Origin of the sequence: Hymenobacter aquaticus (genome assembly GCF_004765605.1) — a bacterium.
Classification (GTDB): domain Bacteria; phylum Bacteroidota; class Bacteroidia; order Cytophagales; family Hymenobacteraceae; genus Hymenobacter; species Hymenobacter aquaticus.
The window spans coordinates 456,510-571,852 of record NZ_SRLC01000001.1; the positions used below are offsets into that span (position 1 = coordinate 456,510).

Below are 115,343 nucleotides of genomic sequence, written 5' to 3' on the forward strand. Positions count from 1 at the left end.
TTGCGCGTAGGTCGCCAGGAAGGCGCGGCGCTTTTGGCGAAAGGCGTCGGCGTAAGCCCGCATTTGCGCGGCCGTTGTTTGGGGCGTGCGCTGCTCCATTGGCCGGGCCACCGAACCCGCTGGCCCATACTCGAATTGCCACAGCGCCTGCGCCAGATAATTATTGGCGGCGGCCCCGCGGCCAGTAAACCGCAGCGTTTCATCAAAGCGCGGAAAGTCGAGGCGCAGGTGCAGGCTGTCGCCGGGCGTTAGGTAGAGGCTGGCGTGCTGCCGGGCATAGTACAGGGATGCCGGCGTCGCTTGGGCCATATTCGCGGGCAGCGTCAGGGTAAAGGTCCCGTCGGCCCGCAGGGGTGTTTTAAGCTTGGTCTTGCCAAATTCCAGGCGCACGGTATCCCCGGCCGGCGCATGTTCCAGCTGGCCGGAAACGATGGTCTTGGCGGCTGCGGCAGTAGCAGCGGGAGAGGACGAGGAAGAGCCAGGAAACAGGCAACTGTAGCCAGCGTGCAGAACCGCCAGCAGCAACGATAAGAATAGCATCAAGTAAAAATTACAGCCTAAAAAAGCACTGAAATAATAGCAACGATAAAGTAATTGTTGAGCCAAATATAAGGGAGTCTCCAGAATTTAAAAGAAGCGGCCAAAAAATATCTGCCGGTCCTGCTGCCCCGCGTGGCGCTCAGTAATAAGCTTAGCCCACGCGGCCTTACTATGGGTCGAGCACCGAGGCGAGCGGCGGGCCCGGCTCTGGGACCCGGAAGGAGCGCCGCGAAAAAAAGCGGGGCCGGTACCTTGCGCTGGTTGGCCGACTTCTGTGTATACTTGTGCGTTATTACCTATGTTTTTAGAGCGTGTTTTTATTCTTATCATACCGTCATAGTTCTTTATGAGTGATTTTCCATTCTACAAACAACTGGACCAGAAAGACTGTGGCCCGGCCTGTTTGCGCATGGTGGCCAAGCATTATGGTCGCACGTTTTCGGCGCAGACCCTGCGGGAGAAAGCCCGCATCAGCAAGGAAGGAGTCTCGCTGCTGGGGTTGGCAGATGCCGCCGAAGCCATTGGCTTTCGGGCGCTGGGCGCCCAGATTTCATTTGAGCAGCTGGTAGAAGATGCGCCGCTGCCGTGTATCGTGCATTGGCGGCAGCAGCACTTCGTGGTCGTATATGAGGCGAAAAAAGCGCGCCGGCCCTGGGCTTCCCGCCTGCCGTTTCGCACGGCCGAGGCCGAGGCCGGAGAAGCAGCCGGGCAGTATAGGTCCGTGCGAATCGCGGATCCGAACATCGGGCTGATCACCTGTCCGGTAGACGACTTTAGGCAGCACTGGCTGACTCCGCAGCCTGGTTCCGAGGATACGGGCGTGGTGCTGATGCTGGAGCCGACCGAGGCCCTGCACGAGCAGGAGGCAGAGCGCAACACGGCCTACAGCGCGGAGAAAATCCTGGCTTACCTATGGACCTACAAGCGGCTGCTGCTCCAGCTGCTGATCAGCATCCTCGTGGGCAGCGGGCTGCAACTGCTCATGCCTTTTCTGACCCAGTCGGTGGTCGATGTGGGAATTAACACGCAGAACGTTCCTTTCCTCTACCTGATATTGGCGGGGCAGTTTTTGCTGATGGTCGGCCGGCTCGTGAATGACTTTATTAAAGGCTGGATCCTGCTCTACATAAGTGTTCGGGTGAACATCAGTATTCTCTCGGACTTCTTCATCAAGCTCATGCGCCTGCCGGTGGCGTTCTTCGATACCAAGCATTTCGGCGACTTGCTGCAGCGCGTAAACGACCACCACCGCATCGAGGCCTTTCTGACCGGGCAGACGGTGAACGTTGTGTTTTCCTGTATCAGTCTGGTTATATTCTCCGGGGCCCTGGCTATCTACAGCCTGCCGATATTTACCGTGTTTATCCTGGGCAGCCTGCTGTATTTCGGCTGGATCATGCTGTTTTTGGCCAAGCGTAAAAGTCTGGACTACAAACGATTCGACGTTTCGGCCCGCGACCAGAGCATGATGGTGCAGCTGCTACAGGGCATGCAGGAAATAAAGCTGGCCGGTGCCGAGCGCCCCATGCGCTGGGCCTGGGAGCGAATTCAGGCCCGGCTCTACAAGCTGCAAATGAGTAGTCTTGCCCTGAATCAGTACCAGCAAACGGGCGCTGTGCTGCTGAACGACGGTAAAAACATCATTATCCTGTTTATGGCGGCTCAGGCCGTCGTAAACGGGCAGCTTACCCTGGGCCAGATGCTGGCGCTCCAGTATATCGTGGGGCAGCTAAGCAGCCCCATCGAGCAGCTCATCGGGTTTGTGCAGGGCTTTCAGGACGCGCGCATCAGCCTGGAGCGCCTCAACGAAATCCATGCCGTGGCCGATGAGGAATCCGCCGATGTGCTGCCGGCCCCGCTAACCCCGGGCAGCACCTGGCGCGAGGCCCACGCAAACAGCCTGCAATTCAACCACGTCAGCTTTCAGTACCTGGTGGGGGAGCCCATTCTGAACCAGATTAACCTCTTGATTCCCGGCGGCAAAACGACGGCCATCGTGGGGATGAGCGGAAGCGGCAAAACCACGCTGCTCAAAATGCTGCTGCGTTTTCATGACCCCAGCAGCGGGGAAATTCGCCTGGGCAATGGGGCTTTGCGCTCCGTGAGCCACTCGCAGTGGCGCAGCCAGTGCGGCGTGGTAATGCAGGACGGCTTTTTGTTTTCCGATACCATTGCCCGCAACATTGCCGTGGGCGTAGACCACATTGAAATAGAGCGCCTGGAGCACGCCGTGCACGTGGCTAACCTGCGCGACTTTATTCAGACCCTGCCGCTGGGCTACCACACCACCATCGGGGCGGAGGGCAACGGTATCAGTCAGGGACAGCGCCAGCGCATTCTCATTGCCCGGGCCGTGTACAAAGATCCGCAATTCATTTTCCTGGATGAGGCCACCAATGCCCTCGACGCCAACAACGAGGCGGTGATTGTGGAACGGCTGAACGAATTTTTCCGGGGGCGCACCGTCGTCGTTATTGCCCACCGCCTGAGCACCGTGATGCACGCCGACCAGATTGTGGTCCTCGACAAGGGCAGTATCGTGGAAGCAGGCACGCACGCCCAGTTGGTAGCTACCCGGGGCAGCTACTGGGAGTTAGTGAAAAACCAGCTGGAACTAAGCGCCTGATATGCCGACCGACAATCCGACTTATTTAATCGAGCTGCGGGCGGAGGAAGTGCAGGAAGTGCTTTCCCGCCGGCCGCCGTGGCTGCTACGCTGGGGCGGGGCGTTTGGGCTGGCCGCTACGGGGCTGATTTTCCTGTGTACCTGGCTGATTCATTACCCCGATGTGGTGACGGCCGGCTTCACGCTCACCTCCGTGAATGCCCCCAAAGTAGCCGTGGCGCGCACGGAAGGGCGCATCGTGAAGCTGCTGGCCCACGACACCGCGCCCGTGCTGGCCGGCGCCCCCCTGGCGTACCTGGAAAGCACCGCCGACCACGCCGAAGTGCTGGCCCTGGCCCGTACCCTGCAAGCGGCGTGGCAGCTGGCCCGGCAAAACCAGTATGCCGACCTGCAAAAGCTGCCCCTGCACGGGTTTCACCGGCTGGGCGAGCTGCAAAACGACTACCAGAGCTTTCTGCAGAAATACACGCAGATAAAATTTAATACTCTGACCCAGTATTACCGGCAGCAAAAGGATATCCTCGACGGCCAACTGCTGGATTTAAAGAAGCTGGAAACCAATTTGCGGCATCAGGAAGCCCTGCAAAAGGCGGAGCTGGACATAGCCCGGCAGCAGTTTCAGGCCCAGAAGCAACTGGCTCAGCAAAAGGTGATTCCCTGGCTGGAGCTCGAACGGGAGAAAAGCAAGCTGCTGGAGCGGCAGCTGCTGTATACGCAAGTGGCCTCGGGGGTTATTCTTAACACGAGTGCGCAGCGCCTGAAGCAAAAAGAAAGCCTGGAGCTGGCCAAAGCCCTGGCCGAGCAGCTCGACAACTTTCAGCAGGCTATCAATACCCTGCAAAGCGCAACGGATACCTGGATGGCCCGCTACATTGTGCGGGCTCCCACGGCCGGCACGCTGTATCTGCCGCGTCCGCTGCAGGAAAACCAGCAGGTTAGCCTGAATCAGGAGCTGTTTTACATTGCTCCGGCCAATACGCGTTACACGGGCGAAATAAACATTGCCCAGCAGAACGCCGGCAAAGTGCAGCCCGGCCAAACCGTTCTGATAAAGTTCAGCGGGTACCCGTACCAGGAATATGGCTTGGTGAAAGGCCGCATTACATCCGTGGCGGAGGTGTTGCTCAAAAACAACGTGTTCCTGGCCCGGGTAGAGCTGCCGGCGCACCTGGTCACGACCCAGGGCCGCACGCTCAAGTACAAGAATGGCATGACGGCCACGGCCGAAATTATTACCACCGACAACCGGTTGCTTTACAAAATTCTGCCGCCCCTGAAGTTTCTCTTCGACCCGGCCGGCGTGTAGTACTGGGAAACTCCAGCCTTGCCCCGCAAGGCCGAGCGACTATAAAAACCCTTTGTCACCTGTTGGTGAAGGGTTTTTGCCAATTTTTAAGCAACGAAACGGCCCCGGCTGCAAAGCGCAACCGGGGCCGTTTGCACGTATGCAGGGCCGGGAGGCGCGTCCGCCCGGCCTCAGGCGGCCGTCGGCTTCGGGGCCTTCACCTCCTTGCCGGCGGGCTGGTGCTGGTTGAAGTACTTTTTATCGAAGTAAGACGCCGCTTCGCCGGGCTGCTCATCAAAGGCTAGGCCCAGGGTGCGGGCGTTGCGGGAGAGCTGCAACGTCAGCCGGTCGCGCTCGGCATTGCTGCCCAGGCTGGCGTCGGCCTGCTGCTTTTTCTGCCCGCTCTGAGTTTTGAGGGCCGAGAGCAGCGCGTCGCGGTGGACCGCATACGCAGCCTTCACGTCGGTATCGAGCAGGCCGCCCAGGTCTTTAAATGCCGTATCGAGGCGCTCCAGCAGGCCGGGCCATTCGCTGTGGTCGGCGCGGTGGTACTCGGAGCTGCCGCTAGGGTAGAAGCGCAGCCGGTCGGCCTCTTTCTTGATCTTGTAATTGATGGCCTCCCGGCCCTCACCCACGAGCCACTGCACCAGAGCAGTTTCGGCTTCGCCCAGCGTGAGGGTGCGGCCCTTGCCCGTGCTGCGGGCCGTTGCCGAGTCGGAGCGTTGCCCGAAATACGCCGTGTAGCGGTCCTCCGTGGCCTTAATCAGGTCGGCGAAACGGTCCTTGTCGTTGCCCTTGCGCAGCCGCTCCAGGTGGTCGCGGGTGCCGGCTTCGAGGTCGGCATGGCTCAGGGCCACGTCATCAAACCAGTTGCTAAAAATCTTTTCAAACGAAAGCATAATAGAAAGTAAATAAAGGATTAAACATGCTTCTAGGTACTGAGAATAGTCGAGTTTACCTAGCTGGAAAAGAGCGGACTACCCGGGAAATGTTTCGCGGGCACCCCGGAGTTTTCCGGAGCCCTCAGGAAAGGTTTCGCGGGCACCCCGGAGTTTTCCGGAGCCCTCAGGAAAGGTTTCGCGGGCACCCCGAAGTTTTCCGGAGTGCCCGCGAAAGGTTTCCTGGGCGGCCCAAAGTTTTCCGGAGTGCCCAGGAAACGTTTCGTCAAGGGGCCGGAGTTTTCCGGAGGGCTCAGGAAAGGTTTCTCGGGTGGGTCGGAGTTTTCCGGAGGGCTCAGGAAAGGTTTCGTGGGTGGGGCGGAGTTTTCCGGAGGGGTGGGGAAGGGTTGGTGGGGTAATGTGTATTTACGTATAGTTACAAAAAAACGTCTTTGTAAATAAGGGTCATCTCTTTAAGAAATGGTAACTTGTTGCACTTAGCATGTAAAAGAAACCAGATGAGTATATCTTTAAAAACACATAAAATGATCTGGGGGCGTTCAGGCAATATGTGCGCATTTCCTGAATGTAAGAAGGTGTTAGTTGTTGATGAAACATCAACTGATGATCCATCAGTAATTGGAGAGGAAGCTCATATTGTGGCTCAGAAGATAGATGGGCCGAGAGGTAAAAGCTCTTTGTCTCTTGATCAACGTGATAAGTATGATAATTTGATATTACTATGTAGCGTTCATCATAAAATAGTAGATGACCAGGAGAATGAATATACAGTTCAGAAACTACATGAGTTTAAGTCTACTCATGAGGCATGGGTGAAAAATAATTTAGTAGCAGACCCTAAAAGAATAAAAGACGAAGAAGTATATGCTGCGTATATTGAGCAATTTATTAAATTATCGGATCTAAACAACTGGAATATATGGACTTCCTATATGTTTGGTCCAAGTGAAATATTGCCAAAATTACAATTTGAATCGTTAAAAAGTTTGCCTGACTACATAGTGTCTCGTATTTGGCCACATAGATACAAGGAGCTTGAATCTGCTCTTATTAATTTTAAGAACGTAGTTAATGATTTGATGAAAGTATATTATGAATATCCTAAAGAGAGACCTGATGGCTACGCCGTTGAAAAGTTTTACAAACTTTATTATCGTGAAAAATATCGAGGCGACGAAGAATATAGTTTTGAGAATGAACGACGAGCTTTAGATAAGTATAATTTCCATGTGGCTTTAATCGAAGACTTATTGCTCGAATTAACAAGAGCTGGAAACTTTGTGTGTGACCAAGTAAGATCTTATATTTTTGAAGGATTTAGAATTGAAGAGGGAGCTCTATTGATCACACGGGGCGATTTTATGGGCTTTAAAACATACAGAACTGAATACAGAGGAGAAGAACGGGTAGAGTTTCCATATCCTGGATTAAGAAAGTTTATGGAGTTAAGAGAACAGAGAGACTTAGTTATAGGTACAGGAATAGATGAGGATTACTTTAGAAAGATGCCATGGGAAAGCTAAGGTAATACCATGAGGCGGCGAAGTTGATATTTAGCTTTCTAATTAAGAATGATTCTCCTATAACAAGAACGGCCCCGGCTGCATCGTGCAACCGGGGCCGTTTCAATATAACTATGACCGTCATGTCGACCAGCGGGAGACATCTCGCGTGCAACGGTAATCAGATTACTCTGGCAACGTCAGCACGCGAGATGCTTCGACAAGCTCAGCATGACGTTCTGGGGGAGCAAGAACCTTACTTCGCCTTGCGGGCCAGCACTTTCTCCACGGCTTTCACGATGTCGTTTTCCATCAGGCCGTATTTCTCCATGAGCTGGTCGGGGGTGCCGCTCTCGCCGAAGGAGTCGTTGACGGCCACCATTTCCAGGGGCAGGGGCTCCTCGCGGCTCAGCAGCTGGGCGATGCTGTCGCCGAGGCCGCCGTTCATCTGGTGCTCTTCGGCCGACACGGCGCAGCCGGTCTTGCGCACCGAGGCCAGGATGGCTTGGGCGTCGAGGGGCTTGATGGTGTGGATGTTGATGATTTCGGCGTCGATGCCTTTCTCGGCCAGGATGTGGCCGGCCAGGATGGCCTTCCATACCAGGTGGCCGGTGGCGAAGATGCTCACGTCGGCGCCTTCGTTCAGCAGTACGGCCTTGCCAATTTCGAACTTCTGGTCGGCGGGGGTGAAGTTGGGCACTACGGGGCGGCCGAAGCGCAGGTACACCGGGCCTTCGTGCTCGGCAATGGCAATGGTCGCGGCCTTGGTCTGGTTGAAGTCGCAGGGGTTGATGACCGTCATGTGGGGCAGCATCTTCATCATGCCCAGGTCTTCCAGAATCTGGTGGGTGGCCCCGTCCTCGCCCAGCGTTACGCCGGCGTGGCTGGCGCAGATCTTCACGTTCTTATCCGAGTAGGCAATGCTCTGGCGGATCTGGTCGTAGACGCGGCCGGTGCTGAAGTTGGCAAACGTGCCGGTGAAGGGAATCTTGCCGCCGATGGTGAGGCCGGCCGCAATGCCCATCATGTTGGCTTCGGCAATGCCCACCTGGAAAAACCGCTCGGGGAAGTCTTTCTTAAAGGCATCCATCTTGAGCGAGCCGGTCAGGTCGGCGGTGAGGGCCACTACGTTCGGGTTGCTTTTGCCCAGCTCGTGCAAGCCCACGCCAAAGCCGGAGCGGGTGTCTTTTGATTCGGTGTAGGGGAAATCTTTCATTCGGTATGGAAAGGGAAGTTTTGAGTTTCTTTTTGTGTCGTTGTTTCGTCCGGCAACGTTGTTTGTTCTGTCATCCTGAGCAAAGCGAAGGACCTTCCTCACCTCAGTGACCAGGCCCATTCACTGCGAAGAAGCTCACAGCTCCGCGTAATTCAAGGTCAGCCACTGCGGGTTGGCCATTTCAATCAGCGCGTCTTTTTTCGCCCGCGTCCAGCCCTTTATCTCCTTCTCGCGGGCAATAGCGCCCTCGATGTGCTCGAAAGGCTCGACGTACACCCGGTTGTAGCAAAAATAGCGGCCGGCGAAGGTGCTACGGTTGCCCCGGTTATCGAAATGCTCCTGAATACGCCGCGCTACGTCATTCGTCACGCCGGTGTAGACCGAAGTCTTGGCCGGGTTGGTGACGATGTAGACGTAGTAGCAGTGGGCAAACATTGGGGGTTAGGGCGTTGGTATCAGGCTTGGTGGAATGACAGGTTTAGGACATTGGTATCAGGCTTGGTGGGGTAGGTGAGGAAGGTCCTTCACTCCACTTCGTTTCGTTCAGGATGACAGACGAAGAAAAAGCTCATTTGTTAAACATGCTCACCGAGCTGGTCTGCCCGCTGCGAATCGTGAAGTTGCGCACGTCGGTGAACTTGCTGCCGGTGGCCGTGGCGGTGCGGAACACCAGGCGGTAGGCGCCCGGCTGCATGGGCAGGTTGATCTTGCTGCTGCCTTCGGGCAGGGTATACACCCAGGTTTGCGACTCGTCGTTGTTCAGGCGGTAGATGCTGCCGTAGCCTTTCAGGTCCGTCACGATGTTGAGCGTGCCGGGCGCGTCGTAGGTAACGGCCGTTTCCTGGCCCTGCCGGATGCTGACGCGGCGCACGATGCGGGGCAGGGTGAGCAGCTCCACTTCATAGTTGCCGGCCAGCAGCTTCTGCTTGGTGCCGAAGTTCAGGCTGACCACCGTGGCCGGGTTGCCCGCCGCCCGCACCACCGCCTGCACCTTGCCGTATGGGTTCGGCGCTATGTTCGGCGACTGTAGGACCAGCACGCCCTGGGGCGTTTTGTATGTCAGCACGTTGGCCTTGCCGGGCCGGATGGCCAGGTTCGGCTGCCGGATGGGCGGCACCGTGTTGATGACCAGGTCGTAGCTCTGCAGCGCGTCGATGTCGAGCACGTCGGGCTTGCCCTGCGCGTCGCGGTAGTGCACGTAGTTGTACTCCGGCGTTTCCGTCACGTTGTTGACGAAGGTCAGGTTCACGTTGCTTTCCACCGGCTTGCCCGCCTCGTCGGTCAGGTTCACGCTGACCGTGGTTTTGGTCAGCGTCTGGGCAATAACGTTGTCGAGCACCTGGCGGAAGGTCTTCACGTCGGCCGCGTTGTAGTACTGGCCCAGGCATTCGAGCTGCTTGCCAAACTCCTTTTCCGCCCCGATGCCGATAACGAACGGCTTGAGGAAAATCCGCTTCCGTTGCAGGGCAATGGAGGTGGCGCACGGGTCGCCTTTGCAGGATTCCAGGCCGTCGGTAATCAGAATCAGCACGTTGCGGGCGGTTTTGTCGGTCGGAAAGTCGTTAGCGGCCTGCTGCAGCGAGTAGGTAATCGGCGTGTTGCCGCGGGGCTCGATCTGCTTGAGCTTGTCCTTGATGGCCTTGGCGTTTTTGGCGGCAAAAGGCACTTCCAGGCGCGAGTCCTCGCAGTTGTTTTCCTCCTTGCCATACAGGTGGCCGTAGGGCCGCAGGGCCAGCTCCAGGTTGGGGTAGGCGTTGAGCGAGTCGGCCATCTTCGAGAGCAGACTCTTGGCTACGTCCATCCGGGCCCGGCCTTCCCAGGGCGCCATCATCGAGCCCGAGGCATCGAGCAGGAACAGGATGCGCGTCACGCGCGGCTTTTCCGGCGGCACGTTCTGGGCATGAGCTTCCGAAGCCGGCCACGCGGCCCGCAACAGCACCCAGCACAGAACGATGGTTAAGCGGCGCATACGAAACCTCACCCCCGGCCCCTCTCCACAGGAGAGGGGAGCCTGACGACTTTTGTTGAAACGACCTCCTGTAGACCTTATTGCTACCTACCGCGCCGACTGCAAGCAGCGGAATCGGTGATTTAGTAGTCCGATGCCTGCTCGACCAGCAGCTGCTGCAGCGCTTTTTCCAGCTGCTCGTCGTTCGGGGCGGTGCCGTGCCACTTGTGGGTGCCCATCATGTAGTCGACGCCGAAGCCCATCTGGGTGTCCATCAGGATCATCGTGGGCTGGCCCTGGCCGCTGAGCTTACCGGCTTCTTCCAGGGTCGGAATCAGCTGGTCGAAGTCGTTGCCGTCGGTTTCGAGCACGCGCCAGCCGAAAGCTTCGAACTTGGCGCGCAGGTTGCCCAGGTCCATGATTTCCTCGGTCGAGCCGTCGATCTGCTGGCCGTTGCGGTCCACGATGCCAATCAGGTTATCTACTTTGTGGTGGGGGGCATACATGGCCGCTTCCCACACCTGGCCTTCCTCCAGCTCGCCGTCGCCCATGAGCACGTACACGAGGCCGTTGTCGCCGTTGAGTTTCTTGGCCTGGGCCGCGCCGATGGCCACGCTCATGCCCTGGCCCAATGAGCCCGAGGCAATGCGGATACCGGGCAGGTGCTCGTGGGTGGCGGGGTGGCCCTGGAGGCGGGAGTTGAGCTTGCGGAAGGTAGCCAGCTCACTCACCGGGAAGTAGCCCGAGCGGGCCAGCACCGAGTAGAACACGGGCGAAATGTGGCCATTCGACAGGAAAAACAGGTCTTCGCCTTCGCCTTGCATGCTGAAGCTGGGGTTGTGCTTCATGATGCGGAAGTACAGGGCGACCAGCAGATCGGTGCAGCCGAGCGAGCCGCCGGGGTGGCCCGAGTTGACGGCGTGCACCATGCGCACGATGTCGCGGCGCACCTGGGCCGCAGTTTGCTTCAGCTCCGCCACGCTCTTGGGCGCGGTGGCGGTAAGGGTATTTTCCTGGGACATGGAGAAATAAGGAAGAGGGTTTAGGCTGGCAAAGGTAACGGTCTTGGCGAAGCCGCCCAGCCTAAGCGCCAAGGCTTCTTACCGCAACCGTTCACGATAGGCGGGTTTTTAAGGTGCTCAGGTGCTAATGTGGGGTAATGGGCTAGTTCTTAATGTGGGGAATGTGGGGAGAATGTGAGAAATGTGGCTGAATGCGGGGAATGTGAGAAATGAAGTTCTGTCATTCTGAGCGTGCGAAGGACCTTCCTCTTTTGGGTTACAAGCCTTGGTAAACGCACAAAGCCCTTTACCATCAGCGTGGTAAAGGGCTTTGTCACGTTGGCAAAAGCTATAGTGGGGTAGGCGAGGAAGGTCCTTCGCAAGCTCAGGATGACAGAATAAACGACACTGCCGACACCTAAATCAGCTGTGCCGCGTGGTTCTTGGTGTCTACTTTCTCGATGACCTTCTCGATGATGCCCTGCTCGTCGATCAGGAAGGTGTGGCGCATGGTACCCATGTACTTGCGGCCGTACATGGATTTTTCCTGCCACACGCCGTAGGCTTCCACGATTTTCTTGTCGGTATCGACCAGCAGGGGGAAGGGCAGCTCGTACTTCAGGGCAAACTTCTGGTGCGACTTGCCGCTGTCGATGCTCACGCCGATAACCTGCACGTTTTTGGCCGTCAGCTCTTCCTGATGGTCGCGCAGGTTGCAGGCCTGGGCCGTGCAGCCGGGCGTATCGTCTTTGGGGTAGAAGTAGAGGGCGACTTTCTTGCCGCGCAAATCTTGCAGACGGATCAGGTTGCCGTCCTGGTCGGGGGCTTCGAAGTCGGGGGCGGGGGTGCCGGGGGTGAGGGCCATGCGGAGCAGTTACGGTTTGTCGGTGATGGGTTGGGGCGTAAAAATCAGGTTTTCCGTCGGAAAACCCAGCGAATGGGCCAGCCCCACGAGCCGGTCGCGGATGGGGCGCTCCAGGTGGGGCGTGCGGCACAGCAGCCACAGGTTCTGGCGGCTGGGCTCCCCCACCAGGGCGTAGCGGTACTCCGGGTCGTGGTCCAGAATCCAGTAGTCGCCCTCGAAGGGCCAGAAAAAGCTCACCCGCAGCTTGGCGTTGGTTTTGGTGTCGACGATGCGGGCCGTGCCCTGCACCGATTCTACCGGGCCGTTCACGTCTTCCTGGTGGCAGGTATTCAGCACCGACACCTTGCCGTTGGGCAACAGCTTGTAGCGGGCCGTGACATGCTCGCAGCCTTTCTCGAAGCGCGTGGGCAGGCGGGCTATTTCGTACCAGAGCCCCATGTAGCGGTGTACGTCGACGTGGGGCGCCACGGGCAGCGGGGCGTAGAGCTTGCGGCGGATGTAGGTGTAAGCGGCAATGCCGGTGGCAAGGGTAGCCGCGGCGGCCCCGAGAATAACCGGTTGGCGGCGTTTGAGCAGATTGTTGGCCATTGGAGTCAGGTGTAAGAGCAGTAGCGCGAACGGTGTAGTCCGCGTGGCAGAACGAAAATCGTTGTGAAGGCGCGGGGTACGCGAACTACACAGTTCGCGCTACCGGTTTACGGGCAGACCTGTTGAGAAGATACCGAACAAAAAAGGCGGACCCTGCGGCCCGCCTTTCCCGGCAATTTCTACAGATTAAAGCTCAGCACCTTTTCATTGCCGGCCTGGTCGGTGATGCGTAGCGTGGCCGGGCCGCGCAGGGGCGGGCCCACCGTGTCGCGGGGCTCGGTGAAGAGCGTGGAGTTCTTGTACTCGTAGCGCAGCAGCCGGAACCGCCCACCCACCAGCAGCGTGTAGCTGTTCAGGCCCGAGAGGTTGTCGCCGACCTGGAAGGTAAGCCCGCCGGGGCCGCGCTTCACCAGCCGGGCCGAGGGCGGAATCGTGTCGGAGAAAATGCGGAACTGCCCGAACACCTTGGCCGGAAACGTCACCTGGTTGCCTTCCCACTTGCCGCCCACGTAGCTGCGGCCCCCGCGGGCATTCACCAGATACACGGCCGAATGCTCCTTGTCGGCCACTTCCGCCGGGGGCTTGAGCGTGACGCGCAGGGGCAGATACAACGACTGGCGCGGGCTGTGCACCGTCCAGGCGCCGTCCTTGTAGCTGGTTTGCAGGTACAGGGTGTCGAACAGCGTCTGGGGCGCGAAGCTCAGGTTCAGGAAGTTGTCGGCGTAGCCCTGCTCGGTGCCGGCCGGAATCAGGGCCTGCCGGTCGAAGCGCTTGGTGACGGTGCCGAACCGGATGGAGTCGGGCAGGCCGGCGCGCAGGTCGTAGAGGTACACGTTCTGGCTCTGGGTCGTGTAGCTGGGCTTGAGCTCCAGGCGGCGGGAGCCGCGCAGCAGCACGGCGTTGCCGCTTTGCCGGGCCGTGTCGGGGTCGGCGGCAATGACCTTGAGGATGTTGCGGGTTATTTCCCAGCGCAGGGCCGGCTTTTTCACCGCCGCGCTCCGGGTTTTGGTGTACTCCGGCTTCCGGCCGCGCAGCACGAACGAGAGGGGCGTGGTGTTGCCGTAGGAGTCGCTCATCAGCACTTCCACGGCATAAATCTGGCCGTCTTCCACCCGCAGCTTGCCCTTGCCGGGGCCGGTGGTGTACATGGTCAGGTCGTTGCCGTCGTCCACGAACAGCTTTTGCAGGGTGCGGCCCTGGGTCATCATCCACTCGTAGTCCACGTGCTGGTTCACGGTGCGCGTGCCGGTGGGGAAGGGCACGTTGTCGACCACGTGCGAATACAGCGGCTGCCCGTTCACCTTGACTTCCACCTTCTGCAGGCCGTTCTTGTTCCAGGCGTTATCGTACCGGTCGAAGGCTTGCAGCAGCACGCCCACGGTGCCGTAGGCATTGATGGTGTCGGGCCAGGTGGTGGCCACGCCGGCCGCCGGAGCCACTTTGGGCACGAACACGGCCTTGTCGAAGCGGCCCTGCACCCGGGCCTCGATGGTCAGCGGCTCCACGGCAAAGGCCTGCAATGTGGGGGCCACGTGGTCCTGAATTTCGCTGAAGCCGCCCCACTGCAAGGGGTTGAGCTGGTTGTCCTGGGCGTCGCGCACTTCCCAGTGCACGTGCGGGCCGGCCGAGCCGCCGGTGTTGCCCGAAAGGGCCACCACTTCGCCGCGCTTCACCGGAAACTGGTCCTTGTTGAAGAACAGCTCCAACTCGTAGGTTTGCTTTTCGTACTGCTTTTCCCGCAGAAAAGCCGCCGCCGGCCCCTGAAACTGGTTCAGGTGCCCGTACACGGTGGTCAGCCCGTTGGGGTGGGTGATGTAGAGCACGTTGCCGTAGCCGAAGGCCGACTGCTTCAGGCGCGAAATGTAGCCGTCGGCCGAGGCGTAGACCGGCAGATCCGTGCGGCCGTCGGTTTTGATGTCGAGGCCGCCGTGGAAGTGGTTGGGGCGCAGCTCGCCCATGCTGGCGGCCAGAAAGTTGGGCTGCCCGGGCTTGATGGGAAACAGAAAGTAGCCCGGGGCCACCGCCGGCCGGGGCGCGCCGCCAGCCGGCTTGGGCTTCCGCAGCGAATCGGCCTCCTGGCCGGCCATGGGGGCGGGGCGCAAGCTCATGGTGGTGAGCAGCGTGAGCAATAAAACGGAGGTTTTTCCCCGCAAAGATGGATGCAGCACTCGACTTTACTTTACCGCCAGTTCCAACACCTTCTCGTCCTCCAGGTAGCCCGTAAGCTGGTCGCCAATCTGCACGGGCCCCACGCCGCTGGGCGTGCCAGTAAAGATTAAGTCCCCCATTTTCAGGGTGATAAAGCGCGAAATGTAGGCAATCTGGGCCGCGAAGTTGTGCAGCATCATGCCCGAGTTGCCGCGCTGCTTCACTTCGCCGTTCACTTCCAGGTGGAAGTTGATGTTGGCCAGATCGGCAAACTCGGCTACCGGCTTAAACGTGGGCGACAAAGGCGCCGAGCCGTCGAAGCCTTTGGCCAGGTCCCAAGGCAGGCCCTTGGTCTTGGCCTTGCTTTGCAGGTCGCGGGCCGTGAAGTCGATGCCCAGGCCGATGGCGTCGAAGTAGGTGTGGGCAAACTTGGGGTCGATGTTCTTGCCATTTTTGCTCACGCGCAGCACCAGCTCGATTTCGTGGTGAATGTCGGTCGAGAAATCGGGGTAGAAGAAGGGCATGCCGCGCTGCAGCAGGGCGGTTTCGGGCTTGGTGAAGATGACGGGCTCGTCGGGCGTTTCGTTGTTTAGTTCGGCAATATGTTCGGCGTAGTTGCGGCCGATGCAGAGTATTTTCATGGAGGAGAAGTCGAGAGGAAAAAGGTATTTGGCCAAAAATAGCGGTTATTCGCGGCCCAGAAAATCAAAATGCCGCCTACGTAACGTCGGCCGCCGCCGTTGGAATGCCCGGGCCTAAACATTTTACCCGCCGCTCGTCGTATAGCAGCCCAATAGGCCGCGGCAGCCACCGTTGGGTTTTGCCGCGCCGCGCTTCCGTCCTCTCTAACTTCGACGCCACATGATCAAGAAGCTCCTGCTGGCCGGCTGCCTGTTCGCCGCCGCCGCCTGCTCTACCGTCCCGATTACCGGCCGCCGCCAGCTCAGCCTGGTTTCCGACGCCGAAATCAACGCCCTGGCCACGCAGCAGTACCAGGAAGTGCTCAAAACCAGCAAGCTTTCCTCCGATGCCAACTCGGTAGCCATGGTGCGCCGCGTGGGCCAGCGCATCCAGCAGGCCGTCGAAACCTATTTCCGCAGCCAAAATCAGCAGGACCAGTTGGCCGGCTACGCCTGGGAGTTCAACGTTATTGACGACAAGCAGGAAAACGCCTGGTGCATGCCCGGCGGCAAAGTGGCCGTCTACACCGGCATTCTGCCCATTACCCAGGATGAAAACGGCCTGGCCGTAGTTATGGCCCACGAAATTGCCCACGCCGTGGCCAAGCACGGCTCGGAGCGCATGAGCCAGGGCCTGCTCCAGCAGGCCGGCGGCCAGGCGCTGTCGGCGGCCCTTTCCACCCGGCCCGAAGCCACGCAGCAGCTGGCTTTGCAAGCGTTTGGCGTCGGTAGCTCGGTGGGGCTGCTCAAGTACGGCCGCAACCAGGAGTCGGAAGCCGACCACCTGGGCCTGATCTTCATGGCGATGGCCGGCTACAACCCCGACGGCGCCATTACGTTCTGGCAGCGCATGGACGCCCGCGAAAACCAGGCCTCGCCGCCCGAGTTCCTCTCGACTCACCCCTCCAACGGCACCCGGATTGCGGATATTCAGCGCGAATTGCCCGAAGCCCGTAAGTATTACAAAGCCCGCTAACTCCTCCTGGGCTGCTGCCCACCGCTGATGAAGTTCTCCCCCCGTTCTGTTTTCTATATTGCCCTGCTGGCCCTGCCCGTCCTGGGAACTTTGTCGTCCTGCGAAACAACCAAAAGGGGGTTTCCGGAGATGAGCTCCCCGTCTACCAACGCCGAGGAAGACGCGGCCCGCCGTAAGCGGGAAGGCACCAGCACCCAGCTGGCCCGCCTCAACGAAGGCAAGGTAGAGTACATCATGCCCCGGGCCCAGCTGGCTACGGCCTTTATCCGGGAGTTCAACGACGGTACCGTGGTCGACAAAACCATGATCCGCAAGGTGCAGGAAAGTGCCAAGGATAAGCCCATTTACTACCTGGTAGGCATGGGCCTGCGCGACGGAATGTTCCGCTCGATGGCCATTCCGCTCATCACTTCTTCCGACCAAAGCCTATACCTGAGCTCCAACGCCGAGCGGTATACCATTACCAGCGTGGGCTGCTCGTTCTGCTACTTTTCCTTCGAGAAAAACCAGATTACCGGCACCACCTGCGGCGACAACAGCGGCGGCAGCCGCTGCGACCTGGTGGTGGAAAACAGCAACAATCTGTTTCGCAAACGATGAACCGCAAGTGGCTTCTGCGCCTGGGCCTTACCGCCCTGGCCCTGCTCGTAACCACCGACCGGCGCCGGCCCAAGCCGCCGCCCGCCGCGCCGCCGAAGCCGAAGGACCCGCACGAAAAAGACCCGCTACGCACGTAGCGGGTCTTTTTTGCGTAGTTTAGCCTTGTAGCGGTTGAGGCTACGCAGAAAATAATGCGCTATACCTGGGTAGTAATCAGTGCGGTTTGCGGAGCAGGTATGAACACGCTGCTCTTATTCACCACCCCGTTTCTCGTGACCTGGGGAGCCCCCAAGATTCCCGGCCACGCCCGGCTGGTTACCCTGTTTCTCTCCCACCCGATTGACCCGGAGCGGGGAAACAGCGGCGCGGCGTGGTTCGGGCTGAGCGTGCTGAACGGGGCCGCGTGGGGCATCGGGCTCTACGGCGGCTACTGCCTGCTGCGCGCGGGCTGGCGGCGTGTCAGGCCGCGCCTTGGATAAGCCGGCGGATGCGGAGTGCCAGCTCGTCGGGATTCACGCGCTCCAGCGGGTGGGGCGTGTTCATCAGGATTTCGAAAGTAGCCTGGGGCAAGTAGGAGGCGAAGAGCGAGGACGCATCCACGCCGGCCGTTTTGTCGAGCTCCCCCACCAGAATCTGCACCGGAATGCTGATTTTGGTGAGCCGGGCCGGCGTCAGGGGCGGCTGCTCGCTCAGGCTGGTCAGCAGCTGGCGGGTGGCCTGCACCACGGCCTGCCAGTCGGTAGGGGCGTGGGTCTGGGCGAGCTGCTCGGCAAACTGAGGCACTTTCTCCTGCATCACGGCCACGTCCAGCATCCGGGTTTCGGCTCCCAGGGTTTCCGGCGACCAGTCGAACTTGGTGCCCAGCGTCGTTACGGTTTTAATCAGGCCGGGGGCTTCAGCGGCGGCCAGCAGGGCCACGTAGCCGCCCATGCTGAAGCCGAAAACGTGGACGGCCCCCAAATTATGCTCTTGGATGTAGCCGATTACCTCCCGGGCAAAGGCCGGCACGCTGAACTGCGCCGGCTCAATTTCCCGGCCCCCGTGCCCGCTAAACGAAAACGTGTGCACCTGGAAGTACTGCGACGAGTCGCGGGCCAGGCCGCGTAGCTGCTTGTCCGAGCCCAGCGCGCCGTGCAGGAGCAGGAGGTGTTCTTTCATAGTTTGGGGGAGGAGGAGAGGAGAATAAAAAGAACGTCATTCCGAGCGAAGCCGAGGAATCTCGCGTGGCTTCGTTTGATTACTAATCATACGTCAGCACGCGAGATTCCTCGACTTCGCTCGGAATGACGACCAAATTAGAAATTCTATCTACTTCGTGACTTCCGCCGCCAGCTGGGCCAGGTCCAGGCCGTCGAAGGTGCCGGAAGACATCATCAGCAGGTTGGCGTCCTGCCAGCGTTGCTGGTGCAGAAACTCGGCCAGGGCCTTGCTGTCGGTGAATACTTTCAGGTCGGGGCGCTGGAAGGCTTGCTGCACGGCCTCGGCGGGCAGGGCGGGCAGGCGCTTGTGCTCCAGCACGTGGGGGTTGAAGTAGACCACGGCCACGTCGGGCGCGTCGAAGGTGTGGGCGTACTGGGGCAGAAAAGCCGGGTTCAGCGAGCTGAAGGTGTGCAGCTCCAGGCAGGCTACCAGGCGGCGCTTCGGGAATTGCTGCTTAAAGGCCGTAGCCGTGGCCTTGAGCTTGGACGGGGCGTGGGCAAAGTCCTTGTACACCACCGACGACTGGCCTTCGCGCACCAGCTCCAGGCGGCGGGCCGCGCCTTTGAAGGTCGCCAGCGCCTCGTAGAAGTCCTTGCCCTTGATGCCCAGCTGCTTGCAGACTTCCTTGGCGGCCGAGATGTTGCGCAAATTATGCTCGCCAAACACCTGAATCGGCACTTCCTCGTCCTTCTTGGTGATGAGCACCGTTTTGCCGTGGCGCACTTTGTTTTCGTGCGGGCCGTAGCCGATGTACTGCACGTCGGAGCTGGTGGGCACGGTCACGAGCTGCACCTGCTCGTCGTCGCGGTCATAAATGAGCACGCCGGCTTTGGGCGTCATCTCGGCGAAGATGCGGAACTGCTCCCGGTAGTCTTCCTCGGTCGGAAATACGTTGATATGGTCCCAGCTGATGCCCGAAATAACCCCGATGTGGTGCTGGTAGAGGTGGAACTTGGGCCGCCGGTCGATGGGCGACGACAGGTACTCGTCGCCCTCGATGATGATGATGGGCGCGTCTTCGGAAAGCTGTACCATCAAGTCGAAGCCTTCGAGCTGGGCGCCCACGGCATAGTCGAACTTGCGGTTGTGGTGGCGCAATACGTGCAGAATCAGCGAGGTAATGCTGGTTTTGCCGTGCGAGCCGCCGATGACCACGCGCTGCTTGTCCTTGGAGGCCTCGTAGATAAACTCGGGGAAGGAGTAGATGCGCAGCCCCAGCTCCTGGGCCCGCAGCAGCTCGGGGTTGTCGGCCCGGGCGTGCATGCCCACGATGACGGCGTCGAGCTCGGGCGTTACTTTCTCCGGAAACCAGCCTTCCTGGGCGGGCAGCAGGCCGGCGGCGGCCAAGCGGCTTTTGGCGGGCTCAAAGATTTCGTCGTCGGAGCCAGTAACCTGAGCACCACGGCGGTGCAGGGCCAGGGCCAGGTTGTGCATGATGCTGCCACCGGTGGCAATCAGGTGCAGACGCTGGAGAGAAGTGGGCGTTGGAGCCATTCAAATTAAACTAAAACGGGGCGGATGGGCTTTAAGGGCCGGGCGGCAAAGGTAATAAACCGGGGCCGTTGTACCGGGGCCGGAGGGCGAAGCGTAGCGAGTGAAGGCCGGGGAAGATACCGAAAAGAAAGGATGGGGCGCATCGGATAATGTGCGGTAGAGCCCGTAGCTTTGTGCCCCTTTTGCGTTAGATTTGCTGAGTACCGATGAATGACCGGATGGATGACCGCCTAAAACAATCTGCCTCGCGGGCCAAAGCCGCCTGGAACAGCCGCCCCCCGCAGCTGTCCATGGGCACGCCTTCGGGTAAGCTCCCGCCCCAGGCGCGCGAGCTGGAAGCCGCTGTTTTGGGTGCCCTCATGCTGGAGAAGGATGCCCTGACCACTGTTATTGACATCCTCAAGCCCGAGAGCTTCTACGACGAGAAGCACCGGCGCATCTTCAAGGCTATCCTGAATCTGTTCGACAAGTCGGAGCCAATTGACATCCTGACCGTAACCCACGAGCTGCGGGAAATGGGCGAGCTGGAAGCCGGCGGCGGGGCCCATTTCGTGGCCAACCTCACCTTCAAGGTGAACTCGGCGGCCAACATCGAGTACCACGCCCGCATCATCACCGAAAACGCCATTAAGCGGGAGCTGATCAACATTGCCAGCACCATTCACCGCGACGCTTTCGAGGACACGACCGACGTATTTAACCTGCTCGACAGCACCGAGCAAGCCCTGTTTGAGGTTTCGGAATCCAACATCCGCAAGAACTTCGACGACATGCGCAGCCTGATGGGCAAGGCCATCAAGGAGCTCGAAGAAAAGAAAAACCAGAAGGACGGCCTCACCGGTGTGCCCTCCGGCTTCTCGGCCCTCGACCGGGTTACCTCCGGCTGGCAACCGTCTGACCTGGTGATTATTGCGGCTCGCCCGGGCATGGGTAAGTGCTTAGGAAAAGGCACCAAAGTGCTGATGTATGACGGCACGCTGCGCAACGTGGAAGACGTGCGCGAAGGTGAGCTGCTGATGGGCGACGACTCGACGCCGCGCCGGGTGCTGAATATTGCCCGGGGTCGGGAACGGATGTACTGGGTGCGCCAGAACAAGGCCGAGGCCTACCGCGTCAACGAAAGCCACATTCTCTCGCTCAAGCGCAGCCGCACTGAGGGCCCGCACCGCCACGGCGACGTGCTCAACATCACCGTGAAGGACTGGCTGAGCAAGTCGGCCAAGTTCCGCTCGAACTACAAGGGCTATAAAGTGCCGGTAGAGTTTGCCGCGCAGGACGTTTCGGTTGATCCGTATTTCCTGGGCGTGTGGCTCGGGGATGGGGCTTCCGACAACTGCCGCATCACCGGCCAGGACCCGGAAATCATCGACTACCTGCACGAGTACGCCGAGGCGCTGGACATGCAGGTAACGGTGGGCGTGGTGGCTAACCGCTGCAACAGCTACGGCATCACCCGGGGCCGGCAGGGTGGCAGCATCGCGCAGTATTCGCTGCAGGATGAGCTGCGGCAGCTGGGCGTGCTGGGCAATAAGCATATTCCCCAGCAGTACCTGAGCAACTCGACCGAGAGTCGCCTGCGGTTGCTGGCCGGCCTGATTGACTCCGACGGCCACCTCGACCCGGTGAGCAATGGCTACGAAATCACCCAGAAAAACCACCGCCTGGCCCGGCAGATTAAGTTTCTGGCCGACTCGCTGGGCTTCCGCACCTCGCTGAAGAAGAAGCGGGCTGCCATCAGCAGCATCGGCTACGAAAGTGAGGTATTCCGGGTGCGGATCTACGGCGACATCAACCGGGTGCCGGTGCGGGTGCAGCGGAAGAAGGCTCAGCCCTGGGCCAGCAAGGTCGATTGGCGCATGACCGGTATTTCGGTGGAATTCGATCAGGAAGACGACTACTACGGCTTCGCCATCGACGGCAACCGCCTGTTCCTGCTCCAGGACATGACGGTGACCCACAACACTGCCTTCGTAGTCTCGGCGATGCGCAACGCGGCCGTGGACCACAAAAAGGCGGTGGCGATTTTCTCGCTGGAAATGTCCTCGATTCAGCTCGTGAATCGTCTGATTTCGGCCGAGGCGGAGCTGGACTCGGAGAAAATCAAGAAGGGCAACCTGGCCGACTACGAGTGGGCCCAGCTCAACCACAAGATTGCCGGCCTGTCGTCGGCCCCGATTTACATCGACGACACGCCGGGCCTGAGCATCCGGGAATTGCGCACCAAGTGTCGCCGCCTCAAGGCCCACCACGACATCCAGATGATCATCATCGACTACCTGCAGCTGATGACGGGTAACTCGGATGGGGGTAAGGGCGCCGGCAACCGCGAACAGGAAATTGCCTCGATTTCGCGGGCTCTGAAGGGTATTGCCAAGGAATTGAACGTGCCGGTGCTGGCGCTGTCGCAGCTTTCCCGCTCGGTGGAAACCCGGGGCGGCGACAAGAAGCCCCAGCTTAGTGACCTTCGCGAATCGGGCTCCATCGAGCAGGACGCCGACATGGTGGTGTTTCTGTACCGCCCGGAGTACTACAAGATTACGGAGGACGAGATGGGCAACCCGACCCAGGGCACCGGTGAGGTGATTATTGCCAAGCACCGGAACGGCTCCCTGGAAACGGTTCAGCTCAAGTTTATCGGCAAGTTCACCAAGTTTGCCGACCTCGACGGCGGCGGTTTCGGCATGGACGCCGAGTACAACACCGGCGCCTTCCCGGCCAGCACCTTCGACGACGAGCCCGGCTTCGCGCCCAACACCATTCGGCTGGGCAGCAAGATCAACGAGGGCGGCCCCGGGCCGGTACCCTTCCCGAAAAGCAACTTCGGCAACGACGACCCGCCGTTTTAAGCGGTGGTCTAGCCAACAGAAAAGCCTCCTGCATTACACGGGAGGCTTTTTGTTTGGCTGGAAGGAGCGTTTCGAACCCCTAAAGTATGGCTTCGGACGCCCTCGAAACCCTATCGGACGGTCCTGAAACCACATCGGACAGTCCCGAAACCATATCGGACGGTCCCGAAACCCTATCGGACAGTCCTGAAGCCATATCGGACGGCCCCGAAACCCTATCGGACGGTCCTGAAACCACATCGGACAGTCCCGAAACCCTATCGGACGGCCCCGAAACCCTATCGGACAGTCTCGAAACCCTATCGGACGGTCCTGAAACCCTATCGGACACCCCAAAAAGGCTTCGGACACTCTTGAAAGCGCTTCGGACGACCTTTAGGCATTGGCGATGATGCGCTTGATGGCCTCGGCCCGGAAGTCGGGGGCGAAGTGCAGGATGTTGGGTAAGTGGGTAAACTCCTGCTGCTCGTGCGTCGTGGTCAGGATGACGGCTTTCATGCCGGCGTTGAGGGCGGCTTCGGCGCCTTTGGGCACGTCTTCGAAGACGAGGCAGTCGGCTGGGGCAACGCCGAGCTGGTCGGCGGCTTTGAGGAAGGTTTCGGGGTGGGGCTTGCTGCGCGTCACGTCGTCGGCGCTGACGATGGCCCGGAAGTAGTGCCGGATGCCGAGGGTATCGAGGACGAAGTTGATGTTGAAGGGAATGGCGGCCGAGCCGATGGCCATCGGAATGCCGTGCTGGTGAGCCCGCTCCAGAAACTCGGCCAGGCCGGGCAGCAGGGCCAGGTGGGGGCGGAAGTCCTCCTGGTAGCGCTGCTCTTTGCGCAGGGCCAGCTCGTCCATTTCGGCCTCGGTGAACCGGTCGGGGCCGAACACGCGCACCAGCACTTCCTGGTTTTTGCCGTACATCTGGGGCTTGACTTCCTCGCGGGTGAAGTGGCCGCCCAGCTCGTGGTTGAAGATGTGGTGCCAGGCATTGGTATGATAGTCCATGTCGTGAATCATGGTACCGTTCAAGTCAAACAGGAATGCTTGCATCGGGGAGGGGTACAAAAAGTTGGGGCAAACCTTGCGGCCTGCCCCAGCTTTTATTTGGTAAGTAGGAGTGTAGAGACGCGTATTCGCGTCTCAATCGTCCGCGCCGTTGTTAACCCGAACGATTATCGTTCAACGACGAGACGCAACTATGCGTCTCTACAGCAGGGTTATTTCAACACATCCAGGGCCTCTTTCAGGCGGGGCAGGGCGGCTTCCATGCTTTCCAGGGAAGCGCCGCCCACCGACATGCGGAACCAGGTCGAGGTTTCGTCGGTGCCGAAGGCACCGAAGGGCACCACGGCCAGGCGGGCCCGGGAAATGAGGTAGAAGGTAATGTCCTTGTTGGTCGCCAGCAGCTTGCCCTCGGGCGTGGTTTTGCCGATGGCGTTGATCTGGGCCGTGAGGTAGATGGCGCCCTGGGGCACGACGGCATCGACGGGGTAGCCCTGCTTTTTCAGGTCCTGCAAGCCGTTGTACAAGGCATCGAGGCTGCGCTGTACTTTCTGCTTGAAGCCGGCCAGAAACTCGTCGACGGCGGCCCCTTGTTTCAGGTACTTGGCGGTGGCCACCTGCTCGGCCTTGGGCGCCCAGGCCCCCACGTGGCCCAGAATAGACTTCATCTTGTCGATGACGGTGCTGGGGCCGAAGGCGTAGCCCACGCGCACGCCGGTGGCGGCAAAGCACTTGGAAATACCGTCGATGTAGATGACGTAGTCGCGCAGCTCGGGCCGCAGGTTGACCGGGTCGTAGTGCTGGGTTTCCCCGAAGGTCAGCATCCAGTAGATCTGGTCGTACATGATGTACAGGGGCTTTTCGCCGGCGGTGCGGGTCTTGTTTTCGGCAATGACCAGGTCGCAGATGGCCTCCAGGTCTTCGCGCGAAAATACGGTGCCGGTGGGGTTCAGCGGGGAGCACAGGGCCAGTAGAGTGGCACCCTTCAGGTGGGGTGCTACCTCAGCGGCGGTGGGCATGAAGTTGTTTTCCACCGTGGTTTCGACCATCACCGGCTCGGCGCCGGAGAGGTGGCAGTAGTGGTTGTTGTTCCAACTGGGCACGGGGAACACCACTTTGTCGCCGGGGTCAATCAGGGCCAAATACGTGGCGTAGATCAGGGGCCGGGAGCCGCCGGCCACCAGGATGTCGTTGACGGAGTAGGTGAGGCCCAGCCGCTCGGTGGTGAATTCGGCTACGGCCGTGCGCAGGTCGGCCATGCCGTTGGCAGGCGGGTAGTTGGTGTTGCCGGCCGCGTAAGCCGCCGCAATTTCAGCTTGCAGCTCGTCGGGAATAGGATAGATTTTCGGATCGAAGTCGCCGATGGTGAGGTTGCAGATTTCCTCGCCCTTGCGGATCATGTCATTTACCTCATTGCCAATCTTGATAATTTCGGAGCCAATCAGGCTGCCGGCCATTTTAGAAACCATAATAATGTCTGTTGTTAGGGTTGTCCTGTTGTTGGGTTTTGCGCCAAATATAGGGGCGCGGCGTTATGCACGCCGGAATTAATTCGCGCGGCGCTACAATTTCTAACGGCCGCCGCCGCTGCCGGCCCGCCGCCCACCCGCAAAACCGCCTCAGCTGCCGAAAGCATAGGGGCCCGAACAACGGCGGTTGCTCGGGCCCCGGGGAAGATATTCGCGCTAAAGGGCTTAGACGGCCACGGCGGCGGGCTTCAGCTGCTTTTTCTTGCTCTTGCGCAGGCGGCTGAGCCACATAATCACGCCCGTAACCGGGAAGGTGACGCCCAGCAGGCACACCACTACCGCTACGATTTTCGAGGGCGTACCAAAGATGGCGCCCGTGTGCATGGGCTTGAAGGTGCGCCGCACCCGCTGGCCCAGGTTGCGGTCCTCGAAGTTGAGCCGGCCCAGGGGGCGGCCGGTGTACTGGTCGAGGTAGAGCTCATCGGTGGCCCCTTCGTAGGCCGCGTTGGCCGAGGTGGTGTTCACGCGCACGGCCTCGGTCGAGTCTTTGGGCCAGGCAATGGCGTAAGACAGGGCCCCGGGCACCTGCCGCCGGGCCACGATGTAGGCCTGGTCGAACGTGAGCTGGCCGCCGCTGAGCACCAGCGTCGACTTGGGGGCCTCGGGGCCTTTGGGGTCGGAATTGGTGACGGCGAAGATGCCGTTGTTGAACCACTCAAACGACCAGGCCAGGCCGGTGAAGGCAAACACGAACAGGAACAGGGCGCTGTAGAAACCCAGCACGACGTGCAAGTCGTGGTTGAGGCGCTTAAAGCTGGCGTCCCACTTCATGGTCATGCGCTGCCGCACGGCTTTGCGCGTCGCGGGCCACCACAGCACGAGGCCGGTGCCGATAATGAACAGGAACAGCAGCGTGCTGACGCCCACCACGAGCTTGCCCACGGGCCCGCCCACCATGCCGCGGTGCAGGGCCATCATGGTGAAGAAAAACGTGTCCCGGTAGTTCAATTTGTCGAGTACGGCGCCGGTGTAGGGGTTCAGGTAGAACACCGGGCCGCGGCCCCCTTCGCCCCCGCCTTTACCCTTGTCGGTCTTGCCTTTTTCGCCCTGCGGACCGTGGCCGGCCCCGCCTTGCTCAGCGCGGCTTTTGCCGCCCGCCGCTTTGCCTTCCCGGCCGCCCTCGGGCTTACCGCCGGGGCTGCCCGGCCCGCCCGCCAGGCTGATTTCCACGGTGCGGGTGGGATCGGCGTACACTTTCACGCCCCCGATTTTGGCCTTGGGGTCGGTGGCTTGCACGGCTTGCACCAGCTGGGCCAGGGGCAGGCGCTGCTGGGTGGCGGGCGGCGTCACGAAGAACCGCGCGGGGTGCCAGGCCTGGTCCAGCTCTTTTTCAAACACCAGCACGCCGCCGGTAAAGCAGACAATGGCAATGACCAGGCCCGAGGCCAGGCTGAGGTAGAGGTGAAGGTTGCGAAACAGAATTTTCATAGAGACAAACGGAGTCGGAAAGACAGAGAATGGGGCCGGAACCGGCGGGTTGACCTCAGCCCGGAGGGTAACAGTTGCAGCTGAAACCTCCCGGACCTGGGTCACTCACCAATTCACTCATTCACTCATTCACAGTTATAACCGGTAGCTGGCCGTGGCCGAGAAGTTGCGGGGGGCAATGGGGTTCACGCTGTTGTCGTCGTGCAGGTTGTAGCTCAGCTCGTTGAGAATATTGGCCAGCTTCACCCGCACCGACAGCCGGTCGTAGGTATAGCCCAGGGAGGCGTCGAATTGGGTGTAGTCGGGGATGCGGATCAGCTTGAAGGCGTCGGCGGTGGCCCAGGCTTTGCCCGTGCTGGGGTCCACGAGGCGGGTATTGCGGCCGGCCAGCTTGTCGCCCACGTAGTAGGTGGTGATGCCCGCATTCAGGCCGCGCAGGAAGCTGTGGCCCCCGAAGGCGCTGCTGAAGGCGTAGTACAGGCTCAAGTTGGCGGTGTGGGCCGGGTTGTAGCGCAGGCGGCTGCCGTTTTCGTAGATATTGCTGTTGGTGTAGGCCGTGTGGTTGTAGCTGTAGCCCGTAATAACCGACCAGCCCATCATCGGCTTGCTCTGCACGTCAATTTCCACGCCCTTGCTGGTTACCTCGCCGGCCATTTCCTGGGCCGTGGGACGGTTCTGGTTATAGTTGGCCGCGCCCGGCAGGATGGTCTGGGTCTGGTTGCTGTTCACGATGCGGTAGGCCGTCACGTTGGCCGACAACGCGCCTTTGAACAGGTCATTCTTGAGGCCCACCTCGTACTGGTCGATGACGGAAGGCGCCAGGGGCTTGCCGTCGGCATCGAAGGAGCTGGCCGAGGTGTTGGGCACGAACGAGTTGGAGTAGGAGGCAAACAGCGACATCGTCTTAAGGGGCTGGAACACCAGGCCGAGGCGGGGCGAAAAGGCGTTGTCGTAGCGGGTTTTCGCCTCGGTGGCCGTAATCTTCTGCACGCCGTTCACCGGGGCGTCGTAGGCGTAGGTCGTCACGGGCGTTTCGAGGTAGCTCCAGCGCACCCCGGCCAGCAGCTTCACCTGCTCCGAAATAGCCAGCAAATCCTGGGCGTAGAAGCCGGCCCGGCGGGTGCTGCCCAGCGTCCGGGAGCTGAACACGAGCTGGTCGTAGCCGCTGACGCGCTTGGCCGGCGCCGGCACCGCCCTGCTGCGGTCCAGCACGTTGATGGAGTCAAAGGCCTGGGCCCCGTAAGTCAGCGCGTTGGTTTGGTACTGGTCGGCATCGGCGCCCACCAGCAGGGTGTGGCCCAGCCAGCCGGTGCGGAACTTGCCGGTCAGGTCCAGCTGGGCCAGGTAGTAGTTCTCGGCCGTTTGGGTGCGCGAGAGGCTACGCTGCCAGTTGCCGTAGAGCTGGGGCCGCGCATACACCGTGCTGACCTTCGTAGTCGAATTGGTCTTGGTAATCGTGCCGTTGTTGATACCCGTGGGGCGGTTGCCGGTCCGCTGCTCGTTGTCGTAGCGCTGGAAGCCGCCGGTGGCCCGCAGCTGCCAGGCGTCGGTCAGGCGGCTGGTGAGCGTGGCGGTGGTGCTCGTTTGATTAGTGGTATTCTTCGCGCCGGGCACGTTCAGGAAGCGGCTGCGCGAGTCCAGGATGTTGTAGTCGATGGCGCCGACGCCGAAGTCGGGCGTGCGGTTGTCGCGCAGGTAGTCGCCTTCCAGCACCAGGGTCGTTTTCGGGCTCAGCTCAAAGAGCAGCGAGGGGTTCACGTACACGCGCTGCGAGGTTACCTCGTCGCGGAAGCTGTTGGCTTTTTCGAACGAGCCGTTCAGACGAAACGCTACTTTGTCGCTCTGACCCACGGCCCCGTACACGTCGACCATCGGTTTCCAGAAGCCAAAGGAGCCCCCGCGCAGCCCCACCGAGCCGCCCCGCTCAAACTGCGGCTTCTTGGTTACCAGGTTCAGCACGCCCCCGGCGGCCACGTTGCCGTAGAGAATGGCGGCGCTGCCCTTCAATACTTCCAGGCGCTCCAGGGCGCTGGCTTCGGGCATCACGCCGTTGTTGAAGCGCACCCCGTTCTTAAAGGTGTTGTTCGAGCCGTAGGCAAAGCCCCGGCTGCCCAGCTCTTCCTGGGTGCCGCCGGTGGTGCTGGTCACGTACAGGCCGCTCACGTTCACCAGCGCGTCGCTCAGCCGCAGTACCTGCTGCTGCTCCAGCACCTGCCGGTCGATGGTAACGGCCGCCTGGGGCAAATCGAGCGGGGCAACGGGCATTTTGCCAATGGTCGTCGGGCGCTGGTTCAGGCCGCGCTGCCCGGTGATTTGTACTTCAGCCAACTCGTGCTTGTTGACGGCCAGGGTGATGGTAGGCAGTGTGGTCGTCTGGCCCGCTACCACCGTCACCGCCGTTTCCTGGGTTACGTAGCCCAGGCCGCTGATGTGCAGCAGCTGGGAGCCCGCTTCGGCTTTAAGTTTAAAGCTACCATCGGCCGCGGTATTCACGCCGGTACCGGCCTTTTTTAGGCTCACCGAAATGTTTTCCAGAGGCGCGCCGTCGGTGCCCACCAGCTTTCCCGCAATCAAGCCGCTTAGCGTCTGGGCCCAGCTGGTAGCCGGTAAAAAGAAGGTCAGCAGCAAAAGCGAAAGCAGGATGGAGCGGTGCATAGTTATTTAGAATGATTCAATTTAAGGCAAAGGTGGGGCTAGTTTAGAATTGTTCCAAATAAAAATATCGGTTTTTTAGAATGAATCCAGATTACCCGGCTGACTGCTGCGCCCGGGCGGAGAGCGGCGGCCAGGAATTTCGCCCGCCGCGCGCTGATTCTGAGAAAGTAACGCGGGGGCTGCGGTGCTTTCCGGCGGCCGGCGTAAACTTGTGGCTACCCTGGCTGCTTTTTTCGTTTCGATGCTGGCTCACCTTAAATCGTACCTGCAAGCCAAGCTGCCGCTGACCGACGAGCAGTTTGCCACCCTGGCCCGCACCCTGCTGCCCCGGGAGCTGAAGCGGCAGCAGACGCTGGTGCGGCAGGGCGAGGTGGGGCGCTACGGCGCCTTCGTCACGCAGGGCTGCCTGCGCAGCTTCGTGGTCGACCGCAAAGGCAAGGAACACGTGCTACAGTTTGCGCCCGAAAACTGGTGGATAGCCGACCAGCACGGCCTGATCCACCACGAGCCGGCGCTGTTCTCCATCGACGCGCTGGAAGATTCGCGGGTGCTGCTCTTCGGCCCCGACTTCTACCAGCAACTGCCCCAACTCGGCCCGCCGTTCCAGAGCTTTTTCTACGAGTTGCAGCAAAACAGCCTGCAAGCCATGCAGAAGCGCCTGATTGCCACGCTCAGCGCCCCGGCCGAGGAGCGCTACCTGGAGTTTATCCGCACCTACCCGTCGTTGGCCCAGCGCCTGCCCCAGCGCCTGATTGCCGCGTACCTGGGCATCACGCCCGAGTCGCTGAGCCGCATCCGCAAGGAGCTGAGCCGCGGAGAGGGGTAATGTGCTCAGGTGCTACTGTGTTTTGAATGTGCTAAATGTGAGGAATGTGGAGGAATGTGCTGAATGTGAGAAATATGAAAAATGTGGGGAATGTGTCCTTGCGAGCTTGCGAAGCAATCCGCCCTCTGAAATGTGCTCAGCCTTCTGAATGTGAAAAGGCCTTTCTGGGTAAAGGTCATTGGTCACCAGCAGAGGACGGATTGACGCCGCTTGATGCGCGGAATGTCCTGCCTCCTCGCAAAGACACATTTCCCACATTCCTCACATTCCTCCACATCTAGCACATTTCTCACATTCCTCCACATTCAAAACACATTCCCCCACATTAGCCCTGAGCACATTCCCTTTCTTACCATACATCAAGGCGGCGGGGCTGGGGGAGGGGTAATTTTGGAGGTACTTTTATATAAAAGAGAGCCGGATGAACCGCCAGTCCTTTCTGAAAACGCTGGCCATTCTGCCTTTCGCCTCCGCCATGAACCTACACGACCTTCATAAAACCACTACTTCCTTCGCCAAAACCGAGCGGATGCCCGTGCTCTTCGTGGGCCACGGCTCCCCGATGAATGCGCTGGAAGACAACGCCTTTACCCGCCGCATGCAGCAGCTGGGCCAGGAAATCCGGCGGCGCCAGCTGCCCCAGGCCATTCTGGTGGTGTCGGCCCACTGGCTTACCCGGGGCACCTTTGCCGGCCTAAACGAGCAGCCCGAAACTATCCACGACTTTGGGGGCTTCCCGCAGGAGCTGTTTGCCATGCAGTATCCCGCGCCCGGCGCGCCCACATTTGCCCAGTCCATCATCGAGCACGTGCAGGGTGTGCACGGCTCCCACGACTGGGGCCTCGACCACGGCACCTGGACCATCCTGCACCACCTGTTTCCGGCAGCCGACATTCCGGTGTTTCAGCTCAGCCTGGACGCCACCAAATCCATGCAGCAGCACTACGACCTGGCCCGGCAGCTGCGGTTTCTGCGCGACCGGGGCGTGCTGATTATCGGCAGCGGCAACGTGGTGCACAACCTGCGCCAGAGCATGCCCAAGCTCATGCTGGGCGACGCGACGCCCTACGACTGGGCCATTGAGTTTGACGAGTGGGTGAAAGCCAGGCTCAACCAGCGCGACTTCGCCAGCCTGGTCAACTACCAGCAGCTCAGCGGCGCCAGCGGGCAGCTCGCCGTGCCCACCACCGACCATTATCTGCCGCTGCTCTACAGCCTGGGCCTGGCCGATAAGGACGAGGACATCACCCACACGTTTGAGGAAGTGAGCTACGGCGGGCTGAGCATGCGCACGTTTGTGGCCGGCTAAGCCGCCCCGCCTTTCCGAATGCTACCGCCCGGCTCCGTTGCAAACGAAGCCGGGCTGTTTGGTTTGTAAACGGGCCCGCGCTTTACGGAACGCCAGCCAGGGCTTCGGGGAAAAGATGCAGCCGGAACAAAGCGCCCGGACCGGGCCGCAGCTCCATTTCGCCGCCGAGCTGCTCGCTCAGGGAGGTAATAAGGCGCTGCCCGAAGCTGCCCGCGCCGGACTGGCACTGCCCGGCCGCAATGCCGGGGCCGTTGTCCTGCACTTCCAGCAGCAGGCCCGGGCCGGGTTGCTGCGGGTCGGGGCCCAGGTACACGCGCAAGGCCGGCCGGGCTACGGTGGCGTAGGCGTGCTTGAAGGCATTGGTCAGCAGCTCGTTGAGCAACAGGCCCAGCGGCACGGCCACGTCCACGGGGAGCAGGGGCTGGGTTACTTCCACTTGCAGGTCGAAGGTTTCGGGCTGGTGCCCGTAGGCCGTGAGCAGGCTGGTGGCCAGGTCGCGCACGTAGTGCTGCATGTTCACGGTGGTCACCTCACTGGTTTGGTATAGGCGCTGGTGAATCAGGGACATGGCCTCTACCCGCTGCTGACTTTCGCGCACGGCCTGCACGGCGCCGGCCTCGGTGAGGCGGTTGGCCTGCAGGCGCAGCAGCCCGGAAATGATGGCCAGGTTGTTTTTGACCCGGTGGTGCAGTTCCTGCATCAGGGTGGTGAGGCGGCCGGCCTGCTCGGTTATCTGCCGGTGGTTGGCCTGCAGCTGCACCTGCGCCCGGCGGCTCAGCCGGTACTGCCACACGGTCAGCGTCAGTAGCCCGCCGGCCCCGATGAGTACCGCGCCCAGGGCCCAGAGCTGCTGCCGCCGCCGGGTGTTTTCCTGGTTCAGGGTCGCAATCCGGGCCTGCAGCTGCTCGGCCTTGTAGCGGGCCGCCACCGTGGCCACGGCCCGGGTCAGGTCGACGCTGGCAATGGCTTGCTCCACTTTCTTTTCTTCTTCCAGCAGGCGCAGGGCGGTATGCAGCTGGCCCGCGTCGCGGTAAGCCAGGTAAGCGGCCTGCAGGGAGTTGCCCAGCCGGTGCGGGTCGCCAATGGCGCGGCCCAGCGCCAGGGCCGAGTCGGCGGCGGCAACGGCCTGGGTGGGCTGCTGCTGCTGGCGGTAGGCCCAGCTCAGGTTGCGGTAGGCGTGCTCCTGGCCGTTGCGGTTGTTTTGCTGCCGGTACAGGGGCAGGGCCCGGCGGAAATAGCCCACGGCGGCCCGCAGGTCGCGGCCCTCGTCCATAATGGCCTGTCCGTAGTCGGCGTAGCCCACCGGCAGGCTCGACGGCTCGCTGGGGTGCTGCTGCTCCAGGGCCATGCTGGCCAGGTAGCATATTTTGGCCGAATCCAGGCGGCCCAGGTCCCGGTAGATAATGCCTTCCACCAGGTAAGCCCGGCTTTGCTCGGCGTAGTGCGGGCCGCGCGCGGCCGTGGTGCGGGCCAGCCGGGCCCAGTGCAGGGCCGTGCGCTTGAGCACCGGCACCCGCTGCATGTCGCCGATGCGCTTGTAGTTCTGGGCCATGAGCGAGTACACGTCCGCGCGGCCCGCGTCGTCGTGCTGGGCCGCAAACAGCGTCAGGGCGCGCTGGGCGTAGTAGAGGCTGGAGTCAAACTCGCTTTTGCTGCGCAGCGCGGAGCCCAGCAGCCAGTAGCCCCGGGCCAGCTCCCCGGCGTACTGCTGCTGCCCGGCCACCCGGATGATCCGGCGGCTCTGGGCTTCGGCCCGCTCGTTGTCGGAGAGCAGCAGAAACTCAGTGGCTTTGCACAGGGCCCGGAGCTGGGCTTGCTTGGGCAGGGTAGGGGGCGGCAGGGCCGCCGCGGGCAGCAGCCCGCTTACCAGGCAGGCAAGCAGAAGAACGGGACGAACCACGGGGCGGAAACAGGACGGTTGCGAAGGTGCCCCAAGATACCGACCCGCCAGCGGGGCCGGGCCGAAAAGAGCGTCAAAGCGGCCCGGCCGCCGGTGAACGGCTGCGTTTGGTACGTGAGCCAGCGGCCCGGCGCCCACGGCTTAGCGGGGCTGAAACTGCTGCAGAAAATTCTCCTTGTACTGCCGGCCCAGCGGCACCAGCTGGCCGGCCACGGTGGCCTCGGCCTCGCTGAAGGCCTCTACCTGCTCGATGTTGAGCGCGAAGGAGCGGTGCACGCGCACCAGCGCCGGAAACCGCAGCCGCTCCAGCACCGCCCCCAGGGAAAGGCGCAGCGCATACTTGCGGGCGGTGGTAATCAGGGTGGTGTAGGTGTTGTCGGCTTCCAGCACCTGAATGTCGCGCAGCGGAATCCGCACGAACTGGTAGTTGTCCTTGATAAAGACATGGTCGCCGAGCTGCAGGATCGTGTCGCGGGTGTGCAGGTCGCGGTCGGGAGCCGGGGCGGGGGCGGGCTCGGCAAACCGCTGCAAGGCCAGAATAATGGCGGCCCGCAAGCTGGCCATCGTGGCGGGCTTGGTGAGGTAGGCGGCCGGCCCGGTGCGCAGGGCCCGCTCCAGCGTGGCCTGGTCGGCGTGGGCAGTCAGGTAGATCAGGGGCACGGGGCGCTCGGCCTGCAGGCGGGTCGCGGTTTCAATGCCGTCCCATTCGCCCTGAATATGAATGTCGCAGAGCACCAGGTCCACGCGGTGCTGCTGAAACAGGGACAGCGCCCGGGGCCCCGAGCGGGCCGTGCCCACCACGCGGTAGCCGTCGGCCTCCAGCGTGTCGCACAGGTCCAGGGCCAGCACGGCCTCGTCTTCCACCAGCAGAATCTGTACCTGGCTATCCGTTGGCAAGGTCATAATAATAGCGTCGATAAGTGGTTGGGGCGCACGGCTATAGCGTTGCCTGGGGTAAGTTACAAGAAGTCGTTAAAGGATTCCTAGCCGGCGGCATTCGGCGGGTAAAAACCCGGAATATTTTCCGGCTAACGCGCCGGTGCTGGCCGGCGGCAGGCGCCTGTACGTCAGGGGTTTGTATCCGGTGGTGTAGCGGAGAAAGAACCACGGAAAGTAGGGCTGGTGCATGGCTAACGGATAGGTGGCGGGCAAATATAAAAGGATGCCTCAGGCCAACGGCTCGTAAAGGCCATTGCTTCGGTCTTCCCGACTTTTTTTCAAGATTGCAGCCATGAAAAAGCTGCTGCACCCCGAGTTGTCGTTTCGCCTGCACGGCCGCCTGTGGCTGGAAGGCCCCCAGGACCGGTTTATGGGCATCGGGCGGCTGGAGCTGCTGGAAAAGATTCACCGGCTGGGCTCCATTTCCCGGGCCGCCCAGGAAATGCAGATGTCCTACAAGCGGGCCTGGGACCTGGTCAGCTCCCTGAACCAGCAGGCGCGCGAGCCCCTGGTGAGCACCCAGGCCGGCGGCAAGCGGGGCGGCGGCGCCCTGGTAACGCCCGCCGGCCTGGCGCTGATGCAGGAGTTTGCGGCCCTGCAAGCCCGGTTTCAGGCGTTTCTGGCGCTGGAAGAAAAGCGGCTGCTGGAAGAATAGCGGCCGTTGGCACCAGGGCGCGGCCCGGCGGGAAAACCATCTGGGGTGTTAAGCGTTATGTTTGAATAAATATAACGACCTGCATGAACCGGTGCCTATGCGCAACGTTACCCGAATTGACAGCCCCTGGAACGTAAAACTCCTGATCCTGCTGCTGGGTCTGGGTGGAAGCCCGGGCGTGGTAGTGGCCCAGGCCCCCGCGCGCCCCGACACCACCCGGCTGCAGCTGGGCGAGGTAGTCATTACGGCCTCGCGGGTGGAGGAAAGTATTTTACAGTCGCCTGTGACGGTGGAGAAGCTCGGGGCCCGGGCCCTGCGCCTGACGCCCGCGCCCTCGTTTTTCGACGCGCTGGAGGGCGTGAAGGGCGTGCAGGTGCTCACGCCCAGCCTGGGGTTTAAGGTGCTCAACGCTAGGGGCTTTGCCAATACCACCAACGTGCGGTTTGTGCAGCTCGTCGACGGCATCGACAACCAGGCGCCCCACATCGGCGGGCCCATCGGCAACGCGCTGGGGCCGAGCGACCTGGACATTGCCAGCGTGGAAATCGTGCCGGGTACGGCCGCCGCCCTCTACGGGCTCAATGCCATTAACGGCCTGGCCAATTTCAGTACCCTGAGCCCGTTCAACTCGGCGGGGCTGAGCGCGCAGCAAAAAACCGGCCTCAACCACGTGCGGGACGCCGACGTGGGCGTGAAGGTGTATTCTGAAACCAGCGTGCGCTACGCCCGGGTGCTGACGCCCCGGCTGGCGTTCAAGGTAAACGGTACCTACAGCCGGGGCTACGACTGGGTAGCCCGCGACCAGACCGAGCTGAACCCCGACGGCAACGCCACCACCGGGCTGCTGGGGGCCGACAACCCGGCCCGCGACCCGGTGAACAGCTACGGCAACGAGTCGTCGGACCGGATTGCGTTTCGGCGGGGCGGCAAAACCTACTCGGTGGCCCGCACCGGCTACCAGGAGCAGGACGTGGTGGACTACCGCCTGCAAAACCGCAAGGCCGACGCGGCGCTGCACTTCCGGCCCCGGGCCGGCACCGAGCTGAGCTACACCTACCGGGTGGCCGTGTTCGACAACGTGTACCAGCGCTCCAACCGGTTTCAGCTGCAACGCTACCAGCTCCAGCAGCACGCTGTGCAGCTGCGTAGCCCGGTGGTGCAGGCCCGCGCCTACCTCACCCGCGAAAACACGGGCCGCAGCTACAACCTCCGCTCGATGGCCGAAAACCTGGACCGTAATTACAAGCCCGACAACGCCTGGATCAGTGACTACGGGGCGGCGTATGACCAGGCCATTGCGGCCCGGCAGAGCGTGGCCCAGGCCCACCAGGCCGGCCGGGCCGCCGCCGACGCGGGCCGCTACCAGCCCGGCACCGCCCTGTTCGAGGAGAAGCTCGGGGAGTTGCAGAACATCAACAACTGGGACCAGGGCGCGGCCCTGCGCGTGCGCGCCGACCTGGTGCACGCCGAGGGGCAGCTGAACGTGGCCGAGCTGCTGCGCCGCGGTGGCCGCCTGCCGCTGCCCACCGCCCTCGACCTGCTGGCCGGGGCCGACCACCGCACCTACGTCATTCAGCCCGACGGCAACTACTTCATCAACCCCGCGCCCGGCCAGGACCCCTACAGCGCGCTGACGTACGGCAAAACCGGGGGCTTCGTGCAGGCCGGGGCGCGGCTGCTGGGGCAGCGGCTGCGGCTGACGGCCACCGTGCGCGCCGACAAGAACGACTACTTCGATCTGCGCTTCAACCCGCGCTTCACGGCCGTGTACTCGCCCACGGCGCGCCACAATTTCCGGGTGAGCTACCAGCGCGGCTACCGGTTTCCGAGCTTGTTTGAGGGCTTTTCCAACGTGAACAGCGGGCAGGTGAAGCGCATCGGCGGGCTGCGGGTGATGTCGGCGGGGGTGTTTGAGAACAGCTACCTGCGCAGCAGCATCGACGCCTTCAACGCGGCCGTGACGGCCAGCGTGAATGCCAATACCTCGACCACGCTGACGCCGGCCCAGAAGCAGAGCCAGGCCATTGCCGCCAACCAGGGCCTGCTGCGCCGCAACCCCTACACCTACCTGCGACCCGAGCAGATCCGGTCCCTGGAGCTGGGCTACAAGGCCGCGCTGGTGCCCGACGGCCGCCTGCTGCTCGACGTGGACTGCTACTACAACGCCTACCGCGACTTTATTGCCCAGGTGGAAGCCTACGTGCCCAAAACCCTGAACCCCGACTCGGCCGCCCTCTACCTGAGCACCCGCGCCGGGCAGAACCGCTACCGCCTCTGGACCAACGCCCAGTCGAGGGTGTTCAACTTCGGGGGCTCGGTGGGGCTGCGCTACGAGGGGGCCGGCGGGCTGCTGGCCGGGGCCAACGCCACCTACGCCCGCCTGGCCCGCACCGAATCGGGGGACGGGCTGGAGGACGGCTTCAACACCCCGCGCTGGATGCTGAATCTGAGCCTGGGCGACGAGACGCTGTTGCGGCGCCTGGGCGGCAGCGTGAGCTACCACTGGCAGCAGGGCTACTACTCCCAGACGTTTCTGGTGACGGGCACCGTGCCGGCCTACGGCTCGCTCGACGCCCAGCTCAGCTACCCCCTGGTCCGCCCCGACGTGCGCCTCAAGCTAGGGGCTACCAACGTGCTGAACCGGTATTACACCTCCTTTCTGGGCGGGCCCAGCATCGGGGGGCTGTATTATCTGAGCCTGACCTGCGCGGTGAAGTAGCGTTGGGCGGCTACTGGCACTGCTCCAGCGCGTCGAGGTCGGCGGCGTTGAGCAGGTGAAGGTTGCGGGTGATTTTGGCGGCGTCCCAGTGCCACCAGGCTAGCTGGTTGAGCCGCGCTACCGTGGGCGCGTCGAAACGGTAGCGGATGACCCTGGCCGGGTTGCCGCCCACGATGGCGTAGTCGGGCACGTCGGCCGTGACGACGGCGTGGGTGGCGATGATGGCCCCGTTGCCGACGCGCACCCCGGGCATGATGGTAGCCGCGTGGCCAATCCAGACGTCGTGGCCGATGTGGGTGTCGCCTTTGGAGGGGTACTTTTCGTGGATGGCCACGCCCCGGGCACTGGTTTCCCAGCCGTGGCCGAAAATGGCGAAGGGGAACGTGGAAACGGGGCTGGTTTCGTGGTTGCCGCCGTTCATGATGAACTTCACCCCCGAGGCAATGGCGCAGAAGCGGCCAATAATGAGCTGGTCGCCGATAAAATCGAAGTGGTAGAGCACGTTGCGCTCAAAGTTGAGCGGGTCGTCGAAGTCGTCGTAGTAGGTATAGTCGCCGACGGTGATGGTGGGGCGGGTGATGATGTTTTTGAGGAATACCAGCTTGTGGTGGTGGGGCAGCGGGTGCAGCGTGTCGGGGGCGGGACCAATGGGCATAGCGGAAGAAGCGGGCAAGGTGGGGCGGAAAACGTCGGCGCTGGTGCAACGGTAAAGCCGGTTGCGGGTTATTGGCGGTAGGGCGCCGGCTGCAAAGGTGGGCAACGGCGCGCAAAGCGCCTACTGCTCGGCCCGCCCCGGCCCGGGTGCGGCGCAATGCTGGCTTTCGTGCTACTTTTGCGGTTTGCTCTGGTTTCCCGGTCTGCTCTCTATTCCTCATCCGACGGGTTTGTCGTCTTTCTCTTTCGTAGTTATGTTCAAAAAGTGTGTTGCCCTGGTGTGCTTTAGCGTGTTGCCCTTCAGCCTGATGGCCTGGGGCGTGCAGGGGCACCGGGTAGTGGGTAAGATTGCCGAAAACCATTTGACCAAGAAAGCCAAGGACCAGGTGGCCGCGCTGCTGGGCTCTGAGCGGCTGCCGCTGGTAACGACCTGGGCCGACGAGGTGCGCTACTCGGAAGAGTACGAGGCCACGGCGCCCTGGCACTTCATCAATACCGCCCTGGGCCTGCCCTTTGCCGAGTACACCGGCGTGGTGACCAGCATGCAGGAGCCCAACGCCTACCTGGCCCTGAACCAGAACCTGCAGCAGCTGAAAGACCCCAAAGCCACCAAGGAGCAGAAAGTGGTGGCCCTCAAGTTCGTGATTCACATCGTGGGCGACGTGCACCAGCCCATGCACGTGAGCCGGGCCGAGGACAAGGGCGGCAACGCCATTACGGTGAAGTACCAGGGCAAAGACACCAACCTGCACAGCCTCTGGGACAGCGGCCTGCTCGACTACGAGGGCATGACCTACTCGGAGCTGGCCGTGCTGCTCGACAGGCCCACGCCCTTGCAGGTGCAGCAGTGGCAGAAAGACGGCATCACGCAGTGGCTCTGGGAGTCGTACTCCATCAGTCAGCAGCTCTACGCCGAAACCGCCCAGAACGCCACCTTCGACTATAAGTACGTGCCCGGCCACCTGCCCACCGTGGAAGACCGCCTCTTGCAGGCCGGTATCCGGCTGGCGGGCTTGCTGAACGGGGTGTTTGTGTAGGGGGCCCGGTCGTGCGCCTGGACGTGCGCCTCACCCCCCGGACGTGCGCCTCACCCCCCAGCCCCCTCTCCGAAAAAGGAGAGGGGGAGCCGGACGGCGCAGGACGGGCTGAATTTTAGAAGACTTGGCGAAGCCGCTCCTGGGAAGGGGCGGCTTCGGTGGTTTCAAAGCACCCGGCCCGGGCAACGGTAGAGGGGAGTCGTGCATCTTCCCGGCTCACCCCAACCGTAGCGCCGCGTATGGCTCTTACTACCCGACCTGTGCAACCATATCTAGCGTTGCTGACCCTGCTTCTGCCAGGGGCCTGCACAACTCCCCACACGCCGGCCGCCACCAGCAAGGCCATCTACCGCTACCGCGTAAACCTGCGCCGCCCCGACCACGACCGGCTGCGGGTGGAGGTGCAGGTGCCGCCTACCCGGCAGCGGCAGGTCGTCTTCGTCATGCCCAAGAGTGTGCCCGGCATTTACGGGGCCCTGAACTTTGGGCGCTACGTGACGGAACTCACGGCGCTGGGCCCCGACAATGAGCCCCTGTCCGTTACGCGCCAGGATACCAACAGCTGGGTTATTGCCGATGCCCGCCGCCTGCGCCGCCTCACCTACTCCGTGGCCGATACCTGGGACCAGTTTCACCACGTGGCGGGGGAGGCGGGCACCCTGTACCGCTCGGCCGGCAGCGCCTACCAGCCCGATAGCGCCTACGTGCTCAACTACAACACCTTCGTGGGCTACCTCGAAGGCCACGCCCGGCCCTATGAGGTACGCTTCACCCGGCCCGCCGGCTACTACGGCGCCTCGCACCGCCCGCCCCAGCCCCTGAACGACTCCGTGGACGTGGTGCGGGCGCCCAGCTACCGGGCCCTGGTGGATGCACCGGTGCTGTATGCCCGCCCCGACACGGCCTGGCTGCAACTGGGCCAGACCAAGGTGCAGGTGGCGCTCTACGCTACCACGCAACGCCACTACGCGCCCACGCTGGCCCGGTCGCTGAAGCCGTTGCTCGAAGCCCAGCGGGCCTACCTGGGGGGGCGCCTGCCCGTCGATTCCTACGCCTTTCTGGTGTACCACGCCCAGGGCCGGCCGGGCAGCTACCTGGGCGACGGCCTGGAGCACAGCCAGTCGACGCTGTGCCTGCTGGAGTCGCCGGGGCTGGCGGACCTCGGCCCGTTTCTGCGCCGCCTCACAACCCACGAGTTTTTCCACATCGTGACGCCGCTGAACATCCATTCCCGCGAAATCGAAAGCTACGACTTCCGCCAGCCGACCTTCTCGGCCCACCTCTGGCTATATGAGGGCCTGACCGAGTACGCTACCGTGCACATGGCCATCCGGCAGCGGCTGCAAACCCTGCCCGAGTTTGTGGCCGGGCTGGAAAGCAAGGCCCGGGACATGCGGCAGTTCGATAATACGCTGGCCCTGACGGAGCTGAGTCGGCTGGTCCTGACGCGCCCGGACCAGTACTACAACTTCTACCTGAAAGGGGCCTTGTTCAACCTCTGCCTCGACGTGCGCCTGCGGGAGCTGTCGGGCGGCACGATGGGCACCCAGGAGCTGGTGCGGCGGCTGGCCCGGCGCTACGGCCCGAGCCGCCCCTTCGCCGATGAGGAGCTGTTCGACGTGATAACCGCGCTGACCTACCCCGCGATGCGCGGCTTTTTCCGGGCCTACCTGGAGCAGGGACAGCCGCTGCCCCTGGCCGAAACCCTGGCCAAGGTGGGGCTGCGCTACGAGGAAAAAACGGCCACCATCAGCATCATGGCCCAGCTCACGCCGGCCCAGCGGGCGTTGCGCCGCGCCTGGATCGGGCAGTAGGCGGCCGGCGTGACGCCCGCCTCGCCGGCGGGGCGGGCGGGGCGCAAAAAGCCCTTGCCACTGGGGGCGGCAAGGGCTAACGCTACGGTGAAATGGTATTTTGCCGGGTCGGCCTCCGGGGAAGATGGCGGGGAGGTCCAGGGAAGATCCAGGGGAGACGGCCGCGGGGGTATTTCGGGAATTGTATTTTAGCTGGCCGCCTCCTGGTCCGGGGCTACAGGGTTTGGGCTTCCGTCGTCCGGTTGCCAGGCCGGTCGGCTACGGTCACCGTAATTTTGTCGCCCTCGAGGGAGACGTTGGCTACTGTGGCCGTGAAGCGGAACGTAAAGCCATCAGGCTCGGGCTGGGCGGGGCCTTCCTCGACCAGGCTGCCATCGGGGTTCTGAATGAGCACGCGCACGTCGGCCACGGCAAAGTTGTCGGTAGCCTGAACCAGGATAACGTCGCCGGGCTGGCCACGGTAGGCGCTAAAGTCAACGTGGCGGATGGCGGGCGCGCTGAGGTAGTCGGCCACGGCTACCAGGTAGCTGCTGTTGGTGTTCGTGTCTTTGCCGGTTTCGTAGGCCGCTTTCAGGGCGGGGTCCTGCTGGATGGCCCGGCCGTAGAAGGCGGCCTGCTGGAAGCGCTGGCGCTGGGCCAGGGCCTCCTCGGTGGGCGCTTTGGAGGAGGGGCGGGGGGCGTTGCCGACGGTAACGGTGCCGTTGGCGTTGCGGCGGAAGACGAGGCCCGATACTTTACCGGACAGGCCCTGGGTGAGGGCATTGGTGTCTTTTGCCATGATAAGAGGGATAAAAGAGGGTAGAAATGGAAAAGAAAACCGGCGCTTTTGACGGAAAAAAGACCGGGGACTATAGCAATAGGCGGGCGGTAGAATAAGCAGGAGTAGGGAGGGAAGGGAAGGTAGGGCAAACGGCCGAGCTTCGCAACCGTAACGCTGGGGAAGTGCAGGCTGGTCGGCGGCTGGCGTCAGGGCTTGGCTTGCCCGGCCCGCGTGGCCGACTGCAACGTGAGGTTCAGCAAGCCGCCGACCACGAAAATGGCTCCGGCCACGAAAGGAAAGCCCGCGCCCACCAAGTCGGCCAGGTTGGATGACCACAGGAAGGGGTAGCAAAACAGCATGGCGGCGGTTCCGACGACCAGCAGGCAGTAGCTAGCCAGAGTGCTGAGGCGCAGGTGAGGAGTTGGCTTCATCGTGGGCTTTATTTCGTGGTAACGGCTGAAAATGAGTTTTCGGAGTTCGGGCAGGGGCTGCTCCTGGCAGTCTTCGATTTCCAGCGTTGCCAGGGCCGGGCACCGTTGGCCAGCCTTGAAGTCCTGCCGAAACAGCCGCCAGTGCTGGGGCAGCAGCAGCAGGCCAAAAAGGAAGATAAGCAGGCTCGGCAGCGTCCAGTTGCCATTGCCCAGCATGAAGGCCTGCAAACGGATTTCGCCCAGCGGCTCCATTTCGTAGTCGAGCACCACGTGCTTTAAGTCGTGGCTTTCGAAACCGGGCACCAAAGTCAGATTGCGGGCCAGCAGACAGGTGGCTAATTCTTTGCCGACGGTGCCTTCGGGCAGCTTGTTGAGGGCGGCTATCTTCTGGTGGTAGGGCGTCATGGCAGAGCATTGCTCCAGGCACCATACCGAAAGAAAAAAGGCTTTGCGGATAACCTGCTCGGGTAACGAATACTTCATGCTGAATAGGAGGCACTAAGTGAGGACGGGCCGCTAATTACGAAAACCACTCGCAGCAATACTACACTTCTCACCTCCTCCGCAACAACCCCGCCGCCGAAAACGGAGTAGGGCAGAACTTCATCCGGCCCGATTCGGGGGGCCGGGCCTGCCGGGCCTGCTGGCCCGGAGCCGGGCCCAGGCCCCGCCCGCTGCCCCAATGTGCGGGCGGCGTGGTATATTCAGGGACGATAATGTTTGAGTATGACGCAGGAACAACTACGCTTAGCGGAGCATAACGCGCACAAGGCTTCCTGGAAGAAGTTTGGCCCCTACCTCACCGAGCGGCAGTGGGGCACGGTGCGCGAAGACTACAGTGCCGACGGCAACGCCTGGGACTACATCAGCCACGACATGGCCCGCAGCAAGGCTTACCGCTGGGGCGAGGAAGGCATCGGGGGCATCTCGGACGACCAGCAGCAGCTGTGCCTGGCCGTGGCGCTGTGGAACGGGCAGGACGAGATTCTGAAGGAGCGGCTCTTTGGCCTCACCAACGGGCAGGGCAACCACGGCGAGGACGTGAAGGAGCTGTACTACTACCTCGACAGCACCCCCACGCACTCCTACCTGAAGATGCTGTATAAGTATCCGCAGCGCGCGTTTCCGTACCGGAAGCTGGTGAAGGAAAACGCCCGCCGCACCCGGCAGCAGCCCGAGTACGAGCTGCTCGACACCGGCATCTTCGACCAGAACCGCTACTTCGACGTGTTCGTGGAGTACGCCAAGGCCGGCCCCGACGACGTGCTGATGCAGGTGACGGTACACAACCGGGGCCCGAAGAAAGCCCCGGTGCAGGTGCTGCCCCAGCTCTGGTTCCGCAACACCTGGAGCTGGGACAATGCCGCCGCCGCGCGGCCGGGGCTGCGCGAAACCGGCCCCGGCGTGGTGCAGGCCGAGCACCCGCAGCTGGGCCGCTACCACTTCTACTGCGACCAGGCACCGCGGCTGCTGTTTTGCGAGAACGAAACCAACGGCCCCCGCCTCTACGACCTGCCCGCCGAGGGCCGGCACTTCAAGGACGGCATCAACGACTTCGTGGTCGAGGGCGACGCGGCGGCCATCAACGAGGCGCAGCGGGGCACCAAAGTAGCGGCCCAGTACGAGCTGCTGCTGCCGCCGGGACAGTCGGCCACGGTGCGGCTGCGGCTGAGCGCGGCGGCGCTGGCGGCCCCGTTCGCCGACTTCGACGCGGTGGTGGCGGCCCGCCAGCAGGACGCCGACGAGTTCTACGACTGCCTCCAGGAAAACCTGCCGGACCCCGACGCCCGCAACGTGCAGCGCCAGGCCTTCGCGGGCATGCTCTGGAGCAAGCAGTTTTATTACTACGACGTAACCCAGTGGCTGGCCGGCGACCCGGCGGTGCTTACGCCGCCCACCGAGCGTGCCCGGGGCCGCAACCGCCACTGGCCGCACCTGCACAACGCCGACCTGATTTCGATGCCCGACAAGTGGGAGTATCCCTGGTACGCGGCCTGGGATTTGGCTTTCCACTGCATTCCGCTGGCCATGGTCGATGCGGGCTTTGCCAAGGAGCAGCTGCGCCTGCTCACCCGCGACCGGTACATGCACCCCAACGGGCAGCTGCCGGCCTACGAGTGGAACTTCTCGGACGTGAACCCGCCGGTGCACGCCTGGGCCACCTGGCGGGTATACAAGATGGACAAGAAGCTCAACGAGGGCCGGGGCGACACGGTGTTTCTGGAAGCCGTGTTCCATAAGCTGGCTTTGAACTTCACGTGGTGGGTAAACCGCAAGGACAAGAGCGAGCGGAACATCTTCGAGGGCGGCTTCCTGGGCCTCGACAACATCGGGGTGTTCGACCGGAGCGCCCCGCTGCCCACCGGCGGCTTCATTGAGCAGAGCGACGGCACGAGCTGGATGGCCATGTTTGCCCTGAACATGATGCGCATTGCCCTGGAACTGGCCAAAACCAACCCCGTGTACCAGGAAATGGCCGGCAAGTTCTTCGAGCACTTCCTCTACATCGCCGACGCCATGACCCGGGGCGGCGACGGGCTTTTCAACCTCTGGGACGAGGAAGACGGCTTCTACTACGACGTGCTGCACACCCCCGACGAGAAGCGTACCAAGCTGAAAGTGCGCTCCATCGTGGGCCTGATTCCGCTGTTTGCGGTGGAAGTGGTGGAGCAGGACCTGCTCGACGCCATGCCCGAGTTTACGGCCCGGGCCCGGTGGCTGCTCGCCAACCGGCCCCACCTGGCCCAACTCGTGAGCCGCTGGGAAGAGCCGGGCCGCGGGGCGCGCCACCTGCTGGGCCTGCTGCGCCGCTCCCGCCTCAAGCGCCTGCTCAGCCGCATGCTCGACGAGCGTGAGTTTCTGTCCGAGTTCGGCATCCGGGCCATGTCGCGCTACCACCTGGCGCACCCCTACGTGTTCAGCACCGAGGAAGCCGACTTCACGGTGGAGTACGTGCCGGGCGAGGCCGAGTCGGGCATGTTCGGGGGCAACTCCAACTGGCGCGGCCCCATCTGGCTGCCTATCAACTACCTGATCATCGAGTCGTTGCAGCGGTTCTACTTCTACTACGGCGACAAGTTCCGGGTGGAATACCCGACGGGCTCCGGTACCTACCTCAACCTGCAGGAAGTAGCCACCGCCCTGGCCGGGCGCCTGAGCAAGCTGTTGCTGCGCGACGCCGCCGGCCGCCGCCCGGCCTTCGGCACCGAAGAGAAGCTGCAAACCGACCCGTATTTCCGGGACCACCTGCTCTTCCACGAGTACTTCCACGGCGACAATGGCCGGGGCATGGGCGCCAACCACCAAACCGGCTGGACGGGCCTGATCGTGCGGCTCTTGCAGATGCGGGGGTAAGGCAGATCGGGGTTTTTTGCCCGCATCAAATGCCCGTACTGTGCTTCGGCTCAGAAACGCCAGTGCCTGACTGGTGCATGGCCCAGTTACCGGCACGCCGACGTTTGACCCGGTTAAAGCTGCGCCTGCAAATAGGGCAACGTGAAATAGAGAGCTGCCCCTTGCAACAGCGTCAGCACCAGGGTAACACCCCAGAAAGCGGCTTTGCGGTTTTTATGGTGCAGCAAGAATATAGCTGCCCAAGCACCGGGCGCGGCGCCCGGCAGCGTCGCGAGGTGCAGCGTCTTTTCGGAAATGCGCCGCTGGGCCCGTTGGGCTTTCCGTTTATCCAAGGCGAACAGTAGGAAACACAGCAGATTGAAAAACAACAGGCAACTCAAGAGTATGGTCATGGGGTAGGAGGCGGGCAGTAGCTGAGTAGTCTGTGTTGGGTTTTGGCCGGGGTAGTTGCTGCAGCAACACTGGAAAAAGCATTTCGGCTTGCAGCCGGAACGCTTTAAAAGCTGGGGTGAGGGCAAGGTCGTGTTACCGGGCGCTTTGCTTTTACAGGCATTCCCGGAACACGATGGGCGGCGTCTGGGCAATGACGGTGCTGCGGCCGTTGCCCAGGTTGCGGTGCAGGTAGAAGTAGCAGGTCAGGGGCCGCAGCAGCTTGGGATTGTTCCAGATGACGGCCAGCGGGTAGCTCAGCGTCAGCGTGTCGCGGCGCTGGGTAAGCTTCACTTGCCCGAGCAGGGTGCTGGAAAACGTCACGCGCGGGTTGGGCGTCTGAAACTTGATGGATACTTCGTAGCCGTCGGGGGCCTGTTCCTGCGCGGCCAGGGAGTAGGCCAGCCGGGCGGTAATTACGGCATCTTTGCCCGGGGTGGCGCAGGGCGGCTGGTTGAGAGCCAGCAGCTTGATGGTGTTGCCATCGGTGGGAGCCTGCCGCGTCGGCACTCGGGAAGCCGGGCCGGGTCCGAAGCTCATTATAGCCAGTATACAGAGAGAATACAGGAGGCGGGTCGGTTTCATTGGGTTAAAAGTACACCGCGCCGCCTGATAAATCGACGTAGCCGTAGCGGATGCAGCCTACTTCGGCACCAGAAACAAAACAGCCATCCAGGGCTTTAGCTACTTCCCGTTCCGTCAACTCCACAACCTCCGCATGAGCTACCCCAACGCCGTTACCCTTACCGCCGCTGCCGACGCCACCCAGTTCAACGCCTACACGGCCTTGCCGGTCACCGAGGGTCCGCACCCCGGCCTGATTCTGCTGCAGGAAGCCTTCGGCGTCAACCACCACATCCGCTCGGTGGCCGACCGGCTGGCCCAGGCCGGCTACGTGGTGGTGGCGCCCGAGCTGTATCACCGCACGGCCGCGCCGGGCCGGGAAATTCCGTACGCCGACTTTCCCGGCGCCGCTCCGCATTACCAGGCCCTCACGCCCGAGGGTCTCACCGCCGACTTGCGGGCCAGCTACGACTGGCTGCGGGCCCAGCCTTCGGTAACCGCCAGCATCGGCAGCATCGGGTTCTGCCTGGGCGGCCGGGTGGCGTTTCTGGCCAACGCGGTGCTGCCGCTGGCCGCCGGCGTGTCGTACTACGGCGGGGGCACCCACCACCTGGCCGGGCGCGCCGCCGAATTGCACGCGCCCCACCTGTTTTTCTGGGGCGGGCAGGATAAGCACATTCCCCGGGCGCAGGTCGACACCATCACGGCGGCCCTCGACGCGGCCGGCAAGCCCTACGTCAACACCATTATTTCCTACGCTGACCACGGCTTCCACTGCGACGAGCGGCCCAGCTACCACCCCGAAGCCGCCCAGGAAGCCTGGGCCCTCACCCTGGCTTTTCTGGCGCAGAAGCTCCGTTGAGCATGCCGCAGCGGTCTGGCGAAGAAACGAAAAACGGCGTCCGGGGTAGCCCGGACGCCGTTTTCGTGTGGGAGGTAAGCCGTTGCCGCATCGGCAGCAGGCCTTGTCCGAAAAGCCCAGATGGGCAGAAGGTTAGTTGTTGGGCAGGGCCAGCAGGGCGAGCTGCGCGGCGGCACTGGCGGGGCCCTGGTACACCAGGCGGCCTTCCTTCAGCGCGCCGGCGTACACCTCCACTTCCGACGAGTCGCGGGGGACGAACACGCGCACCGACTCGCGGGCGCCGGGCCGGATAAAAGTGGTACCCTCGGCCACTTGGGTGGGCCAGGAAATTTTGTAGAAACCAGCATTTGCCAACTGCACCGTAAGCATAGTAGATGTTTTATGTTTTCAGGGCCACAATCATATTTCTCATTTGATAGTTCATATCAAGTGAGAAATTATTCTGATTCGCGGATAACATTGACCTCTATACGGTGAAAAACGGCCTTTAGACGACGTAGAGCGGGATAAGTGCGGTACGAACAAGATTTTGCCCTCAGCCTCAGGGTAGTAAAAAACGAGCTTTTATCTAGCGTCGAGCTTAGCGGCCAGCCGGGGCGGGAGCGGGCTGCTGCGCTTTCATGCGGCGCCCCACGGCCTGGGCCATCACGCTGGCCATCATGATCTGCAGGGCGTGGTAGAGCATCAGGGGCAGCAGCAGCGTGCCCAGGGCAATGGTGTTGGCAAAGAGCACCTTGGCCAGCACCGTGCCGTGCACCAACGACTTCTTGGAGCCGCAGAACACGGCCGTAATCCGGTCTTCGTCGGAGAAGCCCAGCAGGCGGCTGATCAAGGTAATCAGGCCGAAAATGAGCAGGAACAGCGCCACCATGCCCGCGGCCAGGCCCAGCAGGTCGGTAGCCTGGTAGTCCTGAAACAGGTTTTCGGCAAACGACTCGCAGAAGGACGTGTACACCAGGGCCAGAATAATGAGCTGATCGAACACGCGCAGCTGCTGGCGGTGCGCCTCGGCCCAGGCTCCGAAGCGGGAGTTCAGGGCCATGCCCAGGGCCACCGGCAGCAGCACCTGCCCGCCCAGGCTGGCGGCCATGCCCCCCAGCCCCACCTGGGCCGCGCCGGTGTGCAGCACCAAATTGACCCAGAGCGGCGTGAGCAGAATGCCCAGCAGGCTGGAAATGCTGGCGTTGAAAATAGCGGCCGGCAGGTTGCCCTGGGCAATGGAAACCATGACCACCGAAGTGGAAACGGTCGACGGCAGGGTGGCCAGAAAGAAGATGCTGGCCCAGAGCGCCTCGCCTTTGGCCCCGTGAAAAAAGGGCCGCACGGCCAGAGCCAGCAGCGGAAACAGCACGAACGTCGCGCTCTGCGTAACCAGGTGCAGCCGCCAATTGCGCATGCCGGCCCGCAGCTTTTCGGTGCTGAGGCGCAGGCCGTAGAAGAAGAAAATGACGGCCACGCCCCCGGTCGTCAGCGCCGACCACGGCACGGGGCTGCTTTTGCTGCCCACGCCGGGCGCTAGGTAGGCCAGGCCCACCACGAGCAGCAGCGCCCCCAGAAACCAGTCGATGCCGAGGCGGGCCAGCAGGCCGGGGGAAGCGGGGGCGGGGGAGGCGGCAGGGGCAGGGTTGGGGGCAGACATAGGCGCTTGTACGGGGCAGCAGGGGTTGAGGTCGGGCAAAGAAACCCCTGAAAACGCAATTTGCCCCGGTCTGGCTCCGCAATAGTCGGGGCCGGGCCGGGGCAAAGGTTGGCTGGCAGCGGGTTGGCGCGCGGCCAACGGCCGGGCCTACATCATCTTTTGCTCAATCAGGGCTACTACTTCCTTGTTGCCGCCTTCCTTGGCGTGGGCCAGGGCGTCCTTGCCTTCGTCGTCTTTGACTTTAGTGTCGGCGCCGCTGGCCAGCAGAAACTCGACAATGGCCTTGTTACCTTTCGAGGCGGCTGCCATGAGGGCCGTGCCCTTGAAGGCGTCGGGCTTGTTGACCTGGGCCTTGTACTTTACCAGGGCCTTCACCAGCTCCAGGTTGCCGTTGCCGGCGGCCGTAATGAGGTAAGTCGTCGGGAAGCCGGGGACCAGCTCGATGGCCGCATTCACGTCGGCGCCGGCTTTGAGCAGGGCTTCCGCGTCGGCGGGCTTGTTTTTCACGACGGCCGTGTACAGCTCTTTGCTCGGCGACTGGGCGCAGGCGGCCGAAGCCAGGCTGAGCAGAAAGACCAGCAGGAAAAAACTCTTATTCATCGAGTTAGGAGAAATCAGCGTAAAAGGAAGGCGGCAAAAATACAAAAAGCTCCGGATGTAACCATCCGAAGCTTCGTATAAATTTGCCGGGCTAGCCAAAAACCTTCTAGCGGACGGCTACCGGCTCGGCGGCGGGCGTAAGTGCAAATGCCTCGGCCAGCAGCTCGTAGGAGCGAAGCCGGTCGGCAAAATCGTAGGTGATGGTCACGGCTACCACTTCCTCAACCCCGTACTGCTGAGCTAAGTCGGTTATCTGCTCTTTGAGCTGGCTGGGCGTGCCGCTGATGATACGCTGCCAGTTGTAGGCCAGGCGCTCCTGCTCGGCGGCCGAATATTGGTAATCTTTAATTTCTTCGTAGGGCGGCATCTGGGTGCGCTGCCCCTGCTCTAGGCGCAGCATTTGCACGGCCAACGACTGGTGCAGCTGCCGGGCTTTTTCCTCGGTTTCGGCGCAGAGTACAAAAATAGCTACGTTCGCCAATGGTTTTTGCAGGTGCTCCGAGGGCTTGAACCGGTCTTGGTACATGCGCACCATCTGGGGCCCGCCTACCGGGTTGATGAAGTGGGCGAAGGAAAAAGCCATGCCCAGATAGGCCGCAAACAGGCCGCTTTGCCCGCTGGAGCTCAGAATCCAGGGCTCGGGCACGGTGGTAGCCAGGGGCGTCGCCTTCACTTTTTCCTGAATGGTGTCGGGCTCTGCGGTGTCGGTCAGGTAGCGGCTCAGATCCATGAGCTGCTCGATGAAGTCGGACTCGGTGAAGCTGTTCGCCGGGTTCAGTACCGAGGCCGTCAGCCGGTCGGAGCCGGGGGCGCGGCCGATGCCCAGGTCGATGCGGCCCGGAAACAGGGTTTCGAGCATGCGGAAGTTTTCGGCCACCTTCAGGGCGCTGTAGTGGGGCAGCATCACGCCGCCCGAGCCTACCCGTATCCGCTGGGTGATGCCGGCCAGGTGGGCCATCAGCACTTCCGGCGTCGAGCCGGCCAGCGTAGGCGTGTTATGATGTTCCGACACCCAGTAGCGGGTGTAGCCCAGGCGGTCGGCCAGCTGGGCCAGCTCAATGGTTTCCAGAATGGCCTGGCGGGCCGTGCCGCCCTGCCGCACCGGCGACTGGTCGAGGATGCTCAGGCGAAGAGGGGTATTGCTCATAGTCAGTTGCAGAAATAAGGCGGCGCCGAACGGGCGCCGCCGGGTGTTTTCTGCCAGTAAAACCAACTCTGGCCCCCAGTAGTTTCGGCGGCCTACTTAGCTCCCTGCGTGGCCAGCACCGGCTGGGACTTCACGGCGTTGGACGTGCGCAGGGGCAGATCCGGCACGAACAGCGTGGCAATCCAGCCGCAGAGCACCAGGCAGAGCGTGCACAGGTACACCCGCGAAATGGCGTGGGTGAAGGCCGCGCGCACCGCGGGCGTTGGCGGCGCCAGGGCCACGGTGGCCGGCGCGCCTTCAATTGCTAGCTCCGTGGGGGCCGCGGCCGGGGCGGGAGTCGGGGGCAGGGTCTGGGCCAGGCTCATGGTCAGCACCGTGCCGAGCAGGGCCGCGGCCACCACGCCTCCGATCTGCCGGAAAAACTGGCTGGCCGAAGTGGCTTGGCCGGTCAGGCGCGGGTCAATGGCGTTCTGAATAGCCAGGGTGTAGAGCGGCATGCAGGGACCCAGACCCAGGCCACAGAGCAGCACGTAGAGCAGCACCTGCTCGTAGGAAACCGTGGGCGGCATGGTCGCCAGCAGGGCCTGGCCGGAAAGTAAGAGCAGACCGCCGGCCAGCATCCAGCGCTTGTAGTGCCCGAAGCGCGCCACCATCTGCCCGGCCAGCATCGAGCCGCCTACCACGCCCAACGACAGCGGAATCAAGCTCAGGCCGGCCCGGGTGGCCGATACGCCCAGCACGTTGACCATGAACAGGGGCTCGAAGATGACGATGCTCAGAAAAGCGCCGCCCAGCAGAAACGTCGCAATGTTGGCCGCCCGGAATACCGGATTCCGAAACAGCGTCAGGTCCAGAATGGGGTTGTCGGACCGCAGGGAGCGAAGCACGAACAGCAGCAGCAACAGCAGGGCGGCGGCAAACAAGCTCAGGGTGAGCGGCGCAGTCCAGCCGTGCTGGGTTTTGTTGAGCTGCAGGCCCAGCACCAGCGGCACCAGGCCGGCCATCAGCAGCAAGGCCGATAAATAATCGAGGGGCTTGTGCTGACCCCGGGGCCGCAGGCGCGGCATGCGGCCCAGAATAAACCACAACGCCAGCAAACCCAGGGGCAGATTGACGTAGAACACCAGCCGCCAGCCCGCAATGCCGGGCAGCAGGCCCGAGCCGTGGTCGGTGAGCAAGCCGCCCAGAAACGGCCCCAGCACCGAGGAAAGCCCGAACGTAGCCCCCACGTAGCCCTGGTACTTGCCCCGCACGGCGGGTGGAAACAAATCGGCAATGATAATGAAGGCCATAGCCAGCAGACCCGCCCCGCCCAAGCCCTGCACGGCCCGGAAAATAATCAGCTGGCTCATCCCGTCGCCCAGCAGCGGCAGGGAGCCAAACTCGCCGGCCAGCCCGCACAGCGCCGAGCCCACCAGGAAAATTAGAATGGCCGTGACTTCGATGTTGCGGCGCGAGTACATGTCGGCCAGCTTGCCATACACCGGTACCAGGGCCGTGCTGGCCGCCAAATAGGCCGTGGCCACCCAGGCAAACCGGTCGAAGCCGTGCAGCTCGGCCACGATGCGCGGCAGGGCCGTGGCCACGATGGTTTGGTCGAGGGAGCTCAGAAACAGCGCCAGCAGCACACCCGCCAGCGTCAGCATCCGGCTGCGCTGGGTTAGATTTTCGGTCATGGGCCGAATGTACGGCAGATTTGCCTGCGGGGTACAACTTGGGGCGCGGCCCGGGGCTAAGGGTCTGAAAGCGCGGGAAGAAAAGCGCCCGGCGCCCGCCGGGCACAGCGGCGGGCGCCTATCTTTGCCGCCTTCTATGGAATTTCTCGATGGTACCCTGGCGCTGCTCTGCGCCTTCGCGCTGCTGGCCGGTTTTATTGATTCAATCGTGGGGGGCGGCGGCCTGATTCAGCTGCCGGCCATGCTGCTGCTGCTGCCGGGCGTGCCGCTGCCCACGGTGCTGGGCACGGGCAAAGTCTCGTCGGCGGCGGGCACGGCGGCGGCCCTGCGGCGCTACATGGGGCAGGTGCCCATCCGCTGGCGGGCCGTGGGCGTGGCGGCCGTTACGGCCGGGGTATTTTCGTTTGTCGGGGCCCGGCTGGTGAGCCGGCTGCCCGCCGAGCTGATGCGGCCCCTGGTGCTGGGCCTGCTGGTCGTCATTGCCATCTACACCTTCTGGCGCAAGGAGTTTGGCTCGATTCACGCCCCGCGCCTGCCCGAGCGCAAGGAGCCGTTCTACGGGGCCCTCATCGGGCTGGTCATCGGTTTCTACGACGGCTTTTTCGGGCCCGGCACCGGCAGCTTTCTGCTGTTTGCCTTCGTGGGCCTGTTCGGCTACGACTTCCTGAGCGCCTCGGCCTCTTCCAAGCTGGTAAACGTGGCCACCAACCTGACCAGCCTGGCGTATTTTGCTTCCACGGGCCACATCGTCTGGCACATTGCCCTGCCCATGGCGGCCTGCAACATGCTGGGTTCCACGCTGGGAGCCCGCCTGGCGGTCCGCAAAGGCGTCGGCTTCGTGCGGGTGCTGTTCCTGGTGGTCGTGTGCGGACTTATCCTGAAGCTGGGCTGGGAAACCTTCAAGGCCTAGCAACCCGCCCGCTTCCTCTATAGCATACCTTGCAGGTCGCTGAACTGCCCGAGGCGGGCGTCCCACTCGGGCGCTTCGCCGAAGCCGTAGGCGGCAAAAATGAACGGCACGGCGTTGGCCCGGCTGGCCTGGTAGTCGCCGTCGGTGTCGCCCACGTAGGCCGGGGCTTGCAGCGCATACCGGGCAATAATTTCGCGGACGTTGTCGGCTTTGGGCAGGCCTTTGGTACCGAAGCACTGGTGCCCCTCGAAGAAGTGGCCCGTGCCGCTGTGCTCCAGAAAAGCCTCGATGTAGCCCGTCTGGCAGTTGCTGACGATAAACAGCCGGTATTGCTGGGCCAGATACGCCAACGTTTCCCGCAGTTGCGGGTAAGGCCGTCCGCCCTGCTGCCGGGCGCTGGCCAGCTCTTCCTCGGCGCAGATCAGCCGGAACTCTTCGCGCTGCCCGGGGCTGAGGTAGGGAAAAAGCCGCTCGTACACCACCGGGTAGGGCTGGCCGGTCACGGCGCGCACGGCGTCCAGGGTAATGTCGGTAGTCACGTAATCGACCCGCCGCCGGGCCCGGCGGAAGCCTTCCGTTACGGTGGCCGTGGCGTCCCAGAGGGTGCCGTCGAGGTCAAAAATCAGGCTGTCTAAAACGAGCGGCATGCACAAAGAGTAAGTGAGCAAAAAGCGCGTGGGCCACGCGCTGACTGCCTGCCTAACCCCGGCCCGGTCCGTTTTGTTGAACCCGGACCCGATTTCGCCGCCCCCGCTCAGGCCGGCTGGCCGGCATCAGGAGGCTCCCAAACGAAAGCGGGGCGGCCTTCTCAGACCGCCCCGCCACCCGGAAAACAGGCCGGAATTTATTCGTCGCGGCTGGGCAGGCCGGGCACGCCGTTGCCCTGGCTGCCGGTGGCCGTGGGCACACCCATTTTCTCCTCGCGCTTGCGCTGGTACTTGGCAAACTGATCCGGGGCCAGCACGTCTTTCAGCATCGCTAGGCGCGACTGGCCGATGTCGTCGACCACCGCGTTGAGCTTGCGCACGTCGCCGCGGTACTGCAGGCGGGCCGTTTCCACGTTGCGTACGCTGGTCAGGTTGATCTGACGCACTTTCTCGGTCTGGGCCGGCGTCAGGTTCAGGGCCTGGCGCATGTTGTCGGTGAGGGCCGTGGCTTTGGCGTCCACTTTCTCGGCCGAAGGCGTGGGCACGGGCTTGGCCGCGGCGGGCTTACCGGGGGCCGGGGCCGGGGTCTTGGCCTTGGTTTTCACCGTGGTGCCCGCCACTTCCGTCTTGGTTTTAGACTTAGCCGGGCCGGTTTGGGCGTGCAGCGCGGCCGGCAGGAACAGGGCCGCGGCCAGCAAGGACTTCTTCATCATCGTCGTCGGGAACATCGGGGCAAAAAGGCAGGTAGTAAGAAAGCTAAGAACCTTGCCGGTGTAAAGATGGTGCCAAAAAGGACACGGTAGACGCTGGAAACGTTGCGGCCGGTTATTTTCTTGCCCGGCCGGGCGCGGCGTGTAACCTTTCCGGGCGCTTTGCTTACAAGCAAGTATGAAGCGAGAAACCCGAAACAACTGGCTGACGGCCGTCGGCGTGGGCGCCCTGGTGGCCGCCGCATCCTTGTGGAGCAACCGCCGCGGATTTTATGACCTACAGGGCCGGGTCGTGCTTATTACTGGCGGCTCGCGCGGCCTGGGCCTGATTCTGGCCCGGCAGGCGGTGGCCGAAGGAGCCCGCGTGGCCATCTGCGCCCGCGACGCGGCCGAGCTGGAGCGGGCCCGGCAGGAACTCACCGCCGACGGGGCCGAAGTGCTGGCCCTGGCCCGCGACCTGACCGATGCGGCCGAGGTTCATTCGCTGGTGGCCGAGGTGCAGCAGCAGCTCGGGGCCATTGAGGTGCTCGTCAACAATGCCGGCATCATCACGGCCGGCCCGCTCGACCACACCGACCTGCGCGACTACCAGGACTCGATGGATACGCACTTTTGGGCCCCGCTGCACGCCATGCAGGCCGTGCTGCCCGGCATGCGGCAGCGCGGCGAAGGCCGCATCGTCAACATTGCCTCCGTGGGCGGCAAGGTGGCCGTGCCGCACCTGGCGCCGTATTGCGCCAGCAAATTCGCGCTGGTGGGTCTGTCCGAAGCCTTCCGGGCCGAGCTACTCCAGCAGGGCATTCTGGTCACGACGGTGTGCCCCGGCCTGATGCGTACCGGCAGCGCCCGGCACGCGCTGGTGAAAGGCCAGCACCAGAAGGAATACGCCTCGTTCATCATTGCCGACTCCCTGCCCGCCTTCACCCTCGACGCCGACAAGGCCGCCCGCCAGATCTGGAACGCCTGCCGCCGGGGCGACGCCGAAATCATTCTGGGGCTGCCCGCCAAGCTGCTCTCGGGCCTGCACGGCCTGCTGCCCGGCACCACCAGCGACCTGCTGGGCTGGGTAAACCAGGTGCTGCCCAGCCGCACCGGCGAGCTGGGCAACGAGCGGCGGCCCGGCTATGAAAGTGAGTCGGCAGTGTCCCGCTCGTGGCTGACGGCGCTGACCCGCAAGGCCGAGCGGGACAATAATGAGTTGAGCAACAACTAAGGCCCGGCGCCGGCCCCGCGCAAAAAAATACGCCTCCCTTCCGGCTGGAAGGGAGGCGTATTGGCAATAATGAACGGTGGGGTAAAGCGTATTAGTGCCCGAAAACCGACGTGTAAGTCGTCACGGGATTGGTGCCTTCCGAGTGGTTGAGGCGCAGCGTGGTCGGGGTCAGCTCGGCAATGGCGAAGCGGCGAACCACGTTCTCCTGGCGAACAATCAGCGAGTCGCCTTTGGCGCTCAGCTGCCACGCGCCGCTGAGCAGCTGGGGGCTTTGGTCGGTGGCTTTCAGCGAGCCTTCACTCACGCTGTAAGCCCCGCCGCTCTTGTAGTCGATGACGTTGTCGCGCAACGACGGCTTCAAGCGGGCAAACATGCTAACGGTCGGCGTTTCAGGCGAACCAGCCGTCACGGTGCGCGAGGTCAGGTCCGTCAGCTTCCAGCTGCCAGTCGAGAGCAGCTCCGTGGCCGATTGGGATTTCACAGCTGCAACTTCCTGAACAGGCTCCGCTACTTCATCCAACTCTTTATTACAGGCCGCCATCGACAGGGTGGCAGCCGCCAGGCTCAGGAAAATGGGCAGTTTCTTCATGAAAACGACAATTTGGTGAGTGAAACAACACGCAAAAACGCGTAGTAGCCGTGAGGCATAAGCAATGATTTTTTCTTTCCAACTTCACATTTTCTTCTCCGCTCCCGCTTTGAAGATGTGGACCTAACTCAAAGGTAATACACTTGGTTCAGACTTTCGCGGAAAAAGACAATTATTCAAACATTATATAGACAAAGTTATACTCGACAAATCAAACATAAGATTTTGTGCTTCAACTATGTAGTATACAGAAAAACCCTTCCTATGGTGTCATAAGAAGGGTTTTTGATAAGGTGAATAGTATTATTCTGTCTCGGTCGGAACGGGCTGGCAGCGCGGACAGATATACGTAGCCCGGCCTCCAACATAGCTTTTTGCTATATGTACCTTCGGGTGGCGCGGGCAGAACAGGTGCTGCTCGGTGCCGGGCGTGGCCGAGGTATCCCACTCGCGGGCATGAATCAGGAAGGAGGCCGGGAAGTGGCGGTACGTGGCCTCGTGCCCGATGGCCGTACTCAGCACCAGCTGAATAGCCTGCTCCAGGGCTTTGAACTCCTTCGCCGTAAGCGTATTGGCCCGCCGCTCCGGGTGAATTTTGGCTTGGAACAGCACTTCGTCCACAATCCAGTTGCCCAGCCCCGCCGTCACGCTCTGATCCAGTAGTAAGGGCTTGATAAACATCTTCTTGGATCCCAATTTCTGCTGCAAGTGCGCCGCCGTCACGTCCAGGGCATCGGGACCCAGCTTTTTGGCCTGCTGGTAGCTTTCCACGCTGGCCGCGTGGCGGATGCGGCCAAACTTGCGTGGGTCGATGAAGGCAATGCGCAGCCCGGTGGCCAGGTGCAGGGCCACGCGGGTGAAGCGGGGCGCGTCGTGGTCGTCGCGGTAGGCGCCCACGTCGCCGGTCATGCCAAAGTGCAAAACCAGGGCCGAGCCGTCGCCGAGCTCCAGAAAGCAGTTTTTGCCGAGGCGGCGGGTGGCCGTCACGCGCTGGCCCACCAGGCGCTGGCGCAGCGTGTCCTCATCGGTGCCGAGCACGTGGGCGTCGCGCACTTCCAGGGCCGTAATGGTTTGATCTACGATAAGCTCGTCGAGAAAACGACGGTAGGTTTCTACTTCGGGCAATTCGGGCATACGGGGCAGATAGAAGGTTAGCGGGCCCGGCAGCGTGGTGGCCGGGCCCGTTCTCTAAACACCCGCCGGCCCGCCGGAGTTGCGCTCCGGCTCCGCTTTCCGGCCGGTTTACAGCGCCAGCCGGCCCTCCACCACGACCACGCCCTGCCCACCGATGGTCACCGACTCAATGGCTTCGCGGGGGCCGGCGATGCTGACGTGCACCGTGCCGGCCCGGCCCAGCCAGTGGCCCTGCTCGGCCACGAACTCGGGCTGCGGCAAATAGCCGTGGTGCCACAGGTAGGCCGCCATGCCCCCGGTCGCCGAGCCCGTCACGGGGTCTTCGGCAATATCGGGTGGGGTGCCGAAGTGGCGGGCAAAAGTGTGGCCGGCCGCCGTAGCCCCGCCCAGGCAAAACAGGTGGGGGCTGAAAAAGTCGCTGCTGGCACGGTAGCGGGCAAAGGCTGCCGCGTCGGGAACGTGGGAGCGGCGCAGCGCGGCGTGGTCGCGCAGCAGCAGCATGAGCTGGGGCGTGCCCGTACTGACGGTTTGCACCAGGGAGCCGGGCAGTAGGTCGTCGGGGGTGAGGCCAAACAGGGGCAGCACCACGGCCGGGTCGTGCACGGTGCCGAACACGGGCCGGCGCTGGGTCATCAGCACCTGGGCCGGCTGGCCGTCGGCGCAGGGCTCTACGGCAATGTCGATGGGGCCGTGCAGCAGCTCCAGCTTCAACTCGGTGCGGCCGGTCAGGGGCAGGCGGCCGGTGTGCAGCAGCGCCGTGATGGTGGCAATGGTCGGGTGGCCGGCCAGCGGAATTTCCTCGGCGGGGGTGAAGTAGCGCACCCCGAACCCGGCCGTGGCCGAGCCGCGCACGAAGGCCGTTTCCGACTGGTTAAACTCCCGGGCCAGGCGCTGCATGGCGTCGGCGGAAAGGTCGTCGGCGTCGAGCACCACGGCGCAGGGGTTGCCGCCCAGGGCGGTAGTCGTGAAGGCGTCGACGAGCAGGAAAGGATAGGTCGGCATAGCGGCAGCAGAAAAGTACGCCGTAAAGCTAGCATCTACCGGAGTGCCGGGCGGCAGCTCTGCCCTAAACAAAAAAGGCCTGCTCCCCGGGAGCAGGCCTTGTGGATGCTGAAGAAGCAGAGGCTAGGAAGGGTCGGAGAGCAGGCCCACCTGCTGCCCGCGGTTGTTGAAGACGCCTCCGTTGGCGCTGATGTAGAGGCGGCGGTCCTGCCCATCAACCAGAATGTAGGGGAAGCTGGCGCTGTTGGAGCGCGTCACGCGGCCTACTACCTGGCCGGTGCCGGAGTTGTTGAGCATGCGCACCACGTTCAGGCGGCTGGTGAGGTAGTAGCGCTCCTCGGGGTTGTCGCGGAAGACAATCTGGCCCACCACGTTCAGCGGGGCGACGGTGCTGGACACGCTACGGACCGGCGTAGGCCGGCTGGCAATGGCTACCGGGGCCGAAGACGGCGCGGCGGTGCGGCTGCTGGCCAGAATCTGGGTGTTGGCCTGCTGCCAGCCCTTGCCGATGGCGGCCAGGCGGGTCGAGCGGCCGGGGTGGGTCGGCGAGGCTTCCTCATCCGACACGACGGCCATTGCGGCCTGGGCTTCGGCCAGACTGGCGCCCATCTTGCGCAGCACGAAGCCCGAAAACTCGTCGGCTTCCAGCTCATCGGCGGGCTGGGAGCCGCCGGGACGCAGGGTGTGGCCGTTGAGGTGATGGCCCATTTCGTGGGCCAGGATGCTGGTGCCGGCCCAGTCGGTGCGGCCGGCCCGGTTCACGGAAGCCACGAACTGGGGGTTGTAGAGCAGGAAGCGTTTGCCGTTATACACCACGGCGGCGGCATTCTGCACCTGCGGGGTGGCTTGCAGCTCGAAGCGGGGCTTGAGGCCGACTACGTCGGTGATGTCGCGCAGCACGTCGCGGCTGCCATTTTGGGCCGAAGCGGAGGTATTGACGAGCAACCACCCGGCAAGCATCAAACCTGCGAAGCGGCGGAACATGCGGAAGTGGGTCATGGAAAAATCCTTAGGGCTGATAAACGCAATAAGTCAAGAACCCTGCCGGAAACAGATGATTGACAGCGGGGCGCAGGGTTATCAGTACAACGCAAACCCGGGCGTTTTCGTGCTTGGCCCAGCCAGAAATCCGGCGGCCGGCCGCAGGGGCAAGCAAAAGAGCCGGCGGAGGCCCGAAAGGTTGCCCGGTCCTGGCTGCGGACCGGAAAATCGGACGCTTTCACTTAACCGGCGGCCCCGAAAAAAGCCCTTTGCCAGCGGATGGCAAAGGGCTTTCGGGCATGGGGCAGCGGGCCGCTGCGGTTAGGCTTTTTGGAGCTGCCGGGCTGCGGCCGGGGCGGGCCGTTCCCCGATTTGCTGCCGCCACATGGCGTAGTACAGACCTTTCTGGGCCAGCAGCTCGTCGTGGCGGCCCTGCTCGGCAATGTGGCCGCGCTCCAGCACGAAGATCTTGTCGGCGTGCAGGATGGTGCTCAGGCGGTGGGCAATCAGGATGGTGATGTGCTGGCGGGAACCGGACAGCTCGCGCACCGTGGTGCTGATTTCTTCCTCCGTGAGCGAGTCGAGGGAGGAGGTGGCTTCGTCGAAGACCAGCAGGGTGGGGTGGCGCAGCAGGGCGCGGGCAATGCTGAGGCGCTGCTTTTCGCCGCCCGACACTTTCACGCCGCCTTCCCCGATAACCGTGTCGAGGCCGAGGGGGGCGCGGGCCAGCAGGCCGTCGGCGGCGGCCTGGTGCAGGGCGTGCAGGCACTCCTGGTCGGTGGCGTGGGGGGCCACGAAGAGCAGGTTCTCGCGGATGGTGCCGGCGAAGAGCTGGGTGTCCTGGGTGACGAAGCCGATTTGCTCCCGGAGCTGGTCCAGGTCGAGGTCGGCACCGGGAATGCCGTTGTAGAGGATCTGGCCGGCCAGGGGCGGGTAGAGGCCCACCAGCAGCTTGACCAGCGTGGTTTTGCCCGAGCCGGACGGCCCCACGAAGGCAATGGTTTCGCCCAGCTTGGTTTCGAAGGAGATGCCGTCGAGGGCGGAGTTGGAGGCCGACAGGTGCTTGAAGCGCACCTGGTCGAAGGTCAGGGTCTGGATCTGGTCGATAACCTGCGGGTGGCTGGGCTTCACCTCCCGGGGCGTGTCGAGAATCAGCTGGTAATTGGCCAGGGAAGCCTCCGTTTCGCGGTAAATGTTGATGATGCTGCCCATTTCCTGCAAGGGCCCGAAGATGGCGAAGGAGTAGATGAAGAACGAGAAAAACTCGCCCGGCGTAATGAGCTTCTGCACCACCAGAAACACGAGCATAAGCAGAATCACGTTGCGCATCAGGTTCACGAAGGTGCCCTGCACGAAGGACAAGGACCGCAGGTAGCGCACCTTCTTGAGCTCCAGCTTGAGGATTTTCTCGGTGGTCGTGTTCAGGCGGGTCGTTTCCTGCTGGGCCAGGCCCAGGCTTTTGATCAGCTCGATGTTGCGCAGGCTCTCGGTGGTGGAACCGGCCAGGGCCGTGGTTTCGGCCACGATGGTTTTCTGGATAACCTTGATGCGGCGGCTTAGGAAAAAGCTCAGCGTGCCCAGCAGCGGAATCGTCAGGAAGTAGACCACCGCAATGGGCCAGTACACGCTGATGGCGTACCAGGTCACGAACAGAATGGCCACCAGGGAAATAAAGAGCACGTTGACGAAGCTCTGAATCAGGCGCTCCACGTCGGTGCGCACCTTCTGGAGCTTGCCCAGGGTTTCGCCCGAGCGTTGATCCTCGAACACCTGGTAGGGCAGATCCAGGGAGTGGCGCAGGCCGTCGGAGTAGAGCTGGGCCCCCAGGCGCTGGGTAATGACGTTGGTGTAGTAGTCCTGGAAGTTTTTGGCAATGCGCGACACCATCGCCACGCCCAGGGCCTTGAGCACCAGCAGGCCCGCCCCGCTGAGCACAAACGTCCAGAACGTGGGCGTTTGGGAGCTGCGCAGGGCCGGCGACACGTACCGGTCGATGATCTGGCGCAGAATGTAGGGGTCGAGCAGGGAGAACACCTGGTTGATAGTGGCCAGCAGCAAAGCCAGGGCCAGCAGGCCCCAGTAGTTGCGCAGGTAGCTGTAGAGAAGTTTCATGTGTGGGGAAAGCAGATTGGGGTAGAAAGCGGCGAGCGGGGCAATAAGTTTTCGGCCCGCCCCGCCCCGCCGGAGCAAGATACCCCTTCCCGGCTTCTATCCGGCCCCCGCGTGGCCGTCACCCCTTTTTTCTCCGTTCCAACTGCCCCCCAGTAAAGCGCCGGAGGCCCCTCCGGTACACGGGAGGCCCCTCGGCTGCACCAGAATGGCAATCTGTTGCACGGGAATGCCAATCCCGTGCAACAGATTGCCATTCTGGTGCACGGTTTTGCCATTCCGGTGCAGCAGATCGGCAATCCGGTGCACGGGAATGCCGTTCCGCTGCACAGATTCGTCATTCTGGTGCAGCAGATCGTCGTTCTGGTGCAGCAGATTGGCAATCCGGAGCAGCAGATTGCCATTCCGGTGCTTCCACCCGGCGTTCTGCTACTCACGCGCACCAAGTTGCTGTACTGCAACGGCGTTTCGGTGCTGCGGAGTGGGAATCAGGAGCTGCTGGGGCAGGAGTAGGGCTTGCCAGGGAAAGGCCCGGTCGTGCCGCGCCGCAACCGGCTTGCTTCGCCTGGCTCACACGGCCACGAAAAGCAGTAGCACCTCAGCACATTTCCCACATTCGCACAATTAACTCGTGGCTTCGCCGGCGGTGCTGGCCACCAGGCGGGTGCTGCCGGGCACCATCGGCTGCTCGGGGGGCAGGGGCAGGGCGTGCTGGGCCAGCAGGTGGGCAATAACGGGCGGCTCGGGCCCCGCGTGGAACTGCCGGGCCCGCAGCTTGAGCTCGGCTTCTTCCCGGCTCACGCCCCGCTCGTGCTGCTGGGCGTGTTCCTCCCAGGTTTCGACCATGAAGTACTCCACCAGCCGGGTCGGGTCGGCCAGGTCGGCGTAGGTGCCCACCCGGATGGCCCCCTCGCGGCGGCGAATGTCGGCCAGCTGGTCCATGATGAACACGAAGGCCTGCCGGTGCTCGGGCCGCACCTGGTAAGTGGTGGTGATGATGACCGGACCCTCGGTGGGCACGGGCTCCTGGGCCAGCACGGGTTCCAGGCGGGGCCGGGCGGGGGTGAAGTCGAGGGCCTCGCCGCTGCGCAGGGCAAAGCGGAACACCAGCAGGGTGCTCAGCAGGAGCCAGCCGGCCGCCCCGGCCAGGGCCCAGACGATGTCGACCCGCTCGGCCACGGCCCCCCACACGATGCTGCCCAGCGCCATGCCGCCCTGAATGGTGAGCAGGTACAGGCTGATGGTGCGGGCCTGCACCCAGCGCGGCACCACCGTCTGCACGCCCACGCTAAAGGAGTTGAGCACCAGCATCCAGGCCAGCCCCACGAGCGTGAGCAGGCCGTAGAGCAGCCAGTGGTTGTCGGCGAAGGCCAGGCCGGCCAGCCCGGCGGCAAAGGCCACGGTAGCCACGGTCACGCGCCAGTTGATGCTCAGATACTTGTTCAGGCGGGGCAGAATCACGGCCCCGAGCACGGCCCCCAGGCCCATGCAGGAGAGCAGCAGCGAGTAGAAAGAAGTCGGCTCGTGCAGGCGACGCACCACCACGGCCGGCATCAGGGCAAACAGGGCGCTGGCCCCGAAGGTGAAGCACACGCCCCGCATCAGGATGTTCTGGACCGGCGGGGCAAAGCGGGCGTAGCGAATCCCGCCCCGGATGGCGGCCACAATCCGCTCGGTCGCCAGGGGCGCGGTGGCCTGGGGCTCGCGCTGCCACTGCCACACCATATACATGGTAGCCACGAAGGAAATACCGTTGATCAGAAAGGCGGCCCCGGCCGAGAAGTAGCCGATAACCAGGCCGCCCAGGGCGGGTCCGAAGGCCCGGGCCAGGTTGAAGCTCACGCTGTTGAGGGCAATGGCCTGGGGCAGCTCGGCGCGGGGCACCAGCTCGGGCGTCACGGTTTGCCACACGGGGTTGTTCAGGGCCCCGCCCAGGCCCAGCATAAACGTAAGCAGCAGCAGCAGCCAGGGCGTGGTAAAGCCCAGCAGCGTGACGGTGGCCAGCACCAGGGCTGTGCCCGCCATCCAGGTCTGGGTGAGCAGCAGCATCCTGCGGCGGTCGACCAGGTCGGCCAGGGCCCCGGCGGGCAGGCTGAGCAGGAACACCGGCAGGGCCGAGGCCGTCTGGAGCAAGGACACCAGGATGGGGGAGGGTGTCAGCTCGGTCATCAGCCCCACGGCTCCCACGTTCTGCATCCAGGTGCCGATGTTCGACACGAAGGAGGCAATCCAGAGCATGCGGAAAAACGGAATCCGCAGGGGCGTGAAGGGGGAAGTGCTGGTCGGGGCGGCCGGGGTAGCAGGGGCAGTAGCGGGCATACGGTACAAACACGCGGAATAGCGGACTTGTCTGCCTACGTAAGCCGCGGGAAAGTGGTGAGGCGGTGAATGAGTGAATGGGTGAATGAGTGAATGAGTGAATGAGTGAAGTGGTTGTTCAACGCCCGGCGTGTCGTTGCGAGCAGCGCGAAGCAAGCCGCCCGCTGTAATGTGCGGAGCTTTCTTACGTGAAAAGACCGGACGCCTGAACCGTGTAACGCGAAGTTCCACTTCGCGAGGCGTTGCACGATGGTTGTGCAGCCGGCTCCAACGCCTCGCGAAGTGGAACTTCGCGGTACAAGCAAAAGCCCCTTACTCCGGCAGGAATAAAGGGCTTTCCGATAAAAGGCAGTTTGTCGCTAGCCGCAGACGGATGGCTCCGCAAGCCCGCAACGACCCAGACTGCGCCATTCGCGCCCGCCGAACATCAAACTCACTCATTCACTCATTCACTCATTCACCACCTCACCGCTACAGCCTGACGCCGATGCCGGGGCCGAGCAGGAAGAAGGGGCGGCCGGCGGAGAGCAGGTAGCCGCCGCCCAGGTAGAGGGGAAAGGTGAGCTTGGCGTCGCGGCGGGTGGGGTAGATGGAGCCCAGAATCACGACGCCCAGGTCGCGGTTGCCGCCGTTCTTGCTCAGGTCGAAGGCGTTGAGAGCCACGAAGCCGGCCCCGACTTTGTAGGGCCGCAGGCGGTTGATTTTCTCGGGGTGATAAAAGCTCAGCTGCCCCAGCATGGCCAGCGAAATACCGCCGAAGGACGTGTAGCTCGACTCGCCCTTGTACTTGGTGAGCAGGCCGCCGGGAAAGCTCACGTCGATGTCGAACTTGAGGCGGCGCTTGAGCACCAGCTCCAGCTTCTGAGTGAAGCCCGCTTCCTGGTACTGACTTTGGTTGTGGCGCACGGTGATGATGATGGTGCTCCAGTCGTCCAGATCGTAGGTTTTGCGCGAGCTGAGCAGGTTGTTGAGGCTGATGTTGCCCACCTGGCACTGCTTGTCCTGGTAGAAGGCGGCCCGCACCGAGTTGTCGCCGGGGCAGACCACCACGTTTTCCACGGTGCGCATCTCAATCAGCTCGCCCTTGGCGTTCTGGGTCCGGATGTCGAAGGTCAGGTACTGCTTGCCATAGAGCTGGCTCTCGGTGTCGATGCCGTTGGGGTTGAAGCTGAACACCACGTCGGAAATGGTCCGGTCGTAGAGCACCGGGCCGTTGAGGCGGTTAATCACCCGCGGGCTTTCCCCGAAGTTGACGGCCACGAAATCGAGCGGGTGGGGCCGCTGAAACTCCTTCACGGCCAGGGCGTAGCCCGTGGGCTGCCCGGCGTTGAAGATGGTAATGCGGCGCTTGTCGATGGTCAAGGGCACCTGCACGCGGTACACCACGGCCGCATCGGTGCGCACCGACGAGTCGGAGGGAATGACGGCCAGATCCTCGAAGTGGAAGCGCGCCTTCTGCAACGACTCACCCTCCAGGCGCACGTCCACCGTCTCGCCCGGGTTTACGCTCAGGCTCGAACTCCAGTCGCCGCCCCGGTGGCGCACCTGCACGCTGCTGATGGCCGTTTTGGGCGAGATGTTGAAGTTGGTAATGTACTTGGGCAGGTCGTTTTCCTTGATGTAGAGGTAACTATCGGCCTGGCGGTGGGTGTTGTAGACGCGCAGCCAGCACAGCACCCTATCGTTGGTCAGGTACTGGCGGGTGAAGAGCTCGGCCATCAGGGCACCGCCGGCTTCCTCCTGGTCCTCAATGCGGTAGGTGCGCTTCAGGTCAAATGTGCGGCCGTTGTCGAGGATGATTTCCACGCCCTTGCGGCGCGAAACGTCGTCCATCGTAATTTCCTTTTTATCCACGCTCAGAAAACGCAAGCGGCTGGCCTTCACCGTAAACTCCTGGCGCAGCGGGGCCAGGGCGTAGGTCAGGCGGCGGTTGTTGTCGGTGAGGAAGGGCCGCTCGGTCTGGGGCCGCACCGTGAGCAGGCGGGTGCCCAGCGCGTTGGGCACCACGCGCAGGCGCAGCTGCCCCTTTTCCTGCACGATGCGGTAGTCGATGTCCTGGCCCTTGGTCCACTCTGAGGAGACGCGGATGTTTTTGGGGGTGTTGCTGCTCAGGTCAAACACCTTTTCCTCACCCACGAACAGCTCCGTGTCGTTGGGCTTAAACTCCAGCGTAGTGCGCGTGACGGGCAGCAGGTTCACGGTTTGCACCAGAGCCGGGCGGCCGGCGCTGTCGTTGGCCTGGGTGAAGGTGAGCTGCAGAAAGCGGGCCGCCGGCAGGTCCTTAAAGCGGATTTTAGTGCGGTAGTACTGCGTGCCCACGGCCGTGATGGAGTCGAGTAGCACGAAGTCGGCGGAGCGGCGCAGGCGCAGCGGGGCCTTGCTTTGCCACTGCGTCGGGAACAGCTGCAACTCGGCCGTTTCGTCGTCCTGGCGGTAGTAGAAGTACAGGTTTGGCTCGCCCTGCACGGCGATGGTGTTGCGGCTCAGGGAATAGCGCACGGTGTCGGTGCGCAGCGTCAGCTCGCGCAGCAGGGGCGGAGTAGAGGGGGCCAGCTGGGCCCGCGCCGACAAGGATAGGCATAGGAAGGCGGCCAAGCTGGGGAGCCAGCTAAAACCCGGAGAAAAACGCACGGGGCACTGCATCAGAAGTGAGGGGAGCGGGAAAAACGGCAATTCGCTTTCCGGTTGAGCCCGCAAAGGTAGTAGCTACCGAATCCTATTGCGGCCGGTTCCGTCCAATTTTCTCAGTTTTTCTTGGCCAGCTCGGCGTGCGGGGCGGGCTGGGCGCGGTGCTTGTCCCACCACACGTAGGCCCCGAACAGCACCAGGCTGATGCCCGACACCCACCACAAACCGGTTTTGAGCCGGTCACTGTCTTCGCCCAGCCAGGCCAGCAGGGCAATCAGCGGCGTCACGCCGGCCACCGTGGCCAGAATAAAGCGCCCGTAGCCCAGCCGCGCCACGCCGGCCACGAAGCTCACCGCGTCGTCGGAGAGGGCGGGGGAGAGCCGGGCAATGATGACGGCCCAGGTGCCGTAGCGCTGCACTTCCCGCACCATTTTCTGCTCGCTCTTGCGGCCGATCAGGCGGCTGATGAACGTCTCGCCGGCCGAGTGCCCAATCCAGTAGCCCACCGACGAGGCCACCACCACACCCGCCAGCGCCAGCCCCGAGCCCCACCACGGTCCGTAGGCCAGGATAGCCACCAGAATCAGCAGCACCACGTTCACCACCACCAGAAACATCTGCAGCACCATGGCCGCCACAATCACGACCGGGCCCCAGTAGCCGAACTGCGTAATCCAGGCCGATACTTTTTCCTGCTCCCCGCTTTTGAGCACGGCAAAGGCCTCCTTAACGGTCGTCTGGAAAGCAGGCCACAGAAAATAGCAGGCCACCAGGACCAGCAGCAGCCCCCCGGCCAGGTAGAGCGGCAGCCGGCTGGCGGTACGACGGGAAGCGGAAGCGGGGAAATCAGCCAAAAGGAAAACGCACTAGGGTGAAACGAGCGGCACCATTGCTACCACGCGGGGCGCTCCGCAGGCTGTACGCAGCCCCCGGCGCGCGGTTGGGGCCCGGGGCTAGTCTACCAGCTAACCACCGTGCTTTTGCGCGTGTGGGCCGCCGCGGGCGTAGCGGCCCCGGGGGCGGCCTGGCGGCTGTAAGCACCGCCCGCCGGTAACCCTACGGCCGGGTTTGGGGTACATCATCGGCAGCGGCCGCCCAACCATACGCGGGCGGCCGCTGCCCCTATGAGCACCCGCCACACCTACGACCTCGGCGTTATCGGCAACTGCGCCTACCTGGCTTTGATTCGACAAGATACCAGCGTGCAATGGCTCTGCTGGCCCCGCTTTGACAGCAGTTTCGTCTTTGGCAGCCTGCTCGACACCCGCAAGGGCGGCGAGTTCAGCATCAAGCCCGCCGAGGACGCCGCCTTCAACACCCGGCAATACTACCTGGAAAATACCAACGTGCTGTGTACTGAGGTAGAAAGCGCCGAGGGCCGCTACCGCGTCACCGACTTTGCCCCGCGCTTCGCCCAGTACGACCGTAACTACAAGCCCCTGATGTTTATCCGCAAGCTGGAGCCGCTGGAAGGGCTGCCCCGGGTGCGGGTAGTGTGCGAGCCGGTGGCCGACTACGGCCAGCAGCAGCTCACGCGCCGCCGCAGCTCCAACCACATTGCCTTCCTGGGCATGGAAGAAGAGATGCGCCTGACCACCGACATTCCCCTGACCTACATTCTGGAGCAGGAAGGCTTCGTGCTGACTGAAACCCGCTACCTGGTGCTCACCTACGGGGCGCCGCTGGAGGCGGCCCTGCACAGCACGGCCGAGGAGTTTCTGCGCAAAACCGTGCAGTACTGGCAGCGCTGGGTGAAAAGCACCAGCATCGGCAACTTCTACCAGACCCAGGTGATTCGCTCGGCCCTGGCCCTGAAGCTGCACCAGTACGAAGACACCGGCGCCATCATTGCCGCCACCACTACCAGCCTGCCCGAAGCGCCCGGCAGCACCCGCAACTGGGACTACCGCTTCTGCTGGATGCGCGACACGTATTACATCCTGACGGCCTTCAACAACATCGGGCACTTCGAGGAGATGGAGCGGTATTTCCACTACATTGCCAACATCTCGACCAAGGTGCGCGACAAGTATCAGCCGCTCTACAGCATCAGCGGGGCCGCGCAGCTCACCGAGCAGGAATTGCCGCTGGAAGGCTACCTGGGCAATAAGCCCGTGCGCATCGGCAACGACGCCTACACCCACATTCAGAACGACGTGTACGGGCAGGTGCTCGTGGCTCTGCTGCCGCTCTACGTGGACCGCCGCTTCGTGGGAGCCGAGCGGGCCGACTCGGAAAAGATGATGTACGAGGCCCTGCGCCTGATTAAGGAAACCATGGACATGCCCGACGCTGGCCTCTGGGAGTTCCGCCACATTGCGCAGTACCATTGCTACACCTACCTGTTTCACTGGGCCGGAGCCCACGCCGCCCGCAAGGTGGCCCGCTACCTGGGCAACACGGAAATTGAGCTGATGGCCGAGGAGCTGACCCGCATTGCGGCCGGGAAAATCGAGGAGTGCTACGATGCCCAGCGGGGCGTGTACACCAACGCCATCGGCTCGCCCCACCTCGACGCCAGCGGCCTGCAGCTGATTCTGATGGGCTACCTCGACCCCAACTCCGAGCGGGCCCGCACCCACCTGCGAGAGCTGGAAAAGGAGCTGAAAACGCCCGAGGGCCTGTTTTACCGCTACCGCCACCCCGACGACTTCGGCACGCCCGAAACCACCTTCCTGATCTGCTCCTTCTGGTACGTGGAGGCCCTGGCCTGCGTCGGCCGCCTCGATGATGCGGCCCGCGAGTTTGAGAAGCTGCTGGGCTACACCAACCACCTGGGCCTGCTCTCGGAAGACGTGGACGCCAAAACCGGCTCCCAGTGGGGCAACTTCCCGCAGGCCTACAGCCACGTGGGCCTGGTCAACGCGGCCTACCGCATTGCCAAGCGGCTCGACCGGCCCAACTTCGTCTAGCGCGGCGGCCTTTCTTTGTCCTTTCCTTTCCCTGTTTTCCAACTTCTATGGCCCGTTTTACGAAGGCTGCGGCCGTGGCGCAGGCGCTGCAAAGCCCCCTGATTCCCGTATTCTACCACGCCGAGGAGCCCTACGCCCGGCGCGTGCTGCAGGCCTGCTACGAGGGCGGCGTCCGGCTTTTTGAGTTTACCAACCGGGGCCCCCACGCCTTCGACATCTTCGCCGATTTGCAGCAGTTCGTGGAAGCCGAGTATCCGGACTTGCTGCTGGGGGCCGGCACCATCTACACGGTGGCGGAGGCCGAAAAATTCATCAGCGCCGGGGCCGACTACATCGTGCAGCCCGTCATCGGGGCGGAGGTGGCGGCGCTGTGTCACCGGCAGGATCTGGCCTGGCTGCCGGGCGTGTCCACGCTCAACGAAATCTACCAGGCCGACCAGCTGGGGGCGGCGTTTGCCAAGCTGTTTCCCGCCGCCATGCTGGGCCCCGCCTACCTGAAAACCGTGCGGGCCCCGCTGCCCAAGGTGCGCTTTATGGCCACCGGCGGCATCGAGCCGGCCCCCGACACCGTGGCCACCTGGGTGCAGGCCGGGGCCACCTGCGTGGGCGTCGACTCGCGCCTGCTACCCACCGCCGACCCGGCCGCCCTCACCGCGCGGGTGCGGGAGTTGCTGGCCGCCATGCAGCCCCCGGCCGCGTAGGGGCCAGGGGCTTGCCGGCAACACCGGCCGACTAGGGAATTTCCCTGTTTTTCTGCCGGCCTCAGGCTGAATCAGATGTATTTGCGGCTAGCTTTGAAGCGGCGGTTACTTCCCGGGTCGGACGTAGCTGCCGCTTTTGCTGTATTCATGCTTGTTTCCCGGCTCCCGTGGTAGCTGCCGCCTGTTTTGCCTAGTAGCCGTTCCGGATTTCGTCCTTGCCTTGTCCTGCTGGCTTGCCTGGGGCTGCCTTTTTCGGCCTGCCGAAAAGCGCCCGGGGGGCCCTGCGACACCCGCGCCAGCCTGTACGGGCAATATCCGTTTCCGGTGGGCGTGGCCCTGCGCACCAACAAGCTGTACCCCGGCTCGCCTTACCAGGAGCTGGCCGCCGGACAGTTCAACAGCGTAACGCCCGAGTACGAGTTCAAGCCCGACGCGCTGCACCCCGCCCCGGCCGCGTACGAATGGGCCGCGGCCGATGCGCTGGCCGATTTCTGCCGCCAGCACAACCAGCGCCTGCACGGCCACACCCTGATCTGGCACCAGGCACTGCCGCGCTGGATAACGGAGTTTGCGGGAAGTCAGGCCGAGTGGGATGCCCTGCTCAAGGACCATATTCAGACCGTATGCCGGCACTTTCGGGGGCAGGTCAGCAGTTGGGACGTGGTGAATGAGGCCTTCGAGGCCGATGGCACCCTGCGCAGCACTATCTGGCTGCGGCACCTGGGCAGCGGCTACCTCGAAAAAGCGTTCCGCTACGCCCACGAGGCCGACCCCGACGCGCTGCTGTTCTACAACGACTACGACCTGGAGTCGAACCCGGTGAAGCGGCGGGCGGTGCTCAGCTGGCTCCAAGCCATGCGGCAGCGCGGCGTGCCGGTGCACGGCCTGGGCCTGCAGCTGCACATTTCCATTCGCCACCCCGAAAACAGCCAGCTGACCGAAGCCGTGCAGGCCGCCCGCCAGACCGGCCTGCGCCTGCACTTCTCCGAGGTCGACGTGGCCATCAATCCGCTGAACCAGGCGGTAGAACCTACTCCCGAGCTGTTGCAGCGCCAGGCCGACAAGCTCCGGTTTCTGGTGGGCCTCTACCAGCAGCTGCCCCGGGCCCAGCAGCACGGCATTACCTTCTGGGGCGTCGCCGACCCGGATTCCTGGATTCGCAGCTACTTCCACCGCGCCGACTACCCGCTGCTGTTCGACGACAATTACCAACCCAAACCCGCCTATTGCACCCTGGTCCGCCCCTGATGAAACGACTTTTACTTCTGCCCGGCACGCTGTGCTTCCTGCAGTCGGCTACGGCGCAGGTGGCCGTTTCCTATTTCCCGTTTCAATCGGTGCTGGGCGTCAGCTCCAACCCCGAGCGGCGCGTGTGGGCGGGCGTCACGGCCGAAACCAACACGTTCGTTGCCAACGTCAACGCGGAGGTGCAGGCCCTGGCCAACCTCAAAAGAGGGGAGTGGGTGAACTACTACGCCGGCCCAGGCGTGAATATCAACCCGGCCTCGGCCCTGAACGAATTGCCGCTAATCAACGGCTACACCCTCACCCTCGGCGCGCGCATCAAGCCCCTGCCGGCCCACCGCAACGTGCACGTCGTCTTCGAGCTGGCACCCTACACCAATCAGTACCTGGACAGCGGCTACCTGCGTACCCAGCTAGGGTTGTCCTACAACTTCCGACCCAAGGCAGAGCGGTAAAGGGCCTGCCTTGAGCCGGCAGATGGCCTTTTTCCGCGGCGGCGGCAAATGGCAGGCACGGCAACAGCCCTTCACTGCCGTAGCAGAAAAGGGCTGTTGGGGCTGTCAGGCGAAGTCACAGTAGTTTCCACGTTGGTGTAAGAGTGTAGAGACGCAATATTTTGCGTCTCGTCGTTGCACGATGGGAACCGTGCCATCTGGCATCGGACAACTAGTATCGTTCAACGACGAGACGCAATATGTTGCGTCTCTACTTCGTTCGCATACCCATACACTATCCTAAAAACTGCTCTGAAAAGAACGGCTGCCTGCTTCTACAGCAGCCTGCGCAGGATGCGGCGCACGTCCTGGTGCGACTTGATGTGGAAGCGGGCAAAGGAGCGGCCCGTTTCGCCCACCTTCACGGTGTAGGCCTCCTCGGGCATGGCCTGGAAGGTGTCCTCGTCGGTCCGGTCGTCGCCCAGGGCCAGGATGAAGTCGGCGGGGTAGGTGGCCAGCCAGCGGGCGGCGGCCGTGCCCTTGTGCACGCCGGCATTCTTGATTTCCACCACCTTGTTGCCCTCCAATACTTGCAGATCGGTGTTGGAAGCCATAAAGTTGAGGTGGCTCACCAGCTCCCGGGCCCGCACGTCGCCCAGGTCGGTATCGGCGCGGCGGTAGTGCCACACCAGAGAATATTCCTTTTCCTCGATAAATGACCCGGCGGTACGGCTCACCAGCAGCTCCATAATGGGCCGGATTTCGGTTTTCCAGCTGCTCGACATCGGCTGCAGCATGGCCCAGTCGTGGCCCTCGCCGGCCGCGCGCAGCCACACGCCGTGCTCGGTAATGAAATCCAGCGGCAGGTCGCCGAGCCAGCGAAACAGCGTGTCCCGGTCGCGCCCACTGATGATGACCACGCGGTTGCGCGGGTCGTTGCTCAGGGCCATCAGCAGCAGGCGCAGCTCCTCATCGGGGCGGGCGTGCTGCGGGTTTTTGGTGAAGGGCACCAGCGTTCCGTCGTAATCCAGAAACAGCAGGCGGCGCGGAGCCTGGTCGAAGTCGGCGCGCATCTGCTCCAGGTCGGCTGCGCCCAGCGTATCGGTAGCCAGCGTCTGCTGCTTGATTTTGATGTACGCCAGCCGGTCCATGAACAGCCGCACCCAGTGATACACGTTGTAGGTGCTCACCAGGGCCTGCATGTTGCTCATGCGCAGCAGTTGCTCTTCCTCGGGCATTACCAGGGCCTCGTGCATGGCCTCGGCCAGCTGCAGCGTATCGGTGGGATTGATGATCAGCGCGTCCGACAGCTCCCGGGCCGCGCCGGCCCGCTCGCTCAGAATCAGCACGCCCGGCAGCTCGCCCTTGCTGGCCACAAATTCCTTGGCTACCAAGTTCATCCCGTCGCGCATGGGGGTTACCAGCGCTACTTCGGCCAGGCGGTACAGGCCCGAAAGGTGCTCCAGCGGGAAAGAGCGGTAGAAATACTGAATGGGCGTCCAGCTGATGGTGCGGTAGTCGGCGTTGATGCGGCCCACCAGCTCGTCGATTTCCACCTTCAAAGCCCGGTACTTCTCCACCTGGTCGCGCGAGGGCACCACCAGCATCAGCAGCGTCACGCGGCCCCGCCACTCGGGGTAGCGCTGCAGCATCAGCTCGTAGGCCCGCAGGCGCTCGGCAATGCCCTTGGTGTAGTCGAGCCGGTCGATGGAGAGGATAACCCGGGAGTCGTTCAGCGCGTCGCGGTAGAGCAGCTCCGCCTCCCGCGCCTCCTCCGACTCGGCCACCTGAGCATACTTGTCGTAGTCGATGCCCATCGGGAAGGCATCGACCAGCACGCTGCGCTGGCCCACCTCAATCAGGCCGTTCTGGTTGGGGTAGCCCAGCAGCTGCGCCGCCGAGCTCAGGAAGTGGCGCATGTAGCCGTAGGTATGAAAGCCCAGCAAGTCGGCGCCCAGCATGCCTTCCAGCAGCTCGCGCCGCCAGGGCAGCACCCGGATCAGCTCGTGCGAGGGAAACGGAATGTGCAGGAAGAACCCGATGCTGGCCTCAGGCCGTTCCTGGCGCAGCATCTGGGGCAGCAGTAGCAGCTGATAATCATGCACCCAAATGGTGTCGTCGGGGCCGGCCAGGGCCAGCACGGCCTGGCAGAACTTGCGGTTGACGGTGACGTAGGATTCCCAGTAAGCCTGCTCATACACGGCGTGCTGGCTGAAATAGTGGAACGTGGGCCACAGCACCTCGTTGCTGAAGCCCTCGTAATAGTCCCGGATTTCATCCTGGGTCAGAAACACCGGGGCCATGCTGTCGTGGCGCAGCTCCTCGGTGACAAACTGCTGCTCGGCGGGGTCGTCAATTTCTACTCCCGGCCAGCCCACCCACACGTTGCCGTCGGCCCGGTAAATCGAGCCCAGACCGGTGGCCAAGCCCCCTTCGCTGGGCGTAAAATGTAAGCCTTCTTCCGTGCGTTGGGCCTTCGTTGGCAGGCGGTTCGAAACGATAATGGTACGGGACATAGGTATGCTACTTCGTGATTCAGTAGCTTGTTCTTACGGAAGAAAATCAGATTCCGCCCAAAAACTCCGGAAATATCCGCTGGCCCCGCTAACCGTTGAGGTTTTGCTTTTGGAGAATAAAACACTGAATGGCAATTAATTATAATATATAAAAAGCTTTATGTAATTAGTGGCTCAACCCTCGCCAGTGGGCCGGCGCTACACGGCGTTGCCGGCCAGAATCAGCTCGGCTTCGAGCAGCAGGCCCGCGCCCATCAGCAGGTCGTGTAGCAGGAACACTTCCTCCAGGGTAAACACGAATGCCTGGTAAGCTACCGGGCCGGGCAGGGTGATGCAGCGGCTGGCAGTATCCAGCAGGTGTGGGGCGTGCTGCCGGTAGAGCCCGGCCACCAGGTGGCGCCAGTCGGCTAGCTCATCGGCTTGCAGGCAGAGCGCCACGTTGCCGAAGTACAGGTGGAGGCAGCAGCCGCTGGGGCAGCGCGAAATGCAGCCGAAGTCGTTGTGGTGCAGATATTGGCGCATGGGATTCGGAGGAAAAAAGGTGAGTTTATTTGTTTAGACATTTTCTAAATAGTGACCAAAAGTAAGAATGAGCCTGGGTTTTGCAAATGTTATTTAGAATTAATTTAAATAATAGTTCAGGCTATTCTGCCCTCCCGAAGCGGCCACGGGTGGTGGTTGCCACCCCGCACCGGCAAGCCTGCACAGCGGCGGCTGGGCATTACCGAAGTTGGTAAAAGTCAATTGCAGCGGAGAGCGTCGCCGGAACGAAGAGGCAGCCCGGCAAGACCAGGTCCTACTTGGGGCCAGGCGAGGTCGAAACCGGCCGGCCGAAACCAGCTGGTGAGAACGTTCCCGGTAACGTTTGCATAGAAAATAGGCGGGCTTCTGCGGGGAATCCTGAATTTCCTCCAATCTTAACGAAAGGATAGGCTAAGCCTGGGTTTGGTCGTGTTCCTGGAATAGTATAATCGGCGGCGAAACTTATTTCTCGGGTTTCGCCCGGTTGCTTCCTTTCGTAGTCTGCTTTTCCCAACCCGGTAGACGTTAACCACCCGCTATGAACTTCTTCTTTGCCTCGCCGGCTGCCCTGGCTTTGCTGCTCACCAGCCCCGGCGCTACGGCGGCCGATCAGCCCCGGCCCAACCTGCCGGCCGTAAAGGCGCCCTCGTTTCGTGCCGACACCCTGTCGATTCTCAAGTTCGGGGCCGTATCCGACGGCCTGACCAAAAGCCCGGCCATTCAGCAGGCCATTGATGCCGCCGCCAAAGCCGGTGGAGGCGTGGTGCTGGTGCCCCGCGGCCACTGGCTAACCGCACCCATCGAGCTGCGCAGCAACGTGAACCTGCACCTGGCTACCGGGGCCTTCGTGCAGTTCAGCAACCAGCGCGCCGACTACCACCTGATCAAAACCAGCTGGGAGGGCGTGGACGCCGTGCGCAACCAGGCCCAGATCTACGGCAAGGACCTCACGAACTTCGCCATTACCGGCCGGGGCGTGTTCGACGGCGACGGGGGCACCTGGCGCATCGTAAAGAAAAGCAAGCTGACCGAAAGCCAGTGGAAGCGCCTGGTGGAAAGCGGCGGCGTGACCAACGAAAAAAAGGACACCTGGTATCCTTCGGCCTCGTCATTGAAGGGCGCGGCTATTCCGGAGGCGTTTTACCTCAAGCCGGGCAAGGAAGTGAAGGACTACGAGGACATCAAGGACTTCCTGCGGCCCGACATGCTGGTGCTGGAGCGCTGCAAGCAGCTGATGCTGGAAGGCGTGACGTTCCAGAACTCGCCGGCCTGGTCGCTGCACCCCATTATGAGCGAGGATATTACGGTGCGCGGCGTGACGGTGCTCAACCCCGAGTACGGCCAGAACACCGACGCCATCGACCTGGAGTCGTGCAAGAACGGCCTCGTGGAAGGCTGCACCTTCGACGTGGGCGACGACGGCATCTGCATCAAGTCGGGCCGGGATGAGCAGGGGCGCAAGCGCGGCATGCCCACCGAGAACTTCATCATCCGCGACACGAAAGTGTACCACGCCCACGGCGGCTTCGTGATTGGCTCGGAAATGTCGGGCGGGGCGCGCAACATCTACGCCTACAACCTGACCTTCATGGGCACCGACGTGGGGCTGCGCTTCAAGGCCGCCCGCGGCCGGGGCGGGGTGGTGGAGAACATCTTCATCAACAACGTGAACATGAAGAACATCGTGGCCCAGGCCGTGATTTTCGACCTCTACTACATGGCCAAAGACCCGGTAGCGCTGGTCGGCGAGTCGGCGGCCCCGCCGGTTATCAAGGCCGAGCCCGTGAACGAAGGCACGCCCCAGTTCCGCCACATCGACATCCGCAACATCACCTGCGACGGGGCCGATGTGGGCATTATGCTGCGTGGCCTGCCCGAAATGCCCCTGCGCGACATCGTCATTGAAAACGCCGTGCTGCAGAGCGACAAAGGTCTGGTGTGCATCGAGGCCGAGAACATCCGGCTGAAAAACGTGACGTTGCTGAGCAAGAATACCATGCCGGTGATGGAAGTGCAGAACAGTAAGGATATTACGCTGGACGGCATCAAATACGCGCCGGGCGCCACGCTGCTGATGCGCGTGACCGGCGACCGGGCCAAAAACGTGAAGCTGGCGAACACCGATACTAAGGCGGCCAAGAAAGACCTGGAGTTTGGCGACAAAGTTTCCAAGAAAACGGTAACCATTTCCAAGCTGTAAGAACCGTGAAAAAGCCCGTCTCCCTGCTGCTGAGCCTGTTGGCGCTGAGTGCCGCCGCAGAAGCTCAAACCGCTCCGGCCCCCAAGCCCATGTCGCAGCGCATGGCCGATTCTTTTATTGGCTGGCACCCCGACTCCATCCTGATTGGCACGCGCAAAACCGCCCGCTGGGACTACGAGCAGGGCCTGATGCTCAAGGCCCTGGAGCGCGTCTGGAACCGCACCGGCGACGCGAAGTACTTCACCTACATTCAGAAGGACCTCGACCAGTTTGTGCGCGAGGATGGCAGCATCCGCACCTACAAGCTCGAAGACTACAACCTCGACAACCTGACCACCGGGCACGCCCTGCTCACGCTGAGTCAGACTTCGGTGCCCAAGGCGGAGAAGTACAGCAAGGCCGCCCAGCAGCTGCGCAAGCAGCTCGACGGGCAGCCCCGCACCAAGGAAGGCGGCTTCTGGCACAAGAAGGTGTACCAGAACCAGATGTGGCTGGACGGGCTGTACATGGCCGAGCCGTTTTATGCCGAGTACAGCGCCGTGTTTAACCGGCCCGAGGGCTTCGACGACGTGGCCAAGCAGTTTGCCCTCATCGAAAAGCACCTCGTGGACCCCAAAACGGGCCTGATGTACCACGGCTACGACGAAAGCAAGGAGCAGAAGTGGGCCAACAAAACCACCGGCCAGAGCCCCAACTTCTGGGACCGGGGCATGGGCTGGTACGCCATGGCCCTCGTGGACGTGCTCGACTACTTTCCGCCCAACCATCCCCAGCGCCAGCAACTGATTAAGAACGTGCAGCGCCTGGCCCCGGTGCTGGCCAAGTACCAGGACGCCAAAACCGGCACCTGGGCTCTGGTCGTGGACCAGGCCGCGCGCAAGGGCAACTACGCCGAGGCCTCGGGCAGCAGCATGTTCGTGTACTTCCTGCAAAAGGGCGTGCGCCTGGGCTACCTCGATAAAAAATACGCCGACGTGGCCAAAAAGGGCTACGACGGCCTGATTAAGACCTTCGTGGCCGAGGAAAACGGCGCCCTGGCCTTCACCGGTACGGTGAGCGTGGGCGGCCTGGGCGGCAACCCCTACCGCGACGGAAGCTTCGAGTATTACCTCTCGGAGCCGCTGCGCAAAAACGACCTGAAAGGCGTGGGGCCGTTCATCATGGCCGCCCTGGAAATGGAAATTGCCGAGACCCTGAAAGTCGGGCAGAACAAAACCATCGGCCTCGACTATTACTTCAACAATGAGTACCGCAAAAGCGCCATTACCGGCCAGCCGGAGCGGTTTCACTACACCTGGGAAGACCGGATGCACTCGGGTTTCTGGCTCTGGGGCAACACCTTTCGCGACCTGGGTGCCAAAACCGTGTCGGTGCCCACGGCCCCCACGAAAGCCGCGCTGAAGGGCGTCGACGTGTTCATCATCGTGGACCCCGACACCAAGAAGGAAACGGCCAAGCCCAACTTCGTGACGGCCGCCGATACCAAGGTGCTGACCGACTGGGTGAAGGAAGGCGGCGTGCTGGTGCTGATGGCCAACGACACGGCCAACTGCGAAATCAGGCACTTCAACGAGCTGGCCAAATCGTTCGGCATTCAGTTTACCGACAAGAGCGTGAACATGGTGAAGGGCAGCCAGTTTGAGCAGGGCAAAGTGGCCCTGACGCCCGGCAACCCCGTCTTTCCCAAGGCCCGCACGGCCTACATCAAGGAGCTTTCGACGTTGCGCCTGCAGCCGCCGGCTACGCCCGTCATCACCCAGGGCCCCGACCAGATTATTGCCGTGGCCAGGCTGGGCAAGGGGACGGTCTTCGCCGTCGGCGACCCGTGGCTGTACAACGAGTACACCGACGGCCGCAAGATTCCGGCTGAGTACGAAAATTTTCAGGCGGGAAAAGACCTGGCAACCTGGCTGCTGCAACAGTCAAAACGCTGAGTCGGTAGCGCAAACCGGCCGTTGGCCTTGTGGTGAGGAAAGTTTCGGCTCGTTTCCGGCATCGGGAGCAGGCCGGGCCGCCGACGGTTGGTTTGCCTATTCCGCCAACATTATCCGCGCTGCCTGCCGCACTCCGCCCCGGGGTGGGCAGGCTTTCTGATTCTTAAACAGCACACCACTTGTGAAACATTATCCGTTTGCCGCGCCCACGGGCCGTAGTTCGTTCCGGCCCCGCCTCTCCGCCTTCACGGCCCCACTACTGGCCGCCAGCCTGCTGCTGGGCACGCTGGCCTGCGTTAAAAAGCCGACGGAGTCGGCCGGGAGCACCACTGCTGCGGGCAGTAGCGCCGTAGCCACCACGGCGAAAGCTGACTTCGGCTTAGTGGGCTTTGCCACCGAAAACGGGGGCACCACCGGCGGGGCGGGCGGGCGGCGCGTGACGGCCACGTCGTTGGCCGAGCTGACGGACTACGCCAAAAGCAGCGAGCCGCTCATCATTACCATCGGCGGCACGATTTCGGGCGGGGCGCAGGGTGCTTCCATCAACGTGAATTCCAACAAAACCCTGCTGGGCACGGGCGCGGCCGGGTTTCTGGAAGGCGTGGGCCTCAACATCAGCGGCAAGCGCAACATCATCGTGCAGAACCTGAAGTTCACGATGTCGACCGTGACCAACACCAAGATCAACGATGAAGGCCGGCCGCAGGTGGCCGTCAACGACGGGGACTGCGTGACCATTCAGGGCAGCAGCCAGAACATCTGGATTGACCACTGCGAGTTCTTCAACCTGGACCCCGTGGCCCAGCCCAACCAAGACCTGTACGACGGCCTGATCGACGCCAAGGGCGCCAGCGCCTACCTCACCATTTCCTGGAACTACTTCCACGACCACCACAAGTGCCACCTGATCGGCAACTCCGACAAGGACGCCGGCGACCGGAAAGTGACCTTCCACCACAACTACTACTCCAACATCACCGAGCGGGTGCCGGTCTACCGCTTCGGCACGGGCCACGCCTTCAACAACTACTACAAGCACGTGTACGGCACGGGCATCAACAGCCGGATGGGCGCCTGCCTGCGGGTCGAAAACAACTACTTCGAGGATACCAAGAACCCGGTGACGACCAAGAACAGCAGCGTGCCGGGCCAGTGGGACGCCGCGGGCAACGTGTATAAGGCCTGCACCGGCTCGCAGCCGGCGGCCAGCACCTGCTCATTTACGCCGCCTTACCCATATGCCGCCGTGCTGCAGGCCGCTACCCAGGTGCCGGAAACCGTGGTGCGGGGTGCGGGCGTTGGCAAGCTCTAGGCCCCGGCCGCCGGCAGAAACAACCGGGCCGGGCGCGTCGGCGGCCTTGCGTGTCGCCGGCGCGTCCGGCTGGCAACGTTCCCGGTAACGATTGCACAAATTAAATGCGGAGTCTGCTTCCCATTTCGTGCCTGCGGGTGCAAATTGAAACACATCAAGCCTGCCTTTTCGGACCGGCGGCTCGAACCAGCTCCACAAAATTCCCACACTAGTTTCCCTTCGGATATGAAGAAAAATCTACTCACCGGCTTTGCCCTGCTCACCGCCCTGTTCCTGTCGGAGCAGGCTACCGCCCAAACGGCTGGCTTCGCGCAGTGGCCCCTGACGACCAACAACCAGGACAACCCCGCCGTGCGTTCGGCCGGGCTGGCGGGCAACCCCGCGACCTTCAAGCGCCTGACGATTTCGGACGGGCAGGTGCCCACCGGGGCGGCGGCCTTCGCGCCCTACTCGGCGGCTACCGGGCAGGCATTTGCCGTGCTGGCTAATGGTGGTGGCTGGAGCTCCAACGCCACGCCTCCGGGCCCGGGCGCCAACCCCCGCCGCACGTTCTACGAGCAGTTTACGGCCACCGCTTCGGCTGCTACCCGCCTCGACTCCGTGATTCTGGACGCCTCCATGCCCAGCACTGCGGCGGGTAAGATTGTGGTGATGTACTCGCTGAGCAACTTCACCGCCGACTCGGCCAGCATTACCGGCGCCAAAGGCCCGGCCATCAACAACTCGACCGTTATTCTGCCCGGCGGCGTGCTGCCCACGACCTCGAACGGCTCGTTCGGTTCCGGCACGGGTAGCATCTCCTCGAACGGGGCCGTGCTGCCCCAGTACGCAGCCGGCGGCGTGCCCAGCACCTTCCGCTTTGCCCTGAACGAAACCAGCGGCGTGACGCTGGCCGCGGGCCAAACCCTGACGGTGCGCCTGTACTTCGGTGCCGGCAGCTCCAGCGTAGGCCGCTACGTGCTCCTGAAAAACGTCACCTTCAAGAGCCGCCAGCCCGCGCTGGCTACCAAGCCGGCCGTGGCCAAGCAGGGCCTGAACGTGTACCCCAACCCCGCCCAGGAAAACCTGAAAGTGGCCCACCCCGCCGCCGTAAAAGGTGCGACGGTAGCCGTGTACTCGTTCAACGGTCAGAAAGTGGCCTCGTTTGCCGCTCAGCCCAACTCGACCAGCACCGACGTGCGCCTCTCGGCCCTGGCCGCCGGCATGTACATGGTCGAGTACTCGGATGGTCAGCAGCGCATCACGTCCAAAGTGGTGAAGCTGTAACGCTTACTTTTCCGGATAGTACCAAAACGCCGCCTGGCATAGCCGGGCGGCGTTTTGCTTGAGGGAGGCCCGTAGCAAAGGCCGGAAAAATTGAATCGGTAGCTGCCTGACCGTCGGGAAAAGCAGCTGATAAGGCATTTGCCGCAGAGAAGACAGAGAAAATGAGTGTATCCCAGAAGCGCGTTGAGCTGCTGCCGGAAACGGCCGAAACCCCGGCCCCGGATCGGGGCGCGGCCCGTTTGGCTATTACCGCCTTTTTCCTGCTTTCGGGCTTTGGCTATGCTACCTGGGCCTCGCGCATTCCCACGATTCAGCACGCGCTGGGGCTGAGTGAGGCCGAACTGGGCGGCGTGCTGCTGGCTTTGCCCACCGGCCTGCTGCTCACGCTGCCCCTGACGGGCTACCTGCTCCAACGCTTCAGCAGCCGGCAGATCATGCTCACCGGGGCCGTGCTCTACAACGTGGCCCTGGGCCTGCTGGGCTTCGCGGCCACCACCTGGCAGCTGGTGGCGCTGCTATTCTGCTTCGGCTCGTCGCGCAACCTGCTCAATATTTCCATGAACGCGCAGTCGGTGGGGGTGCAGGCTCTTTACCGGCGCTCCATCCTTGCCGCGTTTCACGGGGTCTGGAGCGTGGCCGGGTTTGCCGCCGCTGCGGTAGGGGCCCTGCTGATTGCCCTGAACGTGGCGCCCGGCTACCACTTTGTGGCGGTGGGCATTGGGCTGAGCGGGCTGGCGTTTGCGTTTTTCCCCCGCACCCTGAACCTGGCCCCGCCACCCGCCGCCGAGCGGGCCGCCCGGCCCCGGTTTGTGTTGCCCGACCGCCGCCTGCTGAAATTCGGGCTGATCTGCTTCGCGTCGATGGCCTGCGAGGGGACGATGTACGACTGGAGCGGGGTGTACTTCGAAAAAGCCGTGCACGCGCCCGAAAAGTGGGTGGCGGCGGGCTTCGCGACCTACATGGTGGCCATGACCACCGGCCGTTTCCTCGGCGACTGGCTCGTGAACCGCCACGGCGTGAAGCCCCTGCTGCGCCTGAGCGGCCTGCTGATGACCGTGGGGCTGGCGCTGGCGGCGCTGGTGCCGCTGCCGCTGCCGGCCGCCTTGGGCTTCGCGCTGGTGGGCCTGGGCGTGTCGTGCGTGGTGCCGATGGTGTTCAGCATGGTGGGCCGCCTGCCGGCGCTCAGCTCGGGGGCGGCCATTGCGGGCGTGTCCACGGTGGGCTACGTCGGCTTTCTGATTGTGCCGCCGGTGGTGGGCTTCGTGGCCTCGGCCGCCAATCTGCGCTGGTCGTTTGCCCTGATGGCCGGGCTGGGCATCGTGGTGCTGGCGCTGGTTGCCAGGCTAAAGGAGCAGGAATGAGGACCCCTTGGAAACGAAAAACGCCCGGGCTGCCCGGGCGTTTTTCGTTTCAAGGCACGAGTAGGGCCCGGCTGCTGCCTGCCCGTTGCCCGGAACCATCCGCGTTACCCTACCGCCGCGCGGGTCGAGTCGCGGGCAATGAGCGTGGTGGGAATCTTAATTACGCTCGGCGGCGCGGCTTTTTGCTTGCGCTCAATCAGCTCGATGAGGCGCTCAACGGCCACCTGCCCGATTTCCTGGGCCGGCTGCACCACCGTGCTCATGGCCGGCGACAGCAGCTCGGCCACGGTCATGTTGGTAAAGCCAATCAGGGCCACGTCTTCCGGAATGCGGAGCTGGCGCTTGTGCAGGGCCGCCAGGCAGCCCGTGGCCAGCCGGTCGCTGGCGGTGAAAAAGGCGTCGGGGCGGGGCTCCAGGGCCAGCAGCTCGTCGACCATCGGGCCCACCTCGTCGGGGCCGAACGTACCGTAGCGCACCAGGTTTTCGTCGTAGGGAATGCCGTGCTTTTCCAGAGCGGCGCGGTAGCCGGCCAGGCGCTCCTGGGTGATGGAGAGGTAGGGCGGAATGGTGAGGTGGGCAATGCGCCGCCGCCCCGACCAGATCAGGTGCTCGGTGGCGTCGAAAGCACCCTTAAAGTTGTCGGCCACCACCTGCGTGGCGTTCAGCTCCGAGGAAACCCGGTCGAACAGCACCACCGGCATGCCCTGGTCCTGAAGCTCGCGCAGGTGGGTGACGTCGGAAGTTTCGCTGGAAAGTGAAATTAGCAGCCCATCCACCCGGCGCGACACGGCCTGCTGCATGTTCACCACTTCCCGCTCGTACGACTCGTGGGTCTGGAAGATGATAACGTGGTAGCCGCGGTTGTAGGCAATGGCCTCGATGCCGTTGATGGCCTGGGAAAAGAAGTAGTTGGCAATCTGGGGAACGATGACGCCGATGGCGCGGCTGCGGTTTTCCTTTAAGCTGAGCGCAATCGGGTTAGGCCGGTAGTTGAGCCGCTCGGCGTATTCCATGACCAGCCGTTTGGTCTCAGCGTTAATCTCGTAGCTGCCGCGCAGGGCCCGTGACACCGTGGAGGTGGAGAGGTTCAGGGCCTTGGCAATATCCTTTATGGTAACGTTGTCCAAGGGGTGGGCTTGTTAAAGTGCAATTGTGGGAAATGCTCAGAATGCGGCCATTCCGGGGCCTAAAGTAGAGTTCTATTCCGAATTTCTTTTCATCCCGGTTTCGGCTACCCGCAAAATGGGGTATCGGCAACGTTCCCGATAACGTTTGCGCAAATAAACATTGTGCTATTCTTCCTTTTGCCTGAGCAGTCGTGTAAACTTATCAAACCGGTTTCTGGGCGGATAGTGCCCGAAATCGGTAGCCATTCTCTAAAAAGTTACGAAACCCGCCCATGCGTACTCTCCCCAGCTTCAGCCTTGCCGGTAAACTCGCCATTGTCACGGGCTGCAATCGGGGAATTGGGCAGGCTATGGCCCTGGGCCTGGCCGAAGCCGGCGCCGACATCATCGGCGTGTCGGCCACGCTGGCGCTGAGCGGCTCCGAAACCGAGCAGCAGGTGCGGGCCCTGGGCCGGCAGTTTCACGCCTACCAGGCCGACTTCAGCAGCCGCCCCGCCGTGGATACCTTTATCAAGCAGGTGCAGCAGGATTTTCCCCGCATCGACATTCTGATCAACAACGCCGGCACCATCAAGCGCGCCCCCGCCGCCGAGCACTCCGACGAGCTTTGGGACGAGGTACTCCATATTAATCTGGATGCGCCCTTCCGCCTGGCCCGCGCCATCGGGGGCCGGATGCTGGAGCAGGGCAGTGGCAAAATCATCTTCACGGCTTCACTTTTGACGTTCCAGGGCGGTATCAACGTGCCGGGCTACGCGGCCAGCAAGGGCGCCATTGGCTCTTTGGTAAAAGCCCTGGCCAACGAGTGGGCCGGCCGCGGCGTCAACGTCAACGCCATTGCCCCCGGCTACATTGCCACCGACAACACCGAGGCCCTGCGCAACGACCCGGACCGCTCGCAGAGCATCCTGGCCCGCATTCCGGCCGGCCGCTGGGGCACCCCCGCCGACTTCAAAGGCCCTACCGTCTTCCTGGCCTCCGATGCCGCCAGCTACATCCACGGCACCATCCTCACCGTCGACGGCGGCTGGATGGGCCGGTAACAGTGAATTAGTGAGATGGTGAAATGGTGAGTTTTTCGTTCAAGCTGCGCAGACTGCGCCAAACGCGCCACCAACACATCAACTCACTACTTCACCATTTCACCATTTCACCAACTCTCCGATGACCCAACGATATGCCGTCAGCCCCCGCGAAACCGCGGGCATGAATACGACCGAACTGCGCGAGCATTTTTTGATTGAGCGCCTGTTTGTGGCTGATGATATTGCCCTGGTCTACACCCACTACGACCGGATGATTGTGGGCGGCGCCGTGCCGACCGACCAGCCTTTGGCCTTGCCCTGCCCGCCGAATTTGAAGGCCGACTACTTCCTGGAACGCCGGGAATTGGGCATTCTCAACGTGGGCGGCCCCGGCCAGGTCTCGGTGGACGGTACGACCTACGAGCTAGGCAACCAAGACTGCCTCTACGTGGGCAAAGGCAGCCAGGACGTACAGTTCCGGAGCGCTTCGGCCGATGAGCCGGCCCGGTACTACCTGCTCTCGGCCCCGGCCCACGCCGAGCACCCGACCACGCGTAAAACCCAGGCCGAGGCGACGCCGGTGGAAATGGGCGCGGTGGAAACGGCCAATCAGCGCACGATTTACAAGTACATCTACGCCGAAGGCATTCAGAGCTGCCAGCTGGTCATGGGCCTCACCCAGCTCAAAACCGGCTCGGTGTGGAACACGATGCCCTCCCATACCCACGACCGGCGCATGGAGGCCTACCTCTATTTCAACCTGCCGGCCGGGCAGCGCGTGCTGCACCTGATGGGGGAGCCCTCGGAAACCCGCCCGCTGTGGGTGAGCAACGAGCAGGCCATTATCTCGCCGCCGTGGTCGATTCACACCGGCTGCGGCAGCTCCAACTACGCGTTTATCTGGGGTATGGCCGGCGAAAACCGCGAGTACACCGACATGGACGCCGTGGCCCTGGACCAGCTCCGCTAACCAGCTTTTAACCGCTTAACTCTTCCCTATGAGCACTGCCACCCAGGACGTTCCGGCTAGCTTCATTACCGAGCAGGATGCCGTCTGGACCGACGTCGGGCCCGGCCTGCGCCGCCGCGTCATCTCCTACGACGCGCAGATGATGCTGGTGAAAGTGACCTTCGAAACCGGCGGGGTAGGGGCCCTGCACCACCACGTGCACGTGCAGCAGAGCTACATCCAGAGTGGGGTGTTCGAAGTGACGCTGGGCGAGGAGAAGCGGGTGCTGCAAGCCGGCGACGCGTTTTACGTGCCCTCCGACGTGTGGCACGGGGTGGTTTGCCTGGAGGCTGGCGTGTTGCTGGACGCCTTCAGTCCGATGCGGGAAGATTTTGTGTAGAACCGGGGCAACCCGCTTGAAAGAAGAAATTGATGAAAGGGTATTTACAGGCAATGCTGGTGCTGGCAGGGGCAATTTTGGGAGAGGTTTCCTCGGCCTGCGCCCAGCATTTGACGGTGGCGCTGGATGGCTCGGGCGACTTCCCGACCATTCAGGCCGCCGTCAACAGCCTGCCCGTCATGGCCCCCCAGCAACGGGTGATTCGCATCAAAAAAGGTACCTATAAGGAAAAGGTCTTTATCGACGGCAAGGACCACATTACCCTGCAAGGCGAGTCGGAAAAGGGCGTGGTGCTGACTTTCTCCCAGGCCAACGCCATTTTCCGCTGCGACCCGGCCACGGCGGGCGACTGGACCATTGCCACGCTCAGCCTGCGCAACAGCCCCGACGTCACGCTCGAAAAGCTGACGGTCATGAACACCTACGGCGCCGAAGCCGCCGGCCCCGTCACCATCGACTGCCCCTCGGACCCGACGGGTAAGAAGGTCATTAAGAAGTCGGACCACCAGATGGCGCTCTACACCGGCAAGGGCACGACCCGGCTGACGGTGAAAAACTGCACCTTCCGGACCCTGGGCAACGACACGGTGAGCCCCTGGGACGCCGAGGCCGGGGTGTACTACTTCAAGGACTGCACCCTGGAAGGCAGCGTGGATTTTTACTGTCCGCGCGGCTGGGCCTACGCCGAAAACTGCCGCTTTATCTGCCACAATATGAATGCCGCCATCTGGCACGACGGCTCGGGCAGCAAAGACGCCAAAACGGTGCTTAAGAACTGCTCGTTCGAGGGTGACGACAACTTCAAGCTGGGCCGCTACCACACCGAGTCCCAGTTCTATTTGATTGACTGCCAGTTTCCGAAGAACATGGCCGACGCGGATATTTACGCCGCCCAATCGGGCAAGGGCGCCCCGCAGTGGGGCCGCCGGGTGTACTACGCCGGCTGCCACCGCCAGGGCGGCGACTACGCCTGGCACCGCGACAACCTGAGCACGGCCGAAAACGCCCCCAAAGCCAGGCAGGTCAACGCCGCCTGGACGTTTGGGGAGCGGTGGAAGCAATTCGGGACGGCCTCAGTTTCGGCTTCCCACAACCTGAGAATGGGCGGCCTGCTGGCCGAGGCCATTGATACCACGGCCGAGAAAATGCTGGTCTACCAGCGCAGCATCGGCGGCTGGCCCAAGGCGGTGAAGGAAAAGAAGGTGGACTACAAAGCTCCGCTGAGCGCCGCCGTGAAGGCCGCTACCCTGGCCGACGCCGGCCGCAACGACGCCACCATCGACAACAACGCCACGACCCGGGAAATCGAGTATTTGGCCAAGGCCTACAAAGCTACCGGCAACCCGGCCTACCGCCAAAGCGCCGAAAAGGGCCTCCGCTACCTGCTCAAGATGCAGCACAAGAACGGCGGCTTCCCCCAGTTTTACCCCGACAGCAGCAGCTACCGCGCCCAGATTACCTACAACGACAACGCCATGGTGCGGGTGCTGACCTTGCTCAAGGCCGTGGCCGACAAGCAAGCCGACTACGCCGCCCTCGACCCGAGCCTGGTGCCGGCCGCCCAGCTGGCCGTGGACAAGGGCGTGAGCTGCATCCTCAAAACCCAGTACGTGCAGCGCGGCAAGCTCACGGTGTGGTGCGCCCAGCACGACCGCCGCACTCTGCTGCCGGTGAAGGCCCGGGCCTTCGAGCTGGCTTCGCTCAGCGGGGCCGAAAGCGTGGGCATCGTCGAGTTTCTGCTGACGCTGGATAACCCCTCGCCGGAAGTGAAAAAGTCGATTCAGGCCGCAGTGGCCTGGTTTCAGGCCGTGAAAATGGAGGGCTTCGCCGTCAAGGACGTTGCCGCCCCGGCCCAGCCTAAGGGCCGCGACCGGGTAATCGTGCCCGAAGCCGGCAGCGTGCTCTGGGCCCGGTTTTACGACCTGGACACCAACCAGCCGATGTACGTGGGCCGCGACGGGCAGAAGCGCAGCCAACTCAGCGAGATTGAGAATGAGCGGCGCACGGGCTACGTGTACGCCAGCACCTGGCCGCAAAAATTGCTGACGAAGGACTATCCGAAGTGGCAGCAGAAGTGGGAGAAGAAAGAAGGAAGCAAAATTTAAGGCTCTGATAATGGCCAACTTATCCAAACAAGCCGCATTAGCCCTCTCGTCATCGGCGGTAGCCATGCCCGAGGCCGCGCACTTTGATTTACCCGAAAAAGTGCTGCAGTTCGGCACCGGCGTGCTGCTGCGCGGCCTGCCCGACTACCTCATCGACAAGGCCAACCGCCAGGGCCTGTTCAACGGCCGCATCGTGGTGGTCAAGTCCACCGACGGGGGCGACGCCACGGCTTTCGACCGGCAGGATGGGCTTTACACGCTCAGCATCCGCGGCATTGCCGACGGGCAGACGGTCGAGGAAAACGTGGTGTGCTCGGCTATCAGCCGGGTGCTGTCGGCCAAAAGCCAGTGGGAGCAGGTGCTGGACGTAGCCCGCAACCCGGCGCTGACGGTGGTGATTTCCAACACCACGGAAGTCGGCATTCAGCTCGTGTCGGAGTCGATTAAGCAAAGTCCGCCCCAGTCGTTTCCCGGCAAGCTGCTGGCCGTGCTCTACGCCCGCTACCAGGCGTTTCAGGGCGCTGCCGACAAGGGCCTGGTCATCGTGCCTACCGAGCTGATTCCTGGCAACGGTACCAAGCTGGAAGGCATCGTGCTGGAGCTGGCCCACCTCAACGGCCTCGACGCGGAGTTCATCGAGTGGCTGGAATCGGCCAACTCGTTCTGCAACTCGCTCGTGGACCGCATCGTGCCCGGCCGCCCCGACGCGGCCACGCAAGCGGCTCTGGAAGAGGAGCTGGGGTATTCCGACGATTTGCTCACGATGTCGGAAGCTTATCTGCTGTGGGCCATTGAGGGCGACGCCCGCGTGAAATCGGTGCTGGCCTTCGAGCAGGCCGACGCCGGCGTCATCGTGCAGCCCAACATTGACTTGTTCCGCGAATTGAAGCTGCGCCTGCTCAACGGCACGCACACGCTCAGCTGCGGTTTGGCGTATCTGGCCGGCTTCGATACCGTGCGCGGGGCTATGGACGACGCGGCTATGGCCGGCTTTATTCAGAACCTGATGCTGGCTGATCTGCTGCCGGGCATTCCCTACGCCGTGGATGAAAAAGTGGGGCAGCGCTTCGGCATGCAGGTTCTGGACCGGTTCCGCAACCCCTACGTTGAGCACCGCTGGCTGGGCATCACGCTCAACTACACTATGAAAATCCAGATGCGCAACGTGCCCACGCTGCTGCATTACTACAAGAAGCTGGCCGTGGTGCCCGACTACATGGCCCTGGGCTTTGCCGCCTACCTGCTCTTTATGCGCGGCACTCAGCAGCACGACGACGTGTGGTACGGTGAGGCGGGCGACCAGCACTACCCGATTCAGGACGAGAAGGCCGGCTACTTCGCCGACCTCTGGCAGCGCCAGACGCCGGCCGAATTAACCCAGACCGTGCTGCGCAACAAAACCCTCTGGGGCCACGATTTGGCCCAACTGCCCGGCTTCGCGGCCCGCGTCGAGAAGTACCTGCAGCAGCTGCTGCAGCACGGCGCTTCGGCCACATTGGCCGGCTATTTTACCCAAAAGGTTTCCCTTGCCTCATGAAGCATTTAGTAGCCCAGATTCATCCGCACGACAACGTCCTGGTAGCCCTCACGGACCTGCCCATCGGTACGCCCGTGCCGTGGAAGGACGGCCTGATTACGACCATCCAGGCCATTCCGGCCAAGCACAAAGTAGCCCCCCAGGCCTTCGAGCCCGGCGACCTGGTGCACATGTACGGCGTGCTGGTGGGCAAAGTGCGGGAGCGTATTCCGCTCGGCGGCCTGCTCACCACGTCCAACATTCAGCACGCCACCGACTCGTTCGACCAAACTTCCGGCGTGCACCGCCAAAGCTGGCCCGTGCCCGACGTAACCAAGTGGCAGGAGCGGACTTTCATGGGCTTCCACCGCGCCGACGGCCGCGTGGGCACGGCCAACTACTGGTTGGTGATTCCGTTGGTGTTCTGCGAAAACCGCAACATTCAGGTCCTCGAAGCGGCGCTGGTCGATGACCTGGGCTACGGCCGCAAGAAAAGCTACCAGCCCCAGACCCAGGAGCTGATTGCGCTGATGCAGGCCGGCAAAACCGTGGAGGAAATCCTGGCTACCGACCTGCATTCGGCCGAGAACAGCCGGCAGAAGCCCCGCCTGTTCCCGAACGTGGACGGCGTGCGGTTTTTGCAGCACGAGGGCGGCTGCGGCGGCATCCGCCAGGATGCCCAGACGCTCTGCGGCCTGCTGGCCGGCTACATCACCCACCCCAACGTGGCCGGCGCGACGGTCCTGAGCCTGGGTTGCCAGAATGCCCAGGTGAGCATGCTCCAGGACGAAATCAACAAGCGCAGCCCCCAGTTCTACAAGCCGCTCTACATTCTGGAGCAGCAGAAAATCGGGACCGAAGAGGCCCTGATCAGCACCGCGCTGCGCCAGACCTTTGCCGGCCTGATGCAGGCCAACGCCCAGCACCGCCAGCCGGCCCCGCTCAGCAAGCTCACCATCGGTCTGGAGTGCGGCGGCTCGGATGGCTTCTCCGGCATTTCGGCCAACCCCGCCGTGGGGCACGTGTCCGACATGCTCGTGGCCCTCGGTGGCTCGGTTATCCTGGCCGAATTTCCCGAATTATGCGGCGTGGAGCAGGAACTCGTGGACCGCTCCGTGGACCAGCCGACGGCCGAGCGGTTTAGCTCCCTGATGAAGGCTTACGGCGAGTCGGCGGTGGCCGTGGGCTCGGGCTTCGACATGAACCCCTCGCCGGGCAACATCCGCGACGGGCTGATTACCGACGCCATGAAATCGGCCGGGGCGGCGCGCAAGGGCGGTTCCTCGCCGGTCGTGGCCGTGCTCGACTACCCGGAGCTGGTCACCAAGCCCGGTTTGAACCTGCTTTGCACCCCCGGCAACGACGTGGAGTCGACGACGGCGGAAGTAGGGTCGGGGGCCAACGTCGTGCTCTTCACCACCGGCCTGGGTACGCCCACCGGCAACCCGATTGCGCCCGTGGTAAAGATTTCGAGCAACACGGCTTTGGCCCAGCGCATGCCCGACATCATCGACCTGAACACCGGAACGGTTATCGACGGGGAAGAAACCATCGAGCAGGCCGGGGAAAGGATTCTGGACTACGTGATTCGCGTGGCCAGCGGGGAGGAAGTAGCCGCCGTGCGCCACGGCCAAACCGACTTTATTCCCTGGAAGCGGGGCGTTTCGCTGTAAGTGGTTGCTGATTGCTGGGAGTTGATGGTTGCCGTTCCACGATAACAATCAACTCCCAACAATCAACAACCAAAACCAGGAGAGTTCAGGACACCTGCCTGCCGCCCCCGCGCTACTTTGCCTTGCCCTAACCCGACCTCACGCTTTACGCCGATTTCCCACCCGGCACCCTCGTTATGAAAAAGCCTTTTCTCGATTCCGACTTCCTGCTGCAAACCGAAACGGCCCGCACGCTCTACCACCAGTTTGCGGCCCCGCAGCCCATCATCGACTACCACAACCATCTGCTGCCCGACCAGATTGCCGACGACAAGCAGTTTGAGAACCTGACCCAGATCTGGCTCTACGGCGACCATTACAAGTGGCGGGCCATGCGCACCAACGGCATTGATGAGCGCTACATCACCGGCGACGCTTCCGACTGGGAGAAGTTCGAGAAGTGGGCCGAAACCGTGCCCTACACCCTGCGCAACCCGCTCTACCACTGGACCCACCTGGAATTGCAGCGCTACTTCGGCGTGACCGAGCTGCTCAACAAGGAGTCGGCGCGCCGCATCTACGACCATTGCTCGGCGTTGCTGCGCACCCCGGAATACTCGGTGCGCAACCTGCTGCGCAAGATGAACGTGCAGACCCTGTGCACCACCGACGACCCCTCAGACGTGCTGGAGCACCACCGCGCCCTGGCCGCTTCCGGTTTCGAGGTGCAGGTGCTGCCCACCTTCCGGGCCGACAAGGCTATGGCGCCGGAAGACCCCGCCGGCTACAACGCCTACCTCGACAAGCTCGGCGCATCGGCCGCCGTGGAAATCCTGACCTACCAGGACCTGCTCACGGCCCTGCGCGTGCGCCACGACTACTTCGCCGCCCTGGGCTGCCGCCTTTCCGACCACGGTCTGGAGCAGATCTACGCCGCTGACTACACCGACGCGGAAATCAGCGCCATCTTCGCCAAAGTGCGCGGCGGCGAAACGCTGGAGCAAGCTGAGATTCTGCAGTTCAAGTCGGCCATGCTGGTTTTCCTGGCCGAGCTCGACTGGGAGAAGGGCTGGACCCAGCAGTACCACGTGGGCGCCTTGCGCAACAACAACGCCCGGCAGCTGCGCCAGCTCGGCCCCGACACGGGCTGGGACTCCATCGGCGACTTTTCGCAGGGCCAGGCCATGAGCAAGTTCCTGGACCGGCTCGACACCCAGGACAAGCTGGCCAAGACCATTCTCTACAACCTGAACCCCGCGGATAACGAGCTGTTCGCCACCATGATTGGCAACTTCCAGGACGGCACCGTGCCCGGCAAGCTGCAATTCGGCTCGGGCTGGTGGTTCCTGGATCAGAAGGACGGCATGGAGCGGCAAATCAACGCCCTGTCGAACCTGGGTTTGCTGAGCCGCTTCGTGGGCATGCTCACAGACTCACGCAGCTTCCTTTCGTACCCGCGCCACGAGTATTTCCGCCGCATCCTGTGCAACATCCTCGGCAACGACGTGGAAAACGGCGAGCTGCCCGACGATCTGGACTTGCTCGGTAACATGGTGCAAAACATCTGCTTCCACAACGCCAAAGCCTATTTCGGCTTCGAAAAGCAGACCGCAACGGTGGAAGCCGGGGCGGTAGCCGAGAAAGCCTAGCTTGCGCGGTGGGCCAGTTAACTGGTCGGCCCGCTCTTTCCCTTTCCTTTACTTACAACGACCCCTAAATGAAGCAGGTAGTAACGTTCGGCGAAATCATGTTGCGGCTCTCGCCGCCGCTGAACTACCGCTTAACCCAGACCGCCACCTTCGAGGCCACTTACGGCGGCGGCGAAGCCAACGTGGCCGCGTCCCTGGCCCAGCTGGGCATGCCCGCGGCCCACGTCACCTGCTTTCCCGCCAACGAATTAGGCCAGGCCGCTACCCAGCACTTTCAGCGCTACGGCGTGAACATGGCGCACACCGTGTTTCGCGGCGAGCGGCTGGGCTTGTACTTCCTGGAAGTCGGGGCCTCGATGCGGCCCAGCAAGGTGGTCTACGACCGGTTCGACTCGGCCTTTGCCAACCTGCGGCCCGCGGACTTCAACTGGGACGAAATCCTCAAGGATGCCAGCTGGTTTCACTGGACGGGCATCACCCCGGCCATTTCGGCCGCGGCGGCCCAGGCTTGCCAAGACGCCATTGCCGCCGCCCGCCGCCTGGGCATCACCGTCTCGGGCGACGTGAACTACCGCCGCAACCTGTGGCAGTACGGGCAAAAGGCCCAGGACGTCATGCCCGGGCTGGTCGAGGGCTGCGACGTCATTGTCGCTTCCGAAAACGATTCCGAGGATTTATTCGGCATTGTACCGCAGGAAGGTGCCGCGCAGAGCTTTACTTCGATGGCCGAGCAGCTGATGGCCCGCTTCCTCAACGTGAAGCAGGTCATTACCACCCGGCGCGAAACGCTGAGCGCCTCCCACAACCAGCTCAAGGGCATCCTCTACGACGGCCAGAACTTTGTGGAAAGCCCCAGCTACGACATCGTGCCCATCGTGGACCGCATCGGCGGCGGCGACGCCTTCATTGCGGGCTTCATCTACGGCTCCCTCACCACCCACGACCAGCAGCAGGCCCTGACCTTCGGGGTAGCTTCCTCGGCCCTCAAACACACCATTCACGGCGACTTCAACCTGGCCACCAAAGCCGAGGTCGACGAAGTCGTGAAAGGCAACACCTCGGGGCGCCTGCTCCGGTAGAGTTGATTGCTGATTGCTGGGAGTTGATTGTTGCCGTTCAACGATAACAATCAACTCTCAACAATCAACAACAAGTAATCAACTCCCAACAACCAAAACAATGTCCCAATACTCTTCCGCCGAAGTGCTGGAGCGGGTGCTGCAAGCGCCTTTGGTGCCGGTCTTTTTCCACGCCGACGCGGCCTATGCCCAGCGCGTGGTGCAGGCCTGCTACGAGGGCGGCATCCGCGTCTTCGAATTCACGAACCGCGGGGCCAACGCCTTTGAGGTCTTCGGCCAGCTGCAGCGCTACGTGCGGGAGCACCTGCCCGACCTGCTGCTGGGCATCGGCACCATCTACACCGCCGCCCAGGCCGAGCAGTTCATCAGCGCCGGCGCCGACTTCGTGGTGCAGCCCATCATGACCCCCGACGTGGCCGAGGCCTGCCGCCGCCACGACGTAGCCTGGGTGCCCGGCGCCATGACCTTGACCGAAGTCTACACCGCCCAGCAGCTGGGCGCGGGCCTAGTCAAAATCTTCCCCGGCAACGTGCTGGGCCCCGATTTTGTGAAGAGCCTGCGCGGGCCCATGCCCACCGTGAAGCTCATGGTAACCGGTGGGGTAGAGCCCACCCAGGCCAGCCTCACCGAGTGGTTCGGGGCCGGCGTGAACGTGGTTGGGATTGGCTCCCAGCTCTTCAAAGGCGCCGATGACGTGGCCGTCCTCGCGCCGCGTATTGCGCCGCTCATGCAATTTCTCACCTCTCGCGCCTCCTGATGCAAACAGCCCCGGTTATCCCCCCAGCCGCGCCCAATTCGCCGTTAGTGGAAAGCTCCACCCTCGGTAAATACCGCTGGACCATCTGCTCGCTGGTCTTCTTTGCCACCACGGTCAACTACCTCGACCGGGCGGTGATTTCCCTGCTCAAACCCTACCTGGAGGTGGAGTTTAAGTGGAACTCGGGCGACTACGCCAACATCGAAATTGCCTTCAAGCTGGCCTACTCGCTCGGCATGCTGGGCGTGGGCCGGATTATCGACAAGCTCGGGACCAAGATGGGCTACGCGCTGTCGACCTTCCTGTGGAGCCTGGCCGCCATTGGTCACGCCTTCGTGAGCAGCACGCTGGGTTTTTCGGTGGCCCGGGCGTTTCTGGGCGTCACGGAGGCCGGCAACTTCCCGGCCGCCATTAAAACCACTGCCGAGTGGTTTCCGCAGAAGGAGCGGGCCCTGGCCACCGGTATTTTCAACTCGGGTTCCAACGTGGGGGCCATTATTGCCCCGCTGTCGGTGCCCATTATTGCCGAAACCATCGGCTGGCAGTGGGCCTTCATCATCACCGGGGCCCTGGGCTTCGTGTGGCTGGTGCTGTGGTTTTACTTCTACGAAGTGCCGGCCCGCCACGCCAAGCTCACCAAAGCCGAGTTCGACTACATCCACTCCGACGTGGACGATTTGGCCGCCGCTTCCATCGAGACCGAGCCCAAAGTGTCGTGGTTTAAGCTGCTGACCTTCCGCCAAACCTGGGCCTTCGTGCTGGGCAAGTTCCTGACCGACCCCATCTGGTGGTTCTACCTGTTCTGGCTGCCCGACTTCCTCAACAAGCAGTACGGCCTGAAAGGCACGGCCGTGTCGTTGCCCGTGGCCGTGGTCTACATTCTCTCCAGCGTAGGCAGCATCGGTGGCGGCTGGATTCCGCTGAACTTCATCCGGAACGGCTGGCCCGCCTTCAAGGCCCGCAAAACCTCGATGCTGCTCATTGCCCTCTGCGTGTTCCCGATTGTGTTTGCCCAGAAGCTCGGGCAGGTCGATATGTGGCTGGCCGTGCTGGTCATCGGCATTGCCGCCGCCGCCCACCAGGCCTGGAGCGCCAACATCTTTACCACCGTCTCGGACATGTTCCCCAAGCGGGCCGTGGCTTCGGTGACGGGTATTGGCGGCATGGCCGGCGGCCTGGGCGGCATTGCCCTCACGGCCCTGGTGCAGAAGCGCATGTTCGTGCACTACGAAAGCATCGGGCAGCTCGACAAAGCCTACTTCATCATGTTCTGGATTTGCGGCGCGGCCTACCTGCTGGCCTGGGTGCTGATGCACTTTCTGGCGCCCCGCATGAAGAAGATTGACCTCGGATAAGGACTGGTTGTTAGTTGCTGGTTGTCAGTTGTTCGGTTGTGCTAAACAACAAGCAACAACTAACAATCAACAACCCATCAGGAATGCCTAACAACTGACAACCAACAACGAACAACTAGAATGAAACGACTCCTCGCGTTTGCCTTGCTGCTCGTGCTCGGCCTGGCCGCAGCGGCCCAGACTGCCGCCAACAAGAAAGATATGGCCGCTGCCAAAGAAGTGGAAGCTCTGGAGCGGCAGCGCTTCGAGGCCCAGGTGAAGAAAGACTACGCCTTTTTGGAAAAGGTCTTTGCCGACGATTTGGTGTACACCCACTCCAACGGCAAGCAAAACGGCAAAACTGACTACCTCCAGTCCATCCGGGACGGCAAGAGCGTCTACGACAAGATTGACGTGGAAGCCCTGAACGTGCGCGCCTACAACGACGGCAAGGCCGCCGTGGTCAACGGCACCATCACGATTTACCAGCCCAACAAGCCCGACGGCACACCCAACGTGGCCCACCTCAAGTACGTGGTGGTGCAGGTGAAAGACGCCAAAAAAGGCTGGCAGGTCGTGCTCTGGCAAAGCCAGAAGCAGCCCGAAGCCAAAAGCTAGCTTCGTCATATCCCGGGTTTGCTGCCGTAGCGGCGGTAAACCCGGGGTAGGGTGGAAGCCCGTAGGAAGTACCTGAACAACGTGCCGCCCCGCGCCGGCTAAAACCCAGTCTGCGCAAACGTTTCCACAGCAAGCCGAATCCATTGCCTAGCTTTGGCCCTGGCTAGGGCCCGGAACCGGCGGCCGGCTCTTTTTCACTGCATTTCTCGTCGGTTCTAACTCCGCCTCACCGGGCGGCCCGCTCGCCTATTGTCCGAATTCTACTCTCCCATTTTCTGAACCTCACCCATGAGTGCCCCTAACGAAAACACCCTTGCCAGCCCCGTCGGGACCACGCTGGACCGTTATATTATGCGTAAGCAGGCCGAATTTCCCTTTGCCACCGGGGAGCTGAGCCAGCTGCTGCGCGATATTGCCCTGGCCGCCAAAATTGTGAACCGCGAGATTAACCGGGCCGGCCTGATGGACATTACCGGCAACTACGGCGCCCAGAACGTGCAGGGCGAGCAGCAGCAAAAGCTCGACGTGGTGGCCAACATCCGCTTTATCCGGGCCCTGAAAAATGGGGGCGAAGCCTGCGCCATCCTCTCCGAGGAAGACGACGAAATCATCTACACCGGCAACGACCAGGGCCGCTACGTGGTAGCCATGGACCCGCTCGACGGCTCCTCCAACATCGACGTGAACGTGAGCATCGGCACCATTTTCAGCATCTACCGCCGCGTCTCGCCGATGGGCAGCAAAGCCACCCGGGAAGATTTCCTGCAAGGGGGGCGCAAGCAGGTGGCCGCCGGCTACATTCTCTACGGCTCCAGCACCATGCTCGTCTACAGCACCGGGCACGGGGTGGCCTGCTTTACCTACGAGCACTCGCTGGGCGAATTTTTCCTCTCCCACGACGGGGTGCAGATTCCGGCCCAGGGCACGACTTTCTCCTGCAACGAAGGCAACTGGCTCGACTACCCCGAGTGGGTGCGCTGCTACCTGACCCAGTGCAAGGAGCGCCGCTACACCGGCCGCTACATCGGCTCGTTGGTGGCCGACTACCACCGCAACCTGTTCAAGGGCGGTATCTACCTGTATCCGCCCACGGCCAAAAACCTCAACGGCAAGCTGCGCCTGCTCTACGAAGGCTACCCGCTGGCCTTCCTGATTGAGCAGGCCGGCGGCAAGGCCCTGGCCGGCACCGAGGCCGTGCTCGACATCGTGCCCACCGACTACCACCAGCGCGCCCCGCTCTTCATCGGCTCCTCCGAGATGGTCGACGACCTGGTGGCCTGCATGGCGCAGGAAGGCGTGCCGACCGCCAAAGTTGCGTAAGCCAACCCAAACAACTTTCTTAGGTTGCGGCTTTAGCTAGCACATCCGCTCCATCTGCTCCCACCCGCCCGGTCCAATCCAACACCCTTACCCTCTCCTTTCATGCCCAAAATCATTTCGCCCGCGGTGGAGTTTGGCTCCTTGCTAAACCAGGTTAAGCAGATAACGCCCGAGATTTTCACCCCCGACGGCAAGTTTCAGAACCTGATGGAAGGCCAGTGGCAGCAGCCCGGCACGCCCCGCGAGTTTTCGTCGCCCATCGACGGTACGCAGCTGGGCTGGATGCCCATGCTGGGCCGCGAAACGGCCATGAAAGCCGTGCAGTTTGCCAAAAAGGAAGCCGCCGCCTGGGGCACCACCGACCTGGATGAGCGCCGCAGCAAGGTGCAGGAGTGCCTCAACCAGCTGCGGCCCCACGTCGAGCTGGTAGGCAAGCTGCTGATGTGGGAAATCGGCAAAACCTACAAGCTGGGCTTCACCGATATCGACCGCGCCATCGAGGGCGTGCAGTGGTACGTCGACAACATCGAGGAGATGCTGGGCGCGCGCAAGCCGCTGGGCCTGGTCAGCAACATTGCCTCCTGGAACTACCCGCACTCGGTGCTGCTGCACGCGGTGCTGGTGCAGGCCTTGTGCGGCAACTCGGTGATTGCCAAGACGCCCACCGACGGTGGCTTTATTTCCCTGAGCTTCGCCTTCGCCATTGCCCGCCGCTGCGGCCTGCCCGTGACGCTGGTCAGCGGCCCCGGCGGGGAGCTGAGCGACGTGCTGGTGAAAAACGACGCCGTCGACTGCCTCAGCTTCGTGGGTGGCCGCTACAACGGCCGCAACATTGCCGACGCCCTGAGCTCGGAGCACAAGCGCTACATGCTGGAAATGGAGGGCGTGAACACCTACGGCATCTGGAACTTCTCCGACTGGCAAAGCCTGGCCGACCAGCTCAAGAAGGGCTACGACTACGGCAAGCAGCGCTGCACGGCCTACGTGCGCTTCGTGGTGCAGCGCGAGCTGTTCCCGCAGTTCCTGGAAACCTACTGGGAGGCCGTCAGAAGCCTGAAAGTGGGTAACCCCACCCTGGTCGATAACCCCGCCGACAAGCTGCCCGAGCTGGCCTTCGGGCCGGTTATCAATAAGCACCAGGCCGAAGACCTCGACCGGCTCTACGCCGACGCGCTGAAAACCGGTGCCACGCCCATCTTTGAAGGCCGGCTCGACGAAAGCCTGTTTCTGCCCGGCCAGGACATGAGTGCCTACCGCGCCCCCCGCGCCCTGGTGAACCTGCCCCGGCAGAGCGAGCTGTACTTCAAAGAGCCCTTCGGCCCCATCGACTCCATCGTGCTGGTCGACCGGGTGGAAGAGCTGGTGGGCGAAATGAACATTTCGAACGGAGCCCTGGTGGGTGCCCTGGCCTCCGACGACGAGAAATGGGCCCAGCGCACGGCCAAGGAAGTGCGGGCTTTCAAGATGGGCGTGAACAAGCTCCGCTCCCGCGGCGACCGGGAAGAGGTGTTCGGCGGCCTGGGCGAGTCCTGGAAAGGGGCTTTCGTGGGTGGTAAGCTGCTGGTGGAAGCCGTGACGGAGGGCGACGCGGCCCAGCCCGTGCTCGGCAACTACCCCGAAGCCACGCTGCTGCCCGAAAAGATTTAACCCGCCTCGGCCCGCTCCCGAAACCGGGCGGCCGGCGCAGCAAAACGGGGCTGGTGATTTCCGCGGGGAAGTCGCCAGTCCCGTTTCTTTGGGGAAAGGTGCCGCTGGTGCGTTCGGCTACAAAGGCTGTTTTACCTCGAAGGTCAGGCGGGTGCTGCCGGCCAGGCCGGTGCCGGTCAGCCCCTGGATAACCACCACGTACTTGCCCGGCACGTCGGCCGTGTAAAAGTCGAGGGCGGTGCTGCCCGTGGCCGGGGTGCTGACCTGCGGGTTCCAGTAGAGCAGGTTGCGGAAGTCGGGGCGGCGGGTTTGCCGGGCCTCGGCCGTTTCGTAGCGCGGCGCATAAAACTCCCGCTGCAGCTGCAACCCCTCGTATTCCTGCAAAAGGGCGTGCGAGTCGAGCTTGTAGCTGCCCAGGTCGCCTTTGTAGGTGGTGTAGCTCACTAGGCCCTGGTGCTGCATCCGGCCCAGAAAGTATTTGCCGGCCACTACCTCCAGCTTCTGAATCTTGAGCGGGTCGAGGGCAATAACCTTGTTGATGTTGAAAATCGGCACCCCATCGAGCAGCACCAGCGGGTCGTCGGTCATGGGGCGCTTCAGCTGGTCGACCACCTGGAAGTGGTACTGCCCCTTGCGGATGCGCACCAGCACCCCCGGCACGTATTCGCGCATCACTTCCTCCATCACCTTGAAGCGGGTGTAGGCATCGAGCAGGTACCGCTCGTCGGGCTTGCCGTAGAAAGGCAGGCTGTCGTTGGCCGGCAGCGTATAGAGGGTGGTAAACTTCTTGAAATACGCGTTTTGCACCTGCGCCTGCAAGTGGCGCTGGCTGAGGCTAGCCCGGTAAGCGCCCGCCAGCTTAAGCGGAGCCAGGGTAGAGGCCGCAAACTCGGTCGAAAAGGGCGAGAATACCTCGATTCGGTAGGTGCTGTCGACCTGGGTGTTGGTTTGCACCACGATTTCCTTGGGCCCGAAAAAGTCCCGCGTTTCAAACCCGATGCCGCCGTCAGCCTTGCTCACCGTTGGATATAAATGCGCCTGGCGGCTGGGACTGGCCAAATACACCGGAATGCCCGCGGCCGGCTGGCCGGTGGCCCCGTGCGTTAGCCGGCCCTGAATCCAGTGGCCGCTGGTTTCGGGCTGAAAGGCAACGTCAGTTTTGGTAGGGGAGAGCACCTGGTCCCAGCGGAACCGGCTCCAGCCCTGGGTCAGCATCAGGTTGTCGGCGGCCTGGGCGGTTTCGGGCGTGTGGTCCGTGAAGTAGTACGCTGGGCTTTCAATGGGCCCTTTCACGTCGGCGGCCAGCCAGAGGTAGCTGTTGATGTCGGGGCCGGGGGCCGTGGCCAGCGAGTCGAGGCGGTACACGGCCACCGACAGGTTGGCCGCGGCCGGCCGGGCCGCCGGCGTGGTGCCGGCCAGCTGCAAGGTTACTTTTTCCCGGCTGGCATACGCGGGCTTGTCGGTGCTGGCGCTGAGGGTGAGCTGCTGGGTGGGCGCGCGGAAATACAGCCGCTCGGCCAGGGGCTGACGGGCGCTGTTGAAGACGGTAAAGTGCGTTATTCCTTCGCCCAGCGTCTTTTCATCCACCGTAAAGACGGCCGCGTTGTCCCGGAACCGGGCGCTGACCGCCACGGATGGAATATGGCGGGCGTGGCCCAGCAGCAACACGTCCTGGGCCGCATCCGTCGCCTTGCTGGTTCTGACCGTAATCGTGAGCGTGCCGGGCTGGTCGTGGCTCAGGTGCAGGGCGTAGCCTTGCTCCAGCACGGCGGGCAGCTTGCGGGTGAGGGTTTGCTTGTTGGGCAGCTGAATAATGGCGCTGTAGCTGGCCCCGGCCTCGGTGGGCGTAAAGGTGAAGGAGCCCAGGCCAAACTTCAGGGTGCGGAACTGCGCCACGTTGTTGCCGCGCTGATCCACGATGATGCCGCTGGCCTCGACGCCGCGCAGGTGCTTGTCGTTCACCTTGAAGCCGACGGTGGCGGGCAGGCCCTGCACGAGGTGGCCGCCTTCGGGGAAAAACTGCGCTTCGGCCCCCAGCGTTTCCCGGGCCGTCTGCACGGCCACGGTGGCCGAGGTGTTGACGACCGTCACGGTGCTGTGGAAGTAGAAGTCGGGCGCGGTATTCTTCATCCAGTTGGTGTAGGCCCGGATGGTGTAGGTGCCCGAGGGCAGGTTTTTGGGCAGCACAAACGTGCCCTGGCCCACGGCCTGCTCCACGCTGATTTTGGCCTGCAACACGGGCTTCTGCGCCGGGTTGAGCAGCTCCACGTACGCTACCTTGCTCACGGGCAGCGGCTTGTGGTAGAGGCCATCCACGGCGTAGAGCTTAAACCATAGCATTTCCCCGCTCACGTACACCGGCCGGTCGACGTGCAGAAACAGCTTTTCCGGCAGGTGCTGCCGGGTGTAGCGGCTCAGCTGCCCCGGAATGGCGCGTAGCGAGTCGGTTTGGGCGTGGGCCGCTGGTAACCCGGTGGCCCACAGGGTGCCGCACAGCAGCAGGCCCAAACCCCAGGGGCGGGGCCGGAGCGGCCGGGGCGAAGCAAGAGAACTGGTCGTCACGAAATTACTGGTTGAGTCGCGCATTACTTCCAAAAGCTGGGGGCTACGTTGGTGCCGCGCTTCCGGCAATCCACACAGTCGCTGGTAAGCCCGGTATAGCCCACGTCTTCGATCATTTCGATGGGTAGAAAGTTCGGATTGTTGAAGGCCAGGGCTGCGTACTGGAACTGAATCGTATCCGGAACGCCGCATTTGTAGCCCGTCTCAAACTGCCAGCTGGCGGGCAGCTCGTCCCGGCTGATAAAAATGCGCTTTTCGCTGACGGAGTACCCGCCCACGTAGCCCAGCACCAACTCGTCGGGTTTGGTGGCGCAGTGCATGTTGCCCACCAGCTGGGTCGGGAGCGGGTCAAACAGGGTGCCGATGCTCTCCGTGTTTTTGCGCATCTCCTCCCAGTAGGCAAATTCTTCCTGCGTCTGGGCGTACTGCTTAACCAGCACGCTGTATTTGTAGCGCAGCTTGGTGGAGTTGCTGGGCAGGTTGGCCAGGGGGTAGTCCGCCACTACGTCCTGGTTGAGCTTGGTGGTGGTGCTGAGCCTGATAAAGCCCCCGAGCTGGCCGGTCCAGCAGCGCCAGATGTTGTTGGTGCGGTACTGCATCTTGCCGCCAACAAACTCGAAGTAGCTGCGGTACTGCGAGGTAAACTCCCAGGTTTCGTCGTAGTCCCAGCGGTAGTACTGGGTTTTGTTGGCGTCGTCGTGGGCACTGACGAAGAGGTGAACCCCGCCCTCATCCGCCGTCCAGGTTACCTTGTCGATGGGCGGCGTGAGCTTGACGGCCGTGTAGTCGGAAAAGTACTCTTTGCTGGCCGCCGTGGTAAAGTGCAGGCGGTGCCGCTTGCCCACGTTGAGCTGCAGGTTGGGCGAGGTGTAGGTGCCGGCCGGGCTTTCCGTGAGGCGGTAGCGCTGCCCGTTTTCCTCCTCCACGTACACCGTCGCCTTGCTTTCTACCGGGGGCGGCGTGTTGGCTTGCAGGTTCAGGGTGCGCGTGAGCTTGATGGTCGTCACGCCGCTGGCGTTGATAAAGCCGTCGACGACCAGGAAATTCACGTTCACGCCGTTCACCTCGGGCTCAAACGGGTCGATGCAGCTCGTCAGACTCAGCAGCAGCAGGCTCCAGAGCCGCACGGTAGACCGCAGATGTATATACCTGGTCATCTAGAATTTGAAGTTGTAGGTGATGGTCGGAATCGGCTGGCCGAAGATGGACAGCTGGTAGCCGTTGATGCGGCCGTTTTCCGACTTGAAATACACGGAATAGGGGTTTTTGCGGCCCGTCAGGTTATACACCCCGATGGTCCAGGAGCCGTGGGCCAGCTTCTTGATCTTGTGGTTGCCCTCAATGTTGAGGGCCAGATCGGCGCGGTAGTAGTCGGGCACGCGGTAGGCGTTGCGCTCCGAGTAATACACCCGCATCGAGTTGCCCACGTAGTACTTGGCCAGGGGCAGGGTAATGGGGCGGCCCGTGCTGTAGGTAAGGTTCAGGGAGGTGCTGAAGCGGCGGCTGAACCGGTAGTTGCCAATCATCGTCGCGTCGTGGGGCTTGTCGAAGTTGCTGGGGTAGTACTTGCCCCCGTTTACCATGTCGCCGGTCGTGGCCGTATTCACGCGCACTAGCGAGCGGGAATAGGTGTAGCTTACCCAGCCGTTGAGCTTGCCGGTCAGCTTCTTCACCATCACTTCCACGCCGTAGGCCTTGCCCTCGGCATTCACCACGTCGGTTTCAATGTGGTGGTTGAGAATCAGCGTGGCCCCGCTCTTGTAGTCCACGAAGTCGTGCATGGCCTTGTAGTAGGTTTCTATGGACGTTTCAATCGTGTTCGACTTGAAGTTGCGGTAGTAGCCGATGGAATACTGGTCGCCGACCTGGGGCCGGATGTTCGCGTCGCTGAGCTTCCAGATGTCGGTCGGCGACATCGAGGCCGTGTTCGAGAGCATGTGAATGTACTGGCGCATCCGGTTGTAGCTGGCCTTCACCGAGGAGTTGTCCGACAGCGCGTACTTGAGCGTCACGCGGTACTCGGGGCCGTGGTAAGTGGCAATGCTGGCCCCGCGCTTGTGCGAAATGGTGTCGGTAATCGTGTTTTCCGACTTCGAGATATTGGGCAGATACTGGTAGGTGTCGCGCGGACCCAGGGCGTTGAAGAGCGAGTAGCGCAGCCCCAGCGACACGGCGAAGCGGGGCGTCACGTCGATTTTGTCCGACACGTAAATAGCATGTTCCAGGGCCTGCTCCCGGGGCAGCACGTCGGGCTTGATCAACGACTCGTTGCCGATGGGCGTCAGGCTGCCCGAGGCCACCGAGTAGTAGATGTTGTTGAAGCCGAAGTCGAAGGTGTGCTTGTTGCTGTGGAAGTAGCTGAAGTCGGCCTGCAGGTTGGTCTGGTTGATGCCAAAGGCCAGCTCAGCGGCGTTTACCGGGTTCTTGTCGTTGCGGATGCCGTACTGGTAGTGGCTGTACGCACCGGTCAGCACGCCGTAGAGCTTGTTGCTGAAGTTGTGCTGCCACTTCAGGCTGCCCGTCTGGTTCTGGTAGCGGTAGAGCGTGTCGGAGGCCAGCTGAAACTGGTCGCGGCTGAGGTAGCCGGTGGCGTACACCGTGTTCCGGTCGTCGATCTGGTGGCTGATGTGGGCGTTCAGGTCGTAAAACGAGGCCGAGCTTTCCCGGTAGGTTTTGTTGGGAATCTGGTGCAGAATCCAGTCGGAGTAGCTGGTGCGGCCGGCCACGATGAAGGCGCTTTTATCCTTGATGATCGGGCCTTCCAGTGCCAGGCGGCTGGTCATCAGGCCAATGCCGCCCGAGCCGGAAAACTTTTTCTTGTTGCCGTCGCGGGTGGTAATTTCCAGCACCGACGACAGCCGCCCGCCGTACTTGGCCGGCACCGCGCTTTTGTACAGCTCCACCGTCTTGAGAATGTCGGGGTTGAAGGCCGAAAAGAAGCCGAACAGGTGCGCCGGGTTGTACACCGTCGCGTCGTTGAACAGAATCAGGTTCTGGTCGGTGGCCCCGCCGCGCACGTTCATGCCCGTGCTGCCTTCCCCCACCGATTTCACGCCCGGCAGCGTCAGCACCACGCGCAGAATATCGGTTTCGCCGAAGGCCGTGGGCACCTGCCGCATCGTTTTGATGTCGAGCCGCTCCACGCCCATCTGCATGCTGGCCACGTTCTTGTCTTTTTCGGCTTCAATCACCACCTCCTTCAGGTTGGTAATGTCTTCCTCCACCTCAATCTCCAGCTTGCCGTCGGTGTGCAGCTGGATCTGGCGGCGGGTGTTCTTGATGCCAATTCCCCGCACCTTCAGCTCGTAGCGGCCCGCGGGCAGCGTTAGGGCATAGTAGCCGTACTGGTCGGTGGTGGTGCCCACCGTGCTCGGCGCCTCCACGAATACCGCCGCCCCGATAACCGGCTCCCCGGCCTTGCTGTCCCGGATGTGGCCGGCCAGCGTCACCTTGCCGCCGGGCTGGCTGCCACCCTTTTTCCCGACCTCGTAGAGCTTCAGCGCCGAGGTGCTGGCCGCTGCGGCCTGGGTTTCCTCGGCGGGCAGCGGGTCGGGCTCGGTAGCGGTGGCCGCCGGCATTTCCGTCACGAAGAAGTTGGGGGGCAGGTTGGGCTGAATGGCGCTGCCGGTGGTCACGTACACCCGCTGCTGCGGGTCGACGGCAAACCGAAACGGCGTGGACGCCAGCGCCGCCTGCAGCACTGCCTCCAGGGGCTGGCTGGTCACGCGCACGTTCACGCGCAGCGTATCCAGCGCCTCGGGCTGGTAGTAGAAGCGGTAGGGCGTTTGGGCTTCCAGCCGCTGCACCAGCTCCGGGAAGCGGATGCCGGTAAATTCTCCGCTGATCAGCGGCGGCGGCGCCAGCTGCTGGCCCAGGGCGGTGCCACTCCACAGGAAAAGGAATGCCAAACGGTAAAAAAATCTCATCAGAATAGGGGTGCAGCGGATAAAAAACGGGAAAACGGGCCGCCCGTGCCGGGCTGCCCGCTTAGCGCAGGGTGTTGTAGTAGCGGGCTACCTGCACGAAAGCCTCTTCCTGCCGGCTCTTGCTAAAGCTCAGCTTTTGGGTGCTCAGGTACTGGCGCACTTCTTTTTTGCGGTCGGCCAGCGCCGCCAGCAGGGCTCCTTTGCTGGCAATGGGATAAAACTGCCCGCCTTTTTCCAGGTAGAACCGGTTAGCTTCCTCAAACTCGGCCTCCACGCCCGTCGGCGTCAGCTTTTCCAGTAGTTTCTTGCTGCGCTTGGCCAGCACCCGCACGGGGCCGTTCAGCAGCACGTCGTAGTAGCCGGTACTCAGGGCGCCTGCCGTCGGGCCGCCGCTCACGATGCGCACGAACGTATGCCGGTTGACCGTGAAATAGCTCACCTTCTCGTTGACGAGCTTCAGCTTCAGCGGCGTCTGCGGAAACTTCAGCACCACCTGGTCTAAGCGGGTATCATATAGCAGCGGCACTTGCTGGTAGAGCGCGCCATTGTAGAAGATAGCGCCCACCTGCTCGTCGGGTGATTGAAAGAACTGGTGGCCTTTCACCAGCCGGTAGCTTTTCTCGTAGCCCGTGTATTCGGTGCCACTGTATAAATGCGGATTTTCCTCCGGCGGCAGCATCTGCCGGCTGGCCAGCCGGGCGGTGGCCGCCGCCAGAAAGCTGGAGTCCGGGGCTGGCGTCTGACCAGCCGCCTGGTGGGCCGCCAGCAAACTGAAAAAGGCGAAGCTGTAAAGTCGGGGCAAGGGCTTCATCGGGGCAAATAGGCGTGTAAACCGGAGTAGGAGCGGGGCGGAATAGAATAACAGCTTATAAGGTAGAGCGCGAATAGGGATGTTTCGCTATGCGCAAGCTAATAGTGCAATACTTTGTGGGTTGTGTTATATAAAGTGCGGGCGCAGCTTACGGTTCAGTTGCTAGGCAAAAGAAACAAAAGCCGGAAAAAAGCTGCTTGCCGCCTTGGCTCTCGCGCGTGGTAAGCTGGGCAGCCCGGGCACCTGAAACTTCTGTCCCCGCCCGCCTGACCGTTTCTGGCTCTTGTTGGTTGCATCGGGGCACGACCCAACAACCGAATAGCAGAAACACCGGAAAAGAAAAAGGCCCTCTGGAGCTAACCAGAGGGCCTTTTTGTAGTCAAAACGATGACTTAATGTAGTCCGTAGGGGAATCGAACCCCTGTTGGTAGAATGAAAATCTACTGTCCTAACCCCTAGACGAACGGACCAAGTATCAAAACGGAGAAGAGTAGTCCGTAGGGGAATCGAACCCCTGTTGGTAGAATGAAAATCTACTGTCCTAACCCCTAGACGAACGGACCAGATAACTAGCCAACCCCGTTTTGATGCTGCAAAGATAGATAGGGGAACCATGCAGACAATACCCCCGCCAAAAAAAAATGGACCTGAAAGGCAAATTCGCTGATATTCAGTTTGAAAAATTGTACCGCTGCCGTCGTTGAAAAAGCCGGCGGGGCGCTTTGGAAGCCAGCCGCCCCACTTTAGCCGGTTTGTCATTGCCGGAGCGGGCAGGGTATTTTCCTGGGGTAGATATTGATTTGGCGAAGTTGGCCGGACCCGGTACCTTCGCTCCGCGTTTTCACTCGGTCCCTCGGGGCCGTTAAACCCCATCTCCCTTTATTATGGCTAAAATTAAAGTCGCCATCAACGGTTTCGGCCGGATCGGCCGCCTGACGTTCAAGTCGCTGCTTGGCCGCGACAACGTGGAAGTTGTAGCTATCAACGACCTGACCGATAACAAGACTCTGGCGCACCTGCTGAAGTATGACTCGGTACACGGCCGCTTCGACGGAACCGTGACCTACGACGAGGAAAGCCTGACGGTAAACGGCCAGCGCATCGCCGCCCTGGCCGAGCGCGACCCCAAGCTGCTGCCCTGGGGCCAGATGGGCGTGGACGTGGTGCTCGAATCGACCGGCCGCTTCGTGGATGAGGCGGGCGCTGGTCAGCACATCACCGCTGGCGCCAAGAAAGTTGTGATTTCGGCTCCCGCTACCGGCAACATCCCGACGGTAGTGCTGGGCGTAAACGAAGATATTCTGACCGGCGACGAAACCATCATTTCGAACGCCAGCTGCACCACCAACTGCCTGGCCCCGATGGCCAAGGTCCTGGACGAGGTGTTCGGCATCGAGAAAGGCTACATCACCACGGTGCACGCCTACACCTCGGATCAGAACCTGCAGGACGCTCCTCATAAGGACCTGCGCCGCGCCCGCGCCGCCGCCTACAGCATTATCCCCACCAGCACCGGCGCTGCCAAGGCCGTTGGTCTGGTGTTGCCCACGTTGAAAGGCAAGCTCGACGGCCTGGCCATGCGCGTGCCCGTGCCGGATGGCTCGATGACCGACCTGACCGTAGTGCTGAAAAAGGAAGCTACCAAGGAGCAGATCAACGAGGCTCTGAAGTCGGCCGCCAACGGTGCCATGAAAGGCATCATCGAGTACGCCACCGACCCGCTGGTGAGCATCGACATCGTGGGCAACCCCCACAGCTGCATCTTCGACTCGGAGCTGACGGCCGCCAGCGGCACGCTGGCCAAGGTTATCGGCTGGTACGACAACGAAACCGGCTACAGCACCCGCACCGCCGACCTGATCCAGAAGCTGGGTGAGGCCATGACCAAGTAATTGCGGACTACAGTTCGTTTTTTTGAGTGTAAAAAAGCCTGCCCGGTTGGGCGGGCTTTTTTTTCAACTTTTCCCGCCCCGTTGCGTTGTTGCCGTCTATGCCTGAGAAGCTGCGCATTTGCTTTCTGATCAACCCCAAATCGGGCACCAACCGGCGCCAGGACGTGCCCGCGCTGCTGACCCGCTACCTGGCCGCCGAGCCCGCCGTCGACTACGAAGTGCGCCTGACCCAGTACGCCGGGCACGCCGTGGAGCTGGCCCGGCAGGCCGCCGCCGAGGGGTTCCGCATCGTGGTAGCCGTGGGCGGCGACGGGACGGTGAACGAAGTAGGGCGGGGGCTGCTGGGCACCCGGGCGGCGCTGGGCATTCTGCCCCGGGGCTCGGGCAACGGGCTGGCGCGCCACCTGCGCGTACCCCTGGCCTTGCCCGCCGCCATCCGCCAGCTGGCCCGGCCCGACTTTCAGCGCATCGACGTGGGCCACATCAACGAGCACCCCTTTTTCTGCACGGCCGGGCTGGGCTTCGATGCCCACGTGAGCAAGTGCTTTGCCCAGGCCGGCACCCGCGGGCTGGGCACCTACGTGCAGGTGGCGCTGCGCGAATACCGCCGCTTCCGACCCACCCCGATTACGATGACGATGCAAGGCAAAACCCTGGAAACCAACTGCTACGTGCTGGCCTTTGCAAACGCGGCGCAGTACGGCAATAACGCCTACATTGCCCCGCTGGCCGATATCAGTGACGGGCTGCTGGATCTGTGCCTGATTGATGCCCTGCCGCTGCTGCGGGCCGTGCGCGTGAGCCTGGGCCTGGCGCTGGGCAACCTGCCGGCCTCGGGCGCGGCCGTGTACCACACCTGTAGCCAGGTGCAGGTGCGCACCGCCCAGCCGCTCGGCTTCCACGTCGACGGGGATTATGTGGGCGACGCGCAGCAGTTCGACGTCCGCCTGGAGCCCCTGGCCCTGGAAGTAGCGGTGCCCAAGGTGAAGTTGTGAAATAGTGAGATGGTGAGTTTGATGTTCAAATTGCGCAAAGCGGCGCCAGCCGAACATCAAACTCACCATTTCACCATCTCACCATCTCACCATCTCACAATTTCAGATCTTTGCCGGATGAAAGACGATAAGAACCGCCGCAGCCGGGAAGGCGTGGTGTACTCCACCAACTCCGATTTCGACTACCAGCACAGCAGCGAGGAGGAAGCCGAAACCCTGCCGCCCCAGCAGCAGAATCTGCGCGTGCAGCTCGATAAGAAAGCCCGGGGCGGCAAGCAGGTCACACTGATTACCGGCTTCGTGGGCAAGGATGCCGACCTGCAAAGCCTGGGCAAGCTGCTCAAAACCAAGTGCGGCGTGGGCGGCAACGCCAAGGACGGCGAAATCCTGATTCAGGGTGACTTCCGCGACAAAGTGCTGGCCGTGCTGCTGGAGCAGAAGTACAAAGCCAAAAAGGCCGGTGGATAGGAATCAAGATTTAAGATTGGATATAAGCAACTGCTCAATAGCACTTCAGCCCTCATTCTTAATTCTTAATTGATCCAACGCCCGCACCACGTCTTCCGGCGTGTCGATGCCCAGGGTGGCGGCGGTGGTTTCGGCGGTCTGGATGTGGTAGCCGTTTTCCAGCCACCGCAGCTGCTCCAGCGACTCGGCCAGCTCCAGCGGGGAAGGCGGCAGGCGGGTCAGCTCGGCCAGGATATCGGGGCGGTAGGCGTAGAGGCCAATGTGGCGCAAGTAGCGGTGGTGCTGCAGCCACTGCTCCTGCGGGTGGTTGCGCTGGTAAGGCAGGGGGTGGCGGCTGAAGTACAGGGCCTGCCCGCGGGTGTCGAGCACCACCTTGGGCATGTGGGGGCTAAACAGCTCCTCCCGCGTCTCGACCGGCTTCACCAGCGTGGCCAGCTGGGTGCGCGGGTCGGCTTCAAACAGGGCAATCAAGGCGTTGATCTGCTCGGGCAGGATAAACGGCTCGTCGCCCTGGATGTTGATGATGCAGTCGGCCGACGCGTCGAGCTGGCAGTAGGCGTCGAACACCCGGTCGGTGCCGCTGGGGTGGTCGGGCGAGGTCAGGAAGGCCTCGCCGCCGAAAGCCCGCACGTGGTCCAGAATCCGCTCGTCGTCGGTGGCCACCACCACCCGGCTCAGGCGGGCTAGGCGGGCCTGCTCCACCACGCGCTGAATCATGGTTTTGCCGCCCAGGTCGGTCAGGGGCTTGCCGGGCAGGCGGGTAGAAGCATAGCGGGCGGGAATAATGCCAATGGCGTTGAGCATAGCGGGAGGGCAAAAAGAGCGGGAATACAGCATCGAAAGTAGGCGAAATGTAGGCTTCTACCCAATATGGCGCTAAATTGGCTAGGCCGGCTGCTGGCACGCCCGGCGGGAGCGGCAAACCCGGCTCCGGCCAAACGGTACCCGTCGTAGCCAGTCTGCTCCAGGATTATTTATTTATCTTTCGGCTGCGTTTATGCTGCTGGCAGCGTGCCATCCGTCTCGTTTTTCGCTCGTTGCCTGTTTTTCGCGCCCTGTCCGTATGACCCGCTTTTCTTTGCTGCTTGCCGCCTGCGTGTTCGGTAGCCTTTCTGCTTCGGCCGCCGTTCGTCCCGTTCTCCTGCCCGATTCCATCGGGGTTGAATACCGGAATAATAAAGTTTTGATCAAGCACCGCGTCGCGCCCGGCGAAACCCTCTACGGGCTCAGCCGCCGCTACAAAGTGCCCGTCGACCAGATTGTGGAAGCCAACCCCAAGCTGGAAGGCACCCTCGTAACCGGCCAGATCGTGCTGGTGCCGCGCAACCGGGTGGTGATGAACACCACCGCCGCGGCCAAAGCCCCGGCTCCCCCGGCCGCTGCTCCCGCCGCCACCCGCGACCTGACCACCGACGCCCGGGGCAACAAAACCTACAAAGTGGAAAAAGGCCAGACCCTGTTTTCCATTGCCCGCCGCTTCAACACGACCCCCGACGCCCTGGCCCGGCTCAACAAGCTGCCCGACAACGCCGGCGTGAAAGTAGGGCAGGTGCTCATCGTGGTGCCCGCCGGCGGCAACGCGGCCCCGGAACCAGTCGTAGCCGCCGCGCCCGCCCCGAAAACCCCGGCCCCCACGAACCGCCCCGAGCGGGTCGAGGAGCCCGACCGGGACAAAGACCGGGAGGCCACGCCGGCCGCCGTGACGCCGGCCGCCCCGGCTAAAGAAGAAGACCGGGTGCCCGAGCGGGCCAGTGAGATTGTGCGCAAAGTCACGGAAGGCGGCCTGGCGGCCATCATCGAGGGCGGCGGCACCGACAAATACCTGGCCCTGCACAAAACCGCGCCGGTGGGCACCATTATGCAGGTGCGCAACATCATGAACGGGCAGTCGGTGTACGTGCGCGTGATTGGGCAGCTGCCCGACACGGGCGAAAACAGCAACATCCTGGTGCGCCTCTCGCGCCGGGCCGTGCAGAAGCTGGCCACCCCCGATTCGCGCTTCCGCGTGGAAACCTCGTACGTGCCGTAGCGGCGGGCTGTAGCGCGAACTTTGTAGTTCGCGTCCCCGCGCCGCCGCAACGATTATCACTCCGGCACGCGAACTACAAAGTTCGCGCTACTACCTTCAAAGGCCGTCGATACGATGGCCTTTGAAGTTTCTAACCTCGCTCTACCTCTCTGTTTTTCGTGGATTCCGCGCAAATTTCTAACATCCGGGCCGTGCTGGAAGAGCGTTACCAGCGCTACAACCAGCCGGGCTTTATCGAGCACGACCCTATCCAGATTCCGCACCGCTTCACGCAGCGCCAGGACGTGGAAATCAGCGGGTTGTTTGCCGCTTTGCTGGCCTGGGGCCGGCGGCCCACCATCATCAGCAAGGTGACGGAGCTGCTGCGCCGCATGGACGACGCACCCTACCAGTTCATTACCCAGCACCAGGACGAGGATTTGAAGGGCTTGCTCGGCTTCTGCCACCGCACCTTCTGCGACACCGACCTGCTCTACTTCGTGCACTGGCTGCGCTGGTTTTACGCCGACCATAGCACGCTGGAAGACGCCTTTTTGCGCGGCGCCACCCAGCGCGAGCGGCTGGAAAACTTCCACGACCTGTTCTTCAGCCTCGACGACGCTCCGCAGCGCACCCGCAAGCACGTGGCCACGCCGGCCCGGGGCTCGGCCTGCAAGCGGGTGAACATGTACCTGCGCTGGATGGTGCGCCAGGACTCCCACGGCGTGGATTTCGGCCTCTGGACCCGCCTGCCGATGGCCGAGCTGGTGTGCCCCATCGACGTGCACGTGGAGCGCCAGGCCCGGCAGCTGGGCCTGCTGCACCGCCCCGTCGTCGACTGGCGGGCCGCCGAGGAGCTGACCGAGAACCTGCGCCTGCTCGACCCCCACGACCCGGTGAAGTACGACTTTGCCTTATTTGGGCTGGGGGTGGAGGAAAAGCGGTAACTGTTAAGGCTTGAATTATGCGCGTATATACTGTTCGAGTGCTGCGAGGGTGGCTTACAGCTGGAATTATACTTGGGCTGCTACTGCTGGTTGGAGTCGGCATTTGGGTGATTAGCCTACTACCCAAGCAATCTGGTATGGGCCTGTTGCTGCTCATCTTGCTGTTCACCATGCCATGGCTGTTAGGCTACTGGCTTATCAAGAAGTTTGCGGTAAAAGAAATAGAGGTAACCGTTGGGCCTGATGCGCTGCAGATACACTCCGCTGACTCGGCTACCGCGCAGCATGTCCTCCTTAGCGAGATTATTTCGTACGGGTATCAGGAGTTCAACGATGCCAGGCAACTAGTGCTCCGGCTGCAGAGCGGAAAAAAGGTCAAGATCGGGCGGAATGACATGTGGGGCAAAGGTGATGACTTCTTGGCGTTGGTCCGGCATTTTGAGGACCAGCACGCTACTGCGGTGGCCGCTGGTGGAGCAGCTCATCATATTCAGCGCGAGAAAACTTTCTTCGAAAAGCCAGTGGCAAATGTGGTCGGCTGGGTGCTGGTAGCCGGGTTGGTTTATTTCAGCTGGTACCTATCCCAGAACGGTGTCAGGGACGGGAAATGGGGGGCTGTCTGCCTGATATACGGTAATGGGCTGGCCTATTGGGGGGCTTTATTTGCGGCCCGCAGCAAGAGCAACGCTTAATAGCCCCCCGTGGAAAATCAATTCGACTTGTTGCTAATCGACCAGCGCAAGGCCGGGTGGCTCACGTTGGGCTGGCTGGCCTTGGCCCTGGGCGCTATGCTGGGCCTGTTCTATTCCCTGTCCCACGCCAGCGGCGCTATGCAGCTGGTATGGCTGAGCGTGGCGGTGGGTACATTATATGGGTTGTTCCGGCTTGTTCAAGCCCAGACCCGCCAGCCCGCTCGTATTATCGTTTCGGAGGAGAAGTTGTCGGTACGAAACCGGGCTACCGGCCAGGAAATGCTCCTGCCGTTTGAGGCTATTGCTACGTGCCGTTTCGTGGTCGGCAAAGGAAGCCTGGGGCTTCAACTCAAGCTAAAAGATGGCTCCCGACTTTCCCTGGGTAGTAAAGACTATGTTCCGTTCAGCGCCATGGTGCGCCGGCTCAGGGCCAATACGGAACGTTACCAGCAAACGCATTCTGGCGCTGCGGCCGGGCAGTGGGTTGATGCGTACTGGGGCAGCCGGGTAGCCACCGTGTGGCTGGGTATCTATGCCCTGCTGCTGGCCGCTTTTGCCTGCTTCGCCATCTGGTATTATCAGTCGGCCGATGGCAGCGGCTCAGCCTTGTTCTTCCTCGTGCTGCTGATTGTAGGTTTTTTGCTGTATGTGGCCGGCTGGTATGCCACCCGCTCTCAGCGCCGCTAATACCTGCGTCTACATTTCTTCGCTAATTATTAACCCGCGCGAATCTTTCGCCTCGCCGCAGATGTTTACTTTTACACTCCTTCCCAATACCCTCAATACCCACTACCGAGTTTGATTCTTCCTTCTAATTTCGAGCAGAAAATCGGCTTCGCGCAGTTGCGCGAGATGCTGGAAAGCTTGTGCCTGAGTGCCCTGGGCCGCCAG

At 62.5% G+C, this 115,343-nt stretch carries 96 protein-coding genes and 2 tRNA genes (2 of these 98 cut by a window edge); 49 read left to right on the top strand and 49 right to left on the bottom strand.

Annotated features, from left to right (window positions below):
• Nucleotides 1-540: the 5' portion of a TlpA family protein disulfide reductase gene (locus tag E5K00_RS01870; protein WP_167856714.1), read on the bottom strand. 915 nt of this gene lie to the left of the window's left edge; the window shows 540 of its 1,455 coding nt (coding positions 1-540); its start codon is at nt 538-540; its stop codon lies beyond the left edge, outside the window.
• A gap of 346 nt (nt 541-886) precedes the next feature.
• Here E5K00_RS01870 and E5K00_RS01875 point away from each other — a divergent pair, with 346 nt between their 5' ends.
• Together E5K00_RS01875 and E5K00_RS01880 are read left to right on the top strand one after the other, a co-directional pair.
• Nucleotides 887-3,166, top strand: coding sequence for a peptidase domain-containing ABC transporter (locus E5K00_RS01875; RefSeq protein WP_135461114.1), 2,280 nt, complete (start codon nt 887-889; stop codon nt 3,164-3,166).
• Between the two features lies 1 nt (nt 3,167).
• On the top strand, nt 3,168-4,472 hold the full coding sequence (locus tag E5K00_RS01880; RefSeq protein ID WP_135461116.1) for an HlyD family efflux transporter periplasmic adaptor subunit: 1,305 nt from the start codon (nt 3,168-3,170) through the stop codon (nt 4,470-4,472).
• Between the two features lie 170 nt (nt 4,473-4,642).
• On the opposite strand, the gene E5K00_RS01885 is transcribed toward E5K00_RS01880, so the two are convergent.
• Nucleotides 4,643-5,350 (bottom strand): hypothetical protein, encoded by a 708-nt coding sequence (locus E5K00_RS01885; RefSeq protein WP_135461118.1) that lies wholly within the window; start codon nt 5,348-5,350, stop codon nt 4,643-4,645.
• Between the two features lie 497 nt (nt 5,351-5,847).
• Between E5K00_RS01885 and E5K00_RS01890 the strand changes: the two genes are divergently transcribed.
• Nucleotides 5,848-6,873 carry a hypothetical protein gene (locus tag E5K00_RS01890; protein WP_135461120.1) on the top strand — a complete coding sequence of 342 codons (1,026 nt, stop codon included), beginning with the start codon at nt 5,848-5,850 and terminating at the stop codon, nt 6,871-6,873.
• A 235-nt stretch (nt 6,874-7,108) separates the two neighbouring features.
• Here the strand turns inward: E5K00_RS01890 and E5K00_RS01895 are convergent, their stop codons facing one another.
• The 8 genes from E5K00_RS01895 to E5K00_RS01930 all read right to left on the bottom strand — a co-directional run bounded on the left by E5K00_RS01895 (nt 7,109) and on the right by E5K00_RS01930 (nt 15,259).
• Nucleotides 7,109-8,068, bottom strand: coding sequence for a transketolase family protein (locus tag E5K00_RS01895; RefSeq protein ID WP_135461122.1), 960 nt, complete (start codon nt 8,066-8,068; stop codon nt 7,109-7,111).
• Between the two features lie 135 nt (nt 8,069-8,203).
• Nucleotides 8,204-8,503, bottom strand: a complete 300-nt coding sequence (locus E5K00_RS01900) for a GIY-YIG nuclease family protein (protein WP_135461124.1) — start codon at nt 8,501-8,503, stop codon at nt 8,204-8,206.
• Between the two features lie 133 nt (nt 8,504-8,636).
• A complete protein-coding gene (locus tag E5K00_RS01905; RefSeq protein WP_135461126.1) occupies nt 8,637-10,037 on the bottom strand; it encodes a vWA domain-containing protein in 1,401 nt (466 codons plus the stop codon).
• Between the two features lie 122 nt (nt 10,038-10,159).
• Nucleotides 10,160-11,038 carry a transketolase gene (locus E5K00_RS01910; protein WP_135461128.1) on the bottom strand — a complete coding sequence of 293 codons (879 nt, stop codon included), beginning with the start codon at nt 11,036-11,038 and terminating at the stop codon, nt 10,160-10,162.
• 397 nt (nt 11,039-11,435) lie between these two features.
• The gene (gene bcp, locus E5K00_RS01915) at nt 11,436-11,882 is read right to left on the bottom strand and encodes a thioredoxin-dependent thiol peroxidase (protein WP_135461130.1); all 447 of its coding nucleotides are present in this window, start codon (nt 11,880-11,882) and stop codon (nt 11,436-11,438) included.
• A gap of 9 nt (nt 11,883-11,891) precedes the next feature.
• Entirely contained in the window at nt 11,892-12,470 is a 579-nt protein-coding gene (locus E5K00_RS01920) for a lipocalin family protein (RefSeq protein ID WP_135461132.1), read from the bottom strand.
• 179 nt (nt 12,471-12,649) lie between these two features.
• Entirely contained in the window at nt 12,650-14,599 is a 1,950-nt protein-coding gene (locus E5K00_RS01925; protein ID WP_135461134.1) for a M23 family metallopeptidase, read from the bottom strand.
• 45 nt (nt 14,600-14,644) lie between these two features.
• The gene (locus E5K00_RS01930) at nt 14,645-15,259 is read right to left on the bottom strand and encodes a fumarylacetoacetate hydrolase family protein (RefSeq protein WP_135461136.1); all 615 of its coding nucleotides are present in this window, start codon (nt 15,257-15,259) and stop codon (nt 14,645-14,647) included.
• Nucleotides 15,260-15,479: 220 nt separating this feature from the next.
• Between E5K00_RS01930 and E5K00_RS01935 the strand changes: the two genes are divergently transcribed.
• The 4 genes from E5K00_RS01935 to E5K00_RS01945 all read left to right on the top strand — a co-directional run bounded on the left by E5K00_RS01935 (nt 15,480) and on the right by E5K00_RS01945 (nt 17,353).
• Nucleotides 15,480-16,274, top strand: coding sequence for a M48 family metallopeptidase (locus tag E5K00_RS01935; protein ID WP_135461138.1), 795 nt, complete (start codon nt 15,480-15,482; stop codon nt 16,272-16,274).
• 129 nt (nt 16,275-16,403) lie between these two features.
• Complete coding sequence (locus E5K00_RS01940) at nt 16,404-16,874, top strand: hypothetical protein (protein WP_167856715.1); 471 nt, start codon at nt 16,404-16,406, stop codon at nt 16,872-16,874.
• A complete protein-coding gene (locus E5K00_RS22730) occupies nt 16,871-17,011 on the top strand; it encodes a hypothetical protein (RefSeq protein WP_167856716.1) in 141 nt (46 codons plus the stop codon). The genes E5K00_RS01940 and E5K00_RS22730 overlap by 4 nt, the downstream gene beginning before the upstream one ends.
• Before the next feature lie 99 nt (nt 17,012-17,110).
• Complete coding sequence (locus E5K00_RS01945; protein ID WP_167856717.1) at nt 17,111-17,353, top strand: hypothetical protein; 243 nt, start codon at nt 17,111-17,113, stop codon at nt 17,351-17,353.
• On the opposite strand, the gene E5K00_RS01950 is transcribed toward E5K00_RS01945, so the two are convergent.
• A complete protein-coding gene (locus tag E5K00_RS01950) occupies nt 17,334-18,032 on the bottom strand; it encodes an alpha/beta fold hydrolase (RefSeq protein ID WP_135461144.1) in 699 nt (232 codons plus the stop codon). The genes E5K00_RS01945 and E5K00_RS01950 overlap by 20 nt on opposite strands.
• Before the next feature lie 150 nt (nt 18,033-18,182).
• A complete protein-coding gene (locus tag E5K00_RS01955) occupies nt 18,183-19,568 on the bottom strand; it encodes a UDP-N-acetylmuramate--L-alanine ligase (protein ID WP_135461146.1) in 1,386 nt (461 codons plus the stop codon).
• A 290-nt stretch (nt 19,569-19,858) separates the two neighbouring features.
• Between E5K00_RS01955 and dnaB the strand changes: the two genes are divergently transcribed.
• Nucleotides 19,859-22,414: a replicative DNA helicase gene (gene dnaB / locus E5K00_RS01960; protein ID WP_245328277.1), complete on the top strand. Its 2,556-nt coding sequence runs from the start codon at nt 19,859-19,861 to the stop codon at nt 22,412-22,414.
• 79 nt (nt 22,415-22,493) lie between these two features.
• On the opposite strand, the gene E5K00_RS23295 is transcribed toward dnaB, so the two are convergent.
• From E5K00_RS23295 to E5K00_RS01980, 5 genes are all read right to left on the bottom strand, one after another.
• Nucleotides 22,494-22,745 (bottom strand): hypothetical protein, encoded by a 252-nt coding sequence (locus E5K00_RS23295; protein ID WP_394346310.1) that lies wholly within the window; start codon nt 22,743-22,745, stop codon nt 22,494-22,496.
• A gap of 44 nt (nt 22,746-22,789) precedes the next feature.
• A complete protein-coding gene (locus tag E5K00_RS01965) occupies nt 22,790-23,449 on the bottom strand; it encodes an HAD family hydrolase (protein ID WP_135461150.1) in 660 nt (219 codons plus the stop codon).
• Nucleotides 23,450-23,616: 167 nt separating this feature from the next.
• Nucleotides 23,617-24,870 (bottom strand): pyridoxal phosphate-dependent aminotransferase, encoded by a 1,254-nt coding sequence (locus E5K00_RS01970; RefSeq protein ID WP_245328185.1) that lies wholly within the window; start codon nt 24,868-24,870, stop codon nt 23,617-23,619.
• A 225-nt stretch (nt 24,871-25,095) separates the two neighbouring features.
• Nucleotides 25,096-26,358, bottom strand: a complete 1,263-nt coding sequence (locus E5K00_RS01975) for a PepSY-associated TM helix domain-containing protein (RefSeq protein ID WP_135461154.1) — start codon at nt 26,356-26,358, stop codon at nt 25,096-25,098.
• Nucleotides 26,359-26,493: 135 nt separating this feature from the next.
• Complete coding sequence (locus E5K00_RS01980) at nt 26,494-29,013, bottom strand: TonB-dependent receptor (RefSeq protein ID WP_135461156.1); 2,520 nt, start codon at nt 29,011-29,013, stop codon at nt 26,494-26,496.
• Nucleotides 29,014-29,254: 241 nt separating this feature from the next.
• On the opposite strand from E5K00_RS01980, the gene E5K00_RS01985 reads away from it, so the two are divergent.
• The gene (locus E5K00_RS01985) at nt 29,255-29,839 is read left to right on the top strand and encodes a Crp/Fnr family transcriptional regulator (RefSeq protein ID WP_135461158.1); all 585 of its coding nucleotides are present in this window, start codon (nt 29,255-29,257) and stop codon (nt 29,837-29,839) included.
• A gap of 421 nt (nt 29,840-30,260) precedes the next feature.
• The gene (ygiD, locus tag E5K00_RS01990; protein ID WP_210114266.1) at nt 30,261-31,148 is read left to right on the top strand and encodes a 4,5-DOPA-extradiol-dioxygenase; all 888 of its coding nucleotides are present in this window, start codon (nt 30,261-30,263) and stop codon (nt 31,146-31,148) included.
• 82 nt (nt 31,149-31,230) lie between these two features.
• Here the strand turns inward: ygiD and E5K00_RS01995 are convergent, their stop codons facing one another.
• Nucleotides 31,231-33,048, bottom strand: coding sequence for a sensor histidine kinase (locus E5K00_RS01995; RefSeq protein WP_135461162.1), 1,818 nt, complete (start codon nt 33,046-33,048; stop codon nt 31,231-31,233).
• A 141-nt stretch (nt 33,049-33,189) separates the two neighbouring features.
• Entirely contained in the window at nt 33,190-33,951 is a 762-nt protein-coding gene (locus E5K00_RS02000) for a response regulator (protein ID WP_135461164.1), read from the bottom strand.
• Between the two features lie 328 nt (nt 33,952-34,279).
• Here E5K00_RS02000 and E5K00_RS02005 point away from each other — a divergent pair, with 328 nt between their 5' ends.
• A complete protein-coding gene (locus E5K00_RS02005; protein WP_245328186.1) occupies nt 34,280-34,642 on the top strand; it encodes a winged helix-turn-helix domain-containing protein in 363 nt (120 codons plus the stop codon).
• A gap of 97 nt (nt 34,643-34,739) precedes the next feature.
• Entirely contained in the window at nt 34,740-37,361 is a 2,622-nt protein-coding gene (locus E5K00_RS02010; RefSeq protein ID WP_135461166.1) for a TonB-dependent receptor, read from the top strand.
• A 10-nt stretch (nt 37,362-37,371) separates the two neighbouring features.
• Here the strand turns inward: E5K00_RS02010 and E5K00_RS02015 are convergent, their stop codons facing one another.
• Nucleotides 37,372-38,016, bottom strand: coding sequence for a CatB-related O-acetyltransferase (locus E5K00_RS02015; RefSeq protein WP_135461168.1), 645 nt, complete (start codon nt 38,014-38,016; stop codon nt 37,372-37,374).
• Nucleotides 38,017-38,269: 253 nt separating this feature from the next.
• Between E5K00_RS02015 and E5K00_RS02020 the strand changes: the two genes are divergently transcribed.
• Together E5K00_RS02020 and E5K00_RS02025 are read left to right on the top strand one after the other, a co-directional pair.
• Complete coding sequence (locus tag E5K00_RS02020) at nt 38,270-39,052, top strand: S1/P1 nuclease (RefSeq protein WP_135461170.1); 783 nt, start codon at nt 38,270-38,272, stop codon at nt 39,050-39,052.
• Between the two features lie 260 nt (nt 39,053-39,312).
• On the top strand, nt 39,313-40,866 hold the full coding sequence (locus E5K00_RS02025) for a M61 family metallopeptidase (protein ID WP_135461172.1): 1,554 nt from the start codon (nt 39,313-39,315) through the stop codon (nt 40,864-40,866).
• 214 nt (nt 40,867-41,080) lie between these two features.
• Here the strand turns inward: E5K00_RS02025 and E5K00_RS02030 are convergent, their stop codons facing one another.
• Together E5K00_RS02030 and E5K00_RS02035 are read right to left on the bottom strand one after the other, a co-directional pair.
• Nucleotides 41,081-41,644, bottom strand: a complete 564-nt coding sequence (locus E5K00_RS02030) for a hypothetical protein (RefSeq protein WP_135461174.1) — start codon at nt 41,642-41,644, stop codon at nt 41,081-41,083.
• Between the two features lie 188 nt (nt 41,645-41,832).
• On the bottom strand, nt 41,833-42,540 hold the full coding sequence (locus E5K00_RS02035) for a hypothetical protein (RefSeq protein WP_135461176.1): 708 nt from the start codon (nt 42,538-42,540) through the stop codon (nt 41,833-41,835).
• 243 nt (nt 42,541-42,783) lie between these two features.
• Between E5K00_RS02035 and E5K00_RS02040 the strand changes: the two genes are divergently transcribed.
• On the top strand, nt 42,784-45,411 hold the full coding sequence (locus E5K00_RS02040; protein WP_135461179.1) for an MGH1-like glycoside hydrolase domain-containing protein: 2,628 nt from the start codon (nt 42,784-42,786) through the stop codon (nt 45,409-45,411).
• 113 nt (nt 45,412-45,524) lie between these two features.
• Here the strand turns inward: E5K00_RS02040 and E5K00_RS02045 are convergent, their stop codons facing one another.
• Nucleotides 45,525-45,803: a DUF1294 domain-containing protein gene (locus tag E5K00_RS02045; protein ID WP_135461181.1), complete on the bottom strand. Its 279-nt coding sequence runs from the start codon at nt 45,801-45,803 to the stop codon at nt 45,525-45,527.
• A 151-nt stretch (nt 45,804-45,954) separates the two neighbouring features.
• Nucleotides 45,955-46,380: a hypothetical protein gene (locus tag E5K00_RS02050; RefSeq protein ID WP_135461183.1), complete on the bottom strand. Its 426-nt coding sequence runs from the start codon at nt 46,378-46,380 to the stop codon at nt 45,955-45,957.
• A 178-nt stretch (nt 46,381-46,558) separates the two neighbouring features.
• Between E5K00_RS02050 and E5K00_RS02055 the strand changes: the two genes are divergently transcribed.
• Complete coding sequence (locus tag E5K00_RS02055; RefSeq protein WP_135461185.1) at nt 46,559-47,266, top strand: dienelactone hydrolase family protein; 708 nt, start codon at nt 46,559-46,561, stop codon at nt 47,264-47,266.
• Between the two features lie 132 nt (nt 47,267-47,398).
• On the opposite strand, the gene E5K00_RS02060 is transcribed toward E5K00_RS02055, so the two are convergent.
• The 5 genes from E5K00_RS02060 to E5K00_RS02080 form a co-directional block, all read right to left on the bottom strand.
• Nucleotides 47,399-47,635 carry a hypothetical protein gene (locus tag E5K00_RS02060; protein WP_135461187.1) on the bottom strand — a complete coding sequence of 79 codons (237 nt, stop codon included), beginning with the start codon at nt 47,633-47,635 and terminating at the stop codon, nt 47,399-47,401.
• 211 nt (nt 47,636-47,846) lie between these two features.
• Nucleotides 47,847-48,905, bottom strand: a complete 1,059-nt coding sequence (locus E5K00_RS02065) for a bile acid:sodium symporter family protein (RefSeq protein WP_135461189.1) — start codon at nt 48,903-48,905, stop codon at nt 47,847-47,849.
• Between the two features lie 147 nt (nt 48,906-49,052).
• Complete coding sequence (locus E5K00_RS02070; protein WP_135461191.1) at nt 49,053-49,505, bottom strand: ankyrin repeat domain-containing protein; 453 nt, start codon at nt 49,503-49,505, stop codon at nt 49,053-49,055.
• A gap of 106 nt (nt 49,506-49,611) precedes the next feature.
• On the bottom strand, nt 49,612-50,652 hold the full coding sequence (locus tag E5K00_RS02075) for an LLM class flavin-dependent oxidoreductase (protein WP_135461193.1): 1,041 nt from the start codon (nt 50,650-50,652) through the stop codon (nt 49,612-49,614).
• 92 nt (nt 50,653-50,744) lie between these two features.
• Nucleotides 50,745-52,328, bottom strand: coding sequence for an MDR family MFS transporter (locus E5K00_RS02080; RefSeq protein ID WP_245328187.1), 1,584 nt, complete (start codon nt 52,326-52,328; stop codon nt 50,745-50,747).
• A gap of 136 nt (nt 52,329-52,464) precedes the next feature.
• Here E5K00_RS02080 and E5K00_RS02085 point away from each other — a divergent pair, with 136 nt between their 5' ends.
• Nucleotides 52,465-53,238, top strand: a complete 774-nt coding sequence (locus tag E5K00_RS02085; protein ID WP_135461195.1) for a sulfite exporter TauE/SafE family protein — start codon at nt 52,465-52,467, stop codon at nt 53,236-53,238.
• A 17-nt stretch (nt 53,239-53,255) separates the two neighbouring features.
• Here E5K00_RS02085 and E5K00_RS02090 read toward each other — a convergent pair whose 3' ends face one another.
• Nucleotides 53,256-53,885 (bottom strand): HAD family hydrolase, encoded by a 630-nt coding sequence (locus E5K00_RS02090; RefSeq protein WP_135461197.1) that lies wholly within the window; start codon nt 53,883-53,885, stop codon nt 53,256-53,258.
• A gap of 197 nt (nt 53,886-54,082) precedes the next feature.
• On the bottom strand, nt 54,083-54,613 hold the full coding sequence (locus tag E5K00_RS02095; RefSeq protein WP_135461199.1) for a hypothetical protein: 531 nt from the start codon (nt 54,611-54,613) through the stop codon (nt 54,083-54,085).
• A 160-nt stretch (nt 54,614-54,773) separates the two neighbouring features.
• Between E5K00_RS02095 and E5K00_RS02100 the strand changes: the two genes are divergently transcribed.
• Nucleotides 54,774-55,808, top strand: a complete 1,035-nt coding sequence (locus E5K00_RS02100) for an SDR family NAD(P)-dependent oxidoreductase (RefSeq protein WP_135461201.1) — start codon at nt 54,774-54,776, stop codon at nt 55,806-55,808.
• 91 nt (nt 55,809-55,899) lie between these two features.
• On the opposite strand, the gene E5K00_RS02105 is transcribed toward E5K00_RS02100, so the two are convergent.
• The 5 genes from E5K00_RS02105 to E5K00_RS02125 form a co-directional block, all read right to left on the bottom strand.
• Nucleotides 55,900-56,397, bottom strand: coding sequence for a hypothetical protein (locus E5K00_RS02105; protein ID WP_135461203.1), 498 nt, complete (start codon nt 56,395-56,397; stop codon nt 55,900-55,902).
• A 303-nt stretch (nt 56,398-56,700) separates the two neighbouring features.
• On the bottom strand, nt 56,701-57,531 hold the full coding sequence (gene mutM / locus E5K00_RS02110; protein ID WP_135461205.1) for a DNA-formamidopyrimidine glycosylase: 831 nt from the start codon (nt 57,529-57,531) through the stop codon (nt 56,701-56,703).
• Nucleotides 57,532-57,639: 108 nt separating this feature from the next.
• The gene (locus tag E5K00_RS02115) at nt 57,640-58,533 is read right to left on the bottom strand and encodes a PhzF family phenazine biosynthesis protein (protein ID WP_135461207.1); all 894 of its coding nucleotides are present in this window, start codon (nt 58,531-58,533) and stop codon (nt 57,640-57,642) included.
• 123 nt (nt 58,534-58,656) lie between these two features.
• Nucleotides 58,657-59,532: a M48 family metalloprotease gene (locus E5K00_RS02120; RefSeq protein ID WP_135461209.1), complete on the bottom strand. Its 876-nt coding sequence runs from the start codon at nt 59,530-59,532 to the stop codon at nt 58,657-58,659.
• A gap of 303 nt (nt 59,533-59,835) precedes the next feature.
• Nucleotides 59,836-61,626: an ABC transporter ATP-binding protein gene (locus tag E5K00_RS02125; protein WP_135461211.1), complete on the bottom strand. Its 1,791-nt coding sequence runs from the start codon at nt 61,624-61,626 to the stop codon at nt 59,836-59,838.
• A 237-nt stretch (nt 61,627-61,863) separates the two neighbouring features.
• On the opposite strand from E5K00_RS02125, the gene E5K00_RS02130 reads away from it, so the two are divergent.
• Nucleotides 61,864-62,136, top strand: a complete 273-nt coding sequence (locus E5K00_RS02130) for a hypothetical protein (protein WP_135461213.1) — start codon at nt 61,864-61,866, stop codon at nt 62,134-62,136.
• Nucleotides 62,137-62,247: 111 nt separating this feature from the next.
• On the opposite strand, the gene E5K00_RS02135 is transcribed toward E5K00_RS02130, so the two are convergent.
• The 3 genes from E5K00_RS02135 to E5K00_RS02145 all read right to left on the bottom strand — a co-directional run bounded on the left by E5K00_RS02135 (nt 62,248) and on the right by E5K00_RS02145 (nt 67,424).
• A complete protein-coding gene (locus tag E5K00_RS02135) occupies nt 62,248-63,942 on the bottom strand; it encodes an MFS transporter (protein WP_135461215.1) in 1,695 nt (564 codons plus the stop codon).
• A gap of 471 nt (nt 63,943-64,413) precedes the next feature.
• Entirely contained in the window at nt 64,414-66,537 is a 2,124-nt protein-coding gene (locus E5K00_RS02140; RefSeq protein WP_135461217.1) for a hypothetical protein, read from the bottom strand.
• 149 nt (nt 66,538-66,686) lie between these two features.
• The gene (locus tag E5K00_RS02145; RefSeq protein ID WP_135461219.1) at nt 66,687-67,424 is read right to left on the bottom strand and encodes a TVP38/TMEM64 family protein; all 738 of its coding nucleotides are present in this window, start codon (nt 67,422-67,424) and stop codon (nt 66,687-66,689) included.
• 270 nt (nt 67,425-67,694) lie between these two features.
• On the opposite strand from E5K00_RS02145, the gene E5K00_RS02150 reads away from it, so the two are divergent.
• The 4 genes from E5K00_RS02150 (at nt 67,695) to E5K00_RS02165 (ending at nt 71,883) form a co-directional block, all read left to right on the top strand.
• Nucleotides 67,695-69,482, top strand: a complete 1,788-nt coding sequence (locus E5K00_RS02150; RefSeq protein WP_135461221.1) for a glycoside hydrolase family 15 protein — start codon at nt 67,695-67,697, stop codon at nt 69,480-69,482.
• A 47-nt stretch (nt 69,483-69,529) separates the two neighbouring features.
• Nucleotides 69,530-70,183, top strand: a complete 654-nt coding sequence (locus E5K00_RS02155; protein WP_135461223.1) for a beta/alpha barrel domain-containing protein — start codon at nt 69,530-69,532, stop codon at nt 70,181-70,183.
• A gap of 330 nt (nt 70,184-70,513) precedes the next feature.
• Nucleotides 70,514-71,431: an endo-1,4-beta-xylanase gene (locus tag E5K00_RS02160; RefSeq protein ID WP_167856718.1), complete on the top strand. Its 918-nt coding sequence runs from the start codon at nt 70,514-70,516 to the stop codon at nt 71,429-71,431.
• Nucleotides 71,431-71,883 (top strand): hypothetical protein, encoded by a 453-nt coding sequence (locus tag E5K00_RS02165; RefSeq protein WP_135461227.1) that lies wholly within the window; start codon nt 71,431-71,433, stop codon nt 71,881-71,883. Before E5K00_RS02160 ends, E5K00_RS02165 begins: the two co-directional genes overlap by 1 nt.
• Nucleotides 71,884-72,197: 314 nt before the next feature.
• Here the strand turns inward: E5K00_RS02165 and E5K00_RS02170 are convergent, their stop codons facing one another.
• Nucleotides 72,198-74,378 (bottom strand): bifunctional alpha,alpha-trehalose-phosphate synthase (UDP-forming)/trehalose-phosphatase, encoded by a 2,181-nt coding sequence (locus E5K00_RS02170; RefSeq protein ID WP_135461229.1) that lies wholly within the window; start codon nt 74,376-74,378, stop codon nt 72,198-72,200.
• Nucleotides 74,379-74,576: 198 nt separating this feature from the next.
• Nucleotides 74,577-74,900, bottom strand: a complete 324-nt coding sequence (locus tag E5K00_RS02175; protein ID WP_135461231.1) for a hypothetical protein — start codon at nt 74,898-74,900, stop codon at nt 74,577-74,579.
• A gap of 538 nt (nt 74,901-75,438) precedes the next feature.
• Here E5K00_RS02175 and E5K00_RS02180 point away from each other — a divergent pair.
• The 5 genes from E5K00_RS02180 to E5K00_RS02200 all read left to right on the top strand — a co-directional run bounded on the left by E5K00_RS02180 (nt 75,439) and on the right by E5K00_RS02200 (nt 82,973).
• Complete coding sequence (locus E5K00_RS02180; RefSeq protein ID WP_135461233.1) at nt 75,439-77,100, top strand: glycoside hydrolase family 28 protein; 1,662 nt, start codon at nt 75,439-75,441, stop codon at nt 77,098-77,100.
• Between the two features lie 5 nt (nt 77,101-77,105).
• Nucleotides 77,106-79,034: a glycoside hydrolase family 88 protein gene (locus tag E5K00_RS02185; RefSeq protein ID WP_394346311.1), complete on the top strand. Its 1,929-nt coding sequence runs from the start codon at nt 77,106-77,108 to the stop codon at nt 79,032-79,034.
• Between the two features lie 181 nt (nt 79,035-79,215).
• The gene (locus E5K00_RS02190; protein ID WP_135461235.1) at nt 79,216-80,346 is read left to right on the top strand and encodes a pectate lyase family protein; all 1,131 of its coding nucleotides are present in this window, start codon (nt 79,216-79,218) and stop codon (nt 80,344-80,346) included.
• Between the two features lie 225 nt (nt 80,347-80,571).
• Complete coding sequence (locus tag E5K00_RS02195) at nt 80,572-81,612, top strand: T9SS type A sorting domain-containing protein (RefSeq protein ID WP_135461237.1); 1,041 nt, start codon at nt 80,572-80,574, stop codon at nt 81,610-81,612.
• A gap of 161 nt (nt 81,613-81,773) precedes the next feature.
• Nucleotides 81,774-82,973, top strand: coding sequence for an MFS transporter (locus tag E5K00_RS02200; RefSeq protein ID WP_135461239.1), 1,200 nt, complete (start codon nt 81,774-81,776; stop codon nt 82,971-82,973).
• 104 nt (nt 82,974-83,077) lie between these two features.
• On the opposite strand, the gene E5K00_RS02205 is transcribed toward E5K00_RS02200, so the two are convergent.
• Nucleotides 83,078-84,100, bottom strand: a complete 1,023-nt coding sequence (locus E5K00_RS02205) for a LacI family DNA-binding transcriptional regulator (RefSeq protein WP_135461241.1) — start codon at nt 84,098-84,100, stop codon at nt 83,078-83,080.
• A 272-nt stretch (nt 84,101-84,372) separates the two neighbouring features.
• On the opposite strand from E5K00_RS02205, the gene E5K00_RS02210 reads away from it, so the two are divergent.
• From E5K00_RS02210 to E5K00_RS02270, 13 genes are all read left to right on the top strand, one after another.
• Complete coding sequence (locus E5K00_RS02210) at nt 84,373-85,143, top strand: SDR family oxidoreductase (protein WP_135461243.1); 771 nt, start codon at nt 84,373-84,375, stop codon at nt 85,141-85,143.
• 121 nt (nt 85,144-85,264) lie between these two features.
• Nucleotides 85,265-86,095 carry a 5-dehydro-4-deoxy-D-glucuronate isomerase gene (kduI, locus tag E5K00_RS02215; protein ID WP_135461245.1) on the top strand — a complete coding sequence of 277 codons (831 nt, stop codon included), beginning with the start codon at nt 85,265-85,267 and terminating at the stop codon, nt 86,093-86,095.
• 28 nt (nt 86,096-86,123) lie between these two features.
• Nucleotides 86,124-86,474, top strand: coding sequence for a cupin domain-containing protein (locus E5K00_RS02220; RefSeq protein WP_135461247.1), 351 nt, complete (start codon nt 86,124-86,126; stop codon nt 86,472-86,474).
• A gap of 77 nt (nt 86,475-86,551) precedes the next feature.
• Nucleotides 86,552-88,579 carry a pectate lyase gene (gene pelA / locus E5K00_RS02225; RefSeq protein WP_167856719.1) on the top strand — a complete coding sequence of 676 codons (2,028 nt, stop codon included), beginning with the start codon at nt 86,552-86,554 and terminating at the stop codon, nt 88,577-88,579.
• A 10-nt stretch (nt 88,580-88,589) separates the two neighbouring features.
• Nucleotides 88,590-90,116: a tagaturonate reductase gene (locus E5K00_RS02230; protein WP_135461251.1), complete on the top strand. Its 1,527-nt coding sequence runs from the start codon at nt 88,590-88,592 to the stop codon at nt 90,114-90,116.
• On the top strand, nt 90,113-91,768 hold the full coding sequence (locus tag E5K00_RS02235; protein WP_135461253.1) for a UxaA family hydrolase: 1,656 nt from the start codon (nt 90,113-90,115) through the stop codon (nt 91,766-91,768). Before E5K00_RS02230 ends, E5K00_RS02235 begins: the two co-directional genes overlap by 4 nt.
• 176 nt (nt 91,769-91,944) lie before the next feature.
• A complete protein-coding gene (gene uxaC / locus E5K00_RS02240; protein WP_135461255.1) occupies nt 91,945-93,396 on the top strand; it encodes a glucuronate isomerase in 1,452 nt (483 codons plus the stop codon).
• Between the two features lie 68 nt (nt 93,397-93,464).
• Nucleotides 93,465-94,475 (top strand): sugar kinase, encoded by a 1,011-nt coding sequence (locus tag E5K00_RS02245; protein WP_135461257.1) that lies wholly within the window; start codon nt 93,465-93,467, stop codon nt 94,473-94,475.
• Nucleotides 94,476-94,575: 100 nt separating this feature from the next.
• A complete protein-coding gene (locus E5K00_RS02250) occupies nt 94,576-95,232 on the top strand; it encodes a beta/alpha barrel domain-containing protein (protein ID WP_135461259.1) in 657 nt (218 codons plus the stop codon).
• Nucleotides 95,233-95,279: 47 nt separating this feature from the next.
• A complete protein-coding gene (locus E5K00_RS02255) occupies nt 95,280-96,587 on the top strand; it encodes an MFS transporter (protein WP_245328188.1) in 1,308 nt (435 codons plus the stop codon).
• A 120-nt stretch (nt 96,588-96,707) separates the two neighbouring features.
• Nucleotides 96,708-97,184, top strand: a complete 477-nt coding sequence (locus E5K00_RS02260) for a nuclear transport factor 2 family protein (protein ID WP_135461263.1) — start codon at nt 96,708-96,710, stop codon at nt 97,182-97,184.
• 288 nt (nt 97,185-97,472) lie between these two features.
• Nucleotides 97,473-98,504, top strand: a complete 1,032-nt coding sequence (fbp, locus tag E5K00_RS02265; protein ID WP_135461265.1) for a class 1 fructose-bisphosphatase — start codon at nt 97,473-97,475, stop codon at nt 98,502-98,504.
• A gap of 102 nt (nt 98,505-98,606) precedes the next feature.
• Complete coding sequence (locus tag E5K00_RS02270) at nt 98,607-100,151, top strand: aldehyde dehydrogenase family protein (RefSeq protein ID WP_135461267.1); 1,545 nt, start codon at nt 98,607-98,609, stop codon at nt 100,149-100,151.
• Nucleotides 100,152-100,268: 117 nt separating this feature from the next.
• Here the strand turns inward: E5K00_RS02270 and E5K00_RS02275 are convergent, their stop codons facing one another.
• The 6 genes from E5K00_RS02275 to E5K00_RS02300 form a co-directional block, all read right to left on the bottom strand.
• Complete coding sequence (locus E5K00_RS02275) at nt 100,269-102,737, bottom strand: hypothetical protein (protein WP_135461269.1); 2,469 nt, start codon at nt 102,735-102,737, stop codon at nt 100,269-100,271.
• Complete coding sequence (locus E5K00_RS02280) at nt 102,737-103,870, bottom strand: DUF4249 domain-containing protein (protein ID WP_135461271.1); 1,134 nt, start codon at nt 103,868-103,870, stop codon at nt 102,737-102,739. The genes E5K00_RS02275 and E5K00_RS02280 overlap by 1 nt, the downstream gene beginning before the upstream one ends.
• Nucleotides 103,871-106,639 carry a TonB-dependent receptor gene (locus tag E5K00_RS02285; protein ID WP_135461273.1) on the bottom strand — a complete coding sequence of 923 codons (2,769 nt, stop codon included), beginning with the start codon at nt 106,637-106,639 and terminating at the stop codon, nt 103,871-103,873.
• 61 nt (nt 106,640-106,700) lie between these two features.
• A complete protein-coding gene (locus E5K00_RS02290; RefSeq protein WP_135461275.1) occupies nt 106,701-107,441 on the bottom strand; it encodes a hypothetical protein in 741 nt (246 codons plus the stop codon).
• A 407-nt stretch (nt 107,442-107,848) separates the two neighbouring features.
• A tRNA-Glu gene (locus E5K00_RS02295) sits at nt 107,849-107,920 on the bottom strand.
• Between the two features lie 21 nt (nt 107,921-107,941).
• Nucleotides 107,942-108,013: transfer RNA gene (locus E5K00_RS02300), tRNA-Glu, on the bottom strand.
• 321 nt (nt 108,014-108,334) lie between these two features.
• On the opposite strand from E5K00_RS02300, the gene gap reads away from it, so the two are divergent.
• From gap to E5K00_RS02315, 3 genes are all read left to right on the top strand, one after another.
• Nucleotides 108,335-109,342: a type I glyceraldehyde-3-phosphate dehydrogenase gene (gap, locus tag E5K00_RS02305; RefSeq protein WP_135461277.1), complete on the top strand. Its 1,008-nt coding sequence runs from the start codon at nt 108,335-108,337 to the stop codon at nt 109,340-109,342.
• A 98-nt stretch (nt 109,343-109,440) separates the two neighbouring features.
• Nucleotides 109,441-110,337: a diacylglycerol/lipid kinase family protein gene (locus E5K00_RS02310; RefSeq protein ID WP_135461279.1), complete on the top strand. Its 897-nt coding sequence runs from the start codon at nt 109,441-109,443 to the stop codon at nt 110,335-110,337.
• Between the two features lie 117 nt (nt 110,338-110,454).
• Nucleotides 110,455-110,805, top strand: a complete 351-nt coding sequence (locus tag E5K00_RS02315; protein ID WP_135461281.1) for a translation initiation factor — start codon at nt 110,455-110,457, stop codon at nt 110,803-110,805.
• A gap of 45 nt (nt 110,806-110,850) precedes the next feature.
• On the opposite strand, the gene kdsB is transcribed toward E5K00_RS02315, so the two are convergent.
• Complete coding sequence (kdsB, locus tag E5K00_RS02320; protein WP_135461283.1) at nt 110,851-111,609, bottom strand: 3-deoxy-manno-octulosonate cytidylyltransferase; 759 nt, start codon at nt 111,607-111,609, stop codon at nt 110,851-110,853.
• Nucleotides 111,610-111,868: 259 nt separating this feature from the next.
• On the opposite strand from kdsB, the gene E5K00_RS02325 reads away from it, so the two are divergent.
• The 5 genes from E5K00_RS02325 to E5K00_RS02345 all read left to right on the top strand — a co-directional run.
• Nucleotides 111,869-112,834: a DPBB and LysM peptidoglycan-binding domain-containing protein gene (locus tag E5K00_RS02325; RefSeq protein WP_167856720.1), complete on the top strand. Its 966-nt coding sequence runs from the start codon at nt 111,869-111,871 to the stop codon at nt 112,832-112,834.
• 158 nt (nt 112,835-112,992) lie between these two features.
• A complete protein-coding gene (locus E5K00_RS02330) occupies nt 112,993-113,760 on the top strand; it encodes a TIGR02757 family protein (protein WP_245328189.1) in 768 nt (255 codons plus the stop codon).
• A 137-nt stretch (nt 113,761-113,897) separates the two neighbouring features.
• Nucleotides 113,898-114,452 carry a hypothetical protein gene (locus tag E5K00_RS02335; RefSeq protein WP_135461287.1) on the top strand — a complete coding sequence of 185 codons (555 nt, stop codon included), beginning with the start codon at nt 113,898-113,900 and terminating at the stop codon, nt 114,450-114,452.
• A gap of 9 nt (nt 114,453-114,461) precedes the next feature.
• Nucleotides 114,462-115,139, top strand: a complete 678-nt coding sequence (locus E5K00_RS02340; protein WP_135461289.1) for a hypothetical protein — start codon at nt 114,462-114,464, stop codon at nt 115,137-115,139.
• Nucleotides 115,140-115,250: 111 nt separating this feature from the next.
• Nucleotides 115,251-115,343 carry the 5' end (the start) of an endonuclease MutS2 gene (locus E5K00_RS02345; RefSeq protein ID WP_135461291.1) on the top strand. Its footprint extends 2,331 nt past the window's final position, so only the first 93 of its 2,424 coding nucleotides appear in the window; its start codon is at nt 115,251-115,253; the stop codon falls past the right edge of the window.

Excerpts from the sequence above, each read along its gene's own strand:
- E5K00_RS01875 (WP_135461114.1), top strand. The coding sequence starts at position 887 with ATGAGTGATTTTCCATTCTACAAACAACTGGACCAGAAAGACTGTGGC.
- E5K00_RS01880 (WP_135461116.1), top strand. The coding sequence starts at position 3,168 with ATGCCGACCGACAATCCGACTTATTTAATCGAGCTGCGGGCGGAGGAA.
- E5K00_RS01885 (WP_135461118.1), bottom strand. The coding sequence starts at position 5,350 with ATGCTTTCGTTTGAAAAGATTTTTAGCAACTGGTTTGATGACGTGGCC.
- E5K00_RS01890 (WP_135461120.1), top strand. The coding sequence starts at position 5,848 with ATGAGTATATCTTTAAAAACACATAAAATGATCTGGGGGCGTTCAGGC.
- E5K00_RS01895 (WP_135461122.1), bottom strand. The coding sequence starts at position 8,068 with ATGAAAGATTTCCCCTACACCGAATCAAAAGACACCCGCTCCGGCTTT.
- E5K00_RS01900 (WP_135461124.1), bottom strand. The coding sequence starts at position 8,503 with ATGTTTGCCCACTGCTACTACGTCTACATCGTCACCAACCCGGCCAAG.
- E5K00_RS01905 (WP_135461126.1), bottom strand. The coding sequence starts at position 10,037 with ATGCGCCGCTTAACCATCGTTCTGTGCTGGGTGCTGTTGCGGGCCGCG.
- E5K00_RS01910 (WP_135461128.1), bottom strand. The coding sequence starts at position 11,038 with ATGTCCCAGGAAAATACCCTTACCGCCACCGCGCCCAAGAGCGTGGCG.
- bcp (WP_135461130.1), bottom strand. The coding sequence starts at position 11,882 with ATGGCCCTCACCCCCGGCACCCCCGCCCCCGACTTCGAAGCCCCCGAC.
- E5K00_RS01920 (WP_135461132.1), bottom strand. The coding sequence starts at position 12,470 with ATGGCCAACAATCTGCTCAAACGCCGCCAACCGGTTATTCTCGGGGCC.
- E5K00_RS01930 (WP_135461136.1), bottom strand. The coding sequence starts at position 15,259 with ATGAAAATACTCTGCATCGGCCGCAACTACGCCGAACATATTGCCGAA.
- E5K00_RS01935 (WP_135461138.1), top strand. The coding sequence starts at position 15,480 with ATGATCAAGAAGCTCCTGCTGGCCGGCTGCCTGTTCGCCGCCGCCGCC.
- E5K00_RS01940 (WP_167856715.1), top strand. The coding sequence starts at position 16,404 with ATGAGCTCCCCGTCTACCAACGCCGAGGAAGACGCGGCCCGCCGTAAG.
- E5K00_RS22730 (WP_167856716.1), top strand. The coding sequence starts at position 16,871 with ATGAACCGCAAGTGGCTTCTGCGCCTGGGCCTTACCGCCCTGGCCCTG.
- E5K00_RS01945 (WP_167856717.1), top strand. The coding sequence starts at position 17,111 with ATGAACACGCTGCTCTTATTCACCACCCCGTTTCTCGTGACCTGGGGA.
- E5K00_RS01950 (WP_135461144.1), bottom strand. The coding sequence starts at position 18,032 with ATGAAAGAACACCTCCTGCTCCTGCACGGCGCGCTGGGCTCGGACAAG.
- E5K00_RS01955 (WP_135461146.1), bottom strand. The coding sequence starts at position 19,568 with ATGGCTCCAACGCCCACTTCTCTCCAGCGTCTGCACCTGATTGCCACC.
- dnaB (WP_245328277.1), top strand. The coding sequence starts at position 19,859 with ATGGGCACGCCTTCGGGTAAGCTCCCGCCCCAGGCGCGCGAGCTGGAA.
- E5K00_RS01965 (WP_135461150.1), bottom strand. The coding sequence starts at position 23,449 with ATGCAAGCATTCCTGTTTGACTTGAACGGTACCATGATTCACGACATG.
- E5K00_RS01970 (WP_245328185.1), bottom strand. The coding sequence starts at position 24,870 with ATGGTTTCTAAAATGGCCGGCAGCCTGATTGGCTCCGAAATTATCAAG.
- E5K00_RS01975 (WP_135461154.1), bottom strand. The coding sequence starts at position 26,358 with ATGAAAATTCTGTTTCGCAACCTTCACCTCTACCTCAGCCTGGCCTCG.
- E5K00_RS01980 (WP_135461156.1), bottom strand. The coding sequence starts at position 29,013 with ATGCACCGCTCCATCCTGCTTTCGCTTTTGCTGCTGACCTTCTTTTTA.
- E5K00_RS01985 (WP_135461158.1), top strand. The coding sequence starts at position 29,255 with ATGCTGGCTCACCTTAAATCGTACCTGCAAGCCAAGCTGCCGCTGACC.
- ygiD (WP_210114266.1), top strand. The coding sequence starts at position 30,261 with ATGAACCGCCAGTCCTTTCTGAAAACGCTGGCCATTCTGCCTTTCGCC.
- E5K00_RS02000 (WP_135461164.1), bottom strand. The coding sequence starts at position 33,951 with ATGACCTTGCCAACGGATAGCCAGGTACAGATTCTGCTGGTGGAAGAC.
- E5K00_RS02005 (WP_245328186.1), top strand. The coding sequence starts at position 34,280 with ATGAAAAAGCTGCTGCACCCCGAGTTGTCGTTTCGCCTGCACGGCCGC.
- E5K00_RS02010 (WP_135461166.1), top strand. The coding sequence starts at position 34,740 with ATGCGCAACGTTACCCGAATTGACAGCCCCTGGAACGTAAAACTCCTG.
- E5K00_RS02015 (WP_135461168.1), bottom strand. The coding sequence starts at position 38,016 with ATGCCCATTGGTCCCGCCCCCGACACGCTGCACCCGCTGCCCCACCAC.
- E5K00_RS02020 (WP_135461170.1), top strand. The coding sequence starts at position 38,270 with ATGTTCAAAAAGTGTGTTGCCCTGGTGTGCTTTAGCGTGTTGCCCTTC.
- E5K00_RS02030 (WP_135461174.1), bottom strand. The coding sequence starts at position 41,644 with ATGGCAAAAGACACCAATGCCCTCACCCAGGGCCTGTCCGGTAAAGTA.
- E5K00_RS02035 (WP_135461176.1), bottom strand. The coding sequence starts at position 42,540 with ATGAAGTATTCGTTACCCGAGCAGGTTATCCGCAAAGCCTTTTTTCTT.
- E5K00_RS02040 (WP_135461179.1), top strand. The coding sequence starts at position 42,784 with ATGACGCAGGAACAACTACGCTTAGCGGAGCATAACGCGCACAAGGCT.
- E5K00_RS02045 (WP_135461181.1), bottom strand. The coding sequence starts at position 45,803 with ATGACCATACTCTTGAGTTGCCTGTTGTTTTTCAATCTGCTGTGTTTC.
- E5K00_RS02050 (WP_135461183.1), bottom strand. The coding sequence starts at position 46,380 with ATGAGCTTCGGACCCGGCCCGGCTTCCCGAGTGCCGACGCGGCAGGCT.
- E5K00_RS02055 (WP_135461185.1), top strand. The coding sequence starts at position 46,559 with ATGAGCTACCCCAACGCCGTTACCCTTACCGCCGCTGCCGACGCCACC.
- E5K00_RS02060 (WP_135461187.1), bottom strand. The coding sequence starts at position 47,635 with ATGCTTACGGTGCAGTTGGCAAATGCTGGTTTCTACAAAATTTCCTGG.
- E5K00_RS02065 (WP_135461189.1), bottom strand. The coding sequence starts at position 48,905 with ATGTCTGCCCCCAACCCTGCCCCTGCCGCCTCCCCCGCCCCCGCTTCC.
- E5K00_RS02070 (WP_135461191.1), bottom strand. The coding sequence starts at position 49,505 with ATGAATAAGAGTTTTTTCCTGCTGGTCTTTCTGCTCAGCCTGGCTTCG.
- E5K00_RS02075 (WP_135461193.1), bottom strand. The coding sequence starts at position 50,652 with ATGAGCAATACCCCTCTTCGCCTGAGCATCCTCGACCAGTCGCCGGTG.
- E5K00_RS02080 (WP_245328187.1), bottom strand. The coding sequence starts at position 52,328 with ATGACCGAAAATCTAACCCAGCGCAGCCGGATGCTGACGCTGGCGGGT.
- E5K00_RS02085 (WP_135461195.1), top strand. The coding sequence starts at position 52,465 with ATGGAATTTCTCGATGGTACCCTGGCGCTGCTCTGCGCCTTCGCGCTG.
- E5K00_RS02090 (WP_135461197.1), bottom strand. The coding sequence starts at position 53,885 with ATGCCGCTCGTTTTAGACAGCCTGATTTTTGACCTCGACGGCACCCTC.
- E5K00_RS02095 (WP_135461199.1), bottom strand. The coding sequence starts at position 54,613 with ATGTTCCCGACGACGATGATGAAGAAGTCCTTGCTGGCCGCGGCCCTG.
- E5K00_RS02100 (WP_135461201.1), top strand. The coding sequence starts at position 54,774 with ATGAAGCGAGAAACCCGAAACAACTGGCTGACGGCCGTCGGCGTGGGC.
- E5K00_RS02105 (WP_135461203.1), bottom strand. The coding sequence starts at position 56,397 with ATGAAGAAACTGCCCATTTTCCTGAGCCTGGCGGCTGCCACCCTGTCG.
- mutM (WP_135461205.1), bottom strand. The coding sequence starts at position 57,531 with ATGCCCGAATTGCCCGAAGTAGAAACCTACCGTCGTTTTCTCGACGAG.
- E5K00_RS02115 (WP_135461207.1), bottom strand. The coding sequence starts at position 58,533 with ATGCCGACCTATCCTTTCCTGCTCGTCGACGCCTTCACGACTACCGCC.
- E5K00_RS02120 (WP_135461209.1), bottom strand. The coding sequence starts at position 59,532 with ATGACCCACTTCCGCATGTTCCGCCGCTTCGCAGGTTTGATGCTTGCC.
- E5K00_RS02125 (WP_135461211.1), bottom strand. The coding sequence starts at position 61,626 with ATGAAACTTCTCTACAGCTACCTGCGCAACTACTGGGGCCTGCTGGCC.
- E5K00_RS02135 (WP_135461215.1), bottom strand. The coding sequence starts at position 63,942 with ATGCCCGCTACTGCCCCTGCTACCCCGGCCGCCCCGACCAGCACTTCC.
- E5K00_RS02150 (WP_135461221.1), top strand. The coding sequence starts at position 67,695 with ATGAGCACCCGCCACACCTACGACCTCGGCGTTATCGGCAACTGCGCC.
- E5K00_RS02155 (WP_135461223.1), top strand. The coding sequence starts at position 69,530 with ATGGCCCGTTTTACGAAGGCTGCGGCCGTGGCGCAGGCGCTGCAAAGC.
- E5K00_RS02165 (WP_135461227.1), top strand. The coding sequence starts at position 71,431 with ATGAAACGACTTTTACTTCTGCCCGGCACGCTGTGCTTCCTGCAGTCG.
- E5K00_RS02170 (WP_135461229.1), bottom strand. The coding sequence starts at position 74,378 with ATGTCCCGTACCATTATCGTTTCGAACCGCCTGCCAACGAAGGCCCAA.
- E5K00_RS02175 (WP_135461231.1), bottom strand. The coding sequence starts at position 74,900 with ATGCGCCAATATCTGCACCACAACGACTTCGGCTGCATTTCGCGCTGC.
- E5K00_RS02180 (WP_135461233.1), top strand. The coding sequence starts at position 75,439 with ATGAACTTCTTCTTTGCCTCGCCGGCTGCCCTGGCTTTGCTGCTCACC.
- E5K00_RS02195 (WP_135461237.1), top strand. The coding sequence starts at position 80,572 with ATGAAGAAAAATCTACTCACCGGCTTTGCCCTGCTCACCGCCCTGTTC.
- E5K00_RS02200 (WP_135461239.1), top strand. The coding sequence starts at position 81,774 with ATGAGTGTATCCCAGAAGCGCGTTGAGCTGCTGCCGGAAACGGCCGAA.
- E5K00_RS02210 (WP_135461243.1), top strand. The coding sequence starts at position 84,373 with ATGCGTACTCTCCCCAGCTTCAGCCTTGCCGGTAAACTCGCCATTGTC.
- kduI (WP_135461245.1), top strand. The coding sequence starts at position 85,265 with ATGACCCAACGATATGCCGTCAGCCCCCGCGAAACCGCGGGCATGAAT.
- E5K00_RS02220 (WP_135461247.1), top strand. The coding sequence starts at position 86,124 with ATGAGCACTGCCACCCAGGACGTTCCGGCTAGCTTCATTACCGAGCAG.
- E5K00_RS02230 (WP_135461251.1), top strand. The coding sequence starts at position 88,590 with ATGGCCAACTTATCCAAACAAGCCGCATTAGCCCTCTCGTCATCGGCG.
- E5K00_RS02235 (WP_135461253.1), top strand. The coding sequence starts at position 90,113 with ATGAAGCATTTAGTAGCCCAGATTCATCCGCACGACAACGTCCTGGTA.
- uxaC (WP_135461255.1), top strand. The coding sequence starts at position 91,945 with ATGAAAAAGCCTTTTCTCGATTCCGACTTCCTGCTGCAAACCGAAACG.
- E5K00_RS02245 (WP_135461257.1), top strand. The coding sequence starts at position 93,465 with ATGAAGCAGGTAGTAACGTTCGGCGAAATCATGTTGCGGCTCTCGCCG.
- E5K00_RS02250 (WP_135461259.1), top strand. The coding sequence starts at position 94,576 with ATGTCCCAATACTCTTCCGCCGAAGTGCTGGAGCGGGTGCTGCAAGCG.
- E5K00_RS02260 (WP_135461263.1), top strand. The coding sequence starts at position 96,708 with ATGAAACGACTCCTCGCGTTTGCCTTGCTGCTCGTGCTCGGCCTGGCC.
- fbp (WP_135461265.1), top strand. The coding sequence starts at position 97,473 with ATGAGTGCCCCTAACGAAAACACCCTTGCCAGCCCCGTCGGGACCACG.
- E5K00_RS02270 (WP_135461267.1), top strand. The coding sequence starts at position 98,607 with ATGCCCAAAATCATTTCGCCCGCGGTGGAGTTTGGCTCCTTGCTAAAC.
- E5K00_RS02275 (WP_135461269.1), bottom strand. The coding sequence starts at position 102,737 with ATGCGCGACTCAACCAGTAATTTCGTGACGACCAGTTCTCTTGCTTCG.
- E5K00_RS02280 (WP_135461271.1), bottom strand. The coding sequence starts at position 103,870 with ATGACCAGGTATATACATCTGCGGTCTACCGTGCGGCTCTGGAGCCTG.
- E5K00_RS02285 (WP_135461273.1), bottom strand. The coding sequence starts at position 106,639 with ATGAGATTTTTTTACCGTTTGGCATTCCTTTTCCTGTGGAGTGGCACC.
- gap (WP_135461277.1), top strand. The coding sequence starts at position 108,335 with ATGGCTAAAATTAAAGTCGCCATCAACGGTTTCGGCCGGATCGGCCGC.
- E5K00_RS02310 (WP_135461279.1), top strand. The coding sequence starts at position 109,441 with ATGCCTGAGAAGCTGCGCATTTGCTTTCTGATCAACCCCAAATCGGGC.
- E5K00_RS02315 (WP_135461281.1), top strand. The coding sequence starts at position 110,455 with ATGAAAGACGATAAGAACCGCCGCAGCCGGGAAGGCGTGGTGTACTCC.
- kdsB (WP_135461283.1), bottom strand. The coding sequence starts at position 111,609 with ATGCTCAACGCCATTGGCATTATTCCCGCCCGCTATGCTTCTACCCGC.
- E5K00_RS02325 (WP_167856720.1), top strand. The coding sequence starts at position 111,869 with ATGACCCGCTTTTCTTTGCTGCTTGCCGCCTGCGTGTTCGGTAGCCTT.
- E5K00_RS02335 (WP_135461287.1), top strand. The coding sequence starts at position 113,898 with ATGGGCCTGTTGCTGCTCATCTTGCTGTTCACCATGCCATGGCTGTTA.